The 115343-nt window shown below is 57.0% G+C and carries 105 protein-coding genes, 1 tRNA gene and 1 pseudogene (1 of these 107 running past the window's edge); 56 read left to right on the plus strand and 51 right to left on the minus strand.

All coding sequences use genetic code 11. The annotated features are described in order from the left end of the window. Positions 1 to 86 precede the first annotated feature (86 nt). Positions 87 to 1061 carry a Fic family protein gene (locus ACR0C3_RS07675; protein WP_480758173.1) on the plus strand — a complete coding sequence of 325 codons (975 nt, stop codon included), beginning with the start codon at positions 87 to 89 and terminating at the stop codon, positions 1059 to 1061. A gap of 285 nt (positions 1062 to 1346) precedes the next feature. Here the strand turns inward: ACR0C3_RS07675 and ACR0C3_RS07680 are convergent, their stop codons facing one another. Together ACR0C3_RS07680 and ACR0C3_RS07685 are read right to left on the minus strand one after the other, a co-directional pair. Next, positions 1347 to 1550 (minus strand): hypothetical protein, encoded by a 204-nt coding sequence (locus ACR0C3_RS07680; protein WP_058283652.1) that lies wholly within the window; start codon positions 1548 to 1550, stop codon positions 1347 to 1349. Between the two features lie 236 nt (positions 1551 to 1786). Continuing rightward, the gene (locus ACR0C3_RS07685; RefSeq protein WP_058283712.1) at positions 1787 to 2542 is read right to left on the minus strand and encodes a LuxR C-terminal-related transcriptional regulator; all 756 of its coding nucleotides are present in this window, start codon (positions 2540 to 2542) and stop codon (positions 1787 to 1789) included. A 153-nt stretch (positions 2543 to 2695) separates the two neighbouring features. Between ACR0C3_RS07685 and ACR0C3_RS07690 the strand changes: the two genes are divergently transcribed. The 6 genes from ACR0C3_RS07690 (at position 2696) to ACR0C3_RS07715 (ending at position 8798) form a co-directional block, all read left to right on the plus strand. Continuing rightward, positions 2696 to 3808, plus strand: a complete 1113-nt coding sequence (locus tag ACR0C3_RS07690) for an ABC transporter ATP-binding protein (protein ID WP_480757944.1) — start codon at positions 2696 to 2698, stop codon at positions 3806 to 3808. Positions 3809 to 3842: 34 nt separating this feature from the next. Next, a complete protein-coding gene (locus ACR0C3_RS07695) occupies positions 3843 to 5006 on the plus strand; it encodes an ABC transporter substrate-binding protein (protein WP_480757945.1) in 1164 nt (387 codons plus the stop codon). Between the two features lie 38 nt (positions 5007 to 5044). Continuing rightward, positions 5045 to 5896, plus strand: a complete 852-nt coding sequence (locus ACR0C3_RS07700) for an ABC transporter permease (protein ID WP_058283650.1) — start codon at positions 5045 to 5047, stop codon at positions 5894 to 5896. 7 nt (positions 5897 to 5903) lie between these two features. After that, complete coding sequence (locus ACR0C3_RS07705) at positions 5904 to 6725, plus strand: ABC transporter permease (RefSeq protein WP_010442232.1); 822 nt, start codon at positions 5904 to 5906, stop codon at positions 6723 to 6725. 18 nt (positions 6726 to 6743) lie between these two features. Continuing rightward, positions 6744 to 7502, plus strand: a complete 759-nt coding sequence (locus ACR0C3_RS07710; RefSeq protein ID WP_058283649.1) for an SDR family NAD(P)-dependent oxidoreductase — start codon at positions 6744 to 6746, stop codon at positions 7500 to 7502. 504 nt (positions 7503 to 8006) lie between these two features. Beyond that, positions 8007 to 8798, plus strand: coding sequence for an inositol monophosphatase family protein (locus ACR0C3_RS07715; RefSeq protein ID WP_480757946.1), 792 nt, complete (start codon positions 8007 to 8009; stop codon positions 8796 to 8798). Positions 8799 to 8801: 3 nt separating this feature from the next. Here ACR0C3_RS07715 and ACR0C3_RS07720 read toward each other — a convergent pair whose 3' ends face one another. The 5 genes from ACR0C3_RS07720 to ACR0C3_RS07740 are packed head-to-tail and all read right to left on the minus strand — an operon-like array spanning position 8802 to position 14200. Next, a complete protein-coding gene (locus ACR0C3_RS07720) occupies positions 8802 to 9368 on the minus strand; it encodes a histidine phosphatase family protein (protein WP_480757947.1) in 567 nt (188 codons plus the stop codon). Then, complete coding sequence (locus ACR0C3_RS07725) at positions 9369 to 10439, minus strand: ABC transporter ATP-binding protein (RefSeq protein WP_480757948.1); 1071 nt, start codon at positions 10437 to 10439, stop codon at positions 9369 to 9371. Further along, positions 10436 to 12652 (minus strand): ABC transporter permease, encoded by a 2217-nt coding sequence (locus ACR0C3_RS07730; RefSeq protein ID WP_480757949.1) that lies wholly within the window; start codon positions 12650 to 12652, stop codon positions 10436 to 10438. Before ACR0C3_RS07730 ends, ACR0C3_RS07725 begins: the two co-directional genes overlap by 4 nt. After that, positions 12653 to 13678 carry an ABC transporter substrate-binding protein gene (locus ACR0C3_RS07735; RefSeq protein WP_480757950.1) on the minus strand — a complete coding sequence of 342 codons (1026 nt, stop codon included), beginning with the start codon at positions 13676 to 13678 and terminating at the stop codon, positions 12653 to 12655. A 57-nt stretch (positions 13679 to 13735) separates the two neighbouring features. Continuing rightward, positions 13736 to 14200: an NUDIX hydrolase gene (locus ACR0C3_RS07740; protein WP_480757951.1), complete on the minus strand. Its 465-nt coding sequence runs from the start codon at positions 14198 to 14200 to the stop codon at positions 13736 to 13738. Positions 14201 to 14445: 245 nt separating this feature from the next. Here ACR0C3_RS07740 and ACR0C3_RS07745 point away from each other — a divergent pair, with 245 nt between their 5' ends. From ACR0C3_RS07745 to ACR0C3_RS07770, 6 genes are read left to right on the plus strand one after another with little or no spacing between them, the layout of a single operon-like run. Further along, positions 14446 to 15255, plus strand: coding sequence for a DeoR/GlpR family DNA-binding transcription regulator (locus tag ACR0C3_RS07745; protein WP_480757952.1), 810 nt, complete (start codon positions 14446 to 14448; stop codon positions 15253 to 15255). Between the two features lie 58 nt (positions 15256 to 15313). Continuing rightward, positions 15314 to 16288 (plus strand): phosphate/phosphite/phosphonate ABC transporter substrate-binding protein, encoded by a 975-nt coding sequence (gene phnD, locus ACR0C3_RS07750; protein WP_480757953.1) that lies wholly within the window; start codon positions 15314 to 15316, stop codon positions 16286 to 16288. 60 nt (positions 16289 to 16348) lie between these two features. Beyond that, entirely contained in the window at positions 16349 to 17143 is a 795-nt protein-coding gene (gene phnC, locus ACR0C3_RS07755) for a phosphonate ABC transporter ATP-binding protein (protein WP_170462139.1), read from the plus strand. Further along, a complete protein-coding gene (gene phnE / locus ACR0C3_RS07760) occupies positions 17140 to 17955 on the plus strand; it encodes a phosphonate ABC transporter, permease protein PhnE (RefSeq protein WP_480469232.1) in 816 nt (271 codons plus the stop codon). The genes phnC and phnE (ACR0C3_RS07760) overlap by 4 nt, the downstream gene beginning before the upstream one ends. Continuing rightward, positions 17955 to 18770 (plus strand): phosphonate ABC transporter, permease protein PhnE, encoded by an 816-nt coding sequence (gene phnE / locus ACR0C3_RS07765; RefSeq protein ID WP_480757954.1) that lies wholly within the window; start codon positions 17955 to 17957, stop codon positions 18768 to 18770. Before phnE (ACR0C3_RS07760) ends, phnE (ACR0C3_RS07765) begins: the two co-directional genes overlap by 1 nt. Then, complete coding sequence (locus ACR0C3_RS07770; protein WP_480757955.1) at positions 18734 to 19672, plus strand: HAD-IIA family hydrolase; 939 nt, start codon at positions 18734 to 18736, stop codon at positions 19670 to 19672. Before phnE (ACR0C3_RS07765) ends, ACR0C3_RS07770 begins: the two co-directional genes overlap by 37 nt. Before the next feature lie 340 nt (positions 19673 to 20012). On the opposite strand, the gene ACR0C3_RS07775 is transcribed toward ACR0C3_RS07770, so the two are convergent. The 6 genes from ACR0C3_RS07775 to ACR0C3_RS07800 form a co-directional block, all read right to left on the minus strand. Then, the gene (locus tag ACR0C3_RS07775; protein WP_480757956.1) at positions 20013 to 20891 is read right to left on the minus strand and encodes a CopD family protein; all 879 of its coding nucleotides are present in this window, start codon (positions 20889 to 20891) and stop codon (positions 20013 to 20015) included. Then, positions 20888 to 21232, minus strand: a complete 345-nt coding sequence (locus ACR0C3_RS07780; protein ID WP_480757957.1) for a copper resistance CopC family protein — start codon at positions 21230 to 21232, stop codon at positions 20888 to 20890. Before ACR0C3_RS07780 ends, ACR0C3_RS07775 begins: the two co-directional genes overlap by 4 nt. A 12-nt stretch (positions 21233 to 21244) precedes the next feature. Continuing rightward, positions 21245 to 21640, minus strand: coding sequence for a c-type cytochrome (locus tag ACR0C3_RS07785; RefSeq protein WP_480757958.1), 396 nt, complete (start codon positions 21638 to 21640; stop codon positions 21245 to 21247). A 68-nt stretch (positions 21641 to 21708) separates the two neighbouring features. Beyond that, positions 21709 to 22176, minus strand: coding sequence for a DUF411 domain-containing protein (locus ACR0C3_RS07790; RefSeq protein ID WP_480757959.1), 468 nt, complete (start codon positions 22174 to 22176; stop codon positions 21709 to 21711). A gap of 58 nt (positions 22177 to 22234) precedes the next feature. Further along, positions 22235 to 22570 (minus strand): hypothetical protein, encoded by a 336-nt coding sequence (locus ACR0C3_RS07795; RefSeq protein ID WP_480757960.1) that lies wholly within the window; start codon positions 22568 to 22570, stop codon positions 22235 to 22237. A gap of 63 nt (positions 22571 to 22633) precedes the next feature. Further along, the gene (locus ACR0C3_RS07800) at positions 22634 to 23230 is read right to left on the minus strand and encodes a Spy/CpxP family protein refolding chaperone (protein ID WP_480757961.1); all 597 of its coding nucleotides are present in this window, start codon (positions 23228 to 23230) and stop codon (positions 22634 to 22636) included. 44 nt (positions 23231 to 23274) lie between these two features. Between ACR0C3_RS07800 and ACR0C3_RS07805 the strand changes: the two genes are divergently transcribed. Beyond that, on the plus strand, positions 23275 to 23871 hold the full coding sequence (locus ACR0C3_RS07805; RefSeq protein ID WP_480757962.1) for a Crp/Fnr family transcriptional regulator: 597 nt from the start codon (positions 23275 to 23277) through the stop codon (positions 23869 to 23871). Between the two features lie 532 nt (positions 23872 to 24403). Here ACR0C3_RS07805 and ACR0C3_RS07810 read toward each other — a convergent pair. The 3 genes from ACR0C3_RS07810 to ACR0C3_RS07820 all read right to left on the minus strand — a co-directional run bounded on the left by ACR0C3_RS07810 (position 24404) and on the right by ACR0C3_RS07820 (position 25977). Next, a complete protein-coding gene (locus ACR0C3_RS07810; RefSeq protein WP_480757963.1) occupies positions 24404 to 24652 on the minus strand; it encodes a hypothetical protein in 249 nt (82 codons plus the stop codon). A gap of 242 nt (positions 24653 to 24894) precedes the next feature. After that, on the minus strand, positions 24895 to 25368 hold the full coding sequence (locus ACR0C3_RS07815; protein WP_480757964.1) for a helix-turn-helix transcriptional regulator: 474 nt from the start codon (positions 25366 to 25368) through the stop codon (positions 24895 to 24897). Positions 25369 to 25431: 63 nt separating this feature from the next. Next, entirely contained in the window at positions 25432 to 25977 is a 546-nt protein-coding gene (locus ACR0C3_RS07820; RefSeq protein WP_480757965.1) for a hypothetical protein, read from the minus strand. A gap of 247 nt (positions 25978 to 26224) precedes the next feature. Here ACR0C3_RS07820 and ACR0C3_RS07825 point away from each other — a divergent pair, with 247 nt between their 5' ends. Beyond that, positions 26225 to 26848 carry a TIGR02466 family protein gene (locus tag ACR0C3_RS07825; protein ID WP_480757966.1) on the plus strand — a complete coding sequence of 208 codons (624 nt, stop codon included), beginning with the start codon at positions 26225 to 26227 and terminating at the stop codon, positions 26846 to 26848. Between the two features lie 108 nt (positions 26849 to 26956). Here the strand turns inward: ACR0C3_RS07825 and ACR0C3_RS07830 are convergent, their stop codons facing one another. The 7 genes and pseudogenes from ACR0C3_RS07830 to ACR0C3_RS07860 form a co-directional block, all read right to left on the minus strand. Further along, on the minus strand, positions 26957 to 28261 hold the full coding sequence (locus tag ACR0C3_RS07830) for a CitMHS family transporter (protein ID WP_480757967.1): 1305 nt from the start codon (positions 28259 to 28261) through the stop codon (positions 26957 to 26959). A 230-nt stretch (positions 28262 to 28491) separates the two neighbouring features. Beyond that, entirely contained in the window at positions 28492 to 29142 is a 651-nt protein-coding gene (locus ACR0C3_RS07835; protein WP_480757968.1) for a DedA family protein, read from the minus strand. 395 nt (positions 29143 to 29537) lie between these two features. Continuing rightward, positions 29538 to 30269 (minus strand): M24 family metallopeptidase, encoded by a 732-nt coding sequence (locus ACR0C3_RS07840; protein WP_480757969.1) that lies wholly within the window; start codon positions 30267 to 30269, stop codon positions 29538 to 29540. Between the two features lie 6 nt (positions 30270 to 30275). Next, positions 30276 to 30665, minus strand: a pseudogene (locus ACR0C3_RS07845) (aminopeptidase P family N-terminal domain-containing protein). Positions 30666 to 30686: 21 nt separating this feature from the next. Beyond that, on the minus strand, positions 30687 to 31835 hold the full coding sequence (locus ACR0C3_RS07850; RefSeq protein WP_480757970.1) for an amidohydrolase: 1149 nt from the start codon (positions 31833 to 31835) through the stop codon (positions 30687 to 30689). A gap of 222 nt (positions 31836 to 32057) precedes the next feature. After that, the gene (locus tag ACR0C3_RS07855; RefSeq protein ID WP_480757971.1) at positions 32058 to 32849 is read right to left on the minus strand and encodes a hypothetical protein; all 792 of its coding nucleotides are present in this window, start codon (positions 32847 to 32849) and stop codon (positions 32058 to 32060) included. Between the two features lie 133 nt (positions 32850 to 32982). Next, a complete protein-coding gene (locus tag ACR0C3_RS07860) occupies positions 32983 to 34293 on the minus strand; it encodes an aminotransferase class I/II-fold pyridoxal phosphate-dependent enzyme (RefSeq protein ID WP_480758174.1) in 1311 nt (436 codons plus the stop codon). A 100-nt stretch (positions 34294 to 34393) separates the two neighbouring features. Between ACR0C3_RS07860 and ACR0C3_RS07865 the strand changes: the two genes are divergently transcribed. Next, positions 34394 to 35281 carry a LysR family transcriptional regulator gene (locus tag ACR0C3_RS07865; RefSeq protein ID WP_480757972.1) on the plus strand — a complete coding sequence of 296 codons (888 nt, stop codon included), beginning with the start codon at positions 34394 to 34396 and terminating at the stop codon, positions 35279 to 35281. Between the two features lie 215 nt (positions 35282 to 35496). On the opposite strand, the gene ACR0C3_RS07870 is transcribed toward ACR0C3_RS07865, so the two are convergent. The 7 genes from ACR0C3_RS07870 to ACR0C3_RS07900 form a co-directional block, all read right to left on the minus strand. After that, positions 35497 to 37209, minus strand: a complete 1713-nt coding sequence (locus tag ACR0C3_RS07870) for an adenylate/guanylate cyclase domain-containing protein (RefSeq protein ID WP_480757973.1) — start codon at positions 37207 to 37209, stop codon at positions 35497 to 35499. Between the two features lie 363 nt (positions 37210 to 37572). Beyond that, complete coding sequence (locus tag ACR0C3_RS07875) at positions 37573 to 37815, minus strand: glycine zipper 2TM domain-containing protein (RefSeq protein WP_170374962.1); 243 nt, start codon at positions 37813 to 37815, stop codon at positions 37573 to 37575. 323 nt (positions 37816 to 38138) lie between these two features. Beyond that, positions 38139 to 38214: transfer RNA gene (locus tag ACR0C3_RS07880), tRNA-Thr, on the minus strand. 318 nt (positions 38215 to 38532) lie between these two features. Next, on the minus strand, positions 38533 to 38916 hold the full coding sequence (locus ACR0C3_RS07885) for an MAPEG family protein (protein ID WP_480757974.1): 384 nt from the start codon (positions 38914 to 38916) through the stop codon (positions 38533 to 38535). Positions 38917 to 38989: 73 nt separating this feature from the next. After that, a complete protein-coding gene (locus ACR0C3_RS07890; RefSeq protein ID WP_480757975.1) occupies positions 38990 to 42427 on the minus strand; it encodes a pyruvate carboxylase in 3438 nt (1145 codons plus the stop codon). 146 nt (positions 42428 to 42573) lie between these two features. Then, the gene (locus tag ACR0C3_RS07895; protein ID WP_170719020.1) at positions 42574 to 43710 is read right to left on the minus strand and encodes an alpha-hydroxy acid oxidase; all 1137 of its coding nucleotides are present in this window, start codon (positions 43708 to 43710) and stop codon (positions 42574 to 42576) included. A gap of 39 nt (positions 43711 to 43749) precedes the next feature. Beyond that, positions 43750 to 45528, minus strand: coding sequence for a sensor domain-containing diguanylate cyclase (locus ACR0C3_RS07900; protein WP_480757976.1), 1779 nt, complete (start codon positions 45526 to 45528; stop codon positions 43750 to 43752). A gap of 180 nt (positions 45529 to 45708) precedes the next feature. Between ACR0C3_RS07900 and ACR0C3_RS07905 the strand changes: the two genes are divergently transcribed. Beyond that, positions 45709 to 48330 (plus strand): ATP-dependent helicase, encoded by a 2622-nt coding sequence (locus tag ACR0C3_RS07905; RefSeq protein ID WP_480757977.1) that lies wholly within the window; start codon positions 45709 to 45711, stop codon positions 48328 to 48330. Positions 48331 to 48333: 3 nt separating this feature from the next. Here the strand turns inward: ACR0C3_RS07905 and ACR0C3_RS07910 are convergent, their stop codons facing one another. Together ACR0C3_RS07910 and ACR0C3_RS07915 are read right to left on the minus strand one after the other, a co-directional pair. Next, positions 48334 to 48624 carry a DUF1330 domain-containing protein gene (locus tag ACR0C3_RS07910; protein ID WP_480757978.1) on the minus strand — a complete coding sequence of 97 codons (291 nt, stop codon included), beginning with the start codon at positions 48622 to 48624 and terminating at the stop codon, positions 48334 to 48336. A 374-nt stretch (positions 48625 to 48998) separates the two neighbouring features. After that, positions 48999 to 49223 (minus strand): DUF1127 domain-containing protein, encoded by a 225-nt coding sequence (locus ACR0C3_RS07915; protein ID WP_170691847.1) that lies wholly within the window; start codon positions 49221 to 49223, stop codon positions 48999 to 49001. A 938-nt stretch (positions 49224 to 50161) separates the two neighbouring features. Between ACR0C3_RS07915 and mraZ the strand changes: the two genes are divergently transcribed. The 9 genes from mraZ to ACR0C3_RS07960 all read left to right on the plus strand — a co-directional run bounded on the left by mraZ (position 50162) and on the right by ACR0C3_RS07960 (position 59817). Continuing rightward, entirely contained in the window at positions 50162 to 50629 is a 468-nt protein-coding gene (mraZ, locus tag ACR0C3_RS07920) for a division/cell wall cluster transcriptional repressor MraZ (protein ID WP_480565824.1), read from the plus strand. A gap of 4 nt (positions 50630 to 50633) precedes the next feature. Then, positions 50634 to 51626, plus strand: a complete 993-nt coding sequence (rsmH, locus tag ACR0C3_RS07925; RefSeq protein WP_480758175.1) for a 16S rRNA (cytosine(1402)-N(4))-methyltransferase RsmH — start codon at positions 50634 to 50636, stop codon at positions 51624 to 51626. Next, the gene (ftsL, locus tag ACR0C3_RS07930; protein ID WP_170460904.1) at positions 51623 to 51991 is read left to right on the plus strand and encodes a cell division protein FtsL; all 369 of its coding nucleotides are present in this window, start codon (positions 51623 to 51625) and stop codon (positions 51989 to 51991) included. The genes rsmH and ftsL overlap by 4 nt, the downstream gene beginning before the upstream one ends. Then, a complete protein-coding gene (locus ACR0C3_RS07935; protein ID WP_480757979.1) occupies positions 51988 to 53775 on the plus strand; it encodes a peptidoglycan D,D-transpeptidase FtsI family protein in 1788 nt (595 codons plus the stop codon). Before ftsL ends, ACR0C3_RS07935 begins: the two co-directional genes overlap by 4 nt. 22 nt (positions 53776 to 53797) lie before the next feature. Further along, positions 53798 to 55279: a UDP-N-acetylmuramoyl-L-alanyl-D-glutamate--2,6-diaminopimelate ligase gene (locus ACR0C3_RS07940; RefSeq protein WP_480757980.1), complete on the plus strand. Its 1482-nt coding sequence runs from the start codon at positions 53798 to 53800 to the stop codon at positions 55277 to 55279. After that, positions 55276 to 56670, plus strand: coding sequence for a UDP-N-acetylmuramoyl-tripeptide--D-alanyl-D-alanine ligase (locus ACR0C3_RS07945; protein WP_480757981.1), 1395 nt, complete (start codon positions 55276 to 55278; stop codon positions 56668 to 56670). Before ACR0C3_RS07940 ends, ACR0C3_RS07945 begins: the two co-directional genes overlap by 4 nt. Before the next feature lie 35 nt (positions 56671 to 56705). Next, on the plus strand, positions 56706 to 57788 hold the full coding sequence (gene mraY, locus ACR0C3_RS07950) for a phospho-N-acetylmuramoyl-pentapeptide-transferase (RefSeq protein WP_480757982.1): 1083 nt from the start codon (positions 56706 to 56708) through the stop codon (positions 57786 to 57788). A 148-nt stretch (positions 57789 to 57936) separates the two neighbouring features. Continuing rightward, positions 57937 to 59337 (plus strand): UDP-N-acetylmuramoyl-L-alanine--D-glutamate ligase, encoded by a 1401-nt coding sequence (gene murD, locus ACR0C3_RS07955; protein WP_480757983.1) that lies wholly within the window; start codon positions 57937 to 57939, stop codon positions 59335 to 59337. A gap of 99 nt (positions 59338 to 59436) precedes the next feature. Continuing rightward, positions 59437 to 59817, plus strand: a complete 381-nt coding sequence (locus ACR0C3_RS07960; RefSeq protein WP_170374988.1) for a glycine zipper family protein — start codon at positions 59437 to 59439, stop codon at positions 59815 to 59817. Positions 59818 to 59840: 23 nt separating this feature from the next. Here ACR0C3_RS07960 and ACR0C3_RS07965 read toward each other — a convergent pair whose 3' ends face one another. Continuing rightward, positions 59841 to 61019, minus strand: coding sequence for a BaiN/RdsA family NAD(P)/FAD-dependent oxidoreductase (locus ACR0C3_RS07965; RefSeq protein WP_480757984.1), 1179 nt, complete (start codon positions 61017 to 61019; stop codon positions 59841 to 59843). 192 nt (positions 61020 to 61211) lie between these two features. On the opposite strand from ACR0C3_RS07965, the gene ACR0C3_RS07970 reads away from it, so the two are divergent. The 16 genes from ACR0C3_RS07970 (at position 61212) to ACR0C3_RS08045 (ending at position 78937) form a co-directional block, all read left to right on the plus strand. Beyond that, positions 61212 to 62285 carry a Hint domain-containing protein gene (locus ACR0C3_RS07970; protein ID WP_480757985.1) on the plus strand — a complete coding sequence of 358 codons (1074 nt, stop codon included), beginning with the start codon at positions 61212 to 61214 and terminating at the stop codon, positions 62283 to 62285. Between the two features lie 128 nt (positions 62286 to 62413). Then, positions 62414 to 63577 carry a putative lipid II flippase FtsW gene (gene ftsW, locus ACR0C3_RS07975; protein WP_480757986.1) on the plus strand — a complete coding sequence of 388 codons (1164 nt, stop codon included), beginning with the start codon at positions 62414 to 62416 and terminating at the stop codon, positions 63575 to 63577. After that, on the plus strand, positions 63577 to 64674 hold the full coding sequence (locus ACR0C3_RS07980; protein WP_480757987.1) for a UDP-N-acetylglucosamine--N-acetylmuramyl-(pentapeptide) pyrophosphoryl-undecaprenol N-acetylglucosamine transferase: 1098 nt from the start codon (positions 63577 to 63579) through the stop codon (positions 64672 to 64674). Before ftsW ends, ACR0C3_RS07980 begins: the two co-directional genes overlap by 1 nt. Further along, on the plus strand, positions 64671 to 66080 hold the full coding sequence (gene murC / locus ACR0C3_RS07985; protein ID WP_480757988.1) for a UDP-N-acetylmuramate--L-alanine ligase: 1410 nt from the start codon (positions 64671 to 64673) through the stop codon (positions 66078 to 66080). Before ACR0C3_RS07980 ends, murC begins: the two co-directional genes overlap by 4 nt. Positions 66081 to 66152: 72 nt before the next feature. Continuing rightward, a complete protein-coding gene (locus tag ACR0C3_RS07990) occupies positions 66153 to 66401 on the plus strand; it encodes a DUF2484 family protein (RefSeq protein ID WP_480757989.1) in 249 nt (82 codons plus the stop codon). After that, on the plus strand, positions 66398 to 66640 hold the full coding sequence (locus ACR0C3_RS07995) for a DUF2484 family protein (RefSeq protein WP_480757990.1): 243 nt from the start codon (positions 66398 to 66400) through the stop codon (positions 66638 to 66640). Before ACR0C3_RS07990 ends, ACR0C3_RS07995 begins: the two co-directional genes overlap by 4 nt. A 56-nt stretch (positions 66641 to 66696) precedes the next feature. Continuing rightward, complete coding sequence (murB, locus tag ACR0C3_RS08000; protein ID WP_480757991.1) at positions 66697 to 67623, plus strand: UDP-N-acetylmuramate dehydrogenase; 927 nt, start codon at positions 66697 to 66699, stop codon at positions 67621 to 67623. Positions 67624 to 67731: 108 nt separating this feature from the next. Beyond that, the gene (locus tag ACR0C3_RS08005; RefSeq protein ID WP_480757992.1) at positions 67732 to 68649 is read left to right on the plus strand and encodes a D-alanine--D-alanine ligase; all 918 of its coding nucleotides are present in this window, start codon (positions 67732 to 67734) and stop codon (positions 68647 to 68649) included. Continuing rightward, on the plus strand, positions 68637 to 69644 hold the full coding sequence (locus tag ACR0C3_RS08010; protein WP_480757993.1) for a cell division protein FtsQ/DivIB: 1008 nt from the start codon (positions 68637 to 68639) through the stop codon (positions 69642 to 69644). The genes ACR0C3_RS08005 and ACR0C3_RS08010 overlap by 13 nt, the downstream gene beginning before the upstream one ends. Before the next feature lie 8 nt (positions 69645 to 69652). Further along, on the plus strand, positions 69653 to 70987 hold the full coding sequence (ftsA, locus tag ACR0C3_RS08015) for a cell division protein FtsA (RefSeq protein WP_170375007.1): 1335 nt from the start codon (positions 69653 to 69655) through the stop codon (positions 70985 to 70987). After that, on the plus strand, positions 70974 to 71390 hold the full coding sequence (locus ACR0C3_RS08020; RefSeq protein WP_480757994.1) for a hypothetical protein: 417 nt from the start codon (positions 70974 to 70976) through the stop codon (positions 71388 to 71390). Before ftsA ends, ACR0C3_RS08020 begins: the two co-directional genes overlap by 14 nt. A 349-nt stretch (positions 71391 to 71739) precedes the next feature. Further along, entirely contained in the window at positions 71740 to 73341 is a 1602-nt protein-coding gene (ftsZ, locus tag ACR0C3_RS08025; protein WP_480757995.1) for a cell division protein FtsZ, read from the plus strand. 213 nt (positions 73342 to 73554) lie between these two features. Further along, the gene (gene lpxC / locus ACR0C3_RS08030) at positions 73555 to 74475 is read left to right on the plus strand and encodes a UDP-3-O-acyl-N-acetylglucosamine deacetylase (protein ID WP_480757996.1); all 921 of its coding nucleotides are present in this window, start codon (positions 73555 to 73557) and stop codon (positions 74473 to 74475) included. 126 nt (positions 74476 to 74601) lie between these two features. Beyond that, the gene (locus ACR0C3_RS08035; protein ID WP_170375015.1) at positions 74602 to 75465 is read left to right on the plus strand and encodes an outer membrane protein assembly factor BamD; all 864 of its coding nucleotides are present in this window, start codon (positions 74602 to 74604) and stop codon (positions 75463 to 75465) included. A gap of 36 nt (positions 75466 to 75501) precedes the next feature. Next, positions 75502 to 77151, plus strand: a complete 1650-nt coding sequence (gene recN, locus ACR0C3_RS08040; RefSeq protein WP_480757997.1) for a DNA repair protein RecN — start codon at positions 75502 to 75504, stop codon at positions 77149 to 77151. Positions 77152 to 77251: 100 nt separating this feature from the next. After that, positions 77252 to 78937 (plus strand): chloride channel protein, encoded by a 1686-nt coding sequence (locus ACR0C3_RS08045; RefSeq protein ID WP_480757998.1) that lies wholly within the window; start codon positions 77252 to 77254, stop codon positions 78935 to 78937. Here the strand turns inward: ACR0C3_RS08045 and ACR0C3_RS08050 are convergent. Beyond that, positions 78934 to 80301: a DUF3179 domain-containing protein gene (locus ACR0C3_RS08050; RefSeq protein ID WP_480757999.1), complete on the minus strand. Its 1368-nt coding sequence runs from the start codon at positions 80299 to 80301 to the stop codon at positions 78934 to 78936. The two genes, ACR0C3_RS08045 and ACR0C3_RS08050, sit on opposite strands and share 4 nt — an antisense overlap. 459 nt (positions 80302 to 80760) lie before the next feature. Between ACR0C3_RS08050 and ACR0C3_RS08055 the strand changes: the two genes are divergently transcribed. Further along, positions 80761 to 81426, plus strand: a complete 666-nt coding sequence (locus ACR0C3_RS08055; protein WP_480758000.1) for an outer membrane protein — start codon at positions 80761 to 80763, stop codon at positions 81424 to 81426. Positions 81427 to 81452: 26 nt separating this feature from the next. Here the strand turns inward: ACR0C3_RS08055 and ACR0C3_RS08060 are convergent, their stop codons facing one another. The 4 genes from ACR0C3_RS08060 to cobS form a co-directional block, all read right to left on the minus strand. Next, the gene (locus ACR0C3_RS08060) at positions 81453 to 81794 is read right to left on the minus strand and encodes a DUF427 domain-containing protein (protein WP_170768043.1); all 342 of its coding nucleotides are present in this window, start codon (positions 81792 to 81794) and stop codon (positions 81453 to 81455) included. Positions 81795 to 81854: 60 nt separating this feature from the next. Next, positions 81855 to 83645, minus strand: coding sequence for an aminopeptidase P family protein (locus ACR0C3_RS08065; protein ID WP_480758001.1), 1791 nt, complete (start codon positions 83643 to 83645; stop codon positions 81855 to 81857). An 83-nt stretch (positions 83646 to 83728) separates the two neighbouring features. Continuing rightward, positions 83729 to 85606 (minus strand): cobaltochelatase subunit CobT, encoded by a 1878-nt coding sequence (cobT, locus tag ACR0C3_RS08070; RefSeq protein WP_480758002.1) that lies wholly within the window; start codon positions 85604 to 85606, stop codon positions 83729 to 83731. Positions 85607 to 85726: 120 nt separating this feature from the next. Beyond that, positions 85727 to 86713 carry a cobaltochelatase subunit CobS gene (gene cobS, locus ACR0C3_RS08075; RefSeq protein ID WP_170375030.1) on the minus strand — a complete coding sequence of 329 codons (987 nt, stop codon included), beginning with the start codon at positions 86711 to 86713 and terminating at the stop codon, positions 85727 to 85729. Between the two features lie 529 nt (positions 86714 to 87242). On the opposite strand from cobS, the gene ACR0C3_RS08080 reads away from it, so the two are divergent. Beyond that, positions 87243 to 88139 carry a Hint domain-containing protein gene (locus ACR0C3_RS08080; protein ID WP_480758003.1) on the plus strand — a complete coding sequence of 299 codons (897 nt, stop codon included), beginning with the start codon at positions 87243 to 87245 and terminating at the stop codon, positions 88137 to 88139. A gap of 7 nt (positions 88140 to 88146) precedes the next feature. Here ACR0C3_RS08080 and ACR0C3_RS08085 read toward each other — a convergent pair whose 3' ends face one another. Next, positions 88147 to 88773, minus strand: coding sequence for a J domain-containing protein (locus ACR0C3_RS08085; RefSeq protein WP_480674475.1), 627 nt, complete (start codon positions 88771 to 88773; stop codon positions 88147 to 88149). A gap of 107 nt (positions 88774 to 88880) precedes the next feature. On the opposite strand from ACR0C3_RS08085, the gene ACR0C3_RS08090 reads away from it, so the two are divergent. Together ACR0C3_RS08090 and ACR0C3_RS08095 are read left to right on the plus strand one after the other, a co-directional pair. After that, a complete protein-coding gene (locus ACR0C3_RS08090; RefSeq protein WP_480758004.1) occupies positions 88881 to 89135 on the plus strand; it encodes a BolA family protein in 255 nt (84 codons plus the stop codon). A 139-nt stretch (positions 89136 to 89274) separates the two neighbouring features. Continuing rightward, complete coding sequence (locus tag ACR0C3_RS08095; protein ID WP_480758005.1) at positions 89275 to 89955, plus strand: hypothetical protein; 681 nt, start codon at positions 89275 to 89277, stop codon at positions 89953 to 89955. A 54-nt stretch (positions 89956 to 90009) separates the two neighbouring features. Here ACR0C3_RS08095 and ACR0C3_RS08100 read toward each other — a convergent pair whose 3' ends face one another. From ACR0C3_RS08100 to pepN, 6 genes are all read right to left on the minus strand, one after another. Beyond that, positions 90010 to 90423: a DUF4177 domain-containing protein gene (locus tag ACR0C3_RS08100; protein WP_480758006.1), complete on the minus strand. Its 414-nt coding sequence runs from the start codon at positions 90421 to 90423 to the stop codon at positions 90010 to 90012. An 80-nt stretch (positions 90424 to 90503) separates the two neighbouring features. Continuing rightward, positions 90504 to 91748 (minus strand): peptidase T, encoded by a 1245-nt coding sequence (gene pepT, locus ACR0C3_RS08105; RefSeq protein WP_480758007.1) that lies wholly within the window; start codon positions 91746 to 91748, stop codon positions 90504 to 90506. Positions 91749 to 91836: 88 nt separating this feature from the next. Then, complete coding sequence (gatB, locus tag ACR0C3_RS08110; protein ID WP_480758008.1) at positions 91837 to 93348, minus strand: Asp-tRNA(Asn)/Glu-tRNA(Gln) amidotransferase subunit GatB; 1512 nt, start codon at positions 93346 to 93348, stop codon at positions 91837 to 91839. Positions 93349 to 93417: 69 nt separating this feature from the next. Further along, on the minus strand, positions 93418 to 94671 hold the full coding sequence (locus ACR0C3_RS08115) for a hypothetical protein (protein ID WP_480758009.1): 1254 nt from the start codon (positions 94669 to 94671) through the stop codon (positions 93418 to 93420). Between the two features lie 125 nt (positions 94672 to 94796). After that, complete coding sequence (locus tag ACR0C3_RS08120) at positions 94797 to 95225, minus strand: hypothetical protein (protein ID WP_170375047.1); 429 nt, start codon at positions 95223 to 95225, stop codon at positions 94797 to 94799. After that, positions 95222 to 97774: an aminopeptidase N gene (gene pepN, locus ACR0C3_RS08125; RefSeq protein WP_480758010.1), complete on the minus strand. Its 2553-nt coding sequence runs from the start codon at positions 97772 to 97774 to the stop codon at positions 95222 to 95224. Before pepN ends, ACR0C3_RS08120 begins: the two co-directional genes overlap by 4 nt. 207 nt (positions 97775 to 97981) lie before the next feature. Here pepN and ACR0C3_RS08130 point away from each other — a divergent pair, with 207 nt between their 5' ends. The 3 genes from ACR0C3_RS08130 to ACR0C3_RS08140 all read left to right on the plus strand — a co-directional run bounded on the left by ACR0C3_RS08130 (position 97982) and on the right by ACR0C3_RS08140 (position 101647). Then, positions 97982 to 100117 carry a malate synthase G gene (locus tag ACR0C3_RS08130; RefSeq protein WP_480758011.1) on the plus strand — a complete coding sequence of 712 codons (2136 nt, stop codon included), beginning with the start codon at positions 97982 to 97984 and terminating at the stop codon, positions 100115 to 100117. Positions 100118 to 100212: 95 nt separating this feature from the next. After that, positions 100213 to 100638 (plus strand): GlcG/HbpS family heme-binding protein, encoded by a 426-nt coding sequence (locus ACR0C3_RS08135; protein WP_480758012.1) that lies wholly within the window; start codon positions 100213 to 100215, stop codon positions 100636 to 100638. 229 nt (positions 100639 to 100867) lie between these two features. Beyond that, the gene (locus ACR0C3_RS08140; protein ID WP_170467954.1) at positions 100868 to 101647 is read left to right on the plus strand and encodes a gamma-glutamyl-gamma-aminobutyrate hydrolase family protein; all 780 of its coding nucleotides are present in this window, start codon (positions 100868 to 100870) and stop codon (positions 101645 to 101647) included. Positions 101648 to 101697: 50 nt separating this feature from the next. On the opposite strand, the gene ACR0C3_RS08145 is transcribed toward ACR0C3_RS08140, so the two are convergent. After that, positions 101698 to 103938 carry a xanthine dehydrogenase family protein molybdopterin-binding subunit gene (locus ACR0C3_RS08145; RefSeq protein ID WP_480758013.1) on the minus strand — a complete coding sequence of 747 codons (2241 nt, stop codon included), beginning with the start codon at positions 103936 to 103938 and terminating at the stop codon, positions 101698 to 101700. Between the two features lie 3 nt (positions 103939 to 103941). Beyond that, positions 103942 to 104406: a (2Fe-2S)-binding protein gene (locus tag ACR0C3_RS08150; RefSeq protein WP_170660676.1), complete on the minus strand. Its 465-nt coding sequence runs from the start codon at positions 104404 to 104406 to the stop codon at positions 103942 to 103944. Between the two features lie 97 nt (positions 104407 to 104503). Here ACR0C3_RS08150 and ACR0C3_RS08155 point away from each other — a divergent pair, with 97 nt between their 5' ends. Next, positions 104504 to 105082 carry a TetR/AcrR family transcriptional regulator gene (locus tag ACR0C3_RS08155; RefSeq protein WP_480758014.1) on the plus strand — a complete coding sequence of 193 codons (579 nt, stop codon included), beginning with the start codon at positions 104504 to 104506 and terminating at the stop codon, positions 105080 to 105082. On the opposite strand, the gene kynU is transcribed toward ACR0C3_RS08155, so the two are convergent. Further along, entirely contained in the window at positions 105075 to 106268 is a 1194-nt protein-coding gene (gene kynU, locus ACR0C3_RS08160; RefSeq protein WP_480758015.1) for a kynureninase, read from the minus strand. The genes ACR0C3_RS08155 and kynU overlap by 8 nt on opposite strands. Positions 106269 to 106461: 193 nt before the next feature. Here kynU and ACR0C3_RS08165 point away from each other — a divergent pair, with 193 nt between their 5' ends. The 6 genes from ACR0C3_RS08165 to ACR0C3_RS08190 all read left to right on the plus strand — a co-directional run bounded on the left by ACR0C3_RS08165 (position 106462) and on the right by ACR0C3_RS08190 (position 113188). Further along, entirely contained in the window at positions 106462 to 106911 is a 450-nt protein-coding gene (locus tag ACR0C3_RS08165; protein WP_419738318.1) for a methyltransferase family protein, read from the plus strand. A 130-nt stretch (positions 106912 to 107041) separates the two neighbouring features. Then, positions 107042 to 108613, plus strand: a complete 1572-nt coding sequence (locus ACR0C3_RS08170) for a Re/Si-specific NAD(P)(+) transhydrogenase subunit alpha (RefSeq protein WP_170637123.1) — start codon at positions 107042 to 107044, stop codon at positions 108611 to 108613. Between the two features lie 13 nt (positions 108614 to 108626). Then, the gene (locus tag ACR0C3_RS08175; protein WP_170375069.1) at positions 108627 to 110078 is read left to right on the plus strand and encodes an NAD(P)(+) transhydrogenase (Re/Si-specific) subunit beta; all 1452 of its coding nucleotides are present in this window, start codon (positions 108627 to 108629) and stop codon (positions 110076 to 110078) included. 159 nt (positions 110079 to 110237) lie between these two features. Further along, a complete protein-coding gene (locus tag ACR0C3_RS08180; RefSeq protein ID WP_480758016.1) occupies positions 110238 to 110594 on the plus strand; it encodes a VOC family protein in 357 nt (118 codons plus the stop codon). Positions 110595 to 110701: 107 nt separating this feature from the next. Further along, entirely contained in the window at positions 110702 to 111979 is a 1278-nt protein-coding gene (locus ACR0C3_RS08185) for a DUF3422 family protein (protein ID WP_480758017.1), read from the plus strand. A gap of 72 nt (positions 111980 to 112051) precedes the next feature. Then, the gene (locus tag ACR0C3_RS08190; protein WP_480758018.1) at positions 112052 to 113188 is read left to right on the plus strand and encodes an MFS transporter; all 1137 of its coding nucleotides are present in this window, start codon (positions 112052 to 112054) and stop codon (positions 113186 to 113188) included. A 6-nt stretch (positions 113189 to 113194) separates the two neighbouring features. Here ACR0C3_RS08190 and ACR0C3_RS08195 read toward each other — a convergent pair whose 3' ends face one another. The 3 genes from ACR0C3_RS08195 to ACR0C3_RS08205 all read right to left on the minus strand — a co-directional run. Next, complete coding sequence (locus tag ACR0C3_RS08195; protein ID WP_170375078.1) at positions 113195 to 114175, minus strand: ABC transporter permease; 981 nt, start codon at positions 114173 to 114175, stop codon at positions 113195 to 113197. After that, positions 114168 to 115175, minus strand: coding sequence for an ABC transporter permease (locus tag ACR0C3_RS08200; protein WP_170375080.1), 1008 nt, complete (start codon positions 115173 to 115175; stop codon positions 114168 to 114170). The genes ACR0C3_RS08195 and ACR0C3_RS08200 overlap by 8 nt, the downstream gene beginning before the upstream one ends. A gap of 96 nt (positions 115176 to 115271) precedes the next feature. Beyond that, a protein-coding gene (locus ACR0C3_RS08205; RefSeq protein ID WP_480722897.1) for a peptide ABC transporter substrate-binding protein crosses the window boundary here: on the minus strand, positions 115272 to 115343 show its 3' end. 1635 nt of this gene lie beyond the right edge of the window; 72 of the gene's 1707 nt are visible here — the last part of the coding sequence; its start codon lies beyond the right edge, outside the window; its stop codon occupies positions 115272 to 115274.

Raw genomic sequence — 115343 nt, forward strand, 5'->3', positions numbered from 1 at the left:
GCCCTTTAACGAGATCATGCTCAAATAACCTGTTCGAAAATTAATCGACTAGTACAAAAAACTCAGATCACCCAGGCTCGTCAACTATACCTCAGAGTTTGCGACACATCCGCGAAGAGGCGATGAAAACCAGCGCGATCGAAGGTGAGATGCTGGATCGGCTCAGCGTGCAATCATCCCTGCGCCGACATCTTGGACTGGCTCCCGACAGCTATCCGTCCAAACCGCGCGAGCAGGGCGTTTCCGAAATGATGGTGGACGTTTATTCCAACTATTCAGAACCACTGTCACACGACACCCTGTTTCAGTGGCATGACATGCTTCTGTCCCATGACAGGCATCTGGAATCGATTGGATCATACCGGAGCCATGAGGATGCGATGCAAATCGTCTCAGGCAGGCTAGACCGTCCAACGGTTCATTTCGAAGCGCCACCTTCACGTCAGGTTCCGGCTGAAATGGACCAGTTCGTAACCTGGTTCAACCGGACCGCACCGGGTGGTCCCGAACCATTGCGTGCACTGATCCGGGCAGGATTGAGTCATCTTTATTTCGAGAGCATTCACCCCTTTGAAGACGGCAATGGCCGGTTGGGTAGGGCGCTGGCTGAAAAGTCCCTGGCACAAAACATTGGTCAGCCGAGTCTGATTGCACTTGCTTTCACGATCGAGCGAGAGCGGAAGGCATATTATGATCAGCTTGAACGCCATCAAAAGACGCTGGACGTCACGCCATGGCTCGTTTGGTTTGCCGAGACAGTCCTTACAGCACAGCAGGTGACGCTTGAGCGGGTCGGCTTCTTTATTACCAAGACGCATTTTTACGATCGGTATCGTGATCAGTTTAACGCCCGCCAAAGCAAGGTAGTCGCCCGTTTGTTCAAGGCTGGACAGGACGGGTTCAAAGGGGGGCTCAGCGCCGAGAACTATATCTCTATCACGGGAACGTCGCGCGCCACGGCGACGCGGGATCTGCAGGACCTGGTAGAAAAGGGGGCGCTGAGCCGAACAGGTGAACTCAGATACACCCGCTATTGGTTAAAGTTGGATTGGGAAGGGTAGGGGGGTGAAGTACGACACGAAGGGCGGGAACCGGACCTTCGCTGCGCTTAGTGCCAATGACCGCAATGCGGACAAAGCGGTCTGTGGTTCTCCAATCAAATCGACCGACCTTGGGTTTACAGTACACGGTTGTGGAGAGTGAGAAGGATTAGTTGTCTTCACTTCCGGAAGTATAGTGTCTCAAATGGCACCCTTATTGCATGCTGAGCAGGACGTTATGGCTCACGAGCGTCCAGATACCCTCCGGTTAAGCCCTTTTGAGTGTCAGATGGTATCGTCCCAAAATTAGGTTGTTGGTTGTTCGGGTGCGTCACCTAGAGCCAGCAGCAAAAGAATAGCCAAAAGGGGTGATCCAACCAGACCGATCAGGAACCAGATCAAACCGGATCGGTTGCGCCGCCCTGCCATCGTGATCGGCAGGATATAAAGCCAGATCACGACGACCAGCAAGATGAGCATAAAAATCAACTGGATAACTGGTGCGTCCATGAAATTTTGCCTTTCGTATCTTGACGCCATTTTTAAAACGGCTGATCCGGTTAGATAGACAATGGCCCGAAAGCGTTTTCGGGTATTAATTTAGCCCAACATGGGTCCCGGGCGTCCCAACCCTCTCCCTTTGGGTTCCTTGGCTATCAGATAGTGCCGTCCAAATGTTTGGTGCTTTCCGGGTCACAAGGTAGCAAGGTCGGCAAAACGGATAAAGTGGGTGTTCAAGGAACCTTTTAAAGCGCCTTTTCAATGAACTTTGAAAAAAGCTCACCCTGCGAGTTGATCCTAAGTTTCGCGTAAATGTTGCGTCTGTGGATGCGGACTGTGCCTGGAGAGATGCCGAGAATTGTGCCAACAGCTTCTGCCGAATGGCCCTTCAATGTGAACTCAACGACTTCTCGTTCTCGTGGCGTCAGAACGCCATCGCCAAATGCCTGGAATGCTAGATCAACGCGACGACTAACGCCATTCGCTGCGGCGCCGCGGGCCATCGTTGGAAAGTCACTCCAATGTTTGCAGCAGGCTGCTCGAACGAGCGGCCATAGAGCGTGCAAATGACGAATTTCCTTGGCGGAAAAAGGCTTCTCTGCTCGCATGAGCGAGACCACAATCATCCCAGCGCCTGGGATATCGATAAAGTAGCCAATCTCCTCTGCTAACCCAGTCCTTTTGTAATAGCTGCGATAGTATTCGCCCTGATAGAACCTGTCCGGTGCGATATCGCGCATGCGATACAGACCCGGTGTTATTGGCTTTGTCGCGGCCAAAAAAAATGGATCAAGTACGTAGGGCCCGGCTTGGTAATCCTCAACAAAAATACGCCGTTTGCTTTTTGGGAAATCGTCGTGAAGGTCTATTGGTGCTTCGGTTCCGACATGGCCAAACACCACCGTAAAATCAAATGGTGCGACCTGCCGTAAGCCATCTGCCAAAGCACATGGAAATTCTGGGGTTCCGATCTTCTCCACGACCCTGCCGGCCTCTTCCATCCAATCGTACACACGCCGCTCCAGATTTTCGAAAAGCACCTCTATACCCCAATTGTGGTATATACAGTTATTCCGAGTTATTGTTACTTTTTCCTTGTTTGAGTGGTATGCCAACAAATGCCAAAAAATCAAGCAAAAGGAAAACGGCAGTATATGAGCTTTGACATGAGCGTCACTATGCAGACGATTGCGGAACTCCGAGGAGTGACCAAGACCTTCGGGAATGTGGTCGCCGCCAAAGACCTGAATCTTTCCATTGGGAAAGGAGAGTTCCTGTCGTTCTTAGGCCCATCTGGTTGCGGCAAAACCACTGCGCTTAGAATGTTGGCAGGTTTCGAGAAGCCAACCGAAGGTCAGGTGTTGCTCGATGGAGAAGTCGTCAACGACTTGGATGCGCACTATCGCCCAGTCAACATGGTGTTTCAGCACTATGCTCTTTTTCCTCACCTAAGCGTGTTCGACAACATCGCGTACGGCCTGCGCCAACAACGACCACGCGTAGACAAACAAACAATCGCGACAAAGGTTGAGCAAGCGCTGGAAACTGTCCGTCTTGGTGGATTTGGCCCACGTCGCATCTGGGAGATGTCTGGTGGTCAGCAGCAACGCGTCGCTTTGGCGCGTGCGATCGTAAACGAGCCCAAGCTTTTGCTGCTTGATGAACCAATGGCTGCTCTGGATCGAAAGCTTCGAAAAGAAATGCAGTTTGAACTGCAGAACCTGCAACGACAACTGGGAATAACTTTTGTCCTCGTCACGCACGACCAAGAAGAAGCGCTTTCAATGTCCGACCGAATTTGTGTGATGGAAGGCGGCAATATTGTGCAGGTTGGCAGCCCACGCGAACTCTATGACATGCCCCGTAGCCGCTACGTGGCTGGATTTGTAGGCACCTCAAATTTCTTTGATGCAACTGTGACTGACTCAGCAGCCGACCAAATCACTGTGCGTTTAGCGAGTGGCCAAAAGGTGCACGGAACTCCGGAGATTCCAATAGATGCAGGGCAGGAAGTGTGCGTTAGTATCCGTCCTGAACAGATCACGCTGACCCGCGCGCTACCCACAGCTGAAATCGCTCTGCCAGTTACCATTCAAAATCGGATCTTCCTTGGTGAGCACACAGAATACCTTGCGCGCAACGAAGCACTGGGTGATTTCCACGTACTTGTGCCAAGGCAAGCGGAATTGAACGAGGGGACGTTCAATGCAGGAGAGCAGGCCTTTGTTTCATGGGGCGAAGGCGCACTGCTGATCCTGGAAAAATAACAAATCCCGCAATCCAACAACAGAGAGGTTCACAATGACCAAGGATAATGGGACTATTTCCAAGCAAAAGTTCATGGAAGAGCTTCGCCGGTACCAAAAGGGTTCGGTTACACGGCGACATTTCTTAGGCGTGACAGGTCTTGGGATGGCAACGGCCGTTCTGGGCACGGCCGTTCCTGGGTTGCGTCCACGCCCGGCATTTGCTGCCGGGGACATTGGCGACCGAGTGATCCTCGCCACATGGCCGAACTACCATGACGAGATGAACTTCGAAGCCTTCACGGAAGCCACTGGCGCCCATGTTCAGGTCAATGTTTTTGGTTCGAACGAAGAGATGTTGGCAAAACTACAGGCTGGAGGGTCTGGCTGGGACGTTTTCGTTCCAACCAACTACACCATCACTACGTATGTGGTTGAAGATCTGATCATCCCGCTCGATACGTCCAAACTGCCAAACTACGACGCAGGTTCATTCGAACAGCGCTTTTCCGATGCCGGTTCTGTCGATGGCCAGCTTTACGCGGTGCCAAAAAACTGGGGCACGACTGGCTTTGCAGTGAACACCAGCAAGCTTGACGGCGCTCCGACTCCAACCACATGGAAAGAGTTCTGGGACCTTACTATGGAAGGTTACTCAGGCCGGACAATGGTGCATGATTACCAACTCACCACCATCGGTAATGCCCTGAAATACTTCGGCTACTCCTTCAACTCGGTCGATGAGAAGGAACTGGCGGATGCCGAGAAATTGTTGCTGGATGCCAAACCGCATCTGTTTGCAATCTCGTCGGATTATCAGCCACCGATGCGTAACGGTGATGCCTGGATGACGATGTTCTGGACAGGTGACGGCAAGCAGATGAATGTCGACATGCCTGAAATCGCCTACGTTCTGGGGACTGAGGGCGGTGAACTCTGGTCCGACTACTACGCTATTCCTAAGGGCGCACCCCATATGGATGCCGCTTATGCCTTGATCGACTTCCTGCTGAACCCGGAAGTTAATGCGAAAGAAGTCCTCGCTCACGGCTATCCATCGGCTGATGCTCGCACCAATGCGTTGCTGCCGAAGGAACTACTGGAAGATCCGATCCTTTATCCGGCAGCTGACCTTCTGAATGCACTCGAGTTCGGCGCGGCGGCTACACTAACCGATCCAAACCGTGCCGAGTTGCTCGCCCGCTTCAAGTCGGCCTAGGCGGCAAGGCCGCCAATATCGGAAAAGACGAGGACAAAATGACCGAACGAGGCAGAAAAGCACTGTTGCTGGCTCCAGCAGGAATATGGCTTTTGGTAATGCTAGCCCTTCCTCTGCTGGTCGTCTTCGTCTTTTCCTTTGGCGAACGGGGTGCCGCCGGAGGCTACGTTCCAGCGTTCACGTTGGAACAATATGCCAACCTTCCTGCGCGATGGACGGCGTTTAAGAACACTTTGATCCTTGCACCTCTGGGGACTATCGCTGCGTTGGTAATTGCCTACCCGCTCGCCTACTTTCTTGCGGTGCGTTGTTCACCAAAGTGGAGAACTTCGCTGTTGATCCTAGTGATCGTGCCGTTCTGGACATCGATCCTGATCCGGTCATACGCTTGGATTTTCATCCTTGGGGGGCGTGGCTTGCCCGCTTTACTGGAGTCGATCGGCATCGATGATGTCCGCCTGATAAATACGCCGTTCGCTGTGCTTGTCGGGATTGTCTATGGGTATCTACCTCTGATGGTTTTCCCGATTTTTGTAAGCTTAGACAAACTGGATAAACGCCTTCTGGAAGCATCGGCTGATCTCGGCTCTACCCCATGGCGTACGTTCCGTCAGGTGACACTTCCTTTGTCGGTACCTGGTATCGCAACTGGCTGCATGCTGGTCTTCATCTTGCTGATGGGCGAGTTTCTGATCCCAGCGATCTTGGGCGGCGGAAAGGTTTTTTTCGTCGGAAATGCGCTGGTGGACCTGTTCCTGCAGTCTCGGAACTGGGCGTACGGATCGGCGGTCGCAATGACTCTGGTTGTCGTAATGCTTGTCACTGTTTCAATTTACATGAAATTCATCGCGCGCCTGGGTGGCCAGCGCGAAGATGTCTCGCTGATGTGAGGGTCCGATGCGCTTATACGCGATTTGCGTCTACCTTTTTCTCTATATTCCAATCGGCATCATCGCGCTTTTCAGCTTTAATGCCGGACGACACGCAAGCCAGTTCATGGGGTTCTCGACCCAATGGTATGGTAAAGCGCTCAACAACCCATTTGTAATGGACGCGCTCGAGACCAGTCTGCTTGCGGCATTCATAACTGCTTGCCTCGCATCCACTCTCGGAACCATGGCGGCCATCGCTTTACAAGGGGTTAAGGGATGGCTCCGAACTTTGTTTGATGCGATGATTTATATTGCGATAATGATACCCGGTATCGTCATCGGCATCGCGACACTCATTGCTCTGGTCACCGTATTCGGCTGGCTAAACCCGCTTCTTGCAAGCCTATGGCCCGATGGAGCAAATCCCCCGCAACTTTCCATGGGGATGCCCACGCTTGTCGCCGCACACACCATGTTCACAATGGCGCTGGTCATAATCATCGTACGTGCAAGGCTATCGGGTATGGACCGCGCGCTCATGGAAGCTTCGGCTGACCTCTTTGCGACGCCCTGGGGCACCTTTCGACAGGTGACCCTGCCGTTGATAGCACCAGCAATTTTGGCAGGCTTCCTGCTCAGCTTCACTTTCTCATTTGATGATTTCATCATCGCGTTCTTCGTAGCTGGCTCAGAAACAACCCTGCCAATCTACATATTCTCATCCATCCGGCGCGGCGTAACACCCGAGATCAATGCCATCGGCACTATGGTTATGGGCGCGTCGCTCTTGCTGCTCGTTGCAGCGCAGCTGCTTTTGCGCCGAGGCGCCTCAAAATCGAATAATTAAATAAGGGAGCCAAGTGACATGCGGCTTGCAGGTAAGGTCGCGCTCGTGACGGGCGCGGGATCAGGAATTGGTCGGGCGGGTTCAATGGCAATGGCACAAGAGGGTGCGCATGTTGTGGTAACCGATCGCGATGCAACACTTGCTGAAGCCACTGTGGCCGCGATCGATGCGCAGGGAAATCAAGCATCTGCCATACAGCTTGATGTGACCGATGACGATGCCCTTACCAGAACCATAGACGAAGCAGTTAAAAACTTCGGTCGGCTTGACGTGTTGCACTCTCACGCTGGGTTGCAGATCGAAGGAACACTGGAAGAAGTGGAACCAGATGGAATGGATGCTTCTTGGGCATTGAATGTCCGCGCTCACTTCATTGCCGCGCGTGCAGCCGTCCCCCATATGAAATCACAAGGTGGAGGCAGCGTGATCGTCACGGCCTCCAATTCTGGGGTTCAATATGACCGGGGTATGATCGCCTATGCGACTACAAAGCACGCTGCTGTTGCGATGGTCCGGCAGATGGCAGCCGACTACGCTGTCCATGCAATCCGTTTCAATGCCCTATGTCCAGGATTTGTAGACACCCCTTTCAATGCAGGCTTCGAAAAGCAGATGGGAGGCCGTGCCAAACTGGAAAGCTACATCGAGCAGGCGATCCCCATGAGTCGATGGGCGACAGTTGAAGAGATTGGCCATGGGATCGTCTATTTAGCTTCAGATGAATCCGCTTTTATGACGGGGCAAGCCCTGGTTATCGATGGCGGTGAATGCATTTAGTGGTGGGTTAGACCGCTCAAGAGAATGTCTATCGCCGCAATTCATTTTGGCGAGCACATTTCAGTCCGCTTTGGGCTCAAGCGGTCGTTATCTGCAGTTGCTATGAAAGACCACTTTACGGACTTTGCTGCCAATGGCCCGCTTTCACCGAAGGACTGTACACAGCCTAAAGCGGACATTTCAGATCTGCGGTTCGAATAGAGAACCGAACTTTGTTGCGCGCACAGACCAAATTGAACGCCGGCAAGTAAGCCGACATTCAAAGGGTGGGTGTCTCAGGATCTAAGCTGCGCTAACGCAAGTCGGTTCTACATCCAATCCAAACAGAAATTAGAGAACTATCGATCGGGAGATTCATCGCGGAGTAGATTGTAGACTCTAGTAACTCAAGGTTTATGGAGCCAGTATTGGCACCTGAAGCAAGCGAGAAGACTATGTGGTTGCCTAGTCTTCGCTTGGCCTACAGTGTTGTTGGGAAACTCTCCCACCGAAAAAGGAGTACCTATGTCTCGACTTTCAGAACGCAGAGACTTTGCCACCGAAGTCTGCGAGGAGGCTGGGCTACTTGCCAAAAAGTTCTTTGCAGATCGGGTCAATCTTAAAGTTGATCAAAAAGGCGCTCAGGACTGGGTGAGCGAGGCGGACAAGAACGTCGAGACTTTCATTCGTCAAAGGATCGCGGAGGCGTGGCCCAACGATGGCGTATACGGTGAAGAGCATGGCGCGGTAGCGGGAGAGAGTGGCTTTGACTGGGTTATTGATCCAATTGATGGGACCACGAATTTCGTGAACGGTATTCCTGCATGGACCATTGTTCTGGCTGGTGTCACTGAGAGCCAAACGGAAATTGGTGTGATCCACGATCCAAACGTGGATGAAACTTTTGTCGCAACTCGTGGAGAAACTGCGACACTTAACGGATCACCGATAAGCGTCGCGTTAGGAGTGCCGTTGCAAGATGGAACAGTGGCTGTGGGATACTCGAACCGGATTGAGAGCCATCATGTCTTACCTGTTATCGAGGATCTGATCGAGCACGGGGCGATGTTTCACAGAAACGCCAGCGGAGCGCTTTCATTGGCTTACGTCGCTGCAGGGCGCCTTTTGGGTTACGTGGAGGAGCACATGAATGCATGGGATTGTCTGGCTGGGCAATTGCTGGTCTCGGAAGCGGGTGGCGTTGTCGAGGATCAGGACGCCGATGCGATGATCCGAGACGGCGGGCGCGTGATCGTGGGGACACCAGATGTGTTCGAGACGTTGCGTGAGATCGCAGAGAACGCTTGGAACACTTAACGCCTATGCCAAAGAGACCCAACGTGATTCAGGCTTGAGCGTAACTAGATCTGCCTGCCAGAAATGGCCTTGTGAGGGTTGGTCGTGCCTGCGGTCTATCGAACAATTCGAGAGTGCGCACCAAAGCAATGTGCCCACTGCTCCGTGCGTCACAATTGCAAGATCCCCGGCATCATGCGACCGGATAATCTTAGTGACTGTCCGAAGAATGCGTATCTGTGCTTCGATCGCTGGTTCCCAACCGCGATAACTACTTTCCGGCTGAGCAAAGAAAGCATCGGCCGCGGCTTCGAAATCTTTCAGCGGCAAGTAACCGGTTGCGCTGCGGTCATTCTCACCAAGATCCAAGTTGCATTTCACTGATAGCTTTCGTGGTGCAGCAAGAATCTCGCCTGTTTCGCGGGCCTTCCGCTCGTCGCTGGTCCATATCTGAGTGACATTGGACAAGACTCCACTGGATGCAAATTCAGTAGCGCGCTTGCGGCCCACAGCATTCAAGCCCCACTCAGTTATCGGGACGGCCGGATCGATAGAGACCTCAGGGTGAGTGATGATAATGAGTTTCGGCATTTAATCCGGCAGAAGAACGGGCCCTTTGTCGGCAAAACCCATTTTGATTTCGACGCCAGGATCAAGCGGCGCATCGACGTCATCGTGTACGGCAAATACCTGACCGAATGCACCGATCAGCGTATATTCCATCCTAACGCCAACATAGGTCGCCTTCGCCACCTTGGCCGGTATGCCTTGGTCTGAGCCGATCACCAGACGTGAGGGTCTCACTGCAATGGTTGTGGATCCTTCCGACAAACCGCGATGTGGCAGCGTATAGCGGTAGCCTTCTATTTCTATGGTTGCCACGTCGCCATCGATATCAACAATCTGGCAATTCAAAAGGTTTGCCTCGCCTATGAAATCGGCAACAAACCGGTCGTTCGGGGCATCGTAAAGCTGGCGTGGAGTGCCTATTTGAGCGATCGCTGCGTTACGCATGACGACAATCTCATCTGAGACCGCCAGTGCCTCTTCCTGATCGTGGGTCACGTAAACAACTGTCAGACCAAGGTCTTGCTGGATGGCCCGAATATCCTCACGCACCTGACGGCGAAGCTTGGCATCGAGATTGGACAGCGGTTCGTCGAACAGCAGAACCTGCGGCTCAAGAACCAGCGCCCGGGCGACGGCAACACGCTGTTGCTGCCCACCTGAAAGCTCAGAGGGAAGGCGATTGTCGAACCCCTGAAGACCAACCAGTTCCAATCCATACAGGGCGCGGCTGCGGGCCTCGTCCTTTGCAAAGCCCGAGAATGTGAGGCCATACATCACGTTTTCGAGCACGGTCATATGAGGGAACAGAGCGTAGGACTGAAATACCATGGAAACATCGCGGTCGGTGGCAGGCAGTTTGGTCACGTCTCGGTCACCAATCAGGATCTTGCCCGAGCTTGCCATTTCCAACCCGGCAATCATGCGCAGTGTCGTTGTTTTTCCGCAGCCTGACGGACCAAGCAGTGTGACGAGTTTTCCTGCCTCGACATGCAGGTTGATGTTGTCGACGGCGACGACGTCCTTACCGAATACTTTCGACACGTTCTCAAAGCGTACCGGGGCGGCCTTGGAACCGATTTTGGTGTCGGTCATCGCGATGTCTCCGTTCCGTGTTGCGTGCGTCGACCAATCTGGACCCGGCCAACGAGTAGTTGCAGTAAACCTACCGCCGCGAGCATCACAAAGATCAGCGTCGTCGAATAGGCGATCGCAAGACCATAATCGTTATTCTCGACCCGACCGATGATGTAGCTGGTCGCCATGTCATATTCTGCGCTGACCAGAAAGATGACAGCCGAGATCGCCGTCATGGCACGGACAAAACTGTAAACAAGCGCAGCAAGTATCGCTGGGCGCAATAGCGGCAGGATGACGTTTCGGAACGTCTGCCACGAGTTTGCACCAAGGGTCAGCGAGGATTCATCGAGGCTTCGATCCAGCTGCGACATGCTCGCGATGCCCGCGCGAACGCCAACCGGCATATTGCGGAAGATGAAGCTGACAACAAGGATGACACCCGTGCCGGTGATTTCGATTGGCGGAACATTGAAGGCCAGGATGTAGCTAACGCCAATTACCGTGCCCGGGATCGCGAAGGACAACATGGTGCCGAACTCAAAGGCGTTCTTGCCTGCAAAGCTCTGCCTGGTCAGCAGATAGGCCGTTACCAGTCCAACTGCCGCGGTTAATGGCGCTGCAATGGCCGCGATTGTGATGGTGGTCCAGAAACTGTCCCAAGCGGCTCCGGTCCAGCGTATACCCTCTTCTTCAAAACGGACTGAGAACGCGGTGATGTAGTGCTTGATTGTCAGCGAGTTATCGACTCCCCAGAGCTCAACCACACTGCCGTAGATGATCATCGCGTAAACAACAATTGTGAACAGCGCCCAACCCAGAGCGATAAGCAGTACAGGTACAGAAAGCCCCGTCGGCATCAGAGGATGAACGCCAGCATCCCCTTTGCCGGTGACAGTTGTGTAGCTTTTCTTCCCCAGCCAAGCACGCTGCGCGTAAAAGGCGGAAAGAGTAAAGAACAGCAGCACCATGGCCAGAACCGCGGCCCTGCCTTGATCGTATTGAGCGCCGACGATGGCGAAGAATATCTCAGTCGAAAGCACATCGAAATTCCCGCCCAATACAAGCGGGTTGCCGAAGTCAGCCATGCTTTCGATGAAGCCCAAAAGAAAAGCATTGGCCAGACCAGGCCGCATCAGAGGCAAGGAAACCGTCTTGAATGTCTGCCATCTGCTGGCACGGAGCGTTTGGGCTGCTTCTTCCATCGACGGAGAGACGCCTTCCACCACGCCGATCAGAACAAGAAACGCAATTGGCGTGAACGCAAGCGTCTGTGCGATCAGGATGCCCGGCATTCCGTAAAGCCAGCGTGTAGGTTGTGTGCCGAATAGCTCGGCAACGAAGCGGGTGACAGACCCGGACAGGCCAAAAAGCAGGATCAGCGCCAGGCCGATCACGAACGGTGGGGTGATTATTGGCAGAACGGTCAGAGCCCGCAGCGCGCGCTTATGGCGAAAGCCTGAGCGCGTCACGACCAGTGCAAAGCAAAGACCCAGGACCGTGGTGATGACACCAACAAGGATGGCAAGGAACAGTGAGTTCCAGGCGGCACCGCAGCGCGCACCCTGAAAGCACCCCAAACCCCAAAGTCGATCATCGAAAAATTTTGAGAAGAAAACTGCAATAGAATAAGCGCCATCTTCGGTGATGAAGGCAGCGAAAAGCATCTTGGCGATGGGAAAAAAGACGAAGGCCGTGACAATTGTAATCACACCGCCAATGGCACTGACGACGAAGACGTCGCCGTTGATGGCACCTCTTGCCGCGATCCCTTGAGTGAGTAGGAACAGAAAGCTTGAGGCGCATATCATCGCGCCATAACCCATTCCGAACTGACGGTCGCCAAGTTCGCCAAACATCGTCTCCAACCAATTGAAGTTTAAGCCTCTGATGCCAATGCTGAACCCCTGAGCGATCAGCCAGCCGAAGCCAAGTGACCCTGACAGAATCAGTATTCTAGCGTACATTGGATCAGATTTAGGGCGCTTCAACACTAGAAGCGGCAAGGTGAGTGCGATCAGTAGCGGAGCGAGCCAGAGTTTTTCGCCTTGGCCGATCAGAAACGCGGCCGGCGCAAAGTCCTCGTCGAACGGGTAGCCGTCCACCAGCCACTCGAACGACCACAGGCCACCGTCGACCATGTACCAAGGCAACAGGCAGAATCCGACCCACCCGGCGATGATCCAGAAAATCAGGACCGGATGGGTCGTTTTTGAGGTTTGGTCAGTCATTTACTGCGGCAGAGTCGAAACCTCTTCGTCCCATTTCTGCAACAGACGCTTCCGTTCGTCTGAGGAACCATACTTTTTGAAGTCATAGTCAATCAGCTTGATCTGACTCATGTCAGGCGCGCTATCCGAAGTTTCTGCGCCCTTATTCGATGGCACTTGAAACGCGTTGACCTGAAGAGCGAGGTTCTGTGCCTCGGGTGACAGGGCCCAGTCATAGAACTTTTTCGCTTCTTCTTCGTTGCGGGCTCCTTCAATAATTGACATCGAGCCAATTTCGTATCCCGTGCCCTCGCACGGTGCGACGACCTTAATCGGGAATCCTGAAACGGCCTGCTTCACAGCGTCATGCATAAAGACGATACCAATGGTGTTCTCACCACGACCGGCGGCCTTGATCGGCGCAGAACCAGACTTGGTGTATTGGTTGATGTTCGAATGCAGACCTTTCATGAACTCAAAGCCTTCATCTTCGCCAAAGATCTGCACCATCGACGCCAGCGTGGTATAGGCCGTGCCTGATGAGTTTGGGTTCGCCATCTGAACGTGGCCCTTGTATTCGGGCTTCAGCAGATCTTTCCAGCAGGCTGGTTCGGGTAGGTTATTGGCAGCGATGAGATCGGCATTGTAGCCATAGCCGAGTGCGCCTGAATAGATGCCGATCGTCTTGTTACCCGCGCTTTCTGCTTGGGATATCGCCCAATCATGAAGCTGGTCGCGCATCGGTGACACGTATTCCATAGTCAGGCCTTCTTCGGCGGCCTGCAAATGCGGATCACCCGTACCACCCCACCAAACGTCTCCTTTCGGATTCGAACTCTCGGCGCGAATTTGCGCAAAGGTCTCGCCTGATGATTTTCGAGTCATGTTGACGTCGATGCCCGTCGCATCTTCAAAGCTGCGTGCCATAAGCTGGCACCAATCTTCTTGCGCCGAACAATAGAATGTCAACTTATCGGCCTGTGCCGCCGACAGTGACGCAGCCAGGGCAATCACCGATCCAACTGCAGTGGATGTCAATTTCCTCATTTTTTCCTCCCTTTGAGCTTAGTGCGTCCGGGTTTCCCGGTTCTTTCATGCCCTTCCTCATGCAGCCTTTCGAAGTTTCTTTTTGACAATTTTGACTTCTGGATCGTCCGTTAGATTATGCAGCAAATCTGACAAGTCTCTTTCCTGAACCAACTTTGCGGCCTTTGCCGGTGAGAACCAATGACGCGTTCGTTCACCTTCTTCCTTCCAGCGTCGCTTCAACTTTTCGACGACCAGAGGATAAAGGGTAACGCGGCAGCGAACGCTGCTTCGCCCCTCGTATCGTTTATCATAGTAAAAATGACCGATTGGCCGTTTCGATATGGTGCCGACTGCGCCTGCTTCTTCTTGAGCTTCTATTTCTGCTGCATGCCATGGTTTTTTGCCGTCCATTAGCCATCCTTTTGGGATAACCCACCGGCCGGTATCCCGCGAAGTGACCATAAGAACGCGCAACTTGCCAGTCTTATCCCAGCGCATCGGAAGCGCCGCAATCTGATTTGCCGTTTCGCTGTCGCCCATGCCGCCCCTCAATGCCACACGATCAAGAACCAAAAGGAAGCTGTCTGATTGGCAGGTTGGCCGGTTAACGCTTTGCCTTGGCTCGTATTCTGAATTTGATCAACCTGTGCATCTTCGCTTTGCGCTTCGCAATTACTTGTGTTCGCTCGAATTCTCACAACCTTCTGAGGGTTATGCAACAAAAAATATTGCATTATGACCGAAAGCCCACAAAAGTAGGTTTCGAAGCCTAATCGGGTCGTCGGATGTCCAAAACAAAAACGCGCGGCAAAATGTCTGAAAAGAACCAGAGCCGGGTAAAAAAATCCGACCGGCGCCAACAGATATTGTTGGAACTGAAGCTGCGCCCGCACGTTCGCATCAACGAACTGGCACAGCGGTTCAACGTCTCCAACGAAACGGTACGTAGAGATTTCGATGCTCTGTCGAACGATGGCTTGATAGCGCGGGCACACGGGGGGGCATCAGCCGCTGCGCAAGGGCACTATCCGGGTTTGGATGAACGAACAAACGCTCAGGTTGAGGAACGCGAACGGATAGGTGCAATTGCGGCAGAACTGATCCAGAGCGGTGAAACGGTCATGATCGATTCCGGCTCGACCACAATCGAAATGGCACGGGTACTGGCTTATATTGGTACTCCTTGCACGGTAATTACAAATTCCATTCCCGTAGCTATGACCCTTGGCCATGGGGCTGCACAAGTCCTGTTATGCCCAGGGGAATATTTGGCAACTGAGTCTGCAACTATCGGAACCGAGACGCTGGAATTTCTGTCCCGTTTCAACGTCGACAGGTGCATGATCGGTGCCTCTGGGTTGTCGACAGAAGGTCCTTCAGAAACAGTGCGGGGCTTTGCGGCAGTAAAGAGGGTGATGCTGACGCGTGCCGAGAAACGGCACCTTCTTGTTGATTCCGGGAAATTCGGCCGGAAAGGCTTGTCTCAAGTAGGAGACCTTAACGACTTGGAATCCATAGTCACCGACAAAAAACCAACAGGAGAATTGCGTAACGCTATTGAGGGCGCCGAGGTCGACGTTCTCGTCGCCGGGTAGACATAAAATGATTGATTAACAGCGGACAAAAAGTACCGCACATGACTGGGAGGAAAACATGAAGATCGATATCAAACTATTGCTTGGGGCATCTGCAATCGCACTCATGTCGATGAGTGGAATAGCGTCGGCGCAGGATTGTCCACGCGGTGACTTGGATGAGCGTTTTTGTGATGCTGACGGGGATTTGATCGCGGATATCCCTACAGATTCTTCCGAGCAAATAGATCCAGACACCTTGATCTTTGCTTACACGCCGGTTGAAGACCCCGCCGTATATAAAACTGCGTGGTCAGACTTTCTCGACCATTTGAAAGCAGAAACGGGCAAGGACGTTGTCTTTTTTCCAGTCCAGAACAACGCAGCCCAGATCGAGGCGATGCGTTCAGGGCGCCTGCATATTGCGGGATTCAACACCGGCTCCAACCCACTTGCGGTAAACTGCGCAGGGTTCCGTCCATTCACAATAATGGCTTCGAAGGACGGTAATTTTGGTTACGAGATGGAAATCATCACCTATCCGGGTTCGGGCATCGAAAAGGTTGAAGACATCAAGGGAAAGCAACTGGCTTTCACATCCCCCACATCGAACTCGGGATTCAAGGCTCCTTCCGCGATCCTGAAAAGCGACTTTGATCTTCTGCCCGAACGCGATTTTGAGCCTGTCTATTCGGGCAAACACGACAACTCGATCCTAGGTGTTGCCAACAAAGACTACTTAGCGGCCTCAATTGCGAACTCCGTTAAATCGCGGATGATCTCTCGTGACGTGATCAATGAGGATGATGTCATTACGATTTATAAGTCGCAGACTTTCCCGACCACTGGGTTTGGCACCGTCTACAACCTGACACCCGAGCTGCAGGAAAAGATCCGCAATGCCTTCTTCAATTTCGATTGGGAGGGGACGACACTTGAAGCTGAGTTCTCAAAATCAAACGAAGGCCAATTCCTGGAGATGACTTATCAGGAATTCTGGGACGTCATTCGTAAAATCGACGCAGCAAATGGCGTTTCCTACGCCTGCCAATAACCTTTCACTAATCCGGCGGGCCTGAATGGGCCCGCCGTTCACCCTAATCTGGTGCATTTCATGCTGCGTCTTCAAAAGCTGACGAAAACATACAAGACCGGGGATCAGGCGCTGAAGGCAATCGATCTTGAGGTTCCAAAAGGACAGGTTCTTGCGTTGATTGGGCCCTCGGGCGCGGGCAAATCGACGATGATCCGCTGTGTCAACCGGTTGGTTGAACCTACAAGCGGCGGTGTCCTTTTGGATGATGTGGACCTGACCAAACTCGGATCGGGGGCATTACGGAAGGCACGCCGCGAAATGGGCATGATCTTTCAGGAATATGCCTTGGTTGAACGCCTCACAGTGATGGAAAATGTATTGTCCGGCAGGTTGGGCTATGTCGGGTTCTGGCGCAGCTTTCTACGGCGGTATCCGCAGTCGGATGTGGACGAAGCCTTCCGGCTACTCGATCGGGTGGGGCTTTTACATATGGCCGACAAACGGGCGGATGAACTGTCCGGTGGTCAACGCCAAAGGGTTGGCATCTGCCGCGCCTTGATTCAGAACCCGAAACTTCTGCTGGTCGATGAGCCCACAGCGTCGCTTGACCCAAAGACCAGTCGCCAGATTATGCGCCTGATCACCGAGCTGTGTCAGGAACGCGGACTGGCGGCCATTATCAATATCCATGATGTGGCGCTTGCCCAAATGTTCGTTCCGCGCGTCGTGGGCCTCCGCTTTGGCGAAATTGTGTATGATGGACTTCCGACAGGCCTTACCCCTGAGAAGCTGACCGAGATCTATGGGGAAGAAGACTGGGAAGCAACCATCGAAAAAGTTGACGAAGATGAAGATGTCGAGGCTGCAGAATGAGCCATCGAGAGTTAGACGACATGCTGGGAAAAGGCTGGCGTAAGCCTGCCTTTGTCAAAAACCCATTACTCCGCTGGGCATTGCTCCTTGGCTTTTTCGCCTACCTGATCGCGGCGTTCATGACCATCGAAGTTGATTGGGGCCGTGTCTATGAAGGATTAGATCGAGGTTGGGCGTTTGTGCTTGCGTTCACCAGCCCAGACTTCATTTCACGGTGGTCAGACATTTGGAGCGGCCTTCTGGAAAGTATCATAATGACCGTGGCCGCGTCGGTCGTGGGCATCCTGATTTCGATCCCGATTGGGTTGGGGGCTGCCCGCAATATCGCACCATTGCCAATCTACATGATTTGCCGAGGCATTGTCGCGATAAGTCGGGCATTGCAAGAGATTATCGTTGCCATTTTGCTTGTGGCTATCTTTGGCTTTGGCCCGCTGGCCGGATTTCTCACGCTTTCTTTCGCCACCATCGGGTTTCTCTCAAAACTTCTGGCCGAAGATATCGAAGCCATGGACAAGGTTCAGGCCGAGGCGATTAAGGCCTCTGGAGCGCGTTGGCCACAATGGATCAACTATGGAGTTCAGCCCCAGGTTATGCCGCGACTTGTGGGCCTTTCCATGTATCGGATCGACATCAATTTCAGGGAAAGCGCAATTCTTGGGCTCGTGGGCGCTGGCGGTATCGGTGCAACGTTGAACACTGCGTTTGATCGCTATGAATACGACACGGCAGCAGCCATTCTTATCCTCATCATCGGGATCGTCATGGCACTTGAATACCTTTCCGGAATTATCCGCGCGAGGGTTCAATAATGCCGGTACTTGAACGCGACGACACACAAATCTGGCGCCGGCGAACGACGGGTCAAAGTCTGGTTCGATGGTTCGGCTGGTTGCTGGGCGTGGCGATCTTTGTTTACTGCTGGCAGCTGATCTCAGAGTCGACGACTTGGTTTTTCGTTTGGGATGCGCCCCGCATCGCCAACGATATTTGGACCCGTGCAACGCCTCCTAAATGGGATTACATCACCCAGTTGGGTCGCCCGATTTGGGACACGCTAAACATTGCCACCCTAGGAACCATAATTGCGCTGTGCATGGCAGTGCCAGTTGCCTTTTTGGCGGCCCGCAACACCACACCATCGGCCTTTTTCATCCGACCGGTTGCCTTGTTGGTCATTGTCTCGACCCGCTCTATAAACTCGTTGATCTGGGCGCTTCTTTTGATTGCGATTATTGGTCCCGGAGTGTTCGCCGGTGTCATAGCAATCGCCATTCGTTCAATCGGGTTTTGCGCAAAGCTTCTTTACGAAGCGATTGAGGAAATTGATCACACGCAGGTCGAAGCAATCACGGCAACCGGTGCTTCACGCTGGCAGGTCATGGCCTATGGGATTGTACCGCAAATCCTACCCGCTTTCGCGGGCATTGCCGTCTTCCGTTGGGATATCAACATCCGCGAGTCCACGGTGCTCGGGCTGGTTGGCGCCGGAGGTATCGGGTTGCAATTGTCGGCTTCGCTCAACGTACTGGCTTGGCCGCAAGTTAGTCTGATCCTGATTGTAATTCTGGTCGCGGTTATGATCAGCGAATGGGTTTCGGCGAAAGTAAGAGGGGCCATCATTTGACCGGTTTCTCCGCGCAAGAGGCTTTTGACGCCTACGAGGCTGTAAGACATCGCCTTCCGCAACCCAGATCAACTGAAGTGAGCTATCGACAGGCGGACACGCTGGAGGACATAGCTCACGAGTTTGACGTGTTCCTCCTCGATGCCTTCGGGGTTCTCAATATTGGTGATACTGCAATCCCAGATACACCAGATCGGGTCAGGTCGCTGACAGCCGCCGGCAAACGTGTTCTGGTCGTATCGAATGCTGCAGGGTTTCCCCACACAACTCTTATCGAGAAATACTGTGGGCTTGGCTACAACTTCGCGCCACAAGACGTGATCACCAGTCGGGCCACATTGTTGTCTGAGCTAAACGGTCAAAGTGAATTGCATTGGGGATTGATGGCAACTCCAAGTGCCGGCCTTCGCGATCTGGAGGAGTTGAAACTATCCTACCTGGAGGATGACCCTAAGCCCTACGAAACCGTCGACGGATTTTTGATGATTGGGTCAGCTGTTTGGAATGAAACGCGACAAGCCATGTTAGAGGCCGCTTTGCTGGAACGTCCCCGCCCGGTATTGGTGGGCAATCCTGACATTGTCGCTCCGCGCGAATACGGTTTCTCCAAAGAACCCGGTCTTTACGCGCACCGGCTAGCAGACCGGACAGGCGTCACCCCTCAGTTCTTTGGAAAACCTTTCGCCAACATCTATGATCTTGCATTCAATCGTCTGGGGCACATCGACAAGTCCCGGGTTCTGATGGTTGGCGACAGCCTGCACACCGACATTCTAGGTGCACGAAATGCCGGCATAGCCTCCGCGCTCATCTCTGGATTCGGTTTCTTCGCAGGGCATGATGTTGAAACAGCGATCATGAAGGCAGGGATAGTGCCAAGCTTTGTTGTAAACCGGCCTTGATATTGGGGCGCTCCGCTTAGACACGTCTTTCTGTTAACTCGAACGTCGGGTGAATCAGCGTTGAGCACATCCCGACCATGTGAACGAAGCGCCGCGTATGAACGGCAGCTTTGGAGAACCCTCCGCAAAAACTTAACTCTAAACTCACGTCCGGATTGGGCCGAACTCCGAACTTTGTAAAGCCCGCTTTCTGCACATTGCTGTCATTGGAGCTTCGCGCAGCATAGGTCAATTCGGACTCAGTTTTGCCGTTCTCTGCGGCTTGCATGATTGGCTGGTCACAGCCCTATTCGGACATTCGGAACAAAGTTTTGCAGTTCCGGTTTTTAGCCTGACGCTGTCAGAGATTGATGGGAGGTGTCGTCAGACTGGTTAAGGTCGCCGTTGCCAGCAGGATCAGGACAACAGCCAACATCTCCATCGAAATCGACCGTCGGAGCGCGATAGTCGCATCATGCTTCTCAACCCTGAGAGCCGGAACAAGTTTCAACTTGTTCAGTGCCGCGAGGCCAAGAAGGGCAGAAACGATCACGACTTTGACTAAAAGTCCCAATCCATAGGCCGTTCCAAACAAGGCGGCCAGTGAGCCCGAAAGCAGCCATCCGAGCGCCGCGCCTACTACAATCAGGACGGCAACTCCGTAAGCAGCGACATTGCCAAAGTGATGCAGTAGATCGGCCCCAGTTGGAGTGAGCACCGCTTTGCGCAAAGGCAGTAGAGCACCGACCCAAAACGCGGCAGCCAGAAAATGCAGAACCAGCAAGATTGCGAGAGCCGCCCTGGGCTCTCCGAGCGAGTGTCCCACTTGAGTAAAGGAAATCGCTATGGCAAGGCTGCCCGCCAAAGCGATCCACTGCCCGACGCGCGGAAGCAGAATTGCCAATATCGCGAGCTCACCCATTCCTCGCCAAATCGCGGCGGTACCAAGTGGACTGTCCCAGACAAAGCCAAGCATCATTGGGTCCGTCGCGCCATCAAAGCCCATCCCAGATATCCGCGCCGCTCTGATGCCGAAACGTAGAGCAAGCACGACGAGACCGATAATCGCGGCTACGATCGAAAGGTGCCGTGCTAGGCGCAGAACTGACGCGTCGGCGCGGGCGGCAAAGAGAAAGGTGAACAGGATGCCACCCATCGCCAGCAGCGCCGCGCCGTAGCCAAGTGCTTTCGCCAAAATGGCCAAGACGACAACACCGTCAATGGGGGCCAGTCCCGTCACTTAGCGACTGTGAAAGAAAAGCCGCCCTGCATCGGGTGACCATCTGAAGCCATACCTCTCCAGTCGAAGCGGTAGCTTCCGGGTGTGAGCTCCTCCAAAGGCACAGCCCGGAACTCTGTGGCGGGGTCCATACCCGTTTCGCGTTCAATTTCGACGTCGCCATCGGGTGAAGTCAGCGTAACTGAAATGATGCGCATCGGATCATCGAACCGCATGGTAAGCTCAGGCACATCCGTGACCGTCGCGCCGTCAGCCGGTGTTGTTGCTTCGGATTTTGAATGCGCAGCCGCAAGCATTGGAGCCATTGCTACGGCCAAACCGAAAAGAGTTTGTTTGATCATCTGAGTTGTCCCCTATTCGGACTGGGCATTCAGTTCATCGTGGTACTCACGAAGGTCATCGGGCCAGGTTGATTTGATAAAGGACAGCACCGCAATGATTTCGTTATCGCTGAGCACACCTTCATAGACCGGCATGCCAGTTGCGGGCGCATTCTCCATCAGCCCGGCCAGGCCAAATTTGGTCAAGGTGAAGAGCGTTTCATCATCGTGGTGCCACGTATGCCCTGTGTCGTCATGCGGAGGTGCTGGAAGCAAACCATCCTCGCCGCGAGACTGCCAATTTGGCTGTCCTTCCAGGCGCGCTCCGTGGCAGGCAGCACATTGCTCCGCGTAAATATCTTTGCCTGTGGCGACCAGTTTGGCGTCATCCGGTGTCAATAAACCGACCGCTTCGGAGGGCTGGGCCACAACGAAAGCTACGGCGAAACCGGCGAGCGCAAGCCCACCGGTAACCAAGAGTGTTGTGCGCCCTAGCATCAGGTGTCGAACGGCTGCGCGGTGCCCGCACGGTAGTATACTGTACCGGCCCCAGCCTCTCCCCCAAATGCAATGACGTCGTAACGGGCGGACGGATCATCGCCCATACCAGGGGAACCCATTGGCATGCCAGGAACAGCAAGCCCTGTGATGCCAGGCCGATCCCTCAAAACGGCTTCCAGTGCTTCGAACGGCACATGGCCTTCAAAGACATAACCATCGGCTTCAATGGTGTGACAGGATGCGAGGTTCAGCGGGATACCCCCCGCTGACTTCTGTGCCTCGGGGTCGGTCAGTTCCTCAACGGTTACGGCGTAGCCACGTGCGCGAGCCAAGTCGGCCCAGGCGTGACAACATCCGCAACCTGGTGAGCTGAGCACGTGCATTGGGGTGCCTGCACGGACGGGAAGAGCGGTCGCGATGAGCGCAGTTGCAGATAGTTTGGTGAAGTGACGACGTGTGATCATGTCTGTCGGTCCTTTGACGTGAAATTTGAACGGATTGCGGGCGAGAGCCCGTCGCCGTTCAAGCTTTCGGAGGACCGGTAGGGACACCCAGTGCGAGGCCCGAAAAATCGGCTCCAGCGTACGTCACACCACCCACTGAGTTCACCAATGGAGCAATCGGAGAAATCCCCGCCGTGGCGACAAGATCACCAAAACAGGATGCTGAACCCATGCCGCTGGTAGTGTCGCAACAATCCGCAGCAGCTTTCTCGGTATCAGCCAACGGATCGTCGCCCGCCATTTGAGCATGATGACCAGAATGATCCGATCCATGGGTCAAGCCATGCTTCACTGACGCAGCGGACGCGCCAGAGAATGCAACAACAAGAAGTATCGAAAGGAGCAAGCGAAACATACCAAATACCTACTGGCGGTATGAGGTTTTGACAAGTTTCGAGGATGTTTCACCGCATACAACCTAGTTGCACCCACTATGGGTGCGCCACATCTCTGGATCATGTCCGTCCGAAACAGTGGAACATGGATCATCTGCATATCCGCGTAAGACTGAATACTGGCTGACTTGCGCATCAGTCAGCAACGTCAATGTCAGCAGGTGAGCGTTCAGATGGACGAGGCGCAGGGCTGCTCGCGCCACGCCCGCTTCGACAACCAGTCCTTCAAGAGTTTCTGCCGTCAGAACACCTTGCTGAAAAGCCAAGTCAAGCGCCTGTTCCATTTCGATAAAACGTTTGCCTGCCAGTATTGCGTCTGCCTGCATATGCGCGCAGATCACTTCGATTTCGTGGAGCTGCTCTTCGGTCAAACCAATTTGATCGGCAAGTTCGAGAAGATGCGTTGGCCCCGGAACGCCGTTGAGCTCCGCTGCTCGGGCGAGACCCCATCCACCACCACGCGCGATCTCCTCCAGGTCTTGTTCCGACAGAGTTTTGATGAGGCGTGTTTTTTCACCCGCATAGATCGACGGTGTCGTGTTTTGGCTCCCAGAGTGGGTCTGGGAAAAAGCCATGGAGGGCGAAATCGCTACAAGAAGTGCCAAACGCTTGGTCGCCATGTTTAAAATCCTCGGTTGAGACAGCTTTGGCACGTAGGGATTGCATGGAAGAGGCAATGCGGAACATGATAGAAATCATGTCGGGTCATTGGCTTCATTGTTTTGACAACGCACCAAAGCGAACGTTGGTAGAAGGCGAAACTCTGTTTCGGCGGGATGACAGAGTGGAATGGGCTTTCCTGGTTCGTAAGGGGCGGATCTTCCTTCGGCGAGCGCTGCAAGACGGCGGGCTTTTGACGCTACACACAGCCAACGCTGGTGATCTGGTCGCTGAAGCATCCCTGTTCGCAGACCGCTACCACTGCGACGCTGTGACCAATCTTTCTACGACGGTCTTATCCCTCCCGAGGGACGAGTTGATGACGCATTTAGAGAATGCAACTTCATCAAACCATCTTTCGATCATAGCGTTTGAACGAACAGCGAGAGATCTTCAGACTTTGCGAATCCGCATTGAAGTCATGCGCCTGCGAAAGGTATCAGATCGGCTGGCTGCCTACCTCGAACTCTACGGTCCCCCTGAAGAAGGCGAATGGGTGCGCGTCGCCGATTGGATCGGAGTAACGCCCCCCGCGCTATATCGCGAGTTGGCGAAGCGTCGAGCGAAAAATGACACTCGCCGTCTCGCAGCAAAATCGTAGGTATCGGCTTAGTGTTGCCATTCTCCAAGGTGACCAAGGTTGGCTGTTCGCATCCCGAAGGTGACCTTCAAAACTGAGTGCGATGACTTCTAAAATACGGGACAAAACCGATATTCGTTTTACCCGCAACAGCTATCGCCCGTTTGGATTGGTGGACACGGAACGGTGGCGTAAGAGCAGTATACACACCAGGTCCAGCCTTTACTTCCGAATTCAAGGACAAAATTAGCCAATCGTTGTATTCAACTGCATAGTAACCGCGACGATCTGGTCCAGCTTGCGTTCCCCAGTAGTCGTAATACGCAAAAGCGCTGGGGGTCCGATACTCATGGTTTCCTGATGCCGGCAACGTCCTTGAATTCAATTCTCCCCAGATCGGTTCAAAACAGTTGGAAAACTCTCGCGGAGACCCACTGCTGTACACAATATCACCCAATGCAAGAATAGGTGCCATTGGCCAGCCCTTCGCAAGCGCGACTTTCGTTGAAGCAGCAACGTAGGATTGCTCTGCTGGAGAAGCAAATCCCGCCCATTAGGTAAGTGTCTCGAAATGTCGACCAATCCACTGCGTTTTTGGGCAGCCAACAATGTCACCCACGGCCAGAATGGAAATAGATACATCTGGGGCAATCAGCGCTTTTTCAAACACAAAGCTAGGTTCACGACCGTTCTCAAGGTAAAGATCTTTGCCTACCACAGCCAGTTGTGACACTCTCAACAGGTAGCCAAACCAGTTGAGTTCAATGGCAGCGGCAACCAGCAATACCGGCAGAACGGTCAATGTGGTTTTGGTGACTATTGCGAACAGCTTTTTCAACGGATTCCACAGTTTTGATTAGCCCGCGTGGAACATCCTGGTTATGAAGCTACCTTTCGGAGCAGTAGACATAGGCGAGTTGCGAAACGGTTGATGCAACTATGCCGATTAGCAACATATTGAGGGAGGCTAGACCTTGTTTGAATACTAGCGACCGCAGCTCGTTAAGCAGACGTTACGAGGACTGTTCCTGTGAGCAAAAAAACCTACTCTTTTTCTTCAACTAACAGCTCTTCAATGAGAACACCCAATAGTTGCGTTCTCGATTTCACTTTGGCCTTTTTGTAGATTGAGTTGTTCTGAGATTTTATTGTGCCTTCACTGGTTTCACGCAGGCTAGCTATTTCTGCGACTGACAATCCTTTGACAGTAAGCAATGCTACGTCCCGTTCTGCGGTACTTAAGCCCCATTGATTGAATTGTAGTTCAAGCATCCGAAAAAACTCACCTTGAGCCATCCGCAGGTTATGCTTGATTTCGTGATGACGCCGTAAAAAAAGTCTGTGGCTTTGCCAAATCAACAATCCCCCAATAGCAAAGCCGAAAAGTGCTATGATTGCAGTGATTTCGTGCACCACCCAACTAGCAGAAAAAAGATAATATCCAGTGATTTCACCAATTAGTTCGATCAAAAATGCCAATGCGGAGATCGCATAAAGTGCGATCCCCACTTTGAACATGACTTCCTTATTTAACCACCCGTTCAAATCTAAGGGTCGCCAACTCGTATTTGGGATTGTGCACTAGTCATCATCTCCCTCTCCATCGTTGCCTTCGCCATCGCTGCCTTCGCCATCGCCTCCGCCACCGTCACCCTCGCCATCGCTGCCTTCGCCATCACCTCCGCCACCGTCACCCTCGCTATCGCTGCCTTCGCTATCGCGTCCGCCATCATCACCTTCGCGATCGTCGCCTTCATCACCCTCGCCATCGTCGCCTTCATCGTCTCGTTCGTTGTCGTCCCCTTCATCGTCGCTTTCGTCGTCGAAGCCTTCATCGTCATCTTCGTCGTCAAAATCTCTATCGTCGTCTTCTTCGTCATCGAATTCATCGTCACGTTCAGACCGATCCCGAACAATTGTTCCGTCTTTTCCCAGTATGACTTCTCTTTCAATCCCAGGCCCCGTCGCCTTGAAGCGAAGATTTCCAAACAGTGTGTTCGAAATTTCAATTCTCTTGAAACCTTGCTCGGTAAGCTCGTCGACAACGTCTTGTTTGGTGGTTTGGGACAATGCGGTTGTGGCCATCAAAATAAAAGTCGTCGTTGCGCCAATGGTGTTCTTTTTCATGGTCCGATCCTCAACGTTTGCACTTATTTTATTAGAACAATGGCGGTCGAGCCTGGGAATATAACTTTGGATGGTTTTGCCGGGCTTGATCCAAAGCTCTATTTCTTCAACGATACGAAGATCTCAAAAAGCTATGTCATCGAAGGGGCTGTAAGAGACCAAACCCAATCAAGCTTACGCTATTGCGCTCAAAGGGGGCGAACTGAATCGACACTGTATTTTTTCATTTGAAGGTAACACGAAGAATATGCCCGAAGCCAAAAAATTCGAGAAGCTATTTTCCACCCCGATGATGCGCTTGGAAGTGCCCAACAGCGCGGCCTTAAATGCTGCTTTGCTGTTTGAAGCAGAAAAGATGCGCGACGAAGATGAAGGCGTCTCAAAGTCCAACCGAGGCGGGTGGCACTCAAAAGGGAACCTCTTTGAGCGGGATGTTCCCTCGGTCAACGCCCTGCGAGATGAAGCAAGAAGTGCAGTCTTTCAGATAACACGAAAGGTCTCGGACAGGGTTGATCCAGAGGAACTGCGCTTGAAACTATTCGGGTGGATAAACGCTAATCCCGTCGGAGGTTACAATGCGCCGCATACTCACCCCGGAGCGCATTGGTCCGGGGTTTACTATGTTTCCCAACCCGAGATCGAAGAAGGCTCTTCTGGGATGATCGAATTTCTCGATCCTCGGAGTGAGCTACATCACTGGGAGATTTTAAAGGCAAGCGCGTTTCGGAACAAAAGAAAGCTTAGGCCGAAGGCAGGCGAACTGATCATATTCCCGTCTTACCTGACCCATTGGGTACATCCCAATCAAAGCAAGTCCAATCGCGTTACCGTGGCCTTCAACGCAACTTTTCGGCGACCGAGGCATGACTGAACCATTAAGCCTGAGAAGGCTTAGTCTGATGGCTGAAAGATCAAACGCAAAAGCGTGGTGATTTTGGGCAGATCACTTGAATCCATATCAAACCCGATTGTGAATTGATCAAAAGAGCCCCAGCAAGAAACCGACCCCAAAAACTGCGATTGAGAACAGCCACAACGGGAGCAGCGAGTACCGAATGTGTCGCCCCATGCTTGCACCGGCCAATCCAAGTGCAAGCCAGAGGGCGGGCGAAAATGGGCTGATGAAGGTGCCAATGATATTGCCGATGAGCATCGCATAGACAATGCTTTCGGTCGGTACGCCAGTTGGTTCCACAATTTCCAGCATCACCGGCATCAAACCAAAGTAAAATGCATCTGTGCTGAGCACCAACTCAAGCGGAGCGCCGATCAGCCCGACCCAAATATGCAATGTTGGTACAACGCTTTCAGGCAAGATCTCGACCACCTGCTCAGCCATAACCCGGAGCATTCCTGTACCGTCCATAAGGCCCAGGAACGCCCCAGCAGCAAAGATAATCGTAGCCATTGTCAGCGCGGAAGGTGCGTGCGCTTTCATCCGGTTTACTTGGCTGTCCACGTCGCGGTAATTGACGATTAGAAGCAACGAAAGAGAGATCATAAAGAGAAACGCGGGGGGCAGTATGCCCAGCACAAGCGCGACTACTGTCGCCAAAAATAAACCCCCATTTACGAAAATGAGTTGAGGGCGTTCCAATGCCAATTCTTCGTCAGTCACCTTCAAGGCGTATTGTGCCATGCTTCCTGTCGGGTTCTCAACACCTGTTGTCTTGGACATTATGCGTTTCTCGCGAAGTCCCATTAGGACTGCGAAGCCGGCCAACAGAACCAACCCGACAATCTGAATGGGTATCAGAGGGTGCCAAAGCACTGTCAGATCAATACCCGAGACAGCAGAGGCCCTGCCCAACGGCCCGGCCCAGGGAAGCATATTCGCCAGACCGGCACCCAAGCATAGCATCATCAACATCAAATAGCGGTTCATTCCGAGCCCAACATAAAGTGGTAGCAGGGCCGGAACAGTTAGAAGAAATGTCGTTGCGCCAGCGCCATCCAGATGGGCCAGAGCGCCGACCATTGCCGTTGCAACGGTAATCGCCACCGCATTGCCCTTGGTCACCCCAATGATCCAATTGATAATCGGGCGAAAAAGCCCTGTATCTTGCAAGATGCCAAAGAAGAGGATCGCAAAGATGAACATCGTGGCGACCGGTGCCACACGAAGTAGGCCTGAGTTAAAGAACTCCGACAAATCTGTAGGACCGAAACCCGCCAATAACGCTCCTGCGAGCGGAAATAGTATTAATGCTATGACTGGAGTTACGCGGCCTGTCAGGAGAGACACAACAACGAGCACAATCGTTGCCAATCCAATCCACGCCATATCGCTAAGTGCCTCTTACAAGATATCAAACCAACACTTAGTCAATACATGAGCGTCATTCAGGTCAAGAAGGTCAGGTTCAAGATTATTGATATTGAGTTTTCCCTAGTAGCGGCCCAATTCGTTTCCCTGGTCCGAGACCGAATTGATCGCCACATACGCATATACACCAAGGTATCTAAAAATCGCCCCATTGGTCCAAGAGCAAGTCGTAAGCTTTGAGAAGTTTTTCAGTCAAGGTGTTGTGGACTATCTTCGGTTTTTACTCTTTCTGTCTTTCCAAAATACCAAGTGCGCAGAGACAATATGGCTACCAGCAATAGGGCCGACACACTCAACATGCCGACCACTATTGCTGCATGATGGGTCATCCACGGAAGTAAAGGGATGTTCTGTCCGAGTTTGTATGTAAGTTTTGTCCAGAAGAGTACCCAAATGCATGATCCAATAGCATTGGCCAGAACAAATGTTTGCAAACGCATTCCCGTCGAACCTGCCACAAGCCCATTTAGCTGCCGAAGCAAGACAAAGAAACGGGCTGAGGCAACAACATATGCTCCATAGCTTTTTGTTATTTGCTCCGCTTTTTCGTATTTCGTCTCAGTGATGCCGACTTTTGGTCCATACAAGAGGACGACACTACGACCATATCGGCGACCAACAAAATACGCTACATTGTCTCCCGCCATCGACGCAGCGATAGAGACAGCTATAACAGCAAAGATGTTGAGTTCGCCTTGGCTAGCAATCGCAGAGCTGGATATCAGAATGGTCTCACCGGGAACGGGTAAGCCCAGCGTTTCCAAAAACAACACAAGAAAAAGCGCTAAAAGCCCGAAGTCCTGCAAAAACGACAAAAAATAATTGTGTAAATCGGACATTGATGGCTTCCGGCTTTGACTTGTCTTCCCTGAAATGGACTATCCTGCGCGACACTCTTGCTTGTTTCAGTCCAATCTAGTTCACCGCCCAGCCACCATGCGTCTAGCTCTATTGCTTGGTAACTAAACGCCCAAGGGATTAACCGCTTTTGGGATGGATTTACACTAGGGCGCTCAAGGGCCAGTCGTTCGACTTTGCAAAGCCAGCTTTCTGCGCATCGCTGTCATTGGGGCATCGAGCAGCATCGTTCGCTTTGGGCTCGAAGCAGACTTTCAGTTAATTCCGCTGAATGTCCGCATTGCCGACAGAGTGAGCTTTCACTGCATCAAAACCAATGGCCGTTTTCTATCATTAGAACAGCTTCGCTAAAATTGGGATGGCTCTTCAAGACTGATCACAAGATGAGTTGATCAATTGTCTTTGGATGATTGGTCACTGGCTCGTAGCCGTCTTGCGTTATGATAAAACTGTCACCGATCTGGGCACGGAAGGTGTCTACAGACACAGATCCATCCACTGCAAAAACCATTCCTGGCTGGAGTAGTGTTGTGTCGCCAGTAACCAGTTGCGGAGTTTCCAGAAAGCTGAAACCTGTCGCGCGGCCACAACGAAAAGGATACTCATATCCTGCACCTTGAATAACTTCTGCATATGCAGAGTGAACGCTTTCTGCTGTTACACCGGGTCGCAACGCTTTAAGCGCGGCTTGCTGACTGGCCAGTGCGACCTCATAGACCGCGGCCTGAGATGGGTCATTAATCTCGCCAATCCAAAAGGTTCGGTCAAAGCCCAGCTTGAAGCGGTGAAAATTGGTTATGCCGCACAAGCAGAGGAACACTGGCTCGCCGCGCCGCATGATACGTGTGGTGGCGCGGTGATGTGTCTTAGTGATTGCCTCGCCCGAAGCCATGATTTGCAGGAAGTGCGTATTCGGCGACATATCGGTGTCGTCGTAATACGCGCTCAGGAGTTCTGCCGCTTTGCGCGTCCCCGCTTGCGATGTGGCAAGGGCTACTTCGTATTCTGGCACACCATCGCCTATGGCAGCGCGACCGGCGTTCATCATGGCGTTTGCGATCTGACCTGCATGGCGGGCAAGTAGTAGTTCTCGGTCGGATTTGATCATCCGCATCTAGGACAGGATCGGTGTGACCGAGGTGAGATTTTGCGCACCAACCAGTTCATCAATGTATGCGCGCACAAGGGCTGGCATGTGATTGGATTCTATTCCAATACGCCTGGCACCTTTGATGGCGGCAGGCAATTCAGCGCGCCATTCCGCACCCATTCCGTCATTCCACGCCGCAATCTTGTCTACACACGCCGCAGATTGAGCAGCGATGAGGTCAATTGTGGGTGTGATCAACAGGCTGGAACCGTCGCGCGGCACCACCAATATGTTCGGGCGGCCAAATTCCATGTGCAAATAGTCGTATTACCCTGTCAGGTAATAGACATTGTCGTCATCGGTGATGAGAGCGACATCAAGCCCTTTTTTTACCCATTTCGACGCGAAGCCTATTCATGCGGGATTCTAACATGGTCAATCGCATCCGTTTCCGGCTACCGGCAGGCGGTCACGCACTAGTTGTGCCCAAAACGCGACCCCAATTGGCAACAGATCATCGTTGAAATCGTAGTCGTCCGAATGGAGCGGTTGGCCGCACGGCCCCTCTTGCCCGTTGCCGAGCAGCAAGAAGCACCCTGGAACAGCGGCCGAGAAGTGCGCAAAATCCTCCGAGAAACTCATGGGTTCGCGATTGCCTTCAGTCTCCAGCCCTAAGACGAGAGCTGCGTCTACGACAGCGCGAGTTTGTTCCGGGGCGTTGATCGTCTCGATGAATTCTGTGTTAAATGTCATAGATACTTTTACGCCGTGGGCGGCTCCGATACCTTCGGCAAGCTGGCGCATAAGCCGCGCGACCTCCTCGCGATCTTCTGGCGTCCGTGCGCGCACATCCCCCTTTAGAGTTGCGACACCAGGTAGGACATTGCGCTGACCATCGGTCAGGAATTCCGTTACCGAAACGACAACACCCGCGCCCGGAGCAAGCTTGCGTGACACGATGGTTTGCAAGGCCTGCACAATCTCTGCCCCGATGGTAATCGCATCCCGCCCAACTTGCGGCATGGAGGCGTGACCTCCTTGTCCTTCGATCAGAATTTCAAACAGGCTTTCGCTCGAACAGATTTGACCGGGCCGCGTGGAAATCTGCCCCACCGGCGCGGCAGGAAGATTGTGAATGGCATAGACTTCCTCAACGGGAAAACGCTCTAGCACACCCTCGGCAATCATGGCTTGCGCGCCCAATCCGTGCTCTTCGTTGGGTTGGAAAATGAACACCACCGTGCCATCAAAATCGGGCTCTTTAGCAAGGGCTGCCGCCGCGCCCAAGAGCATGGTCATATGGCCGTCATGCCCGCAGGCATGCATAACACCAGCCGTCTGGGAGACATAGTCATGGCTGCTGGTCTCATGTATCGGCAGTGCGTCCATGTCGGCTCGTAGACCGATGGCGCGATTGCCCGTCCCGCGTTTAAGGACACCAACAACACCCGCGCCGACATGGGTCTCAATTCCGAGATCTTCAAGGATGCCCGCAACCCGTGCCTTAGTTTTTTCTTCAGCAAACCCGAGTTCGGGCATTCTGTGAAATTCATGGCGTAGTGCAATCAGGTCTATTGGTGGCATTCGTTGTTCTCGCTGGATGGTCTCCAACGACGTTAACTTGAAAACTCGTCAAGGCAGGCCGGAAAACGACCTATGGCATGAAATTTAACAAGTACCTGGATCACCAGCGTTTGATCAAAGCAGACATACGTGCCGGTCGCAGCATTGTCCATTTTGGGTTCAAAGCGGTAGTTCGCTACTCTTTGCTTGAATGACCGCTCTGCAGGCAAAGTCACCATTCAATCAAAGGTCGGGTTTATGAATTCCGGAAGCGATACGCGCGCGCTCGTAAAGACGTGAAAGAAGTGCTCCTAAAAGGTTGAGCCAGGTCATCGGAATTAGAACGACAAGGCCGTGACCCTTTGTGAAACCTGGATTGCGTAGCTTAAAGAACTGCACATCTGATGGATCAAGCCGTTCATTGAGACGTTTTTCTTGCGGTGTTTCGATTGTGACCCATCCGACGTCGCGCACAAACGGGTCTTCGGGACGAACTGCCGGATCAGAGAAGCTTTCTATGAGCTGGCGAGCGATTTCCTGAATATCGCCTGGCGACTTAACATCCGGGTGCGGGAAAATTCGCCGAAAATACTTGCAGAACAGGTGATAGCTCGACGTGTGAACGAGTGTGCCGAGATAGTACACTGGGGTGAATGGGTGGCTTAGTTTTTCAGTTAAAGCACGTACGATGCCGAAGCCGTAAGTTGCGCCGCGCCCGCGAAACCCAGGTGCCAACCCAGCCTCTGCCCGCAATACAATGACGCTGCGCCCATGCACTTGGCGTCGATAGCGGTGAACTGCACAATAACCAATAAAACTTTGGTCTGCCGCGCAGTAAAGCTGGATGGATGTTGCTTCTGCCGGCGGTGCTATCACGTGCTGATGAAACTCTTCGGCGGAAACACCCGCAAAGATCTTTTGATGTACTGAATATAGTCTGTTCGACAGAGCTCGCCGCTCACAGGCCGACAGTTCTGCCGGCACAACAATCCTGCCTCGGGCAATCCTAGGCTCTTTTCCGTTATCGCGTTCCATTTCGATCGATTGTAATGCGAGGATGTGGAGATGTCTCTGCTAGGCTCAGAGCAGTCGTTCGCTGCGTTCTGTCTGAGTGACCGCTTTATAGGACGAAGCGATCATTTTTTCTCCTGCGGCGATTTTTACAGACTTAGCTATGAACGAAGTGCACGCTCGCGAAGTAACGGCGCCAGTCAGCCACTTCGGCGGCGATATCGTCGCCCTTCAGTCCGCGCGCAATCAGAGAAGCCAGCCTGTCGGAGTGATCACACGTCATGCCCCATCTCACCAACTCGGGCGTACCTATGCGCAGACCATTCATATCACCTTCGATTTCCGTCACCGGCAGGCCAATGCCGCAAGACAGAAACCCAGCTTTGCGTAGGGTCTTGGATGCAGCCTGTCCACCGCCAAAGCTTTCTGCCAGAACAGCGAACTGGTGAGAGGCGGTGAAGCCCTCGCGTCCGGCAAAAACTGGAACACCTTGCGCATCGAGGCCCTGGGCCATTGCGCGGGACATTGCGATCATCTCGGCAGCGTAGTCCTTTCCGTAGTCGCGCCAATCAAGCATCGTTACAGCAAGAGCAGCTGACTTCGCGGCGTCGAAGTTCGCCGTCATGCCTGGGAATGCAATGGCATCCAAATCCTTTGCAATCTCCGCATCGTTTGTGACAATCAGTCCCCCAGCAGGACCGCCGAGGCTTTTGTACGTACTCATTGTCATGAAGTGTGCGCCCTCGGCCAAGGGGTTGCGCCAGGCTCTTCCCGCGATAATCCCGCATTGGTGCGCGGCGTCGAACATCACCTTGGCACCGACTTCATCTGCTATGGCCCGTACTTCTTTGACTGGGTGTTCAAAAAGGTTGAGACTTCCGCCGATCGTGATCAATTTGGGACGCTCCCTTCGCACAAGCGCGCGCAATTGGTCGAGATCGACAGTGTAGCCATCGGCATCGGTTGGCGCATCTATTGTATGCAAACCAAACAACCCGGCACATCCTGCGAAGTGATGTGTCACGTGCCCACCGATCGATGCCGGCGGCGCAATTATTGTATCGCCGGCTTGGCAGGTGGCCATGAAGCCATAGAGGTTGGCAATCGCGCCAGAAGGCACGCGGATTTCTGCGAACTTTGCGTCGAAAACCTCCGCGCAAAGCTCGGCTGAGATGACCTCGATTTCTTCGATGGCTTCAAGTCCCATCTCATATTTTTCGCCCGGATATCCAAGCGAGGGGCGCGAGCCAATTCCCGAAGACAGCAAGGCTTCAGCTCTCGGGTTCATTACATTGGTTGCAGGATTTAGGTTGAAGCATTCGTGCTCGTGGATTTCCCGATTTCGGGTGGCTAAATGGTCAATCCGATCCAGCAGAGCCTTGGATGAAGTGCGAGACGTTTCGGTTGCGATCTTCTGGACCAGTGCTTCGCTGTCGGTCGGCACCCAGTTTCTCATTTCTATGGTCATCGCAATTCCCTCCTTGGCTGCACACAGATTGGACAGATCGGAATGACAACGCAAACCAGTTTTGCTATTTCTGGGCATAGAAAAACTAAGGCTGAGATCTATGGCTGTCGCTCCACGTCGCCCCAAAGGGCCGCCCCTCAATGCTCTGCGTGCCTTCGAGGCTGCGGCGAGGTTAGAAAGTTTCGTTTCCGCGGCCGAGGAGTTGTGCGTCACGGCCGGCGCGGTCTCACAGCATATAAAGGCCTTGGAAGGCTGGGCCGGAACTACCTTGTTTGAAAGAGGGGCTCACGGTGTTTCGTTAACCTCCTCTGGTCGCAAGCTAGCAGGAGAGTTCACACATGCCTTTGATCTTCTCGCGGCGGCGACGCAAAGTTTGCGAACCCTAGCACCCAACCCTGAGATCCACATTGCCGCTTTGCCCTCAATTGCGCAGCTATGGTTACCAGCGCGATTGGGCAAGCTGCGCGAGAAGCGTCCCGACCTGAATGTCTCGGTGACAGCAATGGAGAGGCCTCCCAGCCTATCGAGAGAACTATTTGATCTGTCGGTTTTCTTTTCCGTCTCGGCTGAAACACCGGATCAGATCGTGCTTGCGGAAGACGAAATCCTCCCAGTTTGTTCACCAAAGATAGCAGATGGTCTTGATCTAGAGACCGCGCAGTTGCTGCATGACCAGACGTGGCAAGAAGACTGGTCCATTTGGTCAGAGGCGACGGGTGTTTCAGTTGGTGATCCCCAAAGGGGGCCGAGATATTCGCTATACGCCCTTGCCGTAGAAGAAGCGAAGTCCGGTGCGGGCGTGCTTATGGGACACAGTTGCCTGGTTGAGCAGGCGCTTCAGTCTGGACAACTCAAAAAAGTTTCATCGGAAAGTATCGGAACGGGTCGGGTGTTGGCCCTTGAGCTTCCACATAGATCGAGACGCCATCCTGCGATTGATGAGGTCGTTAGTCTACTTCGAGAGGGAGGACCGCACTTCAACGGATAAGAACTGCTGAGATGGCGAGTCTTTCTGCTTTAGGCGCGGCGCAGTCAATCGCTCTTCTTGGCGTGAACGGCCGCAACGCAGAAAGTAAAGTTTTTGCATGCGGCAGGGAAAAAGCCTTTCCGGCGGGTATCAGATTTCTAGGTTTTACGTTTCTGCGACTTCGCTAGCTTGGCATGGATTGGCGTCAATCTCCGTTTGCCGACTTTACCATTCACCTATTGAGGTAACCCTGCCTTCAACCAACCTTCACGCCAGTTGTTTGCGGAGGCTGGAACAGTGAAGATTGGTATCTGGGTTTCCTGTGAAGCGGCAGTCAAGCCTGGGCGCAAAATCTGCAGGTCTTTAATCGCTTTGCGAGCGGCTTCTTCATCAGTCAGGTGCCCCAGAGAAGCGATCAGCATGAGATGACTCATCACGAAGCTGGATCGCACTGACAAAGCATCCCGACAAGCTCCAGCCGCTTCCTCATATCGCTCAAGCTGAAAGAGTGCGCTTGCCTGAGCAAGGTAGGCGGCGTGGCGCAATGGATCATGCGGGCTAAGGTCGACAGATTGAACCGCGTGTTTCAGAGCCTCCTCCGGCCTATCAAGCAGGCATAGGTTAATGGATGCTAGCATGTGAACTGTTGCAGCGTTTGGATTTTGCTTGAGCGCTTGTTTGAAAACGTCCCGCGCACGCGGCAGGTCTCGCGCGAGCATTGAGATGGAATGCGCCGCATACGCCATTGCGATCCCGTCTGCACGATCGCTCATGAGAACCCGTTCAGCGGCCTTGATAGCTTCCTTTGGTCCCTCACCAATAGGTTCAAGCCCTTGAACCATTCGTTGAATATGCAACCAAGCCAATAGCCCGGATGCGGACGTATAGTCTGGATCACGATCCAGTGCGAGTGTTGTGAGTTGTATGGCCTTGCGGTTGTCTTCGTCCGTCAAAAGATGGAAGTGCGATTGCGCCCGAAGGTACAGTTCGTAGGCTTCCAAATTGTCCGTTGGTTTCGCTCGAGCTCGGTTTGTTTCAGCGTGCCTCAGCGATGGCTCAATCGCTGTCACGACCTCAACGGTGACTTTGTCTTGAAGGTCAAAAATATCATCAAGCACACCGTCAAATCGATCTGCCCAAAGATGGCTGCCGTTTTCTGCATCAATCAACTGCCCTGTAATGCGGACGCGCTGACCTGCACGTCTGACCGAGCCCTCCAGAACATACCGCACGCCAAGAGTGCGCCCGACTTCGCGTATATCTGTGCTTTTACCTTTGAACATGAATGACGAGTTTCGGGCCAACACCATCAGCCAGCGGAAACGCGACAGCTCTGTGATGATGTCCTCGGTAATGCCGTCTGCAAAAAACTCCTGTTCGGGGTCACCGGACATGTTGTCGAACGGAAGTACGGCAATCCCGGGTCTGACATCCGTTGTTGTGGAAAGATTGGCCGAAGTGCCTTTGGGCCAGTGCCAAACACCAATTCGGCGTGTGATGTTCTTCAGTTCAGTTTGCTCGCCGCCTTCGAAGTGAGATGCATCACCACGGTCCAAACTGTTGTGCGAGGTGTCTGACATCAGAACTTGATCCGGCTCGGCCAGCGCTTCGAGACGGGAGGCGACATTTATTCCGTCACCAAAAATGTCATCACCATCCGTGACGACCTCTCCGGTATGAATGCCAATTCGAAGTTTGATACCGTCCGGTTTCTGAGCTGACTGTATTGCGATTGCGCAATCTGCGGCATCTGATGTGGATTTGAACTCGGCAATCCAACCATCGCCCATACTTTTGATCAGCGTTCCATCATGCTCTTCCAGCAGACACTGAAGCGTTTCTTCACGGAATGATCTGAGCGCCGCAATCGTACCTTCCCGGTCACGATCCATCAGTGCTGAGTAGCCAACAATATCAGCTGCAAGCACTGTGGTAAGCCTTCTGTCCATTCGTTAACCCCCGTTTCTAGGAACTTAACGCGACACTCAGGTTCTGTCAGCCCGACATGGTCACCATTGAGCTAACCGCCGAATTCCAAGCTTTTTTGATTAACGCCAGCTTTCGGGCCATTTGCAGACGCTGATTACCCCGCCTCTGGGTTGCGGGCTTCATCTCGTCGACCGATAAAAAGAGGCGCGCTTAATCACAAGCGCACCCCAGTCCAACAGGGAGGAGGAAAATTCGCGTTCTCAAGTACACCAACGCTAGTTTCTTAATGCGCTAGTTATGGATGGATCTGCGAAAGAGTGCAGTGAAGTTGGTCACGCAAGCCGCAAATTGCGGTAGCGCAGGTCCCCGCTGGTTGGGCGCTGCTAGTTGCAAGCTGATTGACCAGCATACATCCCTAGTCCAGCACCGGCTGCTGTTGCTAGCGTCTTGCCTGTTCCACCACCAAACCGATTTCCAACTACCCCGCCAAGGGCAGCGCCGCCGAGGACACCCGCCGCGCAGCGTGCGTCGTGCTGTGCTTGGGCCTGCGTTGGCGTTGTCGGCGCTCCGCAAGCAGCCACGAGTAGAGAACCTCCAAGCGCGCAAGCTATCAATGTCTTCTTCATCCAGAACGCCTCTCAAACTTTCGAATTGGTTGTCTGACTAGGTGGCTCCTAGCCATCTATTGTACAAGGCTTCAGCGCCTTTGGGATTTGAGGTTAACCAAATCTTAATAATGAGAACCTGAGGTCCAAGGTTTCGCCTTGGCTTAACGGCCACCTGAAAAACCTGAGATCCGGCCCTACCATTTTCCAAAGGTTGAAAAATGATCCCAAGCGCCCATAGTTCACACCCAAGGCGTGAAGCTCCAACAACGAGAAATTGGGGGACAAATCAGGGGATGTGAACCGTATTTCTTGATTAATTATCAGTGAGATGTAAGTTTAAGTGGTGCCCCCACACGGACTCGAACCGCGGACCTACTGATTACAAATCAGTTGCTCTACCAGCTGAGCTATAGGGGCACTTTTTCAACTTGGTCCTTGAGTGCAAAGCCAGATCTTTTTGTTCAGATCAAGCCACGAAAGGCTAAGTTTCAAAAGTTAGGGCGCTACCTTGAACATTTTGGTCTATGTTCGTTGGGCAACGGCCAACTGGATGAGCAGGCGTATATGGCAAAATTTTTTGGCCCGCAACCCGCTAATTTACTCAGTTTGCAACGTTGCCCATACGCTCCAATTTTTAACTGGAGGCGGCCAATGGAACCGTTGGCATCCTTCTGCCATTGCTTAATCGCATCGGGCTGAAAGACATAGGCGTTCGCCAAAAAACGGATGCTTGACTCACAGCGCCAGCAAGAGGTTCGCGATTGCCGCAACGAGGATAGCTGTAAAGGTCAGAACCATCCCGACCTGGCGCAGAATCACGATCTGGGGGCTGCGGCCAAAGCCGTAGGCGTGCAACAAGCGACCGCTCAGCAGACAGAGCCCCAACAGGTTCAGCATCAGCGCCCCGGCGCCCTGAAGCTCGACCATGGTGATCAGCAGCAAGGCAAGGGGCGTGTATTCGACGAAGTTGGAATGCGTCCGGATGACCTTCAGCATGTCCGGCTTGCCACCATCGCCATAGGAGACCTTGTCACTGCGGCGCTGGCTTATGACCATGAAGCTTAGCACAATGTAAAGGATCGCCAGCAACGCGGCGTAGACTGGGGTGATGGACAGCATATTGTTCCTCCTGAGTACGAAAAAGGCCGCCCGGTTCCCCGAGCGGCCCTTGTGCTTTTGAAAAATAAACTGGTTATTCCAGTTCGACCAGCAGGTCCTTTGCGTCAATCTGGCCGCCGGGCTGGACATGGACAGCAGAGACCACGGCGTCGCGTTCGGCGTGGATGCCGGTTTCCATCTTCATCGCCTCGATGGTCAGCAGAAGATCGCCTTCTTTGACCTCTTGGCCTGCGGTGACAGCAACGGTCGCGACAACACCCGGCATCGGCGCGCCGATGTGGTTGGCGTTGCCGGCCTCGGCCTTCGGGCGGGCCTGTGTGGAGGCTGTCACAAGGCGGTTGGGCACCCGAATGACGCGGGGCTGGCCGTTGAGTTCGAAGAACACTTTGACCTCGCCTTTCTCGTCGGTCTCACCGATGGCCTGACAGCGGATTTCCAGCGTCTTGCCTGGATCAATCTCGGCCGTGATCTCTTCGCCCGGCTCCATGCCATAGAAGAAGGTGCGGGTCGGCAGGGTGCGCACCGGACCATACGTGCGGTGACGGCCCATGTAGTCGAGGAACACCTTCGGATACATAAGGTAGCCGTTCAGATCCTCGTCATCGACCTCTTTGCCGTCCAGTTGCTTGGAAAGGTCGGCGCGGGTGGCCTCCAGATCGACGGCGGGTACGTTTTTGCCTGGACGCTCGGTATTGGGGGCCTCATCCTTGAGGACCTTATGAAGGATCGCAGGCGGGAAACCACCGGGAGGCTGGCCCAGGTTTCCGCGCATCATGTCCACAACTGAATCGGGGAACGCCACATCGGTTGTTGGGCTTTCCACTTCTTCGCGTGTCAGGCCCTGGCTGACCATCATCAGCGCCATGTCACCGACAACCTTGGACGACGGGGTCACCTTCACGATGTCACCGAACATCTGGTTCACGTCAGCATAGGTCTGGGCAACCTCATGCCAGCGCTCTTCCAGCCCCAGAGAACGGGCTTGCGCCTTGAGGTTGGTGAACTGACCGCCTGGCATCTCGTGCAGATACACCTCAGAAGCCGGAGCCTGCAGGCTGGATTCAAAGGCCGCGTACTGGCCACGCACGGCTTCGAAGTAGTCGCTGATCTCACGGATCGATTTGATGTCCAGGCCGGTATCCCGCTCAGTATGGCGCAGCGCTTCGACCACAGTGCCCAGCGTGGCCTGAGACGTGTTGCCCGAGAAGCTGTCCATCGCGCAATCTACCGCGTCGACGCCGGCCTCAGACGCCGCCAGAATGGTGGCGCTGGCGATGCCTGCGGTGTCGTGCGTGTGGAAGTGGATCGGCAGACCGACCTCTTCCTTCAACGCGCGGATCAGAATCTTGGCCGAGGCCGGTTTCAACAGACCTGCCATGTCCTTCAGGCCAAGAATATGCGCCCCTGCATCGCGCAGCTCTTTCGCCATGCCGACATAGTATTTCAGATCGTATTTTGAGCGATCCGGGTCCAGAATGTCGCCAGTATAGCAAACGGTGCCTTCGCAGATCTTGCCGCTTTCAACGACCGCATCCATAGCCACGCGCATGTTTTCAACCCAGTTGAGCGAGTCGAACACGCGGAACACATCAATCCCTTGCGAGGCCTGGCGCACGAACTCCTGCACCACATTGTCTGGGTAGTTGGTATAACCAACACCGTTTGCGCCGCGCAGCAGCATCTGGGTCATCAGGTTCGGCATCCCCTCGCGCAGGTCACGCAGGCGCTGCCACGGGCATTCCTGAAGGAAGCGGTAAGCGACGTCGAACGTCGCGCCACCCCAGCATTCCACCGAGAACAGCTGCGGCAGGTTCGCGGCATAGCTGGGTGCGACCTTGATCATGTCGATCGAGCGCATCCGTGTCGCCAGCAACGACTGGTGACCATCCCGCATCGTGGTGTCTGTGATCAGTAGCTGGCGCTGGGCTTTCATCCAGTCGGCCACGGCCTGCGGGCCCTTTTGCTCCAGCAGGTTGCGGGTCCCCATCTGGGGTTCGGCTTTCTGGGCAGGAGCCTTGGCTTCTTTCAGATCGGCACGCGGCTCGGGGCGATCCTTAGTTTCGGGATGGCCGTTGACGGTGATATCCGCAATATAGGTCAGAACCTTGGTGCCCCGGTCGCGGCGCTTTTTAAAGGCGAACAGGTCTGGCGTCTCGTCGATGAACTTGGTGGTGTATTCATTCGACAGGAAGGTCGGGTGCTTCAGCAAGTTTTCCACGAAAGCGATGTTGGTAGAGACGCCGCGCACGCGGAATTCACGCAGGGCGCGGTCCATCCGGGCAATCGCCTTTTCGGGCGTCGGTGCCCAAGCGGTGACCTTCGTCAGCAGCGAGTCATAGTAGCGCGTGATTACGCCGCCCGCATAAGCGGTGCCGCCGTCCAGACGGATGCCCATACCTGTGGCCGAGCGATAGGCGGTGATGCGGCCATAGTCCGGGATGAAGTTGTTCAGCGGGTCTTCGGTGGTCACTCGGGTCTGCAGAGCGTGGCCGTTCAAGCGGATCTCATCCTGGTTGGCTTTGCCAGTGGCCTCGGCCAGCGTCTTGCCCTCGGCGATCAGGATTTGAGCCTGCACGATGTCGATGCCGGTGACCTCTTCGGTGACGGTGTGTTCCACCTGAACGCGAGGGTTCACTTCGATGAAGTAGAACTTGCCGGTGTTCATATCCATCAGGAACTCGACGGTGCCCGCGCATTCATAGTTCACATGGGCGCAGATACGGCGGCCCAGTTCACAAATCTCGGCGCGTTGTTCTTCGGTCAGATACGGGGCAGGGGCGCGTTCAACGACCTTCTGGTTCCGGCGTTGGACCGAGCAGTCACGTTCATACAGGTGGTAGATCTCACCATGCTTGTCACCAAGGATCTGAACCTCGACGTGACGGGCACGGGTGATCATCTTTTCCAGATAGCCTTCGCCGTTGCCAAATGCGGCCTCGGCCTCGCGGCGGCCTTCCAGAACTTTCTCTTCCAGCTCTTCCTCGGACAGGATCGGGCGCATGCCGCGTCCACCGCCGCCCCAGCTGGCCTTTAACATCAAAGGGTAGCCAATCTCGGCCGCCTCTTTCTTGATCGCGGCCATGTCATCGCCCAGAACTTCGGTGGCGGGGATAACCGGCACGTCAGCGGCAATGGCAACCTTTCGGGCACTGGCCTTGTCGCCCAGGGCGCGCATGGTTTCGGCCTTAGGGCCGATGAAGGTGATGCCGTTCTGAACACAGGCATCCACGAAGTCCGGGTTCTCGGACAGCAGGCCGTAGCCGGGGTGGATCGCGTCGGCACCCGATTCCTTGGCGACGCGGATGATCTCGTCAATCGACAGATATGCCGCGACGGGGCCAAGACCTTCGCCAATGCGATAAGCTTCGTCCGCCTTGAAGCGGTGCAGGCCTAACTTGTCTTCTTCGGCAAAGACCGCAACGGTGCGTTTACCCATCTCGTTGGCTGCGCGCATCACGCGAATGGCAATCTCGCCGCGATTGGCGATCAGGATCTTCTTGAAATCGGTCATTTTGGGTCCCGGTCTTGGTGTTTCGGCCGTGTTCATAGGCGGAGAATACGCGCAGGTGTATCAGTGGTTCTGGGTATAACCGGCATGTTAACGCTCGCAAACGGCCATTGTTCGCGCGTTTCTTGTAGCGTTGCTGCGTCGCAGCATCAATCTTCGTGATGAATCGTCTTGATTTGCGTCAGCTCGGCAAGGCCCATCTGCCCCATATTTGCGAGCATATCCTGCCGTAACAGGTCAATCACATGAGCCGGTCCTTTGGAGCCAAGTGCTGCCAGCCCATACAAAAAGGCACGTCCAAGCATGACGAAATCGGCCCCTTTGGACAAAGCGCGAAGGATGTCCAACCCGCCTTCGATGCCGCTGTCGAAGATCAGAGGCAGGCTGGTGACCCTGCGAATCTCCGGTAGAACTTCAATGCTGGCGGGGGCACCGTCAAATTGACGCCCGCCGTGGTTCGAGACCCAAAGCGCATCCACCCCGGCTTGTTCAAGTACTTCGGCATCGTCGGGGCGCATGATTCCCTTTATCACGAAGGGCCCATCCCATTGATCGCGCAACCGTTTGACGTACTCCATGTCCGGTGACGTCCGCAGCAAGTATCCGACATGGGCTGTTAGCGGCATCGATTTTGTGTTGTCGATGTATTTGTCCAACGTGCGCATTTTGGGCATGCCCTGTCGCAGCATCCCAAACGCCCAAGCGGGGCGCCGTGCGACTTGGGCCAGCAATCTTGGCGTCAGCCTTGGCGGATGGGTCAGCCCTGAGCGTGTCTGACGCTCTCTTCGGGACGCGACAGGAACATCTGCCGTTAGGACTAACGTTTTAAATCCTGCCTGTTGGGCGCGGGCCAGAAAATCTGCCCGAATCTCCGGGTCCCTAGGCGGGTAAAGCTGGAACCAGGCGTTTTCACCCAGATGAGGGGCCAGATCCTCCGGGGATTGGCTGGCCACCGTTGACAATGTGTAGGGCAGAGAGGCCTGCGCAGCCGCACGCGCCAAAATGCCTTCTGCGTCCGGCCAGATCAGACCCGACATGCCGATCGGCGCGATTCCGAAAGGAAGTGGGCAGTCTTGCCCCAGAAAGCGCTTGCTGGTGTCGTATTCCAATTCACCTTTTAGAATCGCGGGGAGTAGTCGCACTGAATCCAGCGCTGTTCGATTTCGGAGCATGGCCGTTTCGGTCCCTGTTCCGCTTTCGGTATACTCCCAAACAAAATGCGGAAGCCGCCGTCGGGCGCGGTGTTTCAGGTCGGCAATGCCGGGATAGGTGCTGTGCAGGTCCATGGCGCTTGATCCAACCTGCGCTGTGATTCGGCAAGAGGATCACGCCGCATCAGGCTTCTGTTTGAGCGATTTTGGCCCCGGACATTCAGCCGCCGAGTCGGTATGACCACTTGCAACGCGCACCTGATTTCGGCCGTTATCCTTGGCTGAATAGAGGGCATCATCGGCCGCTCGCATCAAGTCTTGCGGCATCGTCCCATGTGCAGGGTAATGCGCTACTCCAACCGAGATCGTGATCCGAGGCAGAGACTTGTCGCCATATCTGACCGACACGGCCTCGACCGCTTGGCGCAGGGTTTCAGCCCGTGTCACCGTATCATCCGGCGTGTTGTCGGGGAGAATCAGCATGAACTCCTCGCCGCCGATGCGGCAAGCGATCTCATCGCGGTCGCACCCCTGTTCCAAGGCGGCGCCCACGGCGCGCAGAACCATATCACCCGCGTCATGCCCATGTGTGTCGTTGAACTTCTTGAAATGATCCACATCCACCGCGATCAGGCTGAGCGGCGCACCGGTCTGCTGGCTGCGACTGATTCCCCGGCGGAGGCTGTCGGTCATGTGGCGTCGATTGAACAATCCTGTCAAAGGATCGCGCACGGACTGGTCATGCAATTGATCACGCATCCGCACATTGGCAATCGCCATGCTGATCTGTTCCGCACAAAGCTGCGCCAGTTTCTTGCTGGCGTGAAAGGCCTCACACTTCCCCTCATGGGCGCGCAGGTGCAACAAGCCGACCGTTTCGCCATGAGCGAGAATTGGAAAACAGAAATAGGCCCGCCCGTCATGGGGTTCGGCATGCTCGCAGACAAAATCAATCTCGGAGGCACCGAATTCATAGGTCCGTCCACGGCGTAAGCCCCAGCAGCCCTCGGGGTGGATATGCGCCTTGTGGGTGCCACCGTTCCAACTGGCGCATCCGTCCAGAACATCGCGCGAGTTGGAATAGACATAAACACTGCCCTCAGCCTCGGGCAGGATGTGGGTCATGAAACGTGAGACCATGTCGAACAGCTCATCCAGCGAGCGGCTGGATTGCAGCCATTCATTCAACTCGCCCAGCAGTCGGACCTCGCGCGCGAGGCGCAGTTGGTCATCCATCAACTCTCGTTCTTTCTGCGCACGCACGCGAAGCACGCCCAACTGCCTGCGATTGTTGCGATGCACGATCAGGATCACTGCCGTCAACGCCAGCAGGACCACCGCACTAATCGCAATCAGCGACATTTGAACCCGATCAATGAACAGGTTCCTCACATCAGTGATGTCGGAATAGAACTCAATCGCGCCGAGGAACTTGCCGCTCTGAATCACCGGCGTATAAATTTCGGCCACATGTCGGGTGTTGCTGTCCAGATTCTCCAACTGGTCGGCGTTTAGCGAATCCACCTCGGCGATGGGCTTTTCCTCATGCTTGTAGAACAGGTTGCCCATGGCCACCACGTCCGTGAAATAGGGTTTGGTATTCACCGAACCGACATCACCATCGCGGGTCGACCAGAACACCTCACCCGAGGAATCGAACAGCTTGAATCGGTAGATATCCGAAGTTTCGGGCAGCAAGCTTAGAAAAGCCTCATCATGTTGGCTAAGGATATGTCGTTCGAAGCTGGTCTTGACGTCAAAAAGCTGGCTTTCCACCTTCTTTTCAAGGCGTAGGGCGTGATGGCGCAGATCCGATTCCAGCATGCGGTCCACAAGAGGGGCGGGCAGTGTATATATCCCCCAACAAGCCAAAGCTGTCAGAGCGATCAGCGTTGCCGTGCTGACAAAGACCTTTAGCTTGCCAATAAGGCGTGCTTTTGCCGTCTGTTCCATACCCACATTCTCCCACAAAGTGCGGAGTAGCATCTGTGAGAGGTTTTGACAGAGTGTTAACTTCCTTGCATGTGGGGGCGTGAAAATGATTAAGATTTGTAAGACCCCGACGGAAAATTCGCGCGAACAAGGCGTGAACAAACCCTTTTCCTTTTGGCCCATCCAGCGTAGTTTGCCGATATGAGCAGTTTTGATGAAATGGACGCCTTTGAGGGCGCATCGCTATCGGCGCGCGCCATGGCCGCGCGACCTACGCCCTATCTGGACGGCCTCAATCCAGCGCAGCGCGAAGCGGTTGAGCAGCTAGACGGACCGGTGCTGATGCTTGCGGGCGCGGGAACAGGTAAGACCAAAGCTCTGACCACACGGATTGCGCATCTTCTGACCACTGCCAAGGCGCGTCCGAACGAGATTCTAGCCGTGACCTTCACCAACAAGGCTGCGCGGGAGATGAAAGAGCGGGTGGGCCGTCTTCTTGGTCAGCCCGCCGAAGGGATGCCATGGTTGGGTACCTTCCACGCGATTTGTGTCAAGCTGCTGCGTCGCCACGCTGAGCTTGTCGAACTGAAGTCGAATTTCACCATTTTGGACAGTGATGATCAGTTGCGTTTGCTCAAGCAACTGGTGCGGGCTGCCAACATAGATGACAAGCGCTGGCCTGCGCGGATGCTGGCCGGAATTATCGACGGCTGGAAGAATCGCGCTTTGACGCCTGACAAAGTGCCGGTCGCGGATGCCGGGGCCTATAACAACAAGGGTGTGGAGCTATATGCTCAGTACCAGACCCGCCTGCGCGAGTTGAATGCGGTGGATTTCGGTGACCTGCTGCTGCACATGGTCACGATTTTCCAAACCCATCAGGACGTGCTGGAGCAATACCAGCGCTGGTTCCGCTACATTCTCGTGGATGAGTATCAGGACACCAACGTCGCCCAGTACCTCTGGCTGCGTCTGCTGGCCGGAGGGCACAAGAACATCTGTTGCGTGGGTGATGACGATCAGTCGATCTATGGCTGGCGCGGCGCCGAGGTGGGCAACATCCTGCGGTTCGAAAAGGACTTTCCCGGCGCCTTCGTAGTGCGGTTGGAGCAAAATTACCGCTCGACGATGCATATTCTCGAAGCATCTTCGGGTGTTATCCGAGGGAACGCAGAGCGCCTCGGGAAACAGCTTTGGACCAATGCAGAAAAAGAAGGATGGAAGGTTCGTCTTGTTGGCCATTGGGATGGTGACGAGGAAGCGCGATGGGTTGGCGAGAAGATTGATGATCATGTTTGCGGTAGATCGGTAGAGGCAAAAAACCGATTTAATCCGCGGTTGCAAACCTTCGAGCAGGAGTTGGATAGGCGTGCTAAGGCGGGCTTGGGGCCGATTGACCAGCACGCATACATAAAAAATGCCTTTGAAACGGGAGAAGTCTACTCCGACCTAAAGACTCAGAACTTGGTATTGAAGCTGCTTGAGGGCGATCCCAATGCTGCGAATATGCTTCAATCAGTGGCAGCCAGCAGAGTGAACAAGTTCAGTCTTGATGAAATCGCCATTCTGGTCCGCGCCTCGCATCAGATGCGCGCGTTTGAGGATCGGTTTCTGACGATTGGGCTGCCTTATAAGGTGGTCGGCGGCCCTCGGTTCTATGAGCGGATGGAGATTCGCGATGCCATGGCCTATTTCCGGCTGGTGGTCAGCCCCGAGGACGATCTGGCGTTCGAGCGGATCGTGAACACGCCCAAACGCGGCCTTGGCGACAAGGCGCAGCAGACGATTCAGGTTGTGGCGCGTCAGAACGGGGTATCTCTGGTCGAAGGGGCGCGAATTGCAGTTGAGAACCAGTTGATCAAGGGTAAGGGCGGCAAAGCTCTGCGCGAGTTGATCGACGGATTGGCGCGGTGGAATGGGCTGACGCGCGGGCCAAGGATCGAGGTCGATGACGACTCGGTCATTGAAGACGGGTTGTCGCCCATTCGCTATGGTGCGCCGGAGCACACGCATATCGAGCTAGCGCAGATCATCTTGGACGAATCTGGCTATACGGGGCATTGGCAGAACGACAAGACGCCGGAAGCGCCGGGCCGGTTGGAAAACCTTAAGGAACTTGTGAATCAGCTGGACAATTTCGAGAACCTGCAAGGGTTTTTGGAGCATGTCAGTCTGGTGATGGACAATGAACAAGAGGGCGATGGGGCGAAGGTCTCAATCATGACGCTGCACGCGGCAAAGGGGTTGGAGTTTCCTGCCGTGTTCCTGCCGGGGTGGGAGGACGGTTTGTTCCCTTCGCAACGCTCCATGGACGAATCGGGCCTCAAGGGCCTCGAGGAAGAACGGCGGCTCGCTTACGTGGGCATTACCCGCGCTGAGGAGGTTTGCACGATTTCTTTCGCGGCCAATCGGCGGGTGTTCGGGCAATGGCAGAACGCAATGCCATCGCGGTTCATCGACGAATTGCCCGAGGATCATGTGGAGGTTCTGACGCCTCCGGGGCTGTATGGCGGCGGGCAACCGGCCGCGACGATCGAAACCCGCGCGGCTGAGGCGAATGTATACAACTCTCCGGGCTGGAAGCGGATGCAGGCGCGGCAGGGTCAGTATGGGATGTCCCAGCCGAAAGAAAGTCGGAATACGGTGATTGATGCCACGGCCATTGCCAGCTTCACCTTGGGTGAGCGGGTGTTTCACCAGAAATTCGGCTACGGCGCGGTTACCGGCATCGAAGGGGATAAGGTCGAGGTCGATTTCGACAAAGCAGGCGTGAAAAAAGTTGTTTCCCGTTTCCTGACCGCCAAAGACGACGTTCCGTTCTGATCTCTAGAGGCCTTCGACCAGCACCAGATTGGCCGTCGTTGTCTTGCGTCTGATCTTGGCCAACTCGATATAGTCCGGGTCGTCTTTCCACGCCCGGGCCGCGGCCACGTCCGGAAACTCCATCAGCACGATGCCTTCTTCGGCCCAACTGCCTTCGACAATCTCGACGGGTTTTGACGAAATGGTCAGCAGGCGCCCGCCGTGCCGGTCAAAGATTGGCATGAAACCTTCAAGATACTTCTGATACCCGTCCGGATCATGAATGGAAATCTGGGCGATAAAATAGGCGGCCATGGCGCACTCCTGAAAAAACGTAGCTGCGCCGATCTTAGTCCGTTTGCCCAAAATGCAAAAACGGCGGTTTCCCAGGGAGGAGGAAGGGAAACCGCCGTTCTTTTCTACATCAGGGCAGGGAGGAGGAGAGCCCCGATGTATCTGAACCCGGGTTTGAGCCCGGTATGAGGAAGACGCGGCGACGTCAGGGAGGAGGAAGACGTCACCGCGCGCTTTCAACACCAGGCAGGGAGGAGGAGAGCCCGGTGTGTCTTGGTCCGGCGTTGCAAGGCCGGTATTTGGTGCGGCGACGTCAGGGAGGAGGAGAGACGCCGCCGCTGATTACAGACCCTAAAGGGAGGAGGAAGGGTCTGATCTCGTGTATTCGTTTGCGCTTAACGCGCTGTGAAGTCGTCAGCCGCCTGACGGGCCAGGCCGCGGATCATTGCGCGGCTCAGGCCGAGATCGGCCAGCTCGCGGTTCGACAGCGCCGACAGCTCACTTACCGTCTGGCGGTACAGGCGGTAGCGGGCAAAACGTGTCTTTGCGGCCTCGACCAATGTGGTGATACCGCCAAAGTGAGTGCCTTTGAGTGCCGGTGTGTTTGTTGCCATTGCCATCTTGTTGTTCCGTTCATTCTTGTCTTGCTGACCGGTGCCAGCGTTTGCTTGAGGATGAAAATAAGTGAATGCTGCGATTGCACAATAGCCCGCAACGTCAATGCTGCTATGCAGCAAATGCATGGATATCAGAGCCTTGTCAGTCGCGGTTTGAAATCACCCATGATTTTTTGGGGTTTGCGGGACCTTGGGCGCTAAGTCTTGGTCGAGCAAAGATTCCTTCTCACCATTCGACTTGCCCGGAGTTTGAGCGCAGCTGCGAAAGTTTGTGCGTTTGATGGACGCTTTGTTTCAACTCGATCACGGGAAAGCGATCTTAGATCGTGGCTTGGGAATTCGTGGGAGCAGATCAAAGCGGCCAAATTCCACGCGGTTTCCTTCTGTGTGATTCTTTGCTTTTTGCGTTGCTGACGGGTCTCAGCCGGCATTTATTCCGAGAATTCGAAATTTTTTTGGGAAATCATGGGTGATCGCGGGAGGTTCACGAGGTCACCATATCTAGCGATCGAATGACTTTTGATGTCGATATGAGGTGTGTTGGTTCTGAAATTGGCTCAAAATACACCTTGTTTTCATAGCCCGTATTAGATGGTGCCCAAAAATTCCTGTTGATTTCCATGAATTCCCATGTCATCCCTAATGCATCCGATGAGGACGAGGCAGCAGGGGCAGCAAACGACCCCAACCAAAAATAATCAGGTTTCATACAGGCATCTCGCTTTCATCACTCAAGAGATCCGGCGCGCGGGCGAGCAGACATCCCCCCAGGTGGCGCGTGCAGCTGGACATCCCGCAAAGCGGGCCAATGCGGCGGGTTGATCAGTGGCAGCAGATCAACCCGCCGTTTTTCATCCGGGGGGACGTGAAATTCAAGTGGGGCGCAAGCGAAAGGGACAGTCGTCTTGGCGCGCAGGTTTAGAGGTGAAAGCCACCATAAGGTGGACACGAAGGGCAGGGTCTCGATCCCGGCCTCGTTTCGCCGTGTGCTTGAATCGTCTGACCCCAATTGGCAGCCCGGTGACAATCCTGAGCTTGTGATTGTCTATGGCGACCACCGCCGCAAATACCTTGAATGCTATACCATGCAGGCAATTGATGAGGTCGACGACAAGATCGACGCTCTCCCGCGTGGCTCGATGGAGCGTAAGATGCTTCAACGCATGTTCCACGGTCAGTCCTTTCCCACCAATGTGGATGAAACCGGGCGTCTGGTTTTGCCGGCCAAGCTGCGCAACAAGATCGACCTAGAGAATGAGGCGTTCTTCATAGCCGCCGGTGACACCTTCCAGATCTGGAAGCCCGAGACCTATGAGGTCGAGGAACTCGCCAAGGCCGAGGAATGGATGGACGATCTGCCGGATGATTTCGACCCGATGGTCTACCTTGACGGCGTTGGGGACGCGTAACGGCATGTCCGGCGCGGTCTCTTCATCTTCGAACCCACATATTCCTGTCTTGCTGCGCCCTTTACTGGCGGCGGTATTTCCGGTGGCGGGCACTTGGCTAGACGGCACGTTCGGTGCAGGTGGGTATACGAGAGGTCTGCTTGAGGCTGGGGCCGAGAAGGTGATCGGCGTGGATCGCGATCCGCTGGCATTTGAAATGGCCGCAGACTGGGCAGGCGACTATGGCGACCGCCTTGTGATGCAGCCCGGTGTATTCTCTCGCATGGATGAATATGCGCAGGATCTTGATGGGGTTGTACTGGACCTCGGGGTTTCGTCCATGCAGCTGGATCTGGCTGAGCGCGGCTTTTCCTTCATGAAAGACGGCCCGCTCGACATGCGCATGAGCCAGGAGGGTGAAAGCGCCGCCGATTTGGTCAACACGGCGACCGAGGCGCAATTGGCCGACATCCTGTTCCACTACGGTGAGGAGCGTGCAAGTCGGCGTATCGCCAAGGCCATCGTCAAAGCCCGCGCCGAGGAGCCCATCACCACGACCTTGCGTTTGGCCGAGATCATCGAATCCTGCCTGCCGCGCCCCAAGCCGGGACAATCGCACCCTGCGACGCGTAGTTTTCAGGGCCTGCGGATTGCAGTGAACGCAGAATATGATGAGCTGTTTCAAGGCCTTATGGCCGCTGAGCGGGCCTTGAAGCCTGGTGGGCAACTGGCTGTTGTGACCTTCCACTCCATCGAAGACCGGATGGTTAAACGGTTCTTCCAGTCTCGGGCTGGTAAGACCGGGCGGGCCAACCGCTATGCGCCCGAGATGGAACAGGAAGTGCCGCAATTCACGCTCAAGACACGCAAAGCCGTCGGGCCAGATGAGCAGGAATTGCAGGAAAACCCGCGTTCGCGTTCGGCCAAGCTGCGTGTCGCGATCCGCACTGAGGCTCCGGCGGGGGAAATTGACGCCCGCGCCATCGGGATGCCGCAACTTGGGGGAAGGGCAAGATGAAGAGTATTCTGTATGTGTTGACCGCACTGTCCGTTTTCGGATTGGCCCTGTGGGCCTATCAGGAGAACTATCGGACCCAGCAAGTTGTTAAAGAAATGCAGGCCCTTCAGGGTGAGATCGGCGTGGCGCAGGTTAAACTGGCGGTTCTTAACGCCGAATGGGCCTATTTGAACCGCCCCGATCGTCTGCGTGAGCTGGCTGATTTGAATTTCGAACGCATGGGCCTGTTGCCTTTGCGGGCTGAGCAATTCGGACGTGCGGACCAGATCGCCTATGCCGAGGACCCCGACCTGCCGGTTGTTGACCCTATCGAACTGCAGGCGATCACCGATATTCAGGCCTTGGGTGAGGTGCAGATTCCATGACTCGCACTCCCCTCCGCCCTCTGGCACGCGTTCTGGATGCCCGCGCGAAGGGCGAAAACCCAAAGGTCATCGAGCGCGAGAATATCCGCCAACGTCATGAAAAGATGAAAGACCGCGCCCGTGCCCGCGCCGAGGGGCGACTATTAGTTTTGGGCCTGTTCTTCTTTTGCGCCTTCTCGGTCGTGGGCGTCCGCATGGGCATGCTGGCGACGTCCGAGGCACAAGAGCCGCTGGCCAGCGCGCCCGGTGCTTCGATTGCAATGCAACGCGCCAATATCGTTGACCGCGAAGGGCGTATTCTGGCGACCAATCTGGACACTTATTCCGTCTACGCGCAGCCGCCCTTGATGATTGATCCGATTGCGGCAGCCGATCAGCTGGTCGCGATTTTCCCGGATCTCGACAAAGAGCGTCTGATCAAGGACTTCACCGGTAAACGCAAGTTCCTGTGGATCAAGAAACGCATCTCGCCCGAGCAGAAACAGGCGGTGCATGACATCGGCGATCCGGGCATCCTCTTCGGCCCGCGTGAAATGCGCCTCTACCCGAATGGCAAGCTGGCGGCGCATATTCTTGGTGGCTCGGGTTTTGGTCGCGAAGGCGTGAGCGCTGCCGAGGTGATCGGTGTCGCCGGCGTCGAGAAGAAGTTCGACGACTACTTGCGTGACCCCGCCAACGGCAGCAAACCGCTGCAACTGTCGCTCGACCTAACCATCCAAGCAGCGGTCGAACAGGTGCTCTATGGCGGGATGAAGATCATGAACGCCAAGGGTGCCTCGGCGGTTCTGATGAACGCGCATACGGGTGAGGTGATCTCGGCCGCGTCTCTGCCTTCGTTTGACCCCAATGACCGTCCGCGCCCGCCGACCTCGGGCTTTGATCCGTCTGATAGCCCTCTGTTCAATCGTTACGTGCAGGGTGTCTATGAGCTTGGGTCTGTCTTCAAAATCTTCACTGCCGCACAGGCGGTGCAGCTTGGATTGGTGAACTCGGAAACCATCATCGACACCTCCGGTCCGATGAAGATCGGCCGTTTCCCAATTGGTGAGTTCAACGGCAAGAACTATGGCAAGATCAGCGTGGCGGATGTGATCGTCCACAGTTCAAACCGCGGGACTGGACGGCTGGCTTTGCAGATCGGTTCAAAACGCCAGCAGAGCTTTCTGGAAACGTTGGGCATGTTCGAACCCACCCCGTTCGAGATTGTCGAAGCCGCAGGTGGTGCGCCGCTCAAGCCCAAGAAATGGGGCGAGTTGAGCACTGTCACCATCTCTTACGGTCACGGCTTGTCGACCAGCCCGATGCATCTGGCAGCCGGGTATGCGGCGATTGCCAATGGCGGGCACTATGTCAGCCCGACGATCCTGCGCCGCAATGGCCCTCAATACGGCCCACGGGTGATGTCGGAAAACACAGCGCGTCAGGCGCAGAAGATGCTGCGCAAAGTGGTGACCGACGGCACGGCGAGTTTTGCCGAGGTCAAAGGCTATGATGTGGCGGGCAAGACCGGTACCGCCGATAAGCCCAAACCGCGTGGCGGGTATTATGATGACAAGGTGATCGCGACCTTCGCGACCATCTTTCCGGCCTACGACCCGAAATATGTGCTTATCGTCACTTTGGATGAACCCTCCATTCTGGCTTATGGAGAAAAGCGCCGGACTGCGGGTTGGACAGCGGTGCCCGTGGCGGCGGAGTTGATCGGCCGTGTCGCGCCCTTGTTAGGCCTGCGACCCCGGCTTGAGCCTGAGGCGAGCGCTGCTATAACCCTGACCTCGAATTAGGGTGCCAGAGAACAGGTGGGTCATGGGCGCAAGAACAAAGAAACTCAGCCAACTGGCCCTGACAGCACGCGGAGGCGCGAATCCCGACATTACCGGCCTGGCCGTCGATAGCCGTGAGGTCAAAGACGGTTTCCTGTTTGCAGCGCTTCCTGGTACGCGTGTCCACGGGGGTGAGTTTATCCAATTCGCTCTGCGGATGGGCGCTGCTGCTATTCTGACCGACGCTGAAGGCGCGCAGATCGCCGAGGCCGAACTGGCCGCATCCGATGCTGCCTTGGTTGTGGTTGAAGACCCGCGCCAAGCATTGGCTGGGTCCGCTGCACTTTGGTTCGGTGCGCAACCGCAGACGATTGTTGCGGTCACTGGGACCAATGGCAAAACCTCGGTTGCCACATTCGTCCGCCAGATCTGGGCTGAGCTCGGCTACGCTGCCGTCAATCTCGGCACGACTGGGGTGGAAGGCGCATGGACGGCGCCGCTGGCCCATACCACGCCCGAACCGATCACTTTGCATCGCTGCCTGTCCGAGGCCGCCGAGAATGGCGTGACTCATGCAGCGATGGAGGCGTCTTCGCATGGGCTGGAACAGCGGCGTCTGGACGGAGTGCATCTGGCCGCAGCGGGTTTTTCAAACTTCACGCAGGATCATCTGGACTATCACGAGACCTTCGAGGCCTATTTCGCGGCCAAAATGGGCTTGTTCGACCGGGTTCTGCCTGAAGACGGCACCGCAGTCATCAACCTGAGCGACCCGAAGGGTGCGCAGGTGCGCAAGATCGCTGAGGCGCGGGGGCAGTCTGTGCTGACCGTTGGGCTGGGCGAGGCCGATCTGTGCTTGATGAATCAACGGTTTGACTCGACCGGGCAGGATTTGCGGTTCTCCTGGCAGGGCAAGACCTTCCAGACGCGCCTGAACTTGATCGGAGGGTTCCAGGCCGAAAACATCCTGCTGGCTTGCGGACTGGTTATCGCGGCAGGCGACGACCCTGAGCGGGTGTTTGAGACCCTGCCGCATCTCACAACCGTCCGGGGTCGTATGCAGCTGGCCGCAACCCGCGACAATGGCGCGGCGGTGTTTGTGGATTATGCCCATACGCCGGATGCAGTCGCCACGGCTTTGAAAGCGTTGCGACCGCATGTGATGGGACGTCTGATCGCGATCATTGGCGCGGGCGGAGATCGCGACGCCACCAAGCGCCCGCTGATGGGAAAGGCCGCCGCCAATCACGCGGATATCGTCTTTGTCACTGACGACAACCCGCGCAGCGAAGACCCGGCCTCTATCCGCGTCGCCGTGATGGACGGTGCGCCAGATGCGACCGAAGTAGGCGATCGCGCCGAGGCTATTCTGCGGGGTATTGACGCTTTGCAACCCGGCGATGCGCTGCTGATTGCAGGCAAAGGCCATGAAACCGGCCAGATCGTTGGCGATCAGGTCCTGCCGTTTGATGATGTAGAGCAGGCGAGCATTTCCGTGGCTGCCCTTGACGGGAGGGTCGCATGACACTCTGGACTGCGGCGGAGGCCGCCTCTGCAACTGGCGGGCGCGCCACCCGTGATTGGACTGTGGATGGCGTTTCGATTGATACGCGTACATTGCAGCCGGGAGACCTGTTTGTCGCGTTGAAGGCCGCGCGGGACGGGCATGATTTTGTAGCTCAGGCGCTGGAGAAGGGCGCTGGCGCCGCCTTGGTGTCTTATGTCCCTGAAGGGGTGTCCGAAGATGCGCCTTTGCTTATTGTGGACGATGTGCAATCCGGGCTGGAAGCACTCGGACAGGCCGCCCGCGCTCGGACCGAGGCACGCGTGGTGGGCGTGACGGGTAGCGTTGGCAAGACCTCAACCAAAGAAATGCTGGCCACCATTCTGGAAACGCAGGGCAAAACCCATGCCAGTGTCGCCAGCTATAACAATCACTGGGGTGTTCCACTGACGCTCGCGCGGATGCCGCAAGACACTGAATTCGCGGTGATTGAGATAGGGATGAACCATCCGGGCGAGATTGCCCCGCTGGCCGGTCAGGCGCGCCCGCATGTGGGTTTGGTGACGACGGTGGCCGCTGTTCACCTCGAAGCGTTCGAGTCCGTTGCCGGAATCGCGCATGAGAAAGCAGCGATTTTTGAAGGGTTGGAGCCCGGTGGTGCAGCCATCGTGAACGCGGATATCGAACATGCGGGTATCTTGCGCCAGGCAGCACAAAACCTTGGCGCTGGAATCGTTGAGTTCGGTCGGCAAGGTGCAGATTACAAGCTGATCGAAGTGACTGCCGGGTCCGAAACCGTTCAAGCACGGGCTGAAGTTGGTGACACTGTGTTTGCCTTCGACGTCCAATCGGCAGGCACGCATTTTGCGATGAATGCGCTGGGCGCGTTGGCCGCTTGTGTTGAGATGGGTGTCGACCTGGATCAGGCAATAGACGGTTTGCGCCAATGGTCCCCGGTCAAAGGGCGCGGGGTGCGGGAAACTCTGCCGCTGGCGAGTGGCGGTCAGATCGAACTGCTGGATGATAGCTACAATGCGAATCCGACCTCGATGGAGGCTGCGCTGGACGTGTTGGCCGCCTCGAACGGAACGCGCCGTATCGCCTTTTTGGGCGACATGAAGGAACTGGGCCCGCAAGAGGTCACAATGCATGCGGGCATGGCCGGGGTGAGCGCGATGGCGCAGGTCGATCAGATTCACTGTATTGGCCCGTTGATGAAAGCGCTGCACGAGGCTTTGCCGGATACAAAGAGGGGCCTGTGGTTCGAAACCAGCGCCGAGATGGCTGAACACCTGCCGGATTTGATCGAAAGCGGCGATACCGTGCTGGCGAAAGGCTCGCTCAGCATGGCTTTGGCCCGGATTGTTGACGGTCTGCGGAAAATGGGGCAAGGGGGCGCGCTTGACGGGTAACGCGCCCGTGCGCCTCGTGTGAGAAAGGTACTGTAATGCTGTATTGGTTGACCGCCCTGTCGGACGGAGGGGATTTCTGGAACCTCTTCCGCTATATTACGTTCCGCGCGGGTGGGGCCTTTTTGACGGCGCTGATCTTTGGGTTTCTGTTTGGCAAACCTCTGATAAACGTACTGCGCCGCAGGCAGGGCAAAGGCCAACCGATCCGTGATGACGGTCCCGAGGGGCATTTCTCCAAAGCCGGAACGCCTACCATGGGTGGCTTGCTGATCGTAGGCGCGCTGGTGACGTCGACGCTGCTTTGGGCGCGCTGGGACAATCCTTACGTCTGGATGGTGCTGTTCGTGACGCTGGCTTACGCGGCGATCGGGTTCGCCGATGACTTTGCCAAGGTCTCCAAGCAGAACACCAAAGGCGTGTCCGGCAAAATGCGCCTGGTACTGGGAATCATCATCGCCGTGTTGGCCGCCTTCTGGGCGTCTTTGCATCATCCGGAGGCTTTGCAGAACCAACTGGCCGTGCCGATTTTCAAGGATACGCTGGTCAATCTAGGGATCCTCTACATCCCGTTTGCCGTTATCGTGATTGTGGGTTCTGCCAATGCTGTAAACCTGACCGATGGCCTTGACGGTTTGGCAATCATGCCCGCGATGATTGCGGCCACGACGCTGGGGATTATCGCTTACGCGGTGGGTCGCGTCGACTTTACTGAGTATCTGGATGTGCACTACGTACCCGGAACGGGCGAGATTCTGATCTTCACCTCGGCCCTGTTCGGCGGTGGCCTTGGGTTCCTGTGGTATAACGCCCCGCCTGCGGCTGTGTTCATGGGTGACACTGGGTCGCTCGCCTTGGGTGGCGCGCTGGGCGCGATTGCCGTGGCGACCAAGCACGAGTTGGTGCTGGCCGTGGTCGGCGGCCTGTTTGTGGTCGAGGCGCTGAGTGTGATCATTCAGGTTCTTTACTTCAAACGCACTGGCAAGCGCGTGTTCCTGATGGCACCGATTCATCACCACTATGAGAAAAAGGGCTGGGCTGAACCCACCATCGTGATCCGGTTCTGGATCATTTCGCTGATCCTCGCGATGATCGGTCTGGCGACACTGAAAGTCCGATAGCCCTCCCGCCAGGTTCAGAGGGCCTGCGGCCTTCTTGCCACCTGTTGGACCCGGCTCGCGCTGGCACGCGAGCCTGAAAGCGCCCTTGCCATCTGGATTTTCTTCGGTGCAGTGTGGCGCGCATTCAAGTTGAAAGAAGGGGGGCGGCATGATCCCGGTCAAAGGTTTCTCAGGGCAAAAGGTCGCCGTTTTGGGCCTTGGTCGGTCGGGTTTGGCGACGGCGCGCGCTCTGCGTGCCGGTGGGGCGGAGGCGATCTGTTGGGACGACAATCCGGCCGCGCGCGAGACTGCTGAAGGGGAAGGGTTTCAATGCCTCGATCTGCGGCACCACGGGGCGTTTGATGAGATCGCCACGCTGATCGTCTCGCCCGGTATTCCGCATCTTTATCCTCAACCGAACCCGGTTGTCGCCGCTGCGTTGGAGGCGGGCGTACCGGTCGACAATGACATCGGCCTGTTTTTTCGATCCTTTGCGGGGCCGGAGTGGAACAACTACGACACGCCTCCACGCGTGATTGCAGTGACCGGATCAAACGGTAAATCGACCACGGCGGCCCTGATCCATCACATCCTGACAGAAACTGGCCGTGAGGCGCAGTTGGCGGGCAATATCGGGCGTGGCGTGTTGGATATAGACCCCGGCTTCGATGGATCGGTCGTCGTGCTGGAGCTATCGAGCTATCAGACCGAGCTAGCTCGTGCGTTGACACCTGATGTAGCGGTGTTCACCAACCTGTCGCCGGATCATCTGGATCGACACGGTGGAATGGGCGGTTATTTCGCAGCCAAAAGACGCCTCTTTGCCGAGGGCGGGCCAGACCGTGCTGTGATTGGCATTGATGAAGCCGAAGGCGCATTCCTGGCGGGGCAATTGGCCGAAGGCCCGGCGGATGATCGGGTGATCCGGATCTCGGTTGAGCGCAAGCTGACCGGTCCGGGGTGGCAGGTCTTTGCCCGCAAAGGCTTCCTTTCGGAGTATCGCAAAGGGCGGCAGGCCGGATCTATTGATCTGCGCGGTATAAAGGGGCTGCCGGGCGCGCATAATCACCAGAACGCCTGTGCTGCCTATGCCGCTTGCCGGTCTCTGGGTCTTGCGCCGCGCGTGATCGAGGATGCCTTGCGCAGCTATCCGGGCCTGCCGCATCGCAGTCAGATCATCGCGGAAGCGGATGGGGTGACTTTCGTGAACGACTCCAAGGCGACGAATGTGGACAGTGCGGTGAAAGCTCTGAGTGCGTTCAAGAAGATTCGCTGGATTTGCGGTGGGTTGGAGAAAGAAGGCGGCATCGACGCCCTGAACGGTGCCTCGGATCAGGTGATCAAGGCCTATGTGATTGGGCGCGAGGCGGCGTGTTTCGCCATGCAGCTAGAGGTCGAGGCGCAGGTCTGCACCACAATGGCTGCTGCCGTTGAGCAGGCCATAGTCGACAGCGAGGCAGGGGAGACCGTCTTGCTGGCCCCTGCAGCCGCCAGTTTTGACCAATATGACAATTTTGAGCAGCGCGGGGATGACTTCGCGGCGCAGGTTCAAAAGCACATTAAAGCCTAGCCCGTTTGCAATTCCTTGCCGATTGGGCGACAGTTTGCGGGTATCGGCTTGAAGCCGTTTAAGAATTTGCTTTTCTGCTCGGAAATTCAAAAAGAGGTCATGAATATGCCTAACCCGAAATCCCTTCTGATCGTCCCGGCTCTGCTGCTGGCTGGGGCTTGCACGAATACAGGCGCAAACTACGTGCCCGTTATTGATGGCCCGGTTGGCCCCAACTATCAGTCGGACCTGCTGCAATGTCAGCAACTGGCGGCGTCTCAGGCGGCGGTCGATGGATCGACGGCGGGTAACGCGGCGATCGGTGCGGCGGGCGCTGCGGCGACTACGGCGATCATTCAGGACAGCAGTGACAACCTGGGTCGCGCTGCGGCGGCGGGTGCTCTGATCGGGGCCGGGGCTGACGTAATCGCAAAGAACCAGAACAAGGAAGTCATCGTGCGCAACTGCATGCGCGGACGCGGCTATAACGTCGTCGGCTAGGGCCGCGCAATCGATCGCGTCGGCTAACGCGCGGAAATGGCCTTTCCAGCGGCGTGGCCCGAGGACCACGCCCACTGGAAGTTGTAGCCGCCAAGCCATCCGGTGACATCCACCGCTTCACCAATCGCATAGAGGCCGGGGACATCCCTGGCCTCCATCGTTTTTGACGACAGGTCATCTGTGTCGATCCCACCCAGAGTGACCTCAGCGGTGCGGTAACCTTCGGTCCCTGAGGGGGTCAGCTGCCATTCTGACAATGCCGAGATCAGATCGTTCAGCGCCGCGTCCGACTGATCGGCAAGGTTGCCCTTCATCGGGATATGCTGGGCGAAGTGATCCACCAACCGCGATGGCAAGTGCCGGGCGAGTTCGGTGGTCAGAGCCTTGCGCCCTCCGGCTTGTCGCTGATTGCGCAGAAGATCGAACAAGGGCAGGTCTGGGATCAGATTGACGCGGATCGCTTCTCCCTCATGCCAATATGAGGACAGTTGCAGCACCGACGGCCCGCTAAGGCCGCGATGGGTGAACAGAAGTGCTTCGTCAAAACTGGTGCGGTCGTTGGAGAGACGTGCTGGCAGTGAGACGCCAGACAGCTCCTTGAACCTCCCGTCCGAGAAGGTGAACGGGACCAGCGCAGCGCGGGTATCCGTGACGCGCAGATTGAATTGATGTGCGATGTCATAGGCGAGACCCGTCGCACCCATTTTGGGGATCGACTTGCCGCCGGTTGCCAGCACAAGATTGCGGCAGGTCAGGCTGCGCCGTGCACCTTCGCGGTCGACCTCCAGCGCGAACTCGGCTTCGGTCTTGCGGAGCGCTTTGACCTCGGTCTGTAGCCACAGGTCGGCCCCGGCCCGGGTCATCTCATCCAGCAGCATCTGAACGATCTGCTTCGATGAGTCGTCACAGAACAACTGCCCCAGCGTTTTCTCATGCCATGCGATGCCGTGACGCCCGACCAGATCGATGAAATCCCATTGCGTATAGCGCGCCAACGCGGATTTGCAGAAATGCGGGTTTTGCGACAGGAAATTGGCAGGCCCCGCATACATGTTGGTAAAGTTGCAGCGCCCGCCGCCCGAGATGCGGATCTTCTCGCCCGGTGCTTTGGCGTGATCGATGACCAGAACCCGCCCGCCGCAATGCGCCGCGCACATCATACCGGCAGCACCGGCCCCGAGGATGATCGTGTCGAAGGTCATGCGCTGCGCATGGCTTGGTTTTTCGGCAAAGGCAATAGCGGCACAATCAGCAGCTGGCAAAGATGTAGCGGAACCACAGTGATAGGAAAACAAGGCGGCTGAACTTGACCCCCTAGACGCGAAGCCATACCAATTTTCCAGAGTTTCGGCGAATATTTGTGCGTTTGCCATTGTAGGCGGAGTTTTGGTTTTATGCCCTCAATGATTTTTGGTGCTTTTCGCAGCGATACCACCCTGAGCGATGCGGGCGCATCTAGCGCCGTTGTAAACTCCACTTTCACAATCTCGGCCTACAGCCAGATCACCATCGCAGATGGGGCGGACGATACGATCTTTGATGGCGACGATCAGTCGAACGAAACTGCGAACGATCTGACGCAAACCTTTAATGGCAATACGATTTTCTGGGATTTCACCGTTTCGGTGACGGATGGCACTAACACATATCAGATCGGCCTGTTTGACTATGACATCAATGACGACGGAAACTCAATCGGGGTCGACAGTGAAGACGGGTTCTTTATGGCATTTATCGGCGGCACCGTCCCGCCGCTGAACACCTCTTTGACGATCACTGCGATCATCGACAACGGCCCGAACATCGACATAGACACTGTCGTGCCTTGTTTCACGTCCGGCACCTTGATCGAAACACCTGATGGCCCGCGATTGATTGACGATCTGAACCCAGGTGATTTCGTTACTACTCAGGATAACGGCGCTCAACCGATCCGTTGGATTGGCAAGCGGAGCGTCGACAAAATCGATCTGACGCTGAAACCCAAGCTAAGGCCGATCCATATCGCTCAGGACGCTTTGGGGCAGGGGGTGCCTGCACGTGATCTTTGCGTTTCGCCACAACACCGCATGCTGGTCAGGTCAGCCATTGCTGAGCGCATGTTCGCCAAAGATGAAGTCTTCGTTCCGGCTTGCAAACTTCTCGATCTGCCCGGTGTTTCAGTGCAGACAAGCGGCGAGACTCTTACTTATGTCCATCTTCTTCTGGACCGCCATGAGGTTATCTTTGCTGAAGGCGCGCCGACGGAAAGTCTGTTCACCGGTCCCGAAGCGCTTAGGGCGGTCGGGAAGGATGGGGTCGAAGAATTGCGGCAAATTTTACCGCAATTTTTTTTAGACACCCACGAGCCTGAACCCGCGCGACTGATCCCGAGGAGGGGGAGGCAAATGCGCAATCTCGTTCAGCGTCACGTGAAAAACGGCAAGGCAATGGTTCAGAGAAAGTCTCAGGCTAACAGCGGCGTTTGAACTCGCTACTTGGTCTCCGTTTTTTGTTTGCACGGCTCATTTCCCTAGCCCAAACGCCAATTTCACTGTAGACTCTCAAACAGATCCCGAAAACGGGACGCGAGTGAGGCAGTAAGTGGCGGTATCTCATGACTGAGATGGTGTATGGCGCGGTCCAGGACCAGCGCGGGGAACCGATTCTACCAAAGTGGTGGCGGACGATTGATCGCTGGACAATGTCCTGCGTTCTGATTCTGTTTGTCATCGGATTGTTGCTGGGGCTGGCCTCATCGCCGCCTCTGGCCGGGCGCAACGGGTTTGATCCGTTCCACTATGTCGAACGTCAGGCGCTGTTCGGCGGATTGGCGCTGATCGCGATGTTGCTGACCTCGATGATGTCGCCGACACTGGTGCGCCGTCTGGCTGTGCTGGGCTTTCTGGGGGCCTTCGTGGCGCTGGCGTTCCTGCCGGTCTTCGGGACGGATTTCGGAAAAGGTGCTGTGCGCTGGTACTCACTGGGCTTCGCCTCATTGCAACCGTCCGAGTTTCTAAAGCCCGGATTTGTGGTCGTCGCAGCGTGGCTGCTGGCGGCCTCGCAAGAGATCAATGGCCCTCCGGGGCGATTGTGGTCCTTTGCGCTGTGTATGGCGATTGTCGGCATGTTGGTGATGCAGCCTGACTTCGGGCAAGCCTGCCTGATCCTTTTTGGCTGGGGCGTAATGTATTTCGTGGCCGGAGCGCCGATGCTTTTGCTGGTTGGCATGGCCGGAGTGGTCTTTCTGGGCGGGATGTTTGCCTATTCCAACTCGGACCACTTTGCCCGCCGCATCGACGGGTTTTTGAACCAAGAGGTCGACCCGACCACTCAGCTTGGCTACGCAACGAATGCCATCCGTGAGGGTGGTTTGTTCGGTGTTGGCGTGGGGGAGGGGCAGGTCAAATGGTCTCTGCCAGACGCGCATACGGATTTCATCATTGCTGTGGCGGCCGAGGAATACGGGCTGATCCTGGTGCTGATCATCATCGCGCTCTATTCGATCATCGTTGTGCGCTCGCTGATGCGCCTGATGCGTGAGCGGGATATGTTCATCCGTTTGGCTGGCACTGGCTTGGCGTGTATGTTTGGCGTGCAGGCGATGATCAATATGGGTGTGGCCGTGCGCCTGTTGCCCGCAAAGGGCATGACGCTGCCCTTTGTCAGTTATGGCGGCTCATCGCTGATCGCGGGTGGTATTGCGGTTGGCATGTTGCTGGCCTTCACACGCTCGCGCCCACAGGGTGAGCTTGGTGATATTCTGCGCGGACGAGGCTGATGGGCAAACCTTACCTGTTGATTGCGGCTGGCGGCACCGGGGGCCACATGTTCCCGGCGCAGGCTCTGGCCGAAGCGATGTTGCAAAAAGGCTGGCGCGTGCGTCTGTCGACCGATCCCCGGGGCGCTCGCTATACCGGGGGTTTCCCGCACACGACCGAGATTGTCGAGGCGTCATCGGCCACTTTCGCACGCGGCGGTCTGGCCGCAAAGGCACTGGTGGGGCCAAAGATTATGGGCGGTGTGACCAGCATGTCGATGCAGATGTTGCGCGACCGCCCGGACGTGGTTGTGGGCTTTGGCGGCTATCCGTCGATCCCGGCGCTGGGCGCGGCAACGCTGCTGAAGCTGCCGCGTATGATCCATGAGCAAAACGGCGTTTTGGGGCGTGTGAACCAGCTCTTCGCCACACGCGTGGCCCAAGTGGCCTGCGGTGTTTGGCCGACCGATCTGCCCGAAGGGTCCAGCGGCATTCACACCGGTAACCCGGTCCGGGCCTCGGTGCTGGAGCGGGCCGGTGCGCCCTATATCCCACCCGGTGAGTATCCGATGTCGGTTCTGGTGATGGGGGGCAGTCAGGGTGCGCGTATCCTCAGCGATGTAGTGCCCGAGGCAATTGCCGCTTTGCCCGAATTCCTGCGCGGGTTCATCCGGGTCTCGCATCAAGCCCGCGACGAGGATGGTGAGAGGGTCACGGCCTTCTACGCCGATCACGGCATTCGCGCCGATGTGCAGCCGTTCTTTGACGACGTTCCGCGCCGCATGTCGGATGCGCAGCTTGTCGTCAGCCGCTCCGGCGCGTCGAGCGTTGCCGACATCTCGGTCATCGGTCGCCCGTCGATCCTGATCCCTTTCGCCGCCGCCGCAGGGGACCACCAAACCGCCAATGCTCGAGGGCTGGTGCAGGCAGGCGGGGCAATCATGATCCCCGAAAAGGCGCTTGACGTTCCCTCACTGACCGAGCAAATGACCACGGTTTTGACCAACCCCGAAGCCGCACAGAAAATGGCCCATGCCGCCCTCTCGACAGGAGCCCCCGACGCCACCGAGCGTCTGGTCGCACTTGTCGAGCAACTGGCGCAGAAGGAGACCACATGAACCCCGCAACCAAACTGCCGCAGGACGTAGGACCGATCCATTTCGTTGGGATCGGAGGGATCGGGATGTCGGGCATCGCCGAGGTGTTGCTGAACCTTGGCTACCGGGTGCAGGGCTCGGATCTGAAGGCCTCGAAAATCACGGACCGGCTGGCGTCTCTGGGGGCCGAGATCTTTGTGGGGCAGAAGGCCGAGAACCTGCAGAACGCCGCCGTGGTCGTCACCTCGACCGCGATCAAGCCGGGCAACCCGGAACTGGACGAAGCGCGCGCGCAGGGCCTGCCGGTTGTCCGTCGCGCTGACATGCTGGCCGAACTGATGCGCCTGCGCTCGAACATTGCGATTGCCGGGACGCATGGCAAAACCACCACGACCACGATGATGGCCGAGCTGATGGTCGCGGGTGAATTCGACCCAACGGTCATCAATGGCGGCATCATCCACGCCTATGGCTCGAACGCGCGGATGGGGCAGGGCGAATGGATGGTGGTTGAGGCCGACGAATCCGACGGTTCCTTCAACCGTCTGCCCGCAACCATCGCCATTGTCACCAACATCGACCCCGAGCATATGGAGCATTGGGGCGATTTCGACAGGTTGCGCGATGGGTTCTATGAGTTCGTCTCGAACCTGCCCTTCTACGGTCTGGCGGTGTGCTGTACGGATCACGCCGAGGTGCAGGCTCTGGTTGGGCGCATCACCGACCGCCGCGTGCGCACTTATGGCTTCAACGCGCAGGCCGATGTGCGGGCCGAAAACCTGACCTACAAAGCCGGCGTCGCGCATTTCGACATCCACCTGCAATACGAAGACAAGGTGATCGAAGGCTGTACTCTGCCGATGCCGGGTGACCACAATGTCTCGAACGCGTTGTCGGCTGTTGCGGTGGCACGTCATCTGGGGATGAAGGCATCCGAAATCCGCGAGGCGCTGGCCAATTTCGGCGGCGTCAATCGCCGTTTCACCAAGGTCGGAGAGATCGACGGTGTCACCATCATCGACGATTACGGCCACCACCCGGTCGAAATCGCCGCCGTCCTGAAAGCCGCTCGCCAAGCGACCGAGGGCCGCGTGATCGCCGTTCACCAACCGCACCGCTATTCGCGCCTGTCCAACCTGTTCGATGACTTCTGCACCTGCTTCAACGACGCTGACGTGGTCGCCATCGCCGATATCTTCGCCGCCGGAGAAGACCCGATCGAGGGCGCCTCGCGCGATGATCTGGTGCAGGGCCTCATCCGTCACGGCCACCGCCATGCGCGGGCCTTGTTGGACGAAAACGATCTGGAGCGTCTGGTCCGCGAACAAGCCCGCCCCGGTGACATGGTCGTGTGTCTAGGCGCCGGGACAATCAGTGCATGGGCGAACGGCTTGCCGGAGCGGTTGCAACGAAAACAGGCTGTTTGACGGCTGATCGTAATTGCTGCACAACCTGAAGATGTGCGACCTATTACCAAGACCACGTCCCAGGAGGGGACAATGGACTATTCGACCATCTTTGCCGCCCTTTGGCTGATCAGCGCCACCATCGTGGCCTTGCTGCCGATGCGACTACAGTTCCCTCCGGGTATCGTCCTGTTGATCTGCGCGCCGGTGATGATCATCTGGCTGGGTTATGACCATGGATGGGTCTGGTCGGTTCTGGCCTTCGGAGGTTTCGCCTCAATGTTCCGCAACCCGATCCGCTATTACTGGCGCAAGTGGGTGCGAGGGGAGGTGATGGAGTGACCCTCTCTCTTGCCCTCGCGGCCCTGTGGGGCCTTGTTGCGAACTTGCTTGCGATGATCCCCAGCAAGGACAACCACTGGACCCGCGCCTATATCCTGATCGCGGTCGGGATCCCTCTGCTTGGATATGTCACTTATGAGAATGGCCCATGGGTCGGGCTGATCGTGCTGGTGATGGGTATGTCGATCCTGCGCTGGCCGGTGATTTATCTGGGGCGGTGGCTGCGTCAGCGGATTTGACCGTTTCACTGCGGATACAGGTTGCCAACTCCCTCTGAATCCGCGAGTTAGCAGCTATGACTGTTCTTCCTGTAACTCGTGGCAAACTGTCCGAAAACCGAAGCCTCAGCGACCTGACATGGCTGCGTGTCGGCGGTCCAGCTGACTATTTGTTCCAACCTGCGGATATTGAAGATCTGCAGGGCTTTTTGCGCGAGCTTCCCGATGACGTCGTAATCTTCCCGATGGGCGTCGGCTCGAACCTCATAGTACGCGATGGCGGATTGCGCGCCGTAGTGATCCGGCTGGGGCGGGGCTTCAACGGGATCGAAGTCGAGGGTACTAAGGTCACCGCAGGCGCGGCGGCTTTGGATGCGCATGTGGCGCGTAAAGCGGCGGATGCCGGTGTGGATCTGACCTTTTTGCGCACGATTCCGGGGTCAATCGGTGGCGCCGTTCGCATGAACGCAGGGTGTTATGGCAGCTACACGGCGGATGTTCTGAAAAAGGCCACTATCGTCACACGGCAGGGTGAAGTGATTGAGCTTGACCCAGAGGACTTGAATTTTCGCTACCGTCAATCCGATCTGCCTGATGGCGCGGTGCTGATCTCGGCAACCTTCGAAGGTCCCAAAGGTGACCCCGACGCGCTTCATGCCCGAATGGCGGCGCAGTTGCAAAAGCGCGACGAGACCCAACCCACCAAAGACCGCAGCGCCGGTTCGACCTTCCGCAATCCGGCCGGGTTCTCCTCGACGGGGAAGGCGGATGATGTGCATGACCTCAAGGCTTGGAAGGTCATCGACGATGCGGGCATGCGTGGGGCTACGAAAGGCGGCGCGCAGATGAGCCCCAAGCACTCGAATTTCCTGATCAACACCGGTGATGCCACTGCTGCAGACCTCGAAGGTCTGGGTGAAGAGGTGCGAAAAAAGGTTTACGAAACAAGCGGCATCACGCTAGAGTGGGAAATCATGCGGGTCGGTGATCCGCTGAATGAATAAAGCCCCAACCGTCAGACCATAACAGGCAATTAACGGCGACGGATCAAAGGCATAAACGCAGTACGGACCACCACATAAGGTCCGGGGACATTGAGGCGCACGTTGGGTATGTCGAGCAGGACAAGCCCCAAAGTGGCGGTATTGATGGGTGGCCCCTCGGCGGAACGCGAGGTGTCTCTCAGCTCTGGGCGCGAATGCGCAGCCGCCCTTGTGGGAGAAGGCTTTGAAGTAGTTGAACTGGACGCAGGTCCCGACCTCTACGCGCGCCTTTTGGATATCAAGCCGGACGTGGTTTTCAACGCTCTGCATGGCCGCTGGGGCGAGGATGGCTGCGTACAGGGTCTGTTGGAGTGGATGCGTATTCCCTACACCCATTCGGGTGTTTTGGCCTCGGCGCTTGCAATGGACAAGCAGCGCAGCAAAGAGGTCTATCAGGCCGAAGGACTGCCCATTGTTCCCAGCGTGATCGTGCCCAAGGTCGAGGTGGTTGAGGTTCACGTGATGGAGCCGCCTTACGTCGCCAAGCCCAACAACGAAGGGTCGAGCGTCGGCATCTACATCGTAAACGAAGGGTCGAATGGTCCTCCGCAATTATCGGAGGATATGCCCGATCACATCATGGTCGAAAAATACGTCGCGGGTCGCGAGTTGACGGTGACCGTGATGGGTGATCGCGCCCTGACCGTGACCGAGATCATGACGGATGGCGGGTGGTACGACTACGATGCCAAATACAAGCCCGGCGGCTCGTGGCATGTGCTGCCCGCGGACATCCCGCAGGATATCTTTGACCGCTGCATGGACTACGCTTTGAAAGCGCATAACGTTTTGGGCTGTCGCGGCGTGACCCGGACCGACTACCGGTGGGACGACACTATGGGCGCGGATGGGTTGTTCCTGCTGGAAACCAACACGCAGCCCGGTATGACGCCAACCTCTCTTGTGCCGGAACAGGCAGAACACTGCGGGATGAGTTTCGGCCAGCTCTGTGCTTGGATGGTGGAGGACGCCTCATGCGACCGCTAAGAGCCTCCCGCGCGCCAGTGATCCATCGGGCCAAACCTCTGGCCGGGCCGGATGCCGATTTCGAATCCGCTGATACCGAATCCCATGAAACGCAGCCTGTTCTGCGTTTGGGCGGGGTGAAGCTGTTCAACCGCACCGCGCGTCGGTCTGACCCGGCGCCCTCGCGCCTCAGCTACCGGTTCCAGCGTTGGATGCTGACACCGGGCATCCGCATGGGTGTCAAGCTGGGGCTGCCTGTCTGCGCTGTTGCGGCTGCCGTTGGTCTTTACTTCGCGTCAGAGGAGCGGCGCGAGGCGCTCAATACCTATATCGCAGACATCCGGACGTCGATTCAGGAGCGTCCTGAGTTCATGGTCAATCTGATGGCCATTGATGGTGCCGGTCCCGGCCTGTCGGATGACATTCGCGAAGTGGTGCCTTTGGATTTCCCAATCAGTTCTTGGGATCTGGATGTCGAACAGATGCGCGACACGATTACCGGGCTTGATCCGGTGAAATCAGCCACTGTGCGCATTCGGCCCGGTGGTATCCTGCAGGTGGACGTTGTCGAGCGTCAGCCTGTCATCGTCTGGCGCACCCGAGAGTCTATCGAGCTTTTGGATGAGACCGGCGTTCATGTGGACCTGATCGCCTCACGCAAGGAGCACAGCGATCTGCCTTTGATCGCGGGCAAAGGCGCGGATGAGCATGTCGCCGAAGCGCTTGAGATTTTCCGCACTTCTCGCAGCCTTGGCACCCGTGTTCGGGGCCTGGTGCGTATTGGCGAGCGGCGCTGGGATCTGGTGTTGGATCGCGGCCAGCGCATCATGCTGCCGACGGACCGCCCAGTGCGCGCGCTCGAACGGGTACTGGCCGTAAACGAAGTACAGGACCTGTTGGAGCGTGACGTGGCCGTGGTGGATATGCGCCTGGGACAGCGGCCAACTATCAGAATGACCAAAGCCGCCAGCGAAGACTGGTGGAATACAAAAGTGACAGTGGGTAACGGGCAGTAACGACCATGATGACCGATCTTTATCAGTCCCAACGCGCCATGCGGCAAATGCGCAGACAAGCGATGCAGCGGGGCGTTATCGCCATTCTGGATGTGGGTAGCTCGAAAATCTCGTGCCTTGTGCTGCGGTTTGATGGCACCGGACGGCTGAGTGAGGATAACACCATCGGCTCGATGGCCGGGCAGACAGGGTTCCGTGTCATTGGCGCGGCGACCACCCGCTCACGCGGGGTTCAGTTTGGCGAAGTGACTGCCATGCAGGAAACCGAGCGTGCGATCCGCACCGCCCTACAAGCCGCGCAGAAGATGGCGGATATCCGCGTCGATCACGTCATTGCTTGTTTCTCGGGCGCGAATCCGCGTTCCTACGGTTTGGATGCGCAGGTCGATCTAGAAGGCCAACTTGTGACCGAGGCTGAGGTTGGCCGTGTTCTGAACGCCTGCGACGTACCCGACTACGGAGCAGGGCGCGAGGTTCTGCATGCGCAGCCGGTGAATTTCGCCTTGGACAACCGCTCGGGCCTGATCGACCCACGGGGGCAGATGGGGCAGTCGCTGGCCGTTGACATGCATATGCTGACTGTCGACGCTATTGCGATCCAGAACATCGTCCGTTGCATCAAGCGTTGCGATCTGGAACTCGCAGGGATTGCGAACTCGGCCTATGTGTCGGGTATCTCGGCATTGGTTGAGGATGAGCAGGAGCTGGGTGCGGCCTGTATCGACATGGGTGGCGGTACCACCAGCGTGTCGATCTTCATGAAGAAGCACATGATCTATGCCGATTGCGTGCGCATGGGCGGTGATCACGTCACACAGGACATCTCGATGGGTCTTGGCGTGCCAACTGCCGTGGCCGAGCGGATCAAGACCTTCAATGGCGGTGTCCACGCGACCGGAGCCGACGATCGCGACCTGATCGATATTGGCGGCGATACCGGCGATTGGGAGCATGATCGCCGCACCGTCAGTCGGGCTGAGCTGATCGGGATCATGCGCCCTCGGGTCGAAGAGATTCTTGAAGAAGTGCGCGTCCGCCTGGATGCAGCCGGGTTTGAACATATGCCCAGCCAGCAGATCGTGCTGACCGGTGGGGGCAGTCAGATCATGGGGCTGGACGGCCTCGCGACCCGTATCCTTGGCCAGCGCGTCCGTCTGGGCCGCCCGCTGCGCGTTCACGGCCTGCCGCAATCTGCTACGGGTCCGGGCTTTTCCTCGGCCGTTGGTCTCAGCCTGTTTGCAGCGCATCCGCAGGATGAGTGGTGGGATTTCGAGATCCCCGTCGACACCTATGCCGCACGCCCGTTCAAGCGCGCCGTTCGGTGGTTCCGTGACAATTGGTAGAACTCCGCGCCTCGCCATGTGCGTGGCGCTTGCGCCCGGCCTCGCTTCGGCGCAGTCCGTCATCTCACCTGAGACGTTTCTGGACGCAGTGCTGGGCAAAACGGTGCAATTCTACGAAATCCGCAGCGGTGATCTGGTGGGAACTGAGCAGTTCCTGAACCGCAAAACCTCGGTCTGGCGGGTCGAAGGTGGGGGATGCGTCTACGGTCAGATCACAACACCGAATGGGCAGATCTGTTTTCTCTATGACGATGATACAGACGGCATTCCCGTCTGCTGGTGGCCATTCGAATATCAGGGCCGTTTGATGGTCCGGCTGGCAGAGCTAGGCAATGGTGAAATCCAGGAGGTGCGCAGTATGACCAATCACAGCCTGAATTGTCCAAGTGCCCCAATCAGTTGAAAAACACCTTGCGAAGGCCTGATTTATCCCTCAAGATATCCACAGGACCCGTGAGAGGTCTTGCGGCAGGACATTGAGCAGTTTTCCGCACTAGTTTTGATTTGAATCCGGGGCGTGACGCGTAGGTCGTTCACTGCTCGGATGCTCTGTGTCTTGTAGTGATCCGCGTTGTTTCCGCTATATTTGGCAAAGCCTGCGAAATGCCGCCGGTTGCTGCCTTATTTCGTCCATATTTTGTGGAATCGCGTGATTTTTGACGTGACCTTTACGCATCACATCGCTAGAATCGAAGATGGATAGGTAAAGAAAAACACCGCTTTGGCGGAACAAAAATACAGGCGGACAGAGCATGACATTGAATCTTTCGATGCCCGGGCACGACGAACTGAAGCCTCGGATTACAGTATTTGGCGTTGGCGGCGCAGGCGGTAACGCAGTCAACAATATGATTGAAAAACAGCTGGACGGCGTGGATTTCGTCGTTGCAAACACCGACGCGCAGGCGCTGCAACAAAGCCAGTCCTCAGCGCGGGTGCAGCTGGGTGTAAAGGTCACCGAAGGTTTGGGGGCGGGGGCCCGTCCGACCGTTGGGGCCGCTGCCGCAGAAGAAAGCATTGAACAGATTGTCGACCATCTCGCGGGCGCGCACATGTGCTTCATCACTGCCGGTATGGGCGGTGGCACAGGGACAGGTGCTGCTCCGATCATCGCGCAGGCCGCGCGTGAGTTGGGCGTTCTGACCGTTGGCGTCGTTACCAAGCCCTTCCAGTTCGAAGGCGCTAAGCGCATGCGTCAGGCCGAAGACGGCGTTGAATCGCTGCAAAAGGTTGTCGATACCCTGATCATCATCCCGAACCAGAACCTGTTCCGTTTGGCCAATGAAAAGACGACCTTCACCGAGGCGTTCTCGATGGCGGACGACGTTCTGTATCAGGGTGTAAAGGGTGTGACCGATCTGATGGTCCGTCCGGGCCTGATCAACCTCGATTTCGCGGACGTGCGCGCCGTGATGGACGAGATGGGCAAGGCGATGATGGGCACAGGCGAGGCAACCGGTGAAGATCGCGCGATCCAGGCGGCCGAGAAAGCCATTGCCAACCCGCTGCTGGACGAAATCAGCCTCAAGGGCGCGAAGGGTGTGTTGATCAACATCACCGGTTCGCACGACTTGACCCTGTTCGAACTGGACGAAGCCGCCAACCGCATTCGCGAGGAAGTGGACCCCGAGGCGAACATTATCGTTGGCTCGACGCTTGATACCGCAATGGAAGGCGGCATGCGCGTTTCGGTCGTTGCCACTGGTATCGACGCCAGCGAGAAGACCTCGGAAGTTCCGCTCGCGCGCCGTTCGATGTCCGAGCCTTTGACGCGCACTGTTTCCGCTGAAGAGCCGGTGCAGGAAGAGGCACCCGTCGCAGCCGAGGCCGCGCCGGTTCAGACCGAAAACCGTGAACCTTCGCTGTTCGAAGCGGCAGAAGAGCCGGCCCCGAGCCAGTTCCAGCCGCAAGTTGAGCAGGATGATGATGGTCTTCCGCCCCCGGCCTACCAGCCGCGCGTGGCCGAGTTCGAGCCGCAGCCGGAACCGGTTGAAGAGACCCCCGAAACCTATACCGCGCCACATCAGCATTCTGCCGGCACCCCCTCGCCCGAGGCGCTGCAGCGCCTTCAGGCCGCAGTTCAGAATGTCCCCTCAGCGGCGCAACGTCTGACGGCTACTCGGCCTCAGGAACCAGCTCCTCAGCCGCAGGCAGAACACGAAGAGCGCCCCCGCTTCGGGTTCAATCGTCTGATCGACCGGATGACCGGCCACGCGGCAGATACACCTGCGCAACCGCCGCGTCATCAGCCGCAAATGCGCCAAGCTGACGCCACGGCACCTGTGCAGGAAGAGGCTGATCCGGATCAGGATCGCATCGAAATTCCGGCCTTCCTGCGCCGTCAAGCCAACTGATCGCGGTAACAAAATCATCGTAAAGGGTCGCCAAAAGGCGGCCCTTTTTTCATGATTTACAGGATCTTAAATAGCCCTGAGCAGGGTTTTGCCGATCTGTCACATTCATGTTTCATTCAGTTGCAAAGAGTGAGTTGAGCCTGAGGGGCCTCTTCCTTAACTCAGTGTCCAACACAGCCCGTATAGGCTGGACACCACGCTCTGAGGCCCATTTTGCAACATACGCTCAAATCTCCGGTTACGTTTAAAGGCGTAGGACTGCATGGCGGTCAGCCTGCAATCATGGTTCTGAAACCGGCAGCCGCCGGTCACGGGATCTGGTTCAAACGGACGGATATTGAGCTGGGCAATGCGTTGATCCCTGCAGTCTACGATATGGTCGAGCGTACACCGCTTTGCACCCGTCTGGTGAATGAGGCCGGTGTTTCCGTCTCGACCATTGAACATATCATGGCAGCGCTTGCCGGGTGCGGAGTTCACAACGCTCTGATCGAAATTGACGGGCCCGAAGTTCCGATCATGGATGGATCCTCGATCGACTTTGTGCGCGGCATCATGGCGAAGGGCGTGCGCCGTCAGGCCAGCCCGGTTCTGGCCTACGAAGTGCTGAAGCCTGTGACGGCGTCTCGTGAGGGGGCCAGCGCCTCGATCAAACCTGCGGATGGGCTGATCATCGACTTCCACATCGATTTCGAAGATGCGGCCATCGGCAACCAAACGAAAACGCTGGACATGCGCAACGGGTCCTTCGTGCGCGAACTCAGCGATAGCCGCACGTTCTGCCGCAGGATCGACGTCGAAACCATGCGTGAGAACGGCTTGGCTTTGGGCGGGACGCTGGAAAACGCTGTGGTCGTTCAGGGCAGCGAGATTCTGACACCGGGCGGTTTCCGCCACGCGGATGAAGCTGTGCGCCACAAGATGCTGGATGCGCTGGGTGATTTGTATCTGGCTGGTGGCCCGATTCTGGGTCACTTCATCGGCGACAAGTCGGGCCATTCCATGACCAACACGCTGTTGCGCACATTGTTCGAAACACCTGGCGCGGTTCGTCCGATCCTTTGTACCCCCGAGCAGGCCGCCCGTCTGCCCGGTCAGGGCCTTATTGCCGCCGAAATCCCTGCTGTCGCCTAATCTGATCAACTCTGACGACATTTCCGCCAGGAAGTGGATAATGCGTTTTGCACCAGAATTTTCTGTGCTAGACCGAGGCTCGATCCGGTTTGGATCCTGTAAGTAAGACGACTAAGGATGAGCGGTATGGTTGGCAACAAAGCGGCAGTCAGACTCGCAAGTGCGATTCTTCTGGCAGCAGTTTTGAGCGCCTGCGGCAACGGGGGAGGCCTGTTCGGTAGCAAAGGCGCGGATCGGGATCAGAACCTTGAAGGGTTCACACCGGAACAAATCTATACGCGCGGTGAATATGAGCTGTCGCAGAATCGCTCGGACGACGCGGCGTGGTATTTCTCGGAAGTTGAGCGTCTGTATCCATATTCTGATTGGGCCAAACGCGCGCTGATCATGCAGGCGTTTTCGTTCCACGCCGACAAGAATTACGAGGAAAGCCGTGCTGCGGCACAGCGCTATATCGATTTTTACCCAACCGACGAAGATGCGGCTTATGCGCAGTATCTTCTGGCGCTCAGCTATTATGACCAGATTGACGAAGTTGGCCGCGATCAGGGGCTGACTTTTCAGGCCCTGCAAGCGCTGCGCACCGTGATCGAGGTTTATCCGGACAGCGAATACACCACCTCGGCCGTGCTGAAATTCGATCTAGCCTTTGACCATCTGGCGGGCAAGGAGATGGAGATCGGGCGCTATTACCTACGTCAGGATCACTACGTCGCGGCCATCAACCGGTTCCGTGTCGTGGTCGAGGATTTCCAGACCACCTCTCACACCGCAGAGGCGCTTTATCGCCTGATCGAGGCGTATCTGTCCCTCGGCCTGTTTGATGAGGCGCAGACGGCGGGCGCGATCCTGGGCTACAACTACCAATCCTCGGAATGGTATGATGACGGGTACAAGCTGCTGACCTCGCGTGGGTTGGATCTGAAGAGCCGTGGTAACAACTGGCTCAGCACGATCTATCGCCAGACGATCAAAGGTGAGTGGTTGTAATCGCCATGTCATCAGGCTTGGGACGCTAAAGACCCGATGCTGCGCGCCCTCGATATTCGCGACATGCTGATCATTGACCGGCTGGAACTGAGTTTTCAGCCGGGCTTGAACGCGTTGACCGGTGAAACCGGCGCGGGCAAGTCGATCCTTCTGGACTCGCTGGGCTTCGTCCTTGGATGGCGTGGACGGGCTGAGCTGGTCCGCCAAGGCGCTGCACAGGGCGAGGTCGTAGCCGAGTTCGAATTGCCCGAAGGGCATCCCGCCCATGCTGTTCTGTCTGAGGCCGGTTTGCCGGCTGGTGAAGAATTGATCCTGCGCCGCGTCAACACGGCAGAGGGCCGAAAAACCGCTTGGGTCAATGATCGCCGCTGTTCAGGTGAAGTCCTCCGCGCTTTGTCGGAAACACTGATCGAATTGCATGGGCAGCATGATGACCGGGGATTGTTGAACCCTCGTGGGCACCGTGTTCTGCTGGATGACTACGCTCAGGTCTCGGAACTATTGGCCAAGGTCCGTCAGGCGTGGTCGGAGATGTCGCGCAGCCGCAAAGCGCTGGCCGAGACCGAGGCCGCTTTGGCAGCCATGCGCGCTGAAGAGGAATTCCTGCGCCATTCCGTGGCCGAGTTGGACAAGCTCGATCCGCAACCCGGAGAAGACGCTGATCTCGATGCCCGCCGCCGCATGATGCAAGGGGCAGAGCGTATCCGCGACGATGTCGCCCGCGCATTTGATCTGCTGGGTGGTGACGGGGCCGAAGGCGCGATTTCGGATGCGACACGTTGGCTCGAAGGCGTGTCGGACTCTGCAGGTGGCCAGTTGGAGGAGCCGATTGCAGCGCTTGGCCGGGCCATGATCGAATTGGGCGAGGCGCAGGACGGTGTGAATACCTGTCTTCAGGCGCTGGACTTCAACCCCGCCGAACTGGAAGCCGCCGAGGAACGTTTGTTCGCCATCCGCGCGCTGGCCCGAAAACATGATGTCGCCCCGGATGATTTGGGAACCTTTGCCGACACTTTACGTGATCGTCTGGGCAAGCTGGATGCGGGTGACGCCGATCTGGCCGACCAACGTGCTGCGGTTGAGGCCGCACAGGCGACCTATGATGCGGCTGCGGCAGACCTCAGTGCTGCGCGCCAAGCGGCGGCCGGACAGTTGGATCAGGCTGTCATGGCCGAGCTTGCGCCGCTTAAAATGGAACGCGCGGTGTTTCGGACGGAACTCACCGCGTGTGATCCCGGACCCGAGGGTACCGATGCGGTGGCCTTTTCCGTCGCCACCAATCCTGGCGCACCGTCGGGGCCGTTGAACAAGATCGCCTCGGGCGGGGAACTCAGCCGCTTTCTATTGGCCTTGAAAGTTTGCCTTTCCGGCGATGACAGTGCCCGGACCATGATCTTTGATGAGATCGACCGGGGTGTGGGCGGTGCAACGGCGGATGCGGTAGGCCGCAGGCTGGCGTCTCTGGCGCAGGGCGGGCAGGTTCTGGTCGTCACGCATTCCCCTCAGGTCGCAGCGCGCGCGGCACATCATTGGCGTGTGCAGAAGCAGATCACTGATGGCCAGACGCTTTCGACCGTCGTGCCGCTGGCCGAAATAGATCGCGTGGACGAAATTGCTCGCATGGTCTCGGGCGATACGATTACAGAAGAGGCGCGCGCGGCGGCTCGGGCTTTGTTGGAGGCTTAATGCGTCTTTGGCGCACTCTGCTGGCCTGATCGTCGCTATCTTACTTTTCTCAGACCCCGCCGTGGCTTACTAAGGGATAAGTTACGATCCCCGAGGGCCAATGACCCAATCAACCCGCACCGTTCTGCGCAACCAACTCAATCAGGCTCTGGCCGCGATCAAGGATGCGTGGCGGGTGATGCGTCGGCGGGGGCCAAGCCAGATCCAGTTCTGGTTTATCGCCCTGGCGATCGGGATCGCGGCTGGGTTCATGGCGCTTGGGTTCCGCAAGGCGATCCGTGGGCTGCAGGCCTATATCTACGATACTGAGGATATCCTGCTGCTGCACAGCCACGCCGAGAAGCTGCCTTGGTTCATCGTGCTGATCATTCCGATCATCGGTGGGGTGATCGTGGGGCTGATCCTCACGCGTTTTACCGACGATGGCCGTGTCCGTTCGGTCGCGGATGTGATCGAAGGGGCGGCGGTCAGCGATGGACGGGTCGAGACCAAGGCTGGCGTCGCTTCGTTGTTCGCCTCGCTGATCACACTCAGTACAGGTGGCTCCACAGGGCGGGAAGGGCCGGTGGTCCATATGGCCGGGGTCATCTCGACCTGGGTCAGCGACCGCATCCATGCGGACGGAATCACCGGGCGCGACCTGCTTGGATGCGCTGTGGCCGCTGCGGTCTCGGCCAGCTTTAATGCGCCCATCGCAGGCGCGCTATTTGCGCTTGAAGTCGTTCTGCGCCACTTCGCCGTCCACGCCTTTGCGCCCATCGTCATTGCCTCGGTCGCGGGAACGGTGATCAACCGGCTGGAATATGGCGACGTTACCGAGTTCACGTTGGATACTCCCGGTTCATTGCAATTCTACGTCGAACTGCCTGCCTTCCTAATCCTCGGGCTGATCTGCGGGTTGGTATCCTTGCTTCTGATGCGCTCGATCTTTTTCGCCGAGGATTTCGGCAATCATGTTCAAGCCCGACTTTCCCTGCCCGGATGGCTGCGCCCGGCGGTTTCGGGCGCGATGCTGGGCCTTTTGGCCATCTGGTTCCCGCATATCATTGGCGTTGGGTATGAAACGACGATCCGCGCTCTGACCGGCGATCTGGTGCTGACCACAGCGATCCTGTTTGCGGTCCTCAAGACAGTGGCGGTTGCAATTACCATGGGCGGGCGCATGGGGGGAGGGGTGTTTTCGCCTTCTCTGATGATTGGAGCGCTGACTGGGCTGGCCTTTGGGCTGATCGCCACCGGATTGCTGCCGGATGTGTCGGGTACCCATACCCTTTACGCTTTTGCCGGTATGGGGGCCGTGGCTGCAGCGGTTCTGGGCGCGCCGATCTCGACCACTTTGATCGTGTTCGAATTGACCGGAGACTGGCAGATCGGTCTGGCTGTGATGGTATCAGTGTCGATGTCCACGGCTTTGGCCTCGCGCCTTGTAGACCGGTCGTTCTTCCTGACTCAGCTTGAGCGTCGCAATGTGCATCTGGCGGCGGGACCACAGGCCTATCTGTTGGCTATGCTGCGCGCTGGGGCTGTGATGCGACCGATTGGCGATGCGCGCTCGATCACCAAGGAGGAAGCGCGGGCGCTGATCGAAAAAGGCCTCTGCGTCAAGGCAAGCGCGACACTCGAGGCGGCGATGCCCTATTTTGACCGCGATGATATTCCTTGTATCCCCGTGATTGTCATGGACGAAAACGGGACAGAGACGCCGGTTGGCGCGCTCTATCACATCGACGTTCTAAAGGCCTATAACCGGGCGCTGGCTGCGACAGCGGCCGAGGAACACTCCTAGCCGTTATACACGCTCGCCGCGTCGCCCAGGTAGTTGTCCCACGCGAACCAATAAGAGATATGCCCGGCCACGCGCGGCAATTGTGTGCCATCCGGTCCGACCAGCATCTCTTCAGACAAGGTCCATTTGCGACCGCTCTCATCGACCAGACCTCCGCCTGATGCTTTGAACCGGTGGCCCGCACGCTCGTAGGCGCGCACTGTCCGGCGGTCTGAGTTGCCGATCAGAACCAAAGGTCGATCCGCGATTGCATCGTTAATCACACGAGTTCTGTCGAAGGCGTCCAGCGGCCAGGCCCGCGCGGCGCCGAACTGGCGGATGGTGAAAATGTAGTCTTTCTGGCGATGCTCGGACTGATCCACCAAAGCTGGGAACATCAACTCGGGCGAGGCGAAATACTCGCGATACACCACGCCCGAGCCATAGTTGCGACGATGCCCGGTGCTGAGCGACAAGACGCGCGTGTCCGGGTGAGAGGTTTTCCAGCTGTCCCAGGTCGTGATCACCACGGGGCGCTGCTTCAGCTCGATCCCGCTGTCGACCAACGGGCCGACCACGGGCTTGCCGGTATACTGGTTCCACAGCGAGTGCGTCTCGCGGTCGAACATCAGCTTGTTCGAGCGATACAGGAACCCCGAGGAACCGAAGACAAACGGTTTCCGCCGCCCCGGCACTTGCGTCTCAAACAAGATGCCCGACCCGCACAGGGTGCAATAGGCCAGCGCCACCGGCACGCCGCCGATCACCTCGTTGAACATCTCGTGCCAGCCCATGATCCGCAGCGGGTACGCGCGCACGTCGCCGTTGATCGAGACCCCAAAGACCAGATCATTATCTTTCAGATAGTCGGCGTCGGAGGCCGAGATCAGCTTCGGATTGTCCAGTGAAGGGATGCCATCCTTGCGTACGCCGCCCCAGGTGATTTCCTCCAGCCGGATCTTCATCCGCTCGCGCTGCAGGTATTCGGGACGCAGGAACATGTCGAAATTGTCGTCGATCCGCAGCAGGACCTCGCGCTTGAACAGGATCAATGAGGGGTGGGGGACGATCTGAGGGTTCTGCTCTTGCCAGAGCATCCAGTCGAACCAGTCGGTGCCGAGTCGCTCGCGGGTCAGAGTTTCCATCACCTCGACGATATCGTCCCGCCGCCGGTCGGTGAAACGCATGGCGGTCAACAGCGCAGGAACCACATCCGGGTTCCCACGCTTTACCAGAAAGGCCATCTTGGCTTCGAAATCCGTACGACCGCCGCGCAACGTGCTGTGCAGCGCGTCCAGCACAGGGTCTTCCTGCGCCCAGCTTGTGGCAGGCGCCAGCGCGCTGGCTCCGACCATTCCAACAAATTGGCGACGAGAAACAGGCATGGCACCCTCCGATCCTTTTTCGCGCTTAGTATGAGGGCAAATGCACCGCCTTGCATGAAACAGCTGCGTGATTGGCGCGTGATCACCCGCGATCGTTGATTTGTGGGGAGAGGTCTGAAAAACAGAGAGGGTATTTTCAGAGCAGATTTCCCATGACCAATGCGATGCCTAGCAGTTAGCCGCGTCGCGCGCTTTGGCTGGCATGGGCGCCTCTCCCTCGCACAGTTCACCGCTTTGCCAATTTTCTATGTGTTGGGGTCGGACTTCCTGGGTATGCGTACGATTTTGATCGCACCTCTTTGCTCGCGTCGACACTGGCCGACAAAAACTCATGAGGTTTTGGTGGCGGGCGGGCCACTATGGGCTTCTCTTTGAATTGAACACGTTGTCTGAAAGTGCGGTGTCTCCTAGCCTAATTGACTAACTTCTCATGAAAGTCACTCTGATTGAGGTTTGGACATGTCCTACGAACGATTTTCTTGGCTGACAGCGGCGGTTGCGATCTCGATGATTGATGCTGTCCCAGCTCGAGCGCAGGAGGCTCCGTATGTCACGGGCTTTCTCGGTATTACCGATATGGGCGACTATGATTTTGATTTCTTTCAAACGGTTCCTTCAATCGTGGTCGGTCAAGGCACCATCACAACCGACACTGGAATCTCCTACGGTCTTGCCGTCGGAATGAAGGTCGCGCCAAATCTGCGGGCCGAATTCGAACTTTCACACGCCTCGAATGATACAAAGGAAATCGGCCGCCCGTTCACCCAGTACGACGGAAGCTTTGATGCGACATTCGGGATGGTAAACCTCTGGTATGACATCCCGGTCCAAGGCAGGTTCAAACCCTATGTTGGCGGGGGGATTGGGTTTGCGCGGGTTTCCCACGACGGTCAGTCCGGTGCTGGCGTCACATTGGTCGATGACAGTGACACCGCTATTGCAGGGCAATTGGGGTTTGGTGGCCGCTTCCAAGTAGGGGAACGCGGAAACATCGACATCGGGTACCGTTACAAGACGACCGGCGATCTTGATTTCGCCACGACCCAAGTGTTCATCCCAACAGATCTCACGGATGGCCGCTACTCGTCGCACTCGCTCATTTTTGGGTACAGCTACAGTTTCTGACAGACGTAACTAAGTACTTCCGGCCCTCAAATCTGTTCGACCTTGATCGAGTCCACCGGATAGAAAGCCAGATAGTCTTTGAGGCCCGCCGCCTCCTTGCCGGGGGTCTCGAAGCTCCAGGCCGCGTTTTCGGTGACCGAGGATTTGTTCACGATCGAGAAATGCGTGGCATCGCCTTTGTGCGGGCAGTGGATCACCTTGTCTGTACGGTCCAGGAAGGCCATCGCGATGTCAGAACGCGGGAAATAGATCACGGGTTCCAGATCACCTTCGCGCAGCTCTAGCGCGTTTGAACTTTCGCCCAGAATGGCCCCACCAGAGCGGACGCTCCATTTGCCGGGTGCTTCGGTGATCGTGATTTCAACCATGTCTTTTCCCTCGTTCTTATCAGGGCTTCTCCTTTGCCCATTTTATGTGACAGTCTGATGTCAGACTGGCGCAGTTGCGGCATCCAACCACAGTTGAGCGTCCTCGCCCAGCCTTGGCCTGATTTTTTCCGCAACGTCGCGGTGATAGCTGTTCAGCCAATCCCGTTCTTGTGCGGTCAACAAGTCGACCAGGATCAGGCGGCGGTCAATGGGCACATAGGTTAGCGTGCGCCACTGCAACATGGCCCGTTCCTCATCGCCGTCGGGCAGCGACGGTGCTTCCTCCACGACAATCAGGTTTTCGATCCGGATGCCAAACGCGCCCTCGCGGTAATAGCCGGGTTCGTTCGACAGGATCATGCCGGGCTCAAACGGTACATGACTGACGCGCGACAGACGTTGTGGGCCTTCATGCACGCTCAGATACGCGCCGACCCCGTGACCGACGCCATGGTTGAAGTCCTGCCCCGCCTGCCATAGCGGCGCGCGCGCCACGCATTCGATATCGCGCCCGGCCAGTCCAATCGGCCAGCGCAGTATCGACATGGCGATCATGCCTTTTAAAACGCGGGTAAAGCAGGCCTTCTCGGTCTCACCAACCTCACCAATCGCGATGGTGCGCGTGATGTCAGTGGTGCCGTCCAGATACTGCCCGCCGCTGTCCAGCACCAACAGATGACCGTCCTGCAAGGTGCTGTCGGTCTCTTCAGTCACACGGTAGTGCATGATCGCCCCATTGGGACCGGTTCCTGCGATGGTGTCGAATGAGATATCCTGCAGCGCGTTGTCCCGCCGACGGGCTTCTTCCAACCGGGTCACGACCTGCGTTTCGCTGATCTGCCCCGGCGTTTGCTGATCCAGCCAGACCAGCGTTTCGACGACGGCAACAGCATCGCGCAAATGGGCTTCGGCACTGCCTGCGATCTCGGCGGGATTCTTGCGCGCTTTGGGCAGGGCGCAGGGGTCGCCACCATCAACCATCCGGTCCCCAAGCGCATCTGCAACGATCTGAGGCACTGTGCCCGGATCGACCTGAACCTTGCCTGCCAGCGCAGCAACAGCGTCCAGAAATCCATCAGGCTCATGAACCGAAACCTGAGGGCCCAGATGCTCCCCCACTTCGCCTAGTTTTGCTGAGGCCATGAACAGATCAACACGCCCGTCCGCATGCAGAATGGCAAAGCCATGGGCGACCGGGTTGTAAGCAATGTCCGAGCCGCGAATGTTCAACAACCACATGATCGAGTCGGGCAAGGTGATCACCGCTGCGCTTCGCCCACCGTCGAGTAGGCCTTCGGCTAGTCGGGTGATTTTGCTCTCAGCGGTTTCCCCTGCAAACTCAATCGGATGTACCTTGACCGGGTTCATCGGAGGAGCAGGCTGATCCTGCCATATCCGGTCCACCAGATTGGCGCAGCGCACCAACTTAATCCCGCTTCCCTCAAGGTCCTTCTGCGCGGCTTTGATCTGACCGGCGGCATGTAGCCATGGATCGAATCCGACCGATCCCCCGTTCGGCAACTGCTGTTTCAACCAGCTGCTCAGGCTCACATCGGGCCAGGGCACCGGAGTGTAGTCATCGGCAACCTGCGCCTTGACCTGCGTCCGGTAGCGCCCATCGATGAACACCCCGGCCACGTCCCGCAGCGCGGCGCAAAACCCGGCCGAGCCAGTGAACCCGGTCAGCCACGCCAGTCGTTCGTCCCGAGGGGCCACATACTCACCCTGATGCGCATCCGCACGCGGCACCAGAAAACCGTCCAAACCTTCGCGCTCTAGTTCCTGCCGCAAAGCAGCCAATCGCGGAGGTCCCTGTTCGGGTCGCGCTGTCACCTCAAAAGACTGAAACATACCTGCCTCCCTCAAGCCAAAGTGTGGTTGCAAGCCACCTCTTTATCTTTTTGAAAAAATACCCGGCGGAGGCAAGGCCAGCCTCAGCTGGCCCTTTTCATCCCCATCACCCGGGCCCGCGCGCGCGGGTCGCTGTCGAACAATGCCGCCAACTGTTCGGTCATGGCACCAGCCAGCTGTTCTACATCAGTTATGGTCACCGCACGATCGTAGTACCGTGTCACGTCATGCCCGATCCCAATGGCCAGCAATTCCACCATCTTGCGCTTTTCGACCATGGCGATCACGTCGCGCAGGTGTTTCTCCAGATAGTTCGCCGGGTTCACACTGAGCGTAGAATCATCGACGGGAGCACCGTCGGAAATCACCATCAGGATCTTACGCGCCTCGCGCCGCGCCAGCATCCGGCGATGGGCCCATTCCAGCGCCTCACCGTCGATGTTTTCCTTCAACAGCCCTTCCTTCATCATCAAGCCCAGATTGGGCCGCGCCCGCCGCCATGGGGCATCGGCACCCTTGTAGATGATGTGACGCAGATCGTTCAAACGTCCCGGCTGCTGCGGGCGGCCTGCATTCAACCAAGCCTCACGGGCCTGACCGCCTTTCCAGGCGCGGGTCGTAAAGCCAAGGATTTCGACCTTCACGTTGCAACGTTCCAGCGTCCGGGCCAGAACATCCGCGCATATGGCCGCAATCGAAATAGGACGCCCACGCATCGACCCAGAGTTGTCCAGAAGCAGCGTCACTACGGTATCGCGGAATTCGGTGTCCTTTTCGACCTTGAAGCTCAGCGGCGTGGTCGGGTTGGCAACCACGCGTGCCAAACGACCGGCGTCCAGAATTCCTTCCTCGCGGTCAAACTCCCACGACCGGTTCTGTTGCGCCTGCAAGCGACGCTGCAACTTGTTGGCCAAGCGACTGACCGCACCCTTCAACGGCTCAAGCTGCTGATCCAGATATGCGCGCAACCGCTCCAGTTCTGCAGGTTCCGCCAAATCCTCGGCAGCGATCTCCTCGTCATGCGTGTTCAGGTAGACCTTGTACTCCGGGTCAGCCTCGGACGCAGGCGGAGGGGCAGGCGGCTCCAGCGGAGCCTCGCCTTCGGGCATCTCGGCCTCATCGCCCATCTCGTCCTCGGACATCTCGTCCATTGAGACTTGGGCCTGAGATTGATCCTGCTGTTCTTCTTGCGACTGCTCGGGCGTGGCGTCAGGATCCTGTTCCTCCTGATCATCCTGCCCGGTGCTGTCGGGGTCGGGCTGCTCTTCTGCGTTTTCCTCGGCCTGATCTTCCTGTTCTTCGTCCAGCTCATCAGGATCATCACCCAGCTGGTCGCCATAACCCAGATCTTTGATCACCTGACGGGTGAACTTGGCGAACTCTGCCTGGTCCGAGAGGATTTCGTCGAGCTTCTCAAGCGTGCCGCCTGCCTGTTCCTCAATGTATCCACGCCAGAGGTTCATGACATTGTTGGCGGCCGGCGGCAGATCACGCCCGGTGGCCAGATGCCGGATCAAATAGCCCGCAGCAACCGACAAAGGCGCGTCTGCCGGCTGCTTGCATTGGTCGTAGCCGCGCCGTAGGGCTTCATGGCTGATCTTGACATCAATGTTTGAGGCCGTACCGGGCATATCCCGCGCACCCATCGCCTCGCACCGGGCGGTTTCCATCGCTTCATAGAGGTCCCGCGCCATATCTCCGGGCGGGGCATAGCGCATATGGGTCGCGTCATCGTGATAGCGGCGCTGCAAGGCCAAGGCATCGGCAGTTCCGCGCGCCAGCAAAACCTCTTCGCGCGTCATGCGGCGGGATACCTGAGGCAACCGCATTGCCTCACCCGAAAGGCCCGAGGGATCGACGGTATAACTTACGGAAAGCTCCGGATCATCGGCCATGACCTTGGTGGCCTCGGCCAGAGCTTTCTTGAACGGATCAGCAGGGTTGTCGTTCTTTTGTGCCATGTCCCCAAGCCTTTCACATTGCCGTCCCGATTTCCACTAAACAGAAATCCGGATCCGCCTTCATCTGGCTAAAAATACCTCCGCCGGAGGCATTGCGCCCGAAGTGGGCGCAATTCGGCGTCAGCCCAAGCTCACGCTCGCCGCGCTTTCCGGCAGTTCTTCGTCAAAGCAGCGCTGATAGAACTCGGCCACGGTCTGGCGCTCAAGCTCATCGCATTTGTTCAAGAAGGACAGGCGGAACGCGTAGCCAACATTGCGGAAAATCTCGGCGTTTTGGGCCCAGTTGATCACGGTCCGGGGGCTCATCACGGTCGACAGGTCGCCGTTCATGAAGGCGGTCCGGGTGAGGTCGGCAACGGTGACCATCTGGCTGACGGTCTTGCGGCCCTCAGCCGTGTTATACAGCGGAGCTTTCGAGAGAACGATCATCGTCTCGGCATCGTGGCTGAGGTAGTTCAGCGTCGAGACCAGCGACCAGCGGTCCATCTGTGCCTGGTTGATTTGTTGCGTGCCATGGTACAGGCCGGTGGTATCACCCAGACCCACAGTGTTCGCGGTGGCGAACAGGCGGAAGTTGGGGTTCGGCGTGATGATTTCGTTCTGGTCCAGCAGGGTCAGCTTGCCGTCATGCTCGAGCACGCGCTGGATCACGAACATCACATCCGCCCGGCCCGCATCATATTCGTCGAACACGATGGCGACAGGGTTGCGAAGGGCCCAGGGCAGGATGCCTTCGTGGAATTCGGTCACCTGCTTGCCGTCACGCAGCTTGATCGCATCCTTACCGATCAGGTCGATCCGGCTGATGTGGCTATCCAGGTTCACTCGCACGGCGGGCCAGTTCAGGCGGGCGGCAACCTGTTCGATATGGGTCGATTTACCTGTGCCGTGATAGCCCTGGATCATCACACGACGGTTATGCGCAAAACCTGCCAGGATCGCCAGAGTTGTCTCCGGGTCAAACTTGTAGGTCGGGTCAATCGCAGGCACCCGGTCGCTACGTTCCGCAAAACCTTTGACCGCCATGTCGGTATCAATGCCGAACACGTCACGGACCGAGATCTCTTCGGTGGGTTTTGCGTTGATATCAATCGATCCGTCAGCCATTCGTCTTGTCCTTATCCTTAGGCCCGTCTTGCCGGGTTTGAACCCGTGTGTGGTGCAACATATTCCGACCAAGGGCAAGGGAAAGCCGCGCGCTAAAAACGCTGACAGGATGTTTCTTATCAACTGGCCTTATCTGCGGGAAGGGCGGGGTCGTGTTAGAGTAGCCTTGAGCAAGCGGCTTGGGTTGGGTTCTTCAATAAATCGTCAACCTTATGAAAACCTGATGTCTCTATTCGCGCGGCAACTACGGCAAGTCGCGGTCTGGGCTCGGGCTTGAACTCCTGCTCAACGACAAGTTTGAGAGTCCGTTCATTCAATCATCGTTTAGAGGACGCCTCACTCCGAGACGGATAAGGATTTAAATTCAAGAAATTAAATATTTCTTTGAATGGGCCTATTTGAAGGGTAAAATGAGCAAAGTCCGCATGTGTAATGGGCTATATGTAGGGGGTTAAGGTGTTCGCGATATCCTCTGTTAAATCAGGGCGGCTTCAATTGTTACCTGTTGGCGACCGGCAAGGTGCAGTGAATGCCTTTTGACGCGACCCTCTACTCGGTGAACGAGACCGGCGGCACTGGTAACCTCATAGTTCAGGGGTCAACGACACCTGCGATTATCTCAGGGCAAACGGTTTCTTTCGATGGCGGCACGACCTTCGTGCCTTACACCTATCTCGGTCAGGGGAACTATCGCGGGACCAGTGAAACCGCGGATTTTATCCAAGTAGGTGGGCAGATTTACGCTTTCAATAGTGTCGATCCGACCGGGTCTCTCAGCACCGGGAATTGGGAGATCACCGTGAGTGACCTCGACCCGGTCAACCCGCCTTGTTTTGTAGCTGGAACGCTGATTGACACAGAAAGCGGGCCACGCCCTGTAGACTCTTTGATGGCTGGGGATCGGGTCTGTGTGGCAGGCGGGCAAACACTGCCGATCATCTGGATAGGCAAAAGAACTCTCAGCGCGAACGCGTTGTGCAAAAATCCAAAGTTCAGGCCCGTCCGGATTCAGCGCGGCGCTTTGGGCGATGACCTGCCCAGCCAAGACTTATTTGTTTCCCCCCAGCATCGGATTGTGCTGGAAGGTTGGCGGGCCGAGCTTCTTTTTGGCGAGCCTCGGGTTTTTTGTGCCGCAATACACTTGGTGAACGATGGTTTGATCCGTCAAATGCCGCCTGTGGCACCTGTAACTTATTTCCACATTGCCTGTAGTCGACATGTGGTCCTATCGTCACATGGTTTGCAAAGCGAAAGCTTGTTTCTCGGTGATCTTGCGTTGAAATCATTCCAACGCGAAGATGTCGAGGAATTGCGTGCCTTGTTTCCCGAGCTTAGTAATCCGGCTTCAGTGCAGCGACAGCGCACACACTTGCGTTGTCTGAAGCGACCCGAAGCAGAAGTATTGCGGGATTTGTTGCCAGGGTAAGAGCAGCCTACTTGAAGTTCCGGCTGTCCTTGATCTGATCCCAGGCCCAGACGACCTCTTGCAGTTGTTCTTCCTGAGAACGGTCGCCGCCGTTCATGTCCGGGTGCAAAACCTTGATCAGCTTCTTGTAGGCCTTGCGAACCTCGGCCTTGGACCAGCTGTCATTGGCCTCCAGAATCTCGATGGCACGGCGTTCTGTGGGGGGCAGGCGACGGCCACCGCCACCCGAGGTGCGGCCTTTGTTCTGGGTGCTATTTGCCCCCAGAACCTGATGCGGATCTTCGATGCCAAGACGCGCCCAAGCACGTGCTTCGGGGTCGCCCATGGGCTTGGTTTCACGCTCCCAGACTTTGTCCTTGGTGCGTTGTGCGTTCAGCTCAGCCTCGGTCGTACCGTCGAAGAAGTTCCACTTCTGATTGTACTCGCGCACATGCTGCTGGCAGAACCAGAAGAAGTCATCCAGAACGTCCGGGGCCTTGGGCGCGCGATACTTGCCCGCCTCTTCACAGCCCGGATGATCACAGATTCGCACCGAGGTTTCAGATGCGCCTGACATACCCCGACGCCCGCGCGGGTTCTTTTTCTTGGCGCTGGAGACGGACATATCGAATCCGAAAGGGTCTGATTTCGTCATGCTGTGATCCTTAAGAACGCATCTTCTCGACTCGGAGGCAGCAGTTTAGTCTAAGCAGCCGAAAGTAGAAGAGGGGGGCGGCAAGTTTTTTGCCGCTGAGCGTAAAAATGACCGTGAGCAAAGAAATCCGAACCCGACTGCAGGCAGCCTTTGATCCGCGCGAGCTTGAGGTTGTGGATGACAGTGAAAGTCACCGAGGCCATGCCGGGTTTCAGGAAGGTGGCGAGAGCCATTTCAACGTCCGCATCCGCGCCGCTGCATTCGAGGGCCAATCTCGTGTGGCTCGACATCGTGCGGTTCACAAAGCGCTGGGCGACGTTGTGCCGCGTATCCATGCCTTGGCGTTGGATATTGGGGTTTGAATGGGTCTTGTTGACAGTTTGGGATGGATCAGTACCTGTAGGTTCTCGCATTTCTGAAAATATGCTAACCTGATTACGGTTTTTGGGGCGCGGGCGGTGATTTGCCTGCCGCGCCATGCATTGGTTTCAGGGGTTGTGAATGCCCAAATTTGACAAGACCTCCAAGTTCGGAGTCGACGGAAAACAGAAATATATGGAAGACCGGCATCCCGTTCTGAACGAGGACGGATCGGGTGTTCGAAAGTGCCAGTGCTGCGACAGCTGGTTGGCGCATTGGCAGAACAACTCAAAATCCAGCCGGTCGAGATGCGTCTATCTGGGGTGTAGTGCCGACGCAGTTCATGGGGCGCATATCAAGTTCTATGAAATAGACAAAGGCCGGAAGTTTCCGAAATCCTGGTTGATCCCGTTATGTGCCAAGCACAACAACCCTAGCCATAAAAACCCGTTCTATATCAGTGCGAGATGCGAATTGATCGCTGAGAAAGCACAAAGAAAGTGTGGCAAGACAACCAAGACGTCGAATCGCAATGACAATTTTGAAATCAAAGTTGTAAAGAAAGCGCCCAAGCCAAAGTGCAAATGCAAAGATGCTCTGGAGCACTATCAGCTCAACGCCAAATCCAAGCGCGAAAGGTGTGCCATCACCCCTTGTGGCAAGCCCACAAAAGAGGCGTACTTGGTTAAATCGGTTGACGCACGAACCGACAAAAAGCTCTGGCTGGCCCCGATCTGCTCAAAACATGCATCGTCCAAAAAACCCATGTTTATTGAAAGCCTTGCCTCACTGGTTTTGCCGGACAGGTGCAACGCCAAATAGCCTGCGTAGCTAGAGGGGCGGTGAGGCTCAATCCCGGCCACCGCAGATTTCCGATCAGTCGGAAGACTTGGACGTTTCGACATCCTGTTCCGGTTTCAAAGTAAGCGGCGGCTCATTTGCGTCTTCTGCAATCGCCTCGGGCGCTTTGACATCCTGCGGTCCGGGAATGGGTTGAGCTTGGGCTACATCGTCAACTTTTGGGGCCACGGGGGCCACTACCTCGGTGGCCTCGGCCTCAATCACCCGCCGAAACACCAGCACGTTGCGCCAGTTCGTGGTTGATCCAGTCAGGCCTGAGCGTTCCTCGCTGGGCAGCAACTCGGCGCGCTGGTATTCCCATCCCTGTTGGCCCATCTCGTTCAGCACCTGCTCGACCGAGGTGGCAAAGCGGCCTTCGGGCGTTTTGACGCCCTTGGCCTTCGCGCCCTTTTGCGGGGCCGGAATGACTTTGTATTCGTAGCGCGGCATCGACTGTTCCCTTGTACCTTTGGCCGTCAACTTATCACGCAAGTCGCCGGGTGAAAGAGACGTTGCGCGAGTGGCGCAAATCAGCCGGTTCTCTGCGCCGCCTTGGTCACAACCGAGAGGCAAAGCTCGGTCGCCAGTGCCATGTCCTGCACCGAAATCCACTCCAGTGGTCCGTGAATGCACTGCATGCCGGTGAACAGGTTGGGGCAGGGTGTGCCGAATTCGGTCAGGCGAGAGCCGTCGGTGCCGCCGCGGATCGGAACCGAGAGCGGCTCGATCCCCAGTTCCTGACAGGCTTCGCGCGCCAGATCGACGGGGGTCATGTCATTCTCGAGCCAATAGCGCATGTTGCGGTATTGATGGCTGATGTCGCAGGTGATGGTCGCGCGCGGCTCGGAGGCCTGAACGGCGTCGCAGACCTTGCGCACCAGATCGCGCTGGGCCTCAAGCCCTTCCATCTCGAAATCCCGCAGGATCAGCTTGATCTCCATCTCGGACGAGCCGCCATTCATGTCGGTGACATGGATGAACCCTTCGCGCCCATCGGTGACTTCGGGGGTCAGTGTGGCCTGCGGCAGGGTCTGCACGATCTTTGCGGCCAGATGGGTGGCATTGACCATCTTTTCCTTGGCCAGACCGGGATGGATCGACACGCCGGTGACCTTGATCGCCGCACGGTCGGCGGAGAAGCTTTCATATTCGATCTCGCCCACTTCCTGCCCGTCCAGCGTATAGGCGAAATCGGCCTTGAGGTCCTTGGGCAATTGTTCGGTCACGCCGCGTCCGATTTCTTCGTCCGGGGTGAAGGCAATGCGGATGGGCCCGTGTGGAATGTCTGGATTTTCGATCAGGTGCCGCGCCATGGTCATCAGGATGGAAACGCCGGCCTTGTCATCAGCGCCCAATAGGGTGGTGCCCGAAGCGGTGATCAGATCATGGCCGATCTTTTCGGCCAGATAAGGGTATTCGTCCGGGGACAGAACCAGATCGGGATCATCGGGAAAGGTGATCTCACCGCCATTGTAGCCTTTGATGACGCGCGGTTTGACGCCCGTTGCGTTGAATTGCGGGGCGGTATCGACATGGGCGAGGAACCCCACGGTCGGCCCCTCGGCGGTGCCAGGAATGGTCGCCACAACGACGCTGTCGCCGGTCATCTCGACATCCTGCGCGCCGATTTCCGTCAGCTCCTGCTGCAATAGGTTCAGCATGTCGAACTGAATGGGCGTACTCGGGGTCGAAGGCGATGTCTCGTCGCTTTGGCTGTCGATGGCCGCGTAGCGCATCAGCCGGTCTTCAAGTTCCTGATCGAATTTTCTGGTCATGGCACCTCTCCTGCGCGGAAGAAAGGGCGTAAAAGAAAACGGAGTCAAGCGGGTGGCCTGACTCCGTCGCTTAACTGTGAAAACGGGCTTACGAACCCAGCTTTTGGGCAACCAGCTCGTTCACGGCCTTGGGGTTGGCTTTGCCGCCGGTGGCTTTCATCACTTGACCGACAAACCAGCCTGCCAGCTTCGGGTTCACCTTGGCCTTTTCAACCTGCGCCGGGTTGGCAGAGATGATCTCGTCCAAAGCGGCCTCGATGGCACCCGTGTCGGTGACCTGCTTCATACCGCGCTCTTCAACGATCTGCGCCGGGTCACCGCCTTCGGTGTAGACGATTTCGAACAGGTCCTTGGCAATTTTTCCTGAGATGGCATCCGAGGAAATCAGGTCGATGATCCCACCCAACTGCGCCGGAGATACAGGCGAGTCGGTGATGTCGTGGTCTTCTTTCTTCAGGCGACCAAACAGCTCGTTTATGACCCAGTTCGCGGCCAGTTTGCCGTTGCGGCCTTTTGCGACCTCTTCGAAATAGGCGGCGCTTTCGACCTCTGCGGTCAGGACTGAGGCGTCATAGTCGGTCAGGCCGAACGCTTCGATGAACCGCGCTTTTTTCTCGTCGGGCAGCTCAGGCAGATTGGCGGCGATGTCGTCGACCCATGCCTGTTCGATCTCCAAAGGCAGCAGGTCGGGGTCCGGGAAATAGCGGTAGTCATGCGCTTCTTCCTTGGACCGCATCGAGCGGGTCTCACCCTTGTCAGGATCGTACAGGCGGGTTTCCTGATCGACCTTGCCACCAGCTTCGACGATGGCGATCTGACGGCGGGCTTCGACCTCAATCGCCTGCTGAATAAAGCGCATCGAGTTCATGTTCTTGATCTCGCAGCGGGTGCCCAGATGCGAGAAGTCCTGCGTTTCCTGATACTTCTCATACGCGCCCGGCAAACAGATCGAGACGTTCACGTCCGCCCGTAGGTTGCCGTTCTGCATGTTGCCATCACAGGTGCCCAGATAGCGCATGATCTGGCGCAGCTTGCCGATATAGGCGGCAGCTTCTTCGGGGCCACGGATGTCGGGGCGGCTGACGATCTCCATCAGGCAGACGCCGGTCCGGTTCAGGTCGACGAAGGACATATGCGGGTCCATGTCATGGATCGACTTGCCCGCGTCCTGCTCCATGTGAATACGTTCGATGCGAACCATGCGCGCGGTGCCGTCGCCCATCTCAACCAGCACTTCGCCTTCGCCCACTATGGGGTGATAAAGCTGCGAGATCTGATAGCCCTGCGGTAGGTCAGGGTAGAAATAGTTCTTGCGGTCAAAAGCCGATTTCAGGTTGATATCCGCCTTCAGGCCCAGACCCGTGCGCACGGCCTGTTCCACGCAATATTCGTTGATCACAGGCAGCATGCCAGGCATCGCCGCGTCCACGAAGGCCACGTTCGAGTTCGGCTCGGCCCCAAATTGGGTCGACGCGCCGGAAAACAACTTGGCATTGGATGAGACCTGAGCGTGCACCTCCATCCCGATCACCAGTTCCCAATCGTGCTTGGCCCCGGCAATGGTTTTGATTTTCGGCATTTCGTATGTCAGGTCGAGCATGTCGCGCCTCTAATTTCCGCAGAAGTCTAGGCTTGCGTATTAGGCCCGGCGCGCCAAAGGGGCAAGGGGTTAGTTCCCTGAGACTTGCAACCCTGTAGGCGTGAAGGTCACGCTTTGACCATTGCGCAGTTCTTCGCGCAGTTGATCAGCGATCGCGCGCAGAGCATCCCGGCGGCCACGTGCGGCGAAGCGCTCGGTCGAGTTGACGCGCAGGCTGTTGCTGAACCCGTTCGCCGCATGGGCCCAGATCAGGGGGTGCAGCTCGGTCAGGTGATCGCGGATCAGCCAGTTTGCAGCCTCGCAAATCTGTTTGCGGGCGATGTCGGCCTTTGGGTTGCGGCTCATCCCGTTCTGCAACGTGACCGAGCAATAGGCCGCTAACAGGTTGATCGTTTGCTGGTCGGGGCGGCGTTCGACGATGTCATGTAAGCCTTCCAGAAAATACTCGACGTCCACACGCGCGCAGGCTTCGTCATCCAGTGCAATGGCATCGAACTGAACCCAGGTATAGCCACCTGCGCCCCATGTTTTTTGAGTGCGCGCGGCGTTGCGTAGGGCCTGAACTTCCAGCTGGTCGTAGGTTCCAAACCTGCGTGGCAACAGATGGCTGCCCATGGCGCGCATGTGGCGATGGTTTTGCGGGTCAAGCGTGATCAGCTCTTCGTATTTGTCTGCCACACGGGTGCGTGGGCTGACATGGCCCGCCAAAAGGGCACAATCCGCAGCGGCAATCGCTGGGCTGTTCGGCATGGCAGAGCGGCAGTCCTTCAGCAAATCGGCAGCGCGGTCGAAATGCGCGGCGCAACGAGATTGATGCAGTGCGGGTAGGTCTTTGGGGTCTGCTGTCCCGCGCCATGCCCAAGCCAAATCAATATGAGCCAATGCCACCACAAGGGCGATCATCGGGTCACCGGGGTGGTTCTGAATTTCACCCTCCAGTTCAGAGATGCCTGCCAGAAAGTCATAGTCTGACTGAGTTCTGCCATCCGACAAGGCATGTTCCGCCGCCAGCACAACATCTGCCCGGGCCCCGAAACCCAACAGGTCGGCAACCGGCTGACCGCAGGGCGTGGTTTCACGTGCTTCATCCGCGGCCCGCATGTCTTTTGAGAGTTCGACCCACATATCCTGACGCGCCAGATGGCGTCCGCGTTCAATAACCTGATGACCGGCGGTGTCATCTGTTTCCGCGATAGGGATGTTCAACTGCCCCGAGGCGACAAGCCACGCGGTTGCATCCGCAACAGACGCGGGCAAAGGCGTAGAGGTGGGACTGGAAGAGCCGAAAATACGGGCGGCAGCCGCCCTGAAAGACCGAAACATGGCAAAACTCGAACTGTAACAAACGTGTAACGCGTTCAGTTTGCCAAAAACTGTGTCTATTTCAAGGAGTCGTTGCGCACGTTAGTCCGAGGTGTGGTCAATTAGCCTATGGTCCTGGGATTGTTTCAAAAAACCCTAAAATGATGACGCTCAACGGTAAATCCCGCCTGCTGCAACACGTCTTCGAACTCTTTGTGTGGGGGCAGCGACTCATCCGGCAGGCGGAGGCGCTTGTCTGATTTCAGCACTGCCGAGACGCGGACCGAGAAATCCCAGCGGGTGTCAAATCGGAACCGGTCAACCTCGGACAGGTCCAGTCCGCCGCTGCGTTGACCGGTGAACCAGCGCAGTTTCTCGCCGGTCAGTTCGACCCCGGCGCTGGTGTCTTTTACGATATCCCAGACGGCCGGGAGTGTTGCCAGCGCGAGCAACGCCATCAACCACCAGGCCGCGTTCAGGAAAATGATCAGGCCGATCAGCACCGCGTAGATGCAGATCAGCAAGATCACCACACGTGGGTTCCGGTTTTGCCGTGTAAAGCTGAACGAGGTCATGCGCCGAGGATGCGCGAGACCATCTCGGTCGTGTCGCGTGACAGGTCGGGCGTGTCGGCGATCCGTTGCAGCTGCGCGCGCATCAGCGCCTGACGGTCGGCGTCATATCGTTTCCACGTCTGGAACGCTGAACACATACGCGCCGTGGTCTGCGGGTTCACCGGGTCCAACCGGATCAGCCAGTCGGCAAGCAGGGCATAGCCCGCTCCGTCTGCCTGATGGAAACCCGCGTGATTCATGGCCAGCGATCCCATCAAGGCGCGGAATCGGTTGGGGTTTTTCCAATTGAAATCGGGATGCTCTGTCAGGGTCCGCGCGGCCTCTACTGTTCTCTGAGGGGCGGCCATCGAGACCTGCAGACCAAACCATTTGTCGACCACCAGCCGGTCATGTTTCCACTGGTTATAGAACGCGCTCAGTTCCGCCTCACCTTTGCCCGCGCGCAGCACGCAGGACAGGGCGGTCAGTTGCAGTGTCATATTGTCGGCAGTTTGGTACGCGTCTGCTGCCTTGCTGCCGCCGTCGAGACGAGAGGTAAGAGCAAGCGCCGCTCCGCCCAGTGCACGTTTGCCGGATTGCGCCGCATCCGGTTGGTATTGCGCGTCCACAAGTGTTTCGCTGTGCAGCTTGGGCAGAAGATCCTGTACGTGTTGCGCAGTGGCTTGACGGAGAGTCTCGACAGCGGTCCAGATGGCCATCGGGTCGGGTGTGACGCCCTTGTCATGCAGGGCGGCGGCCAGTTCGGATTGGGTCGGAAGGCCCAGCATCAAGGCCCGATAGGCCGGGTCCAGTGTTTCATCGCGCAGCACAGCCAGCAGGCCATCCAGATAGTCGGAATCCGGCGTCGCCTCTTCGGTGATCATGCGCAGCAGACTGTCCTCGGCCAGCGAGCGCCCGGCCTGCCAGCGGTTGAACGGATCGGTGTCATGGGCCAGCAGAAAGGCGCGCTCAGCATTCGAAGTGTCATGTTCAAGGATCACAGGGGCCGAGAAATCGCGTAGGATTGAGGGCACGGGTTTGGCCGCAAGCCCGGTGAAGGAAAAGCTCTGCTCGGCCTCGGTCAGCTCCAGCACTTGGGTTGCGTGAACCTCGTCGCCGTTCGGGCCCAGCAAGCCGACAGCGACGGGAATGACCTGAGGCTGCTTATCCTCTTGTCCCGGAGTCGGGTCGGTGCGTTGGCTCAGCGTCAGCGTGTAGGTACCATCCGCCCATTCCTCCGCCACGGATACGCGCGGGGTGCCGGACTGGCTGTACCAGCGTTTGAACTGGCTCAGGTCGCGGCCTGTTGTGTCCTCAAAGACTTGAAGCCAATCCTCGATCGTACAGGCTTGCCCGTCATGGCGATCGAAATACAGATCCAGCGCCTTTCCATAGGCCTCATCCCCGACCAAGCGTTTCAGCATGCCGATGACCTCGGCACCTTTCTCATAGACGGTTGAGGTGTAGAAGTTGTTGATTTCCTGAAAACTCTCGGGCCGGACGGGGTGTGACAGCGGACCATTGTCCTCGGGGAACTGCCGTGCGCGCAGGTCGATGGCGTCGTGGATGCGCTTGACCGGTGCCGAGCGCATATCCGAGGTGAACTGCGCATCGCGGAAAACGGTCAGCCCCTCTTTGAGGCACAGCTGGAACCAGTCGCGGCAGGTTATGCGGTTGCCGGTCCAGTTGTGGAAATACTCATGTGCGATGATCGCCTCGATCCGTTCGAAATTTACGTCGGTCGAGGTTTCCGGACTGGCCAGAACGGCCGAAGAGTTGAAGATGTTCAGCCCCTTATTCTCCATCGCGCCCATGTTGAAATCGTCCACGGCGACGATGTTGAACACGTCCAGATCGTATTCGCGGCCGTAAACGTTCTCATCCCATTTCATGGACTTCTTGAGCGCCTCCATCCCGAAGGCACATTTGCCTTCGTCACCGGGGCGCACCCAGAGGTTCAGCTCTACCTCGCGGCCCGACATGGTGGTGAACTGGCCCGGATGCGCGATCAGGTCGCCAGCGACCAGAGCAAACAGGTAGGCGGGTTTGGGCCATGGATCCGTCCATTCGGCCCAGCCTTCGCCTTTGCCGGACGGGTTGCCGTTGGACAGCAGCACCGGAAGGTCGCCATTGATGCGCACCGTGAAGGTCGACATCACATCGGGGCGGTCCGGGTAGTAGGTGATCTTGCGGAATCCCTCGGCCTCGCACTGGGTGCAATACATGCCGTTCGACATATAGAGCCCTTCAAGCGCGGTGTTATTGCCGGGGTCGATCTCGACTTCCGCCTCCCAGACAAAGGGGGCGTCGGGGGCGGCAACCGTCAGCCCCTCAGGCGTGAGGGTCGGGGACACTTCGGCACCGTCGATAGATGCGCGGATCAACTTCAGTTGCTCGCCATGCAGGAAAAAGGTGCGATCGCTGGCCTCAGGGTTCGGACGAAAGGCGATGTGGGATGTGACGCGGGTGGCATTTGCTGCGAGATCAAATGTCAGATGCACATTGTCCACCAGATACCCGAAGGGGGTGTAGTCTTTCAGATAGATCGTGGTGGGGGCGGCGTCGCGCATCGGGGGCCTCGCAAAGGTTGGGTCGAGGGCGACGTTAGGGGCATCGCGGCAGGGCTGCAAGCCGCCTGTATCCGCTGTTTGCGGCGTTGATTTCGCATTTTGGTAAGATTTTCTTACCAGAACGTAGCGGCATACGTTGCCTATCGGAAACTTTCGCTCTAAATGCTGACGGCATACAGTGGCGTACATTCGTGGGAGAGGAAGAAAATGGCCAGCAGACAGACACGCAGCGGACTTCAGGTCGATCCGGTTCTGGTCGCATTCATCGAAGGTCAGGCTTTGCCCGGCACCGGTGTCACCGCCGAGACCTTCTGGAATGGCCTGTCGCGCATGGTATCCGAATTAGGCCCCAGGAACCGCGCCTTACTCGCCAAACGCAAAGAGATTCAGGACCAATTGGATGCATGGCACCTGGATCGCAAAGGTCAGGACCACGACGCCGAGGCTTATCAGGCGTTCCTGCACGAGATCGGGTACCTGGTAGAAGATGGTGAAGACTTCCAGATCGAAACCGCCAATGTCGACCCCGAGATCGCCGCAACGCCCGGCCCTCAGCTGGTTGTGCCAATCACCAATGCGCGCTTTGCTCTGAATGCCGCGAATGCCCGATGGGGCAGCTTGTATGATGCGCTCTATGGCACGGATGCGATGGGCGATTTGCCTGCGGGCGGCGGCTACGATGCCGCCCGCGGCGCGCGTGTCATTGCATGGGCCAAAGCGTTTCTCGACGATGCTGTGCCATTGGCCAGCGGATCCTGGGCTGATGTCACGAAGCTGAGCGTTGAGGCAGGCGCTTTGGTTCCTGCTCTGGAGGACGCCTCCAGCTTTGTGGGCCATGGCGGCGGCGCTGAAAAGCCCGAGTTCATCCTGTTGAAAAACAACGGTCTTCACATTCAGATCATGATCGACCCAATCAGCGCGATTGGCGCTGCTGATCCGGCCAACATCTCGGACTTGCGGCTCGAGTCCGCGTTGTCGACGATCATGGATTGCGAGGACTCCGTGGCCTGCGTGGACGCCGCTGACAAGGTTGTTGCCTATGGCAACTGGCTGGGTCTGATGAAGGGTGACCTGACCGAAGAGGTTAGCAAATCCGGCAAGACATTTACCCGCCGGTTGGCGGCTGATCTGGACTTCACAGACGTGAACGGTGCTGATGCGCGTGTGAAAGGCCGCTCCCTGATGCTGGTGCGCAATGTGGGTCATTTGATGACCAACCCGGCCGTGCTGGATGCCGAAGACAACGAGATCGGCGAGGGCCTCATGGACGCTCTTTGCACCACGTTGATTGCCATGCATGATCTGGCGCGCGACGGCGGCAACTCGGTCACCGGGTCGGTTTACGTGGTGAAGCCCAAAATGCATGGACCCGAAGAGGTCGCCTTCTCGGTCGAGATTTTCGATATGGTCGAAGACATCCTGGGCTTGCCGCGCAACACCGTGAAGCTGGGTATCATGGATGAGGAACGGCGCACCTCGGCCAACCTCAAGGAATGTATCCGGGCAGCGAAATCGCGCGTGGCCTTCATCAACACGGGTTTCCTTGACCGGACCGGGGATGAGATTCACACCTCGATGGAGGCAGGCCCGATGTTGCCCAAGGGCGATATCAAGAACACACCGTGGATTGCGTCCTACGAGGATCGCAACGTCGATATCGGTCTGGCCTGCGGCCTGAAAGGCAAGGCGCAGATAGGCAAAGGCATGTGGGCGATGCCCGATCGCATGCGCGATATGCTGGAGGCAAAGATCGGCCATCCGCAATCCGGTGCCACCTGCGCATGGGTTCCCTCGCCAACCGCTGCGACTTTGCATGCTACGCACTATCATAAGGTCGACGTTCTGGCCCGTCAGGACGAGCTGGCTGCCGGAGGCGCGCGCGGAACGTTGGAGGATTTGCTGACCGTTCCGCTGCTGGCTGGCCGCAACCTCAGCGATGATGAGATCACCCGAGAGATCGAGAACAACGCGCAGGGTATTCTGGGCTACGTCGTGCGCTGGGTCGATCAGGGTGTTGGATGCTCGAAAGTGCCGGACCTCAACGACATTGGTTTGATGGAAGACCGCGCGACCTGTCGGATTTCCAGCCAAGCGCTGGCAAACTGGTTGCACCACGGTGTTATCAGCGAAGAACAGGTGATGGCGGCGATGCAGAAGATGGCCGCTGTTGTGGACCGTCAGAACGAAGGAGACGCAGCCTATCATCCGATGGCGCCCGGTTTTGATGGCATTGCCTTCCAAGCGGCCTGCGATCTGGTGTTCAAGGGGCGTGTGCAACCGTCGGGCTATACTGAGCCGGTCCTGCATGCCCGCCGTTTGGAGTTGAAAGCCAGCTTGGGTTAAGTGGATAGGACGGGACCGAGGGGGCTGTCTGCCCGCATCGCGCCAGAGGCGCGACTCCCCCGAGGATTTTTTTAGCCAGATGAAAGGGATCAGGCATGGCAATTTCCTTGCGCAAGGCGCGCACCATCATTCGTAGAGCTCTGGAAGAGGGGCGTCGGTTGGAGTTGAAACCGCTTTCGGTCGTTGTGCTGGATGCGGGCGGTCATGTCATTGCGTTCGAGCGCGAAGATGGCGCGGCCCCAGGTCGGTTCGGAATTGCGCAGGGCAAGGCCTACGGCTCGGTCATGTTGGGAATGGCCGGGACGGCGCAGATGCAGCGGGCCGAAGCGCAGGCCTATTTTATGGCGGCGGTGAATGGCGTCTATGGCGGGCAGGTGGTTCCGGTGCCGGGCGGTGTGCTGCTGCGCGACAAGAAAGGGGCCGTGATCGGTGCCGTTGGCGTGACAGGCGACACTTCGGACAATGACGTGCTTGCTGCGATGGCAGGGATCGAAGCCGCGAACCTTGTTGGCGAAAGCTGATTTCCTTGAAGAAGGGGAGAGCCTGCGCTGGCTCTCTTACTCAACTTGGGTTTTTGTATTGCACGTTTAGCGGGCAATGGGAGCCCGATTGTGGCACTGTCCCGTCGGATGCATAGATGTGCGACATTGAACAGGTACTTGCGCTGACACACAGGGCCTGTGCTATTGCGCGCTGTTGTCCCTGCCGATAGCTTTTCCTCAAGTTTTGGAAACAAATTAGGAAAGCAGAATGTCTCGACCCGTCGTCGGTATCATCGGCAACTCTTACTTGATGAATGACAACTACCCGACGCATGCCGGTGGCACGATGAACTCGGATGCCGTTGCGAATGTTTCAGGGTGTTTGCCACTGCTGATCCCGGCTGATCCACGATACGTCTCGGTCGAGGAGTTGCTGGACGCCTGCGACGGGTTTCTTCTGACGGGCGGTCGACCGAATGTTCACCCCGAGGAATACGGTGAGCCGCCGACTGAAGCGCATGGCGATTTCGACCGGGCGCGCGATGCGATCACCTTGCCGCTGGTGCGTGCCTGTGTTGAGCGGGGCCAGCCGTTTTTTGGAATTTGCCGGGGGTTTCAGGAGGTTAACGTGGCGATGGGTGGGACGCTGTATCCCGAGATCCGCGACCTTCCGGGGCGGCAGAACCACCGGATGCCTCCGGATGGAACGCTTGAGGAGAAGTTTGCCCTTCGCCACGTCGTAACTCTGAACGAAGGCGGCGTGTTCCACCGGCTGTTCGGCGCGCGCGAAGTGATGACCAATACGCTGCACGGTCAGGGGATCAAGGCCGTAGGTCAGAACGTTGTGATCGACGGCCTTGCACCGGATGGCACGCCCGAGGCGATTTATGTCAAAGATGCGCCGGGCTTCACCCTCTCGGTCCAATGGCACCCGGAATGGGATGCTGCAAATGACCCGGTCTCGCGCCCGTTGTTTGAGGCGTTTGGCGCGGCCGTCAAAGCCTGGTCCGCAGGATCAAGCACGCGGTTCCTGCAACAGACAGCTTAAGTTTTGGCACCGGACCGGCCGGGAGGGGATGCCGGACCGGTGCGTCGCGATCAAATCAGTAGGTCGAACTGATTGATCAGCGGCAGGGTTCGCGCGCGTTCTCCGGTCAGATCAAACAGCGCATTACCTAAGGCCGGCATCGAGGGGGGTGTACCGGGCTCACCTGCGCCGCCCATATGGCGGTTGGTCTCGAGAACGCGCACTTCGACCTGCGGAGCCGTGTGCATGCGAAGTGCGTCATAGTCGGGGAAGTTGAACTGCTCGACTTCGCCCTCGGCAAAGGTGATCTCGCCGTGGCAAGCGGCGCTCAGGCCATACATCATCCCGCCGAACATCTGCGCCTTGACGTTTTCTGGATCCAACGCGAGACCCATGTCACAAGCGATCCACGCCTTGTTGATGCGGATCGTGCCGTCTTCGTCGACCACCTCGATCACCTGCGCGACCGGAGTGCCGAAGCTGTAGGTAAAGGCGACACCTCGACCGACGCCAGCCGGAGTTTGACCCGTCCAGCCCGACATCTCTTTCACGGCCTCAAGGCAACCTGCCGAAGGGGCGTGCTCGGTCTTCATCAACTCCAGCCGGAACTCCAGCGGGTCGCGGCCTGCGGCGTGGGCCATCTCGTCCATGAAGGTCTCATGGAAAAAGCCGTTATGGCTATTGCCGACCGAGCGCCAGAAGCCAACAGGCACGTCGAGCTTCGCGATATGGCCGCTCATCCGGTAGTTCGGAACCGCATAAGGTTGGTTGAAGAAGCCCTCGACCAGAACTTTGTCAGGGCCCGCACCGGGCATTCCGGTATAGCGCTCAACCGCTTGCTGCGTACAGGATTGCGAGGCAACCGCGCCGTCGATCAGCACCGCTTTGCCATCCTTCACAGCACCGCGCAGTCGAGCGATTGCGCCAGGGCGGTAGTAGTCGTGGCGCATGTCTTCTTCGCGGCTCCAGGTCGTCTGGACCGGAGTGCCGGGCATCGCCATGGCGACCTTGGTGGCGATCTCGCCGAAATCCAGTTCCCCACGACGACCAAACCCACCGCCCAGATAGGTGGTGTGGATCTGCACCGCATCCGTATCCAGACCGGCGGTATTGGCGACGCGGAATTGGATCAGAGTGGGCGCTTGATTGCCGCACCACAGTTCCAGCGCGTCTCCGGTGAAAAGCGCGGTGGCGTTCATCGGCTCCATCGTAGCGTGCGCCAGATAGGGCAGGCGGTATTCGGCGGTGATTTCGGTCGCGCCCTCGGGCGTGACGCTGACGTCGCCGTCGTCGCGCATGGTCGAGTTTGGGGAATCGTCAAACGCCTCGGCGATCTTGGCGAAGATGCCGTCGGTTTCCGGCGGGTAGGGGGCATCCCCCCAATCAACGTCGATCGCCTCAACCGCTTGATTGGCGAGCCATGTGTTGTTGGCGATGACCGCAACGCCAGTGCCCAGATCGACGATCTGTTCGACGCCCGGCATGTCTTTTGCGGCGCTGTCGTCATAGCCGTTCATCGCGCCGCCCAGCTTGGGGTTCATGCGCACGGCTGCAAATTTCATACCGGGCAGGCGGACATCGACGCCGAATTCAGCAGTACCCGTCGCTTTGCCAACCATGTCCAGACGCGGTTGGGTCTGGCCCAGATACCGCCATTCGGACGGGTCACGCAGAGGCACCTCGACCGGCTCAAGACCGGCCGCATCCATCGCGAGGTCGGTATAGGCGATCTTGTCGCCATTGGGCGCGATGACGTGCCCAGAGGCCGTCTGTAGTTGCGACGGGTTAACCTCCAGACGGTCGGCAGCTGCCCGTTTCAGTGTCTCGCGGGCCGACGCGCCGGCCTGCCGCATCCGCTCGAACCCGTCTTTCATCGAGGTCGAGCCACCGGTGACCTGAAGGCTCAGCGCTTTGCCGAGGACACCCAGCGCCTCACCCAGATTGTGCTGGAAGTTCGAGATGTCGTAGCCCTTGTTCGGCAGTCCTTCGCCAACCAATGCGGAATTGTAATACGCCGCCGCAGCAGGGCCATGCAGCACGTTGATCTGGTCAAGATCGACGTCCAACTCCTCGGCGATCAAAGCAGCCCAGGTCGTCTTAATGCCCTGTCCCATTTCGGCACGCGGGGCGAACAGGGTCACGCCATTCTGGTCGATCAGAATGAATGGGTTCAGCGCAGCCTCTCCCTCGCCGGGTTTCAGCGGGTTCGGGGCGGGACGGGTAACGTAGTAACCCCCAAAGGCCACACCGCCGACGATGGCAGCCGAGCCAATCAGGAAGGTGCGGCGCAGAATTTTCCCAACTTTTCCCATCTCTTAAGCCTCCTGCAACTTGCCAGCGGCGTCTTGGATCGCGGCGCGGATGCGGGGATAGGTGCCACAGCGGCACAGGTTGCCCTGCATCGCGTCGTCTATGTCCGCATCCGTTGGAGCGGGGTTTTCGGCCAACAAAGCCGCCGCCTGCATGATCTGACCGGACTGGCAATAACCACATTGTGCTACCTGATGATCCACCCAGGCCTGCTGGATCACGGCCATCGCTTCGGGCGAACCGATGCCTTCGATCGTAGTCACATCGCCCCAGACATCCGAAAGCGACACCTGGCACGATCGCACGGCCTCACCATCGATATGCACGGTGCACGCGCCGCAGGCGGCCACACCGCAGCCGAATTTTGTTCCGGTCAGGCCGACCTCATCCCGGAGGACCCAAAGCAGGGGGACGTCTTCGGGCAGGTCAACCTGATGTTGCTTGCCGTTGATCTTCAGCGCGGTTGCCATGGCACACCTCTCGTAGCTGTGGCGGTTTCTGACATAATTGCCTGAAAGTGTCAGTGTGTCAATTGACAAATTATACGAAAAATGTCAGATCGGTTTCATGACAGAAAAACAGGACGATCCGCGGCAACAGGCCATTCTTGCGTCGGCGCTTGAGGCATTTGCGGCCTATGGGTTTCGCAAAACCTCGATGGATGATATCGCCAAAGGGGCGGGTATGTCGCGCCCGGCCGTTTATTTGCACTACAAGAATAAAGAGGCGATCGTGCGCAGCCTGACGCGCGCGCACTACGCCGAGAAGACCGCAAACGTATCGCGGGCCTTGTCGGGCAGTGGTAGCGTGTCCCAGCGTTTGGCGCGTGCGATTGACGGCCAGATCAAGGGGTTGGCTGAGATACTGACCTCTCCCCACGGGCGCGAGATGCTGGATACCAGCAAATCGACCGCCTCGGACATTCTGGCCGAGGGTGAGGCGGAAATGACCGCGCTTTATGCCGACTGGTTGCGCCGTGAAGAAAGCGCGGGACGCGTTCGTCTGCCCAACGGCCCGGACGAGACGGCGAAGACCATCACTGCGACCCTGATGGGCGTAAAGATGACTGCAACCAACGCTGATGAGTTCGAAACACGCATCTCGCAATTGGCGGAATTGCTGGGCGCCGGGCTCGAGGTCAGGTAACCCGCTGGCGGATTTTGTACTCGGGTTGGTCCCACAGGTCGTTCGTGATGATATCCGCCAGAATCTCTGCGGCCTGTTCCACGTCGCTTTCGTCAACATAAAGTGGCGTGAAGCCAAAGCGCATGATGTCCGGTGCGCGGAAATCTCCGATTACGCCGTGCGCAATCAGCGCCTGCATGGCGGCGTAGCCTTCGGCAAAGTGGAACGAAACCTGACTGCCGCGCCGCGCCGGATCGCGTGGGCTGGCAAGGGTTAGGCCGGGGCAGGTGGCCTCGACCTTTGCAATGAACAACTCAGTCAGTTCGATGGATTTCGCCCGGACATCGACCATCTCTGCCATGTCCCATACATCCATCGCCGCAGACAGCGCGGCCATTTGCAAGACTGGAGGGGTGCCGACCCGCATCCTCTCAATCCCCGAACCGGGACGATAGTCGAGATCGAAGGCAAAGGGTGCTTCGTGCCCCAGCCATCCCGAAAGCGCCGGGCGGACGCGGTCGGACAGGCGCGGAGCAACGTAGATGAACGCGGGCGCACCTGGGCCGCCGTTGAGGTATTTGTATGTGCACCCGACCGCGAAATCGGCATTGCACCCGGCCAGATCGACCGGAATTGCACCGGCAGAATGGGCCAGATCCCAAACCGTTACCACACCGTTGGCATGGGCCAATTCGGTCAGGGCCTTCATGTCGTGCATACGGCCGGTGCGATAGTCGACCTCGGTCAGCATCAGAACGGCGACCTCTTCGGTGATGTTTTCGGCGACCTCTTCCGGGGCGACGACGCGCAATTCGTACTCCGCGCCCAGCGAGCGCAGCAATCCGTCCGCCATATACAGATCGGATGGGAAATTGCCGTTGTCCGACAGCACAACCTTGCGGTTCGGGTTCAGCTCCAACGCCGAAGCAACGGCCTGATAGACTTTGATCGACAGCGTATCACCCACCACAACGCTGCCTGCCTCTGCCCCGATCAGGCATCCGATCCGATCCCCCAGACCCGTAGGCAATCCCATCCATCCGGCCTTGTTCCAACCGGTAATCAGCATCTGCCCCCATTCCTGCGTCGCCGTCTGGTGCAGACGCGCATCAACCGCCTTTGGCAACGGACCCAGAGAGTTGCCGTCAAGATAGAGAATGCCTTCGGGCAGTTCGAACATGGCTTTGGTTGCTTTGAAGTCGGTCATTCCGGCTGGGCCCTGTTGTTTATTTTGGTTATATCCGTTGGCTATCGGATGCGCTAAGCGCTGTCTACCGACGCATATCTTCGAAATAAATTGCCGCGACCTTTTGATGTTTTGATCTTAAGGTCGGAAAGCGGTAGACAAACTGTCGAAAACGACACTTTCTTTGAGAGATATCGACAGGTAATCAGCGCGAATGCAGAAAATCGACATCCCTCCGATCTGGTTGCTGGGGGCGGCTTGCCTCGCGTGGTTTCAAGCGCAACACCTGTCCTTTGGACTGTCCCTTGAAGGGTGGTTGACTGATCTTGCCAGCGGCGTGCTAATCGGGGGCGGTATTCTTTTGGCTGTTCTGGCGGTCGTCGAATTCCGCCGCCATCAGACGACGGTAATGCCACACCAGACCCCATCCAGCATGGTGCAAAGCGGAATTTTCAAACGCAGCCGGAACCCAATCTATCTGGGGGACGTTCTTATCCTGACCGGTTTGATCCTGCGCTTCGATGCGGTCTTGTCGCTGGTTCTCGTGCCGATTTTCGTCTGGATCCTGGAACGCCGCTTTATCGAGCCGGAAGAGGATCGCTTGCGCCGCAAATTTCGCGCTGACTTCGCCCGTTATGCGCAAAAGACGCGGCGTTGGATTTGAAGGTGTGCTGCCAATGACACAACGTAACGAATGCTGCAGTTGCGAAATAATCTTTCGCAATGTAGGTGGGGATTGAACAAAAGATGCAAAGAACTCGCGCGAACATATCGAAAGTAAAGGAGGCTCTCCGTTGAAGATAGGAACGCCAAAAGAAGTTTTTGACGGTGAGAACCGGGTGGCGATGACGCCGGACTCGGCGCGCCAGCTGCAAAAACTGGGCTATGACTGCCTGATCGAAAAGGGTGCCGGTGCTGCGGCGGGCTTTTCTGATGCGGCTTACAAAGAGGCCGGTGTCGAGGTTATGAAAACCGCGGCGTCACTTTGGAAAGCTGCGGACATCGTCGCCAAGGTGCGCCAGCCGAATGAGACTGAGTTGAAGCGCCTGACCAAAGGCAAGACGCTGATCTCTTTCTTCAACCCGGCAGGGAACGAAGAGGGGATGGAGGCTGCCAAGTCCAAAGGCGCGAATGTAATTGCGATGGAGATGGTTCCGCGTATTTCCCGTGCGCAAAAGATGGACGCTTTGTCCTCAATGGCGAACATCGCCGGTTACCGTGCGGTAATCGAGGCGGGTAACAATTTTGGCCGTTTCTTCACCGGTCAAGTGACGGCGGCCGGTAAAGTGCCGCCTGCCAAGGTGTTGATCGTTGGCGCGGGTGTGGCCGGTCTGGCGGCGATTGGGACGTCCACGTCGCTGGGCGCGATCACCTATGCGTTCGACGTGCGCCCCGAAGTGGCCGAACAGGTCGAGTCGATGGGGGCCGAGTTTGTCTACCTGGACTTTGAAGAAGACCAGCAGGACGGTGCTGCCACCGGCGGCTATGCCAGCGTTCAGTCGGAAGAGTTCCGCGAAGCGCAGCTGGCCAAGTTCCGTGAGCTTGCTCCGGAAATGGACATCGTCATCACCACCGCGCTGATCCCGAACCGCGAAGCGCCTGAGCTTTGGACCAAGGATATGGTCGAAGCGATGAAGCCGGGCTCGGTCATCGTGGATTTGGCGGCAGAAAAAGGCGGCAACTGCAAGCTGACCGTCGCGGATGAGAAGATCGTGACCGACAATGGCGTGACCATCATCGGCTATACCGACTTCCCCAGCCGGATGGCAGCGCAGTCGTCGTCTCTGTATGCGACCAACATCCGTCATATGATGGCGGATCTGACGCCCGAGAAGGACGGTCAGATCAATCACGATATGGAAGATGACGTGATCCGCGGTGCAACCGTGACCCATGAGGGTGAGATCACCTTCCCGCCGCCACCGCCCAAGGTGCAGGCGATTGCGGCGCAAAAGAAACCCGAGGTCAAGGAACTGACCCCGGAAGAAAAAAAGGCGCAGGAAATTGCAGCCTTCAAGGCGCAGACCAAACAGCAGTTCACCCTGCTGGGTGTCGGTGGCGCGCTGATGTTGCTGGTGGGGCTGATCGCTCCGGCAAGCTTCATGCAGCACTTTATCGTCTTTGTTTTGGCGATCTTTGTGGGCTTTCAGGTGATCTGGGGCGTTGCGCACAGCTTGCACACACCGCTGATGGCGATCACCAACGCGATCTCGTCGATCATTATCGTTGGGGCGTTGATGCAGATTGGGTCCGGGTCGTTCCTGGTTATTCTGCTGGCGGCACTGTCCGTTTTCATGGCCGGGATCAATATCTTCGGCGGCTTCCTCGTAACCCGGCGCATGCTCGCCATGTTCCAGAAATCCTAAGGAGGTCGGGCATATGATTGGCTTCACTTCTGCCGCTTACGTTGTTGCGGCTGTCCTTTTCATCCTGTCGCTCGGAGGCCTTTCGAACCAGGAAAGCGCCAAGCGCGCGGTCTGGTATGGTATCGTTGGTATGGCGCTGGCGGTCTTCGCCACGCTTGTCGGTCCGGGTTCGGGCCTCTGGCTGCTGTCCATTCTGCTGATCATCGGCGGTGGTCTGATCGGTCAATACGTGGCGCAACGCGTCCAGATGACCGAGATGCCGCAGCTGGTCGCTGCGATGCACTCGCTGGTCGGTCTGGCGGCTGTGTTCGTCGGCTTCAACGCGCATTTTGAGATCGGAAACGTGGCTCAGGTCATGGCGATCAAAGATAGCGCGGGTCAGGCGGACCTGTCCGACCTTGGCGCCTTTGCCAAGTTGATCGCCAAGAAGACTCCGGCGGAACTGGCGATCCTGCATGTTGAGCTGTTCCTGGGCATCTTCATCGGTGCGATCACCTTTACCGGCTCGGTTGTGGCCTATGGCAAGCTGGCGGGCAAAGTGACCTCGGCGGCGACCAAACTGCCCGGTGGTCATATGCTGAACGCGGCGGCTGCGGGTCTCTCGCTGATCTGTCTGATCTGGTACACCAGCTCGGGCGGTCTGTTCCCGCTGTTCCTGATGACACTGGCGGCACTGTTCATCGGCTATCACCTGATCATGGGGATCGGTGGTGCTGACATGCCGGTGGTTGTGTCGATGCTGAACTCGTATTCAGGTTGGGCAGCTGCGGCGATCGGCTTCAGCCTTGGCAACGACCTGCTGATTGTGGTCGGCGCTCTGGTCGGATCGTCGGGTGCGATTCTGTCCTACATCATGTGCAAGGCGATGAACCGTCACTTTGTCAGCGTGATCCTGGGCGGCTTCGGTGGCCCGCAGGGTGAGCAGATGGCTGTCGAAGGCGAACAGATCGCAATTGAGGCGGACGGTGTGGCGGCTGCGTTGAACGATGCGGATAGCATTGTCATTATCCCGGGTTACGGCATGGCTGTTGCTCAGGCACAGCAGTCGGTGTCCGAGCTGGTCCGCAAGCTGCGCGCCAAGGGCAAAGAGGTGCGCTTTGCGATCCACCCCGTTGCTGGACGTCTGCCGGGCCACATGAACGTGCTGCTGGCCGAGGCGAAAGTGCCGTATGACATCGTGCTGGAGATGGACGAGATCAATGATGATTTCCCGGACACGGATGTTGCCATCGTCATCGGCTCGAACGACATCGTGAACCCAGCGGCGCAGGAGGATCCCAACAGCCCCATCGCCGGAATGCCGGTTCTGGAATGCTGGAAGGCCAAGCAGGTCTTTGTGTCGAAGCGCGGTCAGGGCACTGGCTATTCTGGCATCGAGAACCCGCTGTTCTTCAAAGAGAACACGCGCATGTTCTATGGCGACGCCAAGCAGTCGCTAGACAAGCTGCTGCCGATGATCGAGTGATCAAAACGCACAATTCAATTGCAAAGGGCGCCTGCGGGCGCCCTTTTCTTTTCTACTTTGAAGCGGGCTTGGCCTTCGCGCCTCCAGAGTATTGCAGCCAGATGAAGCAGGCTTGATATGCTATTTTACGTCTGAAGGGTACTTTGTGGGAGCAAGGTCATGGAGAAAGTAAACGGAATCGGCGGGGTCTTTTTTCGTGCGAAGAACCCCAAGGCCTTGAGCGAATGGTATGAAAAGCACCTGGGGGTAAACCACTACGATCCGGTCCCTTGGAAGCAGGCTGAGGGCTATACCGTTTTTGCACCCTTCGCGCAGGATACCGCGTATTTTGGCCGAAGCGAGCAGCAGTGGATGGTCAATTTCAGGGTTGATGATCTGGCCGCTTTGACACGTCAGTTGAAGGACGCAGGGATCACCGTCGAAACCAATCCGGATTGGGACAGCGAGGTAGGCAAATTCGCCCGTATTCACGATCCCGAGGGCAATCCCATCGAGCTATGGCAACCAAATCAATGAATTGGCTGGAATGTATACCGTCGCATTCTTGTAAGTATCTGAAATAAAATGGGAATTGATGTATTTTGGGTGTGCCGTATAGTGTGTCGGATGAATCGGAGCCCCGCATGACGCCAATCGATGACCACCCTTTACGCTATCGGCTTGCCAATGAACTGCACGCCCGACCTTTTCCGGTGGCGCAGGTTCCATGCACGGTTGCCTTTCTGGCGATCAAGAAGCCCGGCCCGTCGCAAGGTGGGGACCGGCAGGACGACATAGCGCATTTGATCAATCTGCTGGATCGTCACGGCGCGCCGCACCCTCAGCCCGACGCGACCCACTATGCGGGGCAGATCGGACGCTATTGGCTCAAGTGGGAACAACACACTGAGTTCGTAACCTTTACTGCGATCTCTCAGAACGTGAGTGAGCGGGCGTTCAACCCCGCCGACTTTGAAGTCTTCCCCCCGGATTGGATGATGGCCAGTCCCGGCCAAAGGATCACGTCGGCTTTGCTACGAGTTGTTCCGCGCCCAGAGGATGACGTCGTCCAGAACCTGCTACCGGATTGGTTCGAACCCGAAAGCCTTGCTGTGTCCCGCGTTTTGGACGATGCCGCGATCTGCGCCAGCGATTTTCGTATCGACCCGGCAGGGCATATGCGGTTTGCGCTGTTCGTCTCGGATGGAACCGGAGAGCGCCGGGTTGGGCGGATCATCCAGCGCCTGTGCGAGATTGAGACCTACAAGGCCATGTCCATGTTGGGGTTTGCACGGGTCAAATCGCTGACCCCTCGCATCGGCGAGTTGGATCAGAAGCTGACCGCGCTGATGGGCGAAATGACCGATGGCGGCAAACATCCCGATGATATGCTACCGCAGCTTCTAAAAACCTCGACCGAGTTGGAGACGATCTCGGCACGCTGTTCCTTTCGGTTTGGGGCCACAGGCGCTTACGAGGCCATCGTTAACCAGCGCGTCAAGGTCTTGCGGGAAGAGCGGTTCATGGGGGGGCAGAGCTTTGCAGATTTCATGATGCGCCGCTATGACCCTGCGATGCGGACTGTAAAATCGACGGAACTGCGTCTACAGGCCCTGTCCGACCGGGCCATCCGCGCCGGAGATCTTCTGAGAACACGTGTGGACGTAGAACGCAGCGCGCAGAACCAGGCCTTGCTGGAAAGCATGGACCGCCGCGCCGATCAGGCCCTGCGCCTGCAGCGCACAGTCGAGGGGTTATCGGTGGTTGCCATCAGCTACTACGCCGTCTCGCTGGTCAGCTATCTGCTGTATCCTCTGACGTCGGCGGGGATCAGTAAGGGAATGTTGACGGCTTTGGTCACGGTCCCGGTCATTCTGGCCGTTTGGGTGGGCGTCCGCAGAATTCGGCGTCGGCTAGAGTGAGCAGCGCTTGCCTCTGTTTGGTAGCGTTGTACTAGTAGCCGACGAAGCGCATCGAACAAGCGGAGCTTTGATATGATCAGTGTCGTTGCTGCATGGCGCGCCGTCACAGCGATGTTCGCGCTGAATGGTGCCCTGTTCGGTATCTGGGCCTCTCGCATTCCTGCGGTGCGCGATCATCTGAACCTCAGCCATGAAGAGCTTGGCTATGGTCTTTTGTTCATGGCAGCGGGTGCCGTCTGCTCCTTCCCGGTGACCGGGCGATTGACCGACCGGTTTGGGGCCGTATTGATCACGCGGATCATCGCGGTGCTGTACACCTTTTCGCTGGTTTTGCTGGCGCTGGCCGACAGCTTCACCATGCTTGCTGCATTCTTGTTTCTGTTTGGTGCCTTTCATGGCTCGATGGACGTGGCGATGAACGCATGGGCTGCCGAGGTAGAGCAGGCTTACGACAAACCGCTCATGTCCTCATTTCATGCGATGTGGAGCCTTGGTGCCGGCCTCGGGGCGGTCAGTGGATTTGCAGCGGTTCAGTGGGATGCGACTGTTCTGCAGCATTTCCTGGTTGCGGGGGGAGTTGTTGTCGCCTTGGCTCTAGCGATGTCCTGGGTACAATGGACGTCGCGCCGCGCGGAGCAGTCTCAAGGTGCCGTGTTTGCATTCCCGTCCGGGGTGTTGATCCTCGTTGGCTTCACGGCGCTATGCGGTGCGTTGGGGGAAGGTGCCGTCGCAGATTGGAGCGCCCTTTTCCTGCGCGACGTCACCGGAGCCGCTGAGAGCGTCGCAGCCTTGGGCTATGCGGTTTTTTCGGTCGCAATGGTGGTGTGTCGTTTGGGAGGCGGCTTCCTCATCGCGCGCGTCGGCCCGGTCGCTGCGGCGAGGGGCGGTGGTGTCTTTGCTGCGATAGGGGTGTTCTGCGTTGTGTCCGCCGGTGCTGCACCATTGGCGTTGGTCGGGTTCACGTTGATGGGGGTCGGCTATGCTGTGATCATGCCCTTGGCGTTCAGCCGCGCAGCCAACGACCCAAACATCCCACCGGGACAGGCCATCGCCAGTGTCGCGACGCTCGGATATGGGGGGTTGTTGATCGGACCGCCGCTGATCGGGTTTCTGGCCGAATTGCTGTCGCTGCGGATGGCGTTTGGTGTCTTGCTGCCGCTTGCGGTGCTGATCGTGGTCTGTGCCGGCGCGCTGAAGCGCGCCGACTGAGTTTGATTACCGGCCGCGAATGCGCGGATCCAGCGCGTCACGTAGGCCATCGCCCAGATAGTTCACACTGAGAACAGTCAACGAGATCGCAAGGCCGGGCCAGAACACACGCTCGGGGTATTGCTGCAGATAGTCGACACCATCAAACAGCAGGCGGCCCCAGGTCGGGAAATCCGGCGGGAAGCCGAGCCCGAGGAAGGACAGCGCGCTTTCTGTGATGATCGCCGTCGCAATCCCCAGCGTCGCCGACACCATGATCGGAGACAGCACGTTCGGCAGGATGTGCCGTGTAATGATCTGCCGGTTGCTGGTGCCGATGGAGCGTGCGGCCAGAACGAACTCACGCTCTTTGATGGCCAGCACGTCGCCGCGCACGATCCGCGCCGTGGGCATCCATGAGGTGATGCCGATGGCGCAAACGATCAGGATGAAAATCCCACGCTCCAGCCCGAATGCGGCGGACAGTGGCTCGCGGAACAGCAGCATCATGACCAGCAGCAGCGGCAGAAGCGGCAGGGCCAGGAACAGATCGGTCAGGCGCATCAGCGGCCCATCGAGGCGTTTGAAGAAGCCTGCGATCACACCGATGAAAGACCCGAGAAACAGCGCCAGTAACATAGCGGTGATGCCCACCGAGACCGAGGTCTGCCCCCCCGACATCATCCGCGCCAGAATATCCCGGCCCAGCTGATCGGTGCCGAAAGGATGTGCCCAGCTGGGTCCCTGATTGCGTGACCGGATGTCGATCTGGGTTGGGTCGATGCTCCAAAGGTACGGCCCCAGATACACACCGGCGACGATGAAGATGAACAGGATCGCTCCGATCATCGCGCCTTTGTGCGTTTTGAACTGATCCCACACATCGCGCCACTGGCTGCGGGGCGGGGTGGCCAGGTCGTCCATCACTCCTGCGGTCGGCAGCGCGGTTGAGGCAGGTGCCAGTCCTTCGTCGGGGACCAGCGTGTCTGATTTATCAGTATCAGTCATAGCGAATCCTCGGGTCCAGAATGCCGTAGAGCACGTCAGCAATCAGGTTGAACAGAACGATCAACACGGCAAAGATGAATGTCAGCGTCTGCACCATCGGCAGGTCGTTGGCTTGAATCGCGCCGATCAGCAATTGGCCGATACCGTTCACCTTGAAAACCTGCTCGGTGATGATTGCGCCGCCGAAGATGGCCGGAATACCCAGCGCAATAACGGTAACCACCGGGATCATCGAGTTGCGCAGGACATGGACCATCACAACCGTGTATTCGCTCAGCCCTTTGGCGCGAGCGGTACGAACGTAGTCTTGGTTGAGGTTGTCCAGCATTGAAGCGCGCATGAAGCGGCTCAACTGCGCCGTGATCTGCAGCGCCAGCACCATGACCGGCATGATCATCTGCTTCAGCTGTACGACGAAGCTATCCCAGCTGTTTACCACATGGGTGGTGTCATAGATCGATGGGAACCAGCCCAGCTGGACCGAGAAGATCACGATTACCAGCACGCCCGAGAAGAAGGGCGGGACCGAAAAACCGACCATCGAGACGAATGTGCCCATCTGGTCGAACCAGGAATACTGTCGGTATGCGGAATAGATGCCGATGGGCAGGGCGATCAGGATGGCGACCACATAGGCGGTGCCAACAACCCACAGGGTCTGCGGGATACGCTGAACGACGATGTCCATAACGGGCGAGCGGGTCTGCCACGAAATCACACGTAGGTCACCTTCAGAGAAAGTGGTGCCAAACATATGGTCGATCAGAACCTGCGGCTCGATCCAGAAGAACTGCACGATCCATTTCCAGAACCGGATATGCATCGGCTGGCCAAGGCCAAGCGCCTCGCGCATCTTCTCTTTGACTTCGGGGGGGACGGTGAGGGGAACCTGAGCCATCGGGTCGCCTGGGGCAAGCTCGAGCAGCAGGAAAATGACGAGGCTGATGAACAGCAGCGTGGGTACGGCCAGCACCAGTCGTCTGATGGTAAAGTTGAGCATTCAAAGGCGCCTTTGTTGATGCGTCTTTTTGTTGGAGTGGTCTGCAAATGACCGCGCCCCGATAAAGATCGGGGCGCGATATTGCAAGATTAACGCTTAGGAACCGGTCTTGCGGTACCAGTCCGCAATGTTCCACAGCTCGCTGTCCCAAACGTTCAGGACAACACC

It is taken from the genome of Ruegeria sp. CK3, from assembly GCF_056536565.1.

Coding starts and splice junctions, on each gene's coding strand:
- ACR0C3_RS07680 (WP_058283652.1), bottom strand. CDS start 1,550: ATGGACGCACCAGTTATCCAGTTGATTTTTATGCTCATCTTGCTGGTC.
- ACR0C3_RS07685 (WP_058283712.1), bottom strand. CDS start 2,542: ATGGAAGAGGCCGGCAGGGTCGTGGAGAAGATCGGAACCCCAGAATTT.
- ACR0C3_RS07690 (WP_480757944.1), top strand. CDS start 2,696: ATGAGCTTTGACATGAGCGTCACTATGCAGACGATTGCGGAACTCCGA.
- ACR0C3_RS07695 (WP_480757945.1), top strand. CDS start 3,843: ATGACCAAGGATAATGGGACTATTTCCAAGCAAAAGTTCATGGAAGAG.
- ACR0C3_RS07700 (WP_058283650.1), top strand. CDS start 5,045: ATGACCGAACGAGGCAGAAAAGCACTGTTGCTGGCTCCAGCAGGAATA.
- ACR0C3_RS07705 (WP_010442232.1), top strand. CDS start 5,904: ATGCGCTTATACGCGATTTGCGTCTACCTTTTTCTCTATATTCCAATC.
- ACR0C3_RS07710 (WP_058283649.1), top strand. CDS start 6,744: ATGCGGCTTGCAGGTAAGGTCGCGCTCGTGACGGGCGCGGGATCAGGA.
- ACR0C3_RS07715 (WP_480757946.1), top strand. CDS start 8,007: ATGTCTCGACTTTCAGAACGCAGAGACTTTGCCACCGAAGTCTGCGAG.
- ACR0C3_RS07720 (WP_480757947.1), bottom strand. CDS start 9,368: ATGCCGAAACTCATTATCATCACTCACCCTGAGGTCTCTATCGATCCG.
- ACR0C3_RS07725 (WP_480757948.1), bottom strand. CDS start 10,439: ATGACCGACACCAAAATCGGTTCCAAGGCCGCCCCGGTACGCTTTGAG.
- ACR0C3_RS07730 (WP_480757949.1), bottom strand. CDS start 12,652: ATGACTGACCAAACCTCAAAAACGACCCATCCGGTCCTGATTTTCTGG.
- ACR0C3_RS07735 (WP_480757950.1), bottom strand. CDS start 13,678: ATGAGGAAATTGACATCCACTGCAGTTGGATCGGTGATTGCCCTGGCT.
- ACR0C3_RS07740 (WP_480757951.1), bottom strand. CDS start 14,200: ATGGGCGACAGCGAAACGGCAAATCAGATTGCGGCGCTTCCGATGCGC.
- ACR0C3_RS07745 (WP_480757952.1), top strand. CDS start 14,446: ATGTCCAAAACAAAAACGCGCGGCAAAATGTCTGAAAAGAACCAGAGC.
- phnD (WP_480757953.1), top strand. CDS start 15,314: ATGAAGATCGATATCAAACTATTGCTTGGGGCATCTGCAATCGCACTC.
- phnC (WP_170462139.1), top strand. CDS start 16,349: ATGCTGCGTCTTCAAAAGCTGACGAAAACATACAAGACCGGGGATCAG.
- phnE (WP_480469232.1), top strand. CDS start 17,140: ATGAGCCATCGAGAGTTAGACGACATGCTGGGAAAAGGCTGGCGTAAG.
- phnE (WP_480757954.1), top strand. CDS start 17,955: ATGCCGGTACTTGAACGCGACGACACACAAATCTGGCGCCGGCGAACG.
- ACR0C3_RS07770 (WP_480757955.1), top strand. CDS start 18,734: ATGGGTTTCGGCGAAAGTAAGAGGGGCCATCATTTGACCGGTTTCTCC.
- ACR0C3_RS07780 (WP_480757957.1), bottom strand. CDS start 21,232: ATGATCAAACAAACTCTTTTCGGTTTGGCCGTAGCAATGGCTCCAATG.
- ACR0C3_RS07790 (WP_480757959.1), bottom strand. CDS start 22,176: ATGATCACACGTCGTCACTTCACCAAACTATCTGCAACTGCGCTCATC.
- ACR0C3_RS07795 (WP_480757960.1), bottom strand. CDS start 22,570: ATGTTTCGCTTGCTCCTTTCGATACTTCTTGTTGTTGCATTCTCTGGC.
- ACR0C3_RS07800 (WP_480757961.1), bottom strand. CDS start 23,230: ATGGCGACCAAGCGTTTGGCACTTCTTGTAGCGATTTCGCCCTCCATG.
- ACR0C3_RS07805 (WP_480757962.1), top strand. CDS start 23,275: ATGGAAGAGGCAATGCGGAACATGATAGAAATCATGTCGGGTCATTGG.
- ACR0C3_RS07815 (WP_480757964.1), bottom strand. CDS start 25,368: ATGTTCAAAGTGGGGATCGCACTTTATGCGATCTCCGCATTGGCATTT.
- ACR0C3_RS07820 (WP_480757965.1), bottom strand. CDS start 25,977: ATGAAAAAGAACACCATTGGCGCAACGACGACTTTTATTTTGATGGCC.
- ACR0C3_RS07825 (WP_480757966.1), top strand. CDS start 26,225: ATGCCCGAAGCCAAAAAATTCGAGAAGCTATTTTCCACCCCGATGATG.
- ACR0C3_RS07830 (WP_480757967.1), bottom strand. CDS start 28,261: ATGGCGTGGATTGGATTGGCAACGATTGTGCTCGTTGTTGTGTCTCTC.
- ACR0C3_RS07835 (WP_480757968.1), bottom strand. CDS start 29,142: ATGTCCGATTTACACAATTATTTTTTGTCGTTTTTGCAGGACTTCGGG.
- ACR0C3_RS07840 (WP_480757969.1), bottom strand. CDS start 30,269: ATGATCAAATCCGACCGAGAACTACTACTTGCCCGCCATGCAGGTCAG.
- ACR0C3_RS07850 (WP_480757970.1), bottom strand. CDS start 31,835: ATGCCACCAATAGACCTGATTGCACTACGCCATGAATTTCACAGAATG.
- ACR0C3_RS07855 (WP_480757971.1), bottom strand. CDS start 32,849: ATGGAACGCGATAACGGAAAAGAGCCTAGGATTGCCCGAGGCAGGATT.
- ACR0C3_RS07860 (WP_480758174.1), bottom strand. CDS start 34,293: ATGACCATAGAAATGAGAAACTGGGTGCCGACCGACAGCGAAGCACTG.
- ACR0C3_RS07865 (WP_480757972.1), top strand. CDS start 34,394: ATGGCTGTCGCTCCACGTCGCCCCAAAGGGCCGCCCCTCAATGCTCTG.
- ACR0C3_RS07870 (WP_480757973.1), bottom strand. CDS start 37,209: ATGGACAGAAGGCTTACCACAGTGCTTGCAGCTGATATTGTTGGCTAC.
- ACR0C3_RS07875 (WP_170374962.1), bottom strand. CDS start 37,815: ATGAAGAAGACATTGATAGCTTGCGCGCTTGGAGGTTCTCTACTCGTG.
- ACR0C3_RS07885 (WP_480757974.1), bottom strand. CDS start 38,916: ATGCTGTCCATCACCCCAGTCTACGCCGCGTTGCTGGCGATCCTTTAC.
- ACR0C3_RS07890 (WP_480757975.1), bottom strand. CDS start 42,427: ATGACCGATTTCAAGAAGATCCTGATCGCCAATCGCGGCGAGATTGCC.
- ACR0C3_RS07895 (WP_170719020.1), bottom strand. CDS start 43,710: ATGGACCTGCACAGCACCTATCCCGGCATTGCCGACCTGAAACACCGC.
- ACR0C3_RS07900 (WP_480757976.1), bottom strand. CDS start 45,528: ATGGAACAGACGGCAAAAGCACGCCTTATTGGCAAGCTAAAGGTCTTT.
- ACR0C3_RS07905 (WP_480757977.1), top strand. CDS start 45,709: ATGAGCAGTTTTGATGAAATGGACGCCTTTGAGGGCGCATCGCTATCG.
- ACR0C3_RS07910 (WP_480757978.1), bottom strand. CDS start 48,624: ATGGCCGCCTATTTTATCGCCCAGATTTCCATTCATGATCCGGACGGG.
- ACR0C3_RS07915 (WP_170691847.1), bottom strand. CDS start 49,223: ATGGCAATGGCAACAAACACACCGGCACTCAAAGGCACTCACTTTGGC.
- rsmH (WP_480758175.1), top strand. CDS start 50,634: ATGTCCGGCGCGGTCTCTTCATCTTCGAACCCACATATTCCTGTCTTG.
- ftsL (WP_170460904.1), top strand. CDS start 51,623: ATGAAGAGTATTCTGTATGTGTTGACCGCACTGTCCGTTTTCGGATTG.
- ACR0C3_RS07935 (WP_480757979.1), top strand. CDS start 51,988: ATGACTCGCACTCCCCTCCGCCCTCTGGCACGCGTTCTGGATGCCCGC.
- ACR0C3_RS07940 (WP_480757980.1), top strand. CDS start 53,798: ATGGGCGCAAGAACAAAGAAACTCAGCCAACTGGCCCTGACAGCACGC.
- ACR0C3_RS07945 (WP_480757981.1), top strand. CDS start 55,276: ATGACACTCTGGACTGCGGCGGAGGCCGCCTCTGCAACTGGCGGGCGC.
- mraY (WP_480757982.1), top strand. CDS start 56,706: ATGCTGTATTGGTTGACCGCCCTGTCGGACGGAGGGGATTTCTGGAAC.
- murD (WP_480757983.1), top strand. CDS start 57,937: ATGATCCCGGTCAAAGGTTTCTCAGGGCAAAAGGTCGCCGTTTTGGGC.
- ACR0C3_RS07960 (WP_170374988.1), top strand. CDS start 59,437: ATGAATATGCCTAACCCGAAATCCCTTCTGATCGTCCCGGCTCTGCTG.
- ACR0C3_RS07965 (WP_480757984.1), bottom strand. CDS start 61,019: ATGACCTTCGACACGATCATCCTCGGGGCCGGTGCTGCCGGTATGATG.
- ACR0C3_RS07970 (WP_480757985.1), top strand. CDS start 61,212: ATGCCCTCAATGATTTTTGGTGCTTTTCGCAGCGATACCACCCTGAGC.
- ftsW (WP_480757986.1), top strand. CDS start 62,414: ATGACTGAGATGGTGTATGGCGCGGTCCAGGACCAGCGCGGGGAACCG.
- ACR0C3_RS07980 (WP_480757987.1), top strand. CDS start 63,577: ATGGGCAAACCTTACCTGTTGATTGCGGCTGGCGGCACCGGGGGCCAC.
- murC (WP_480757988.1), top strand. CDS start 64,671: ATGAACCCCGCAACCAAACTGCCGCAGGACGTAGGACCGATCCATTTC.
- ACR0C3_RS07990 (WP_480757989.1), top strand. CDS start 66,153: ATGGACTATTCGACCATCTTTGCCGCCCTTTGGCTGATCAGCGCCACC.
- murB (WP_480757991.1), top strand. CDS start 66,697: ATGACTGTTCTTCCTGTAACTCGTGGCAAACTGTCCGAAAACCGAAGC.
- ACR0C3_RS08005 (WP_480757992.1), top strand. CDS start 67,732: ATGTCGAGCAGGACAAGCCCCAAAGTGGCGGTATTGATGGGTGGCCCC.
- ACR0C3_RS08010 (WP_480757993.1), top strand. CDS start 68,637: ATGCGACCGCTAAGAGCCTCCCGCGCGCCAGTGATCCATCGGGCCAAA.
- ftsA (WP_170375007.1), top strand. CDS start 69,653: ATGACCGATCTTTATCAGTCCCAACGCGCCATGCGGCAAATGCGCAGA.
- ftsZ (WP_480757995.1), top strand. CDS start 71,740: ATGACATTGAATCTTTCGATGCCCGGGCACGACGAACTGAAGCCTCGG.
- ACR0C3_RS08035 (WP_170375015.1), top strand. CDS start 74,602: ATGGTTGGCAACAAAGCGGCAGTCAGACTCGCAAGTGCGATTCTTCTG.
- recN (WP_480757997.1), top strand. CDS start 75,502: ATGCTGCGCGCCCTCGATATTCGCGACATGCTGATCATTGACCGGCTG.
- ACR0C3_RS08045 (WP_480757998.1), top strand. CDS start 77,252: ATGACCCAATCAACCCGCACCGTTCTGCGCAACCAACTCAATCAGGCT.
- ACR0C3_RS08050 (WP_480757999.1), bottom strand. CDS start 80,301: ATGCCTGTTTCTCGTCGCCAATTTGTTGGAATGGTCGGAGCCAGCGCG.
- ACR0C3_RS08055 (WP_480758000.1), top strand. CDS start 80,761: ATGTCCTACGAACGATTTTCTTGGCTGACAGCGGCGGTTGCGATCTCG.
- ACR0C3_RS08060 (WP_170768043.1), bottom strand. CDS start 81,794: ATGGTTGAAATCACGATCACCGAAGCACCCGGCAAATGGAGCGTCCGC.
- ACR0C3_RS08065 (WP_480758001.1), bottom strand. CDS start 83,645: ATGTTTCAGTCTTTTGAGGTGACAGCGCGACCCGAACAGGGACCTCCG.
- cobT (WP_480758002.1), bottom strand. CDS start 85,606: ATGGCACAAAAGAACGACAACCCTGCTGATCCGTTCAAGAAAGCTCTG.
- cobS (WP_170375030.1), bottom strand. CDS start 86,713: ATGGCTGACGGATCGATTGATATCAACGCAAAACCCACCGAAGAGATC.
- ACR0C3_RS08080 (WP_480758003.1), top strand. CDS start 87,243: ATGCCTTTTGACGCGACCCTCTACTCGGTGAACGAGACCGGCGGCACT.
- ACR0C3_RS08085 (WP_480674475.1), bottom strand. CDS start 88,773: ATGACGAAATCAGACCCTTTCGGATTCGATATGTCCGTCTCCAGCGCC.
- ACR0C3_RS08090 (WP_480758004.1), top strand. CDS start 88,881: ATGACCGTGAGCAAAGAAATCCGAACCCGACTGCAGGCAGCCTTTGAT.
- ACR0C3_RS08095 (WP_480758005.1), top strand. CDS start 89,275: ATGCCCAAATTTGACAAGACCTCCAAGTTCGGAGTCGACGGAAAACAG.
- ACR0C3_RS08100 (WP_480758006.1), bottom strand. CDS start 90,423: ATGCCGCGCTACGAATACAAAGTCATTCCGGCCCCGCAAAAGGGCGCG.
- pepT (WP_480758007.1), bottom strand. CDS start 91,748: ATGACCAGAAAATTCGATCAGGAACTTGAAGACCGGCTGATGCGCTAC.
- gatB (WP_480758008.1), bottom strand. CDS start 93,348: ATGCTCGACCTGACATACGAAATGCCGAAAATCAAAACCATTGCCGGG.
- ACR0C3_RS08115 (WP_480758009.1), bottom strand. CDS start 94,671: ATGTTTCGGTCTTTCAGGGCGGCTGCCGCCCGTATTTTCGGCTCTTCC.
- ACR0C3_RS08120 (WP_170375047.1), bottom strand. CDS start 95,225: ATGACCTCGTTCAGCTTTACACGGCAAAACCGGAACCCACGTGTGGTG.
- pepN (WP_480758010.1), bottom strand. CDS start 97,774: ATGCGCGACGCCGCCCCCACCACGATCTATCTGAAAGACTACACCCCC.
- ACR0C3_RS08130 (WP_480758011.1), top strand. CDS start 97,982: ATGGCCAGCAGACAGACACGCAGCGGACTTCAGGTCGATCCGGTTCTG.
- ACR0C3_RS08135 (WP_480758012.1), top strand. CDS start 100,213: ATGGCAATTTCCTTGCGCAAGGCGCGCACCATCATTCGTAGAGCTCTG.
- ACR0C3_RS08140 (WP_170467954.1), top strand. CDS start 100,868: ATGTCTCGACCCGTCGTCGGTATCATCGGCAACTCTTACTTGATGAAT.
- ACR0C3_RS08145 (WP_480758013.1), bottom strand. CDS start 103,938: ATGGGAAAAGTTGGGAAAATTCTGCGCCGCACCTTCCTGATTGGCTCG.
- ACR0C3_RS08150 (WP_170660676.1), bottom strand. CDS start 104,406: ATGGCAACCGCGCTGAAGATCAACGGCAAGCAACATCAGGTTGACCTG.
- ACR0C3_RS08155 (WP_480758014.1), top strand. CDS start 104,504: ATGACAGAAAAACAGGACGATCCGCGGCAACAGGCCATTCTTGCGTCG.
- kynU (WP_480758015.1), bottom strand. CDS start 106,268: ATGACCGACTTCAAAGCAACCAAAGCCATGTTCGAACTGCCCGAAGGC.
- ACR0C3_RS08165 (WP_419738318.1), top strand. CDS start 106,462: ATGCAGAAAATCGACATCCCTCCGATCTGGTTGCTGGGGGCGGCTTGC.
- ACR0C3_RS08175 (WP_170375069.1), top strand. CDS start 108,627: ATGATTGGCTTCACTTCTGCCGCTTACGTTGTTGCGGCTGTCCTTTTC.
- ACR0C3_RS08180 (WP_480758016.1), top strand. CDS start 110,238: ATGGAGAAAGTAAACGGAATCGGCGGGGTCTTTTTTCGTGCGAAGAAC.
- ACR0C3_RS08185 (WP_480758017.1), top strand. CDS start 110,702: ATGACGCCAATCGATGACCACCCTTTACGCTATCGGCTTGCCAATGAA.
- ACR0C3_RS08190 (WP_480758018.1), top strand. CDS start 112,052: ATGATCAGTGTCGTTGCTGCATGGCGCGCCGTCACAGCGATGTTCGCG.
- ACR0C3_RS08195 (WP_170375078.1), bottom strand. CDS start 114,175: ATGACTGATACTGATAAATCAGACACGCTGGTCCCCGACGAAGGACTG.
- ACR0C3_RS08200 (WP_170375080.1), bottom strand. CDS start 115,175: ATGCTCAACTTTACCATCAGACGACTGGTGCTGGCCGTACCCACGCTG.